This window comes from Alterinioella nitratireducens (assembly GCF_013155465.1).
Taxonomy (GTDB): Bacteria; Pseudomonadota; Alphaproteobacteria; order Rhodobacterales; family Rhodobacteraceae; genus Alterinioella; species Alterinioella nitratireducens.
Genome location: NZ_JABJVX010000002.1, coordinates 277,868 through 389,475, shown reverse-complemented (window position 1 = coordinate 389,475; position 111,608 = coordinate 277,868). Strand labels below are relative to the sequence as shown.

Here is a 111,608-nt window from a genome sequence, read left to right as displayed (position 1 = left end):
TGGACAGACTCCCCTAACCTGTTCCCATCGCATTCCGCGATCCCAGGGAGGGGATCGACGTTTGCCATGGTTTTTCGCCCTGCGGCGAAGCCTGACAGCGGCACCGGTTCTCGGGAAAACTCGAAGGAGGAGTTCGAATGTCATTTGCCGAGCGCATCAGCCAGATGGGGGACCGACTGGGGACACCGGTTCTGGCCGCCGCCATCATCGCCGTCTCGATGGGTGTCGCCCCCGTGGCCGCACAACCCGCCGAGGGCGAGATCGTTATCGTCCAGTCGTCGGAACCGCCCAATATCGACCCCGGCAATTTCGACTACAGCCAGACCGGCCCGATCCTGCGTCAGAACGTGATCGAGACGCTGACCCTGCTGGACCTCTCCGACAGCTCTCTGCAGCCCCGGCTCGCCACCGCGTGGGAGCAGGTGGACGACACCACCTATCGCTACACGCTGCGCGAGGGCGTCACCTTCCATGACGGCGCGCCCTTCAACGCCGATGCCGTCGTCTACTCGGTCGAGCGCCTGTTCAATACCGACCTCGAGCAGATCGCCCGGAACAAGTACTGGGATCACATGACCTTCACCGCCGAGGCGATCGACGAGTTTACCGTCGAATTCTCGCTCAGCCAGGCCGAGCCGGTCTTCGACACCCGCCTCAGCCAGGTGCCGATCGTCTCGCCCAACACGCCGTTCGACGCGCTGACCCGCGCACCTGTCGGCACCGGCCCCTACACGCTGGCCGAATGGCAGGCCGGGGTGCAGATCGTGCTGGAACGCAACCCCGATTACTGGGGCGACCAGCCCGAGGTCGAGCGCGCAACCTTCGTGTTCCGCGGCGAAGGCTCGGTCCGCGCCAGCATGGTCGAGGTCGGCGAGGCCGATTTCACCTTCTCGGTGCCCGAGGAACTGGCAACCACCGGCATGGACGTCGCCTATCAGAACTTCGAGACGATCTATTTCATCCTCGGCGCATGGGAGGCTCCGCTGGATGACCTGCGCGTGCGCATGGCCGTGAACCTCGCCATCGACCGCGAGGCGCTGCTCGGCACCATCCTGCCCGCCGAAACCGTTCTGGGCACCGCCATCATCGGCCCGTCGATCAGCGGCTCGAACCCCGATCTGGTTCCGCACCCCTATGACCCGGACCGGGTGACCGAGCTTCTGGAAGAGGCGCGCGCCGACGGTGTCGACGTGGATCGCGAGATCACCGTAATGTATATCAACGACCGGTTCCCCGGCTCGAACGAGTTGGTCGAGGCGATGGCGCTGATGTTGCAGGCTGCAGGCTTCAACGCCCGGATGGAGCTGGTCGAATCCGGCGTCTATCGTGAATACCGCGATGAACCCCGCGGCGAAGATCGTGCCGTGATCCTGCTGTCGCGCCATGACAACGACAAGGGCGATGCCGGCTTTTCGCTGACCCGCCACCTCTGCGACTCGAACCGCAACCCGATCTGCCTGCCCGAACTGGACGAGATGATCCAGACCGCGCTGGCCACCCCGCAGGGCCCGGAACGCGAAGCCGCCTGGCAGGAGGTCGTGCGCTTCATGCACGAGGATGTCCAGGTCGACGCCGTGATCGGCCACCAGGTCGCCTTTGCCCGGATCGGGCCCAGGATCAGCTATGATGTGTCGGGCAAGAACCCGTCCACCTTCCTGATCGAGGAAGTGACCTTCAACTGATCGCACCACCGGCAGGGGCCACGCACCCTGGGCCCCTGCCACCCCCTCTACCCGCGCCTTCCCCAGATCACCGCAATCCGGCCCGCCGCTTTCGCCTGTCGTCCCGACGGCGCATCATGCCCGCGCGCACACCGGATACCCGCCAAAAAGGGAGCCCGCACCCCATGGGCAATTTCGTTCTCGCCCGGATGGCCCAAAGCCTGATCTCGCTGATCGGCCTTGTCGTCCTGGTCTTCTTCCTGGTCCGCCTGACCGGCAGCCCCGCCGACCTCTACCTGCCCGACGACGCCTCGGAGGCGGCGCGGCAGGAATACATCCGCATCCACGGCCTCGACCGTCCCATGATCGTGCAGTTCTGGGAATTCTTCAGCGGCCTCTTCCGCCTCGACCTGGGCGAAAGCCTGCGCCAGGCGCGTCCCGCCGCGCAGATCGTGCTGGAGGCCTATCCGACCTCGCTGAAACTGGCCGGACTGACCATGCTCATCTCCGTCATCGGGGCGGTGCTCCTGGGTGTCTGGGCGGCGGTCCGGCCCACCGGCCTTCTGGATCGGGTGATCTCGATCCTGTCGCTGGCCAGCGCCTCCGCCCCGAATTTCTGGGTCGCGCTGACGCTGATCTCGGTCTTCGCGGTCTGGCTGCGGGTGGTGCCGACCTCGGGCATCGGCGGCTGGGAATACTGGATTTTGCCCATTACCGTGCTGACGCTGCGCCCGCTCGGCCTGCTGGCGCAAGTCGTGCGCGAGGCGATGATCCGCGCACTGACCGCGCCCTATGTGCGCACCGCGAAATCCAAGGGCGTGCCGTTCCGCTCGGTCCTCTTCGTCCACGCGCTGCGCAATGCGTCGCTGCCGATCCTGACCATGGCCGGCAACCAGGCGGTGGGCTTCATCAACGGGTCGGTCGTGATCGAAAGCATCTTCGGCTTTCCCGGCGTCGGCAAGCTGATGATCGACGCCATCCAGCAACGCGATTTCGCCGTGGTGCAGGCGGGCGTCGTGATCACCGCCGTGGTGATCTTCCTGATGAATATCCTGATCGACGTGGCCTACGCGCTGCTCGATCCCCGGATCCGGCACAAGTGAGGGCGCGATGACCGAGCTGAACAACACCCGCGACAACCCGCCCGGCGCGCCGTCGATCCAGGCCGAGATGGTGGCGACGCGCACCCGCACGCCCTATCTCTACTTCCTGATCCGCGACCCGGTCGCCGTGCTGGCGGCCCTTTGGCTGCTGTTCCTCCTGTTCTGCGCGCTGTTCGGCGAATGGCTCTTCGGCGATCTCGCCCGTGGCATGAACCTGGCCGCCCGCGCCGCGCCCTTCGGCACCACCGAGGGCGGCCTGGTCAATATCCTGGGCGCCGATGCGCTTGGCCGTCCGATCCTGGCCCGCATCATCGTCGCCACCCGCGTCACCCTGGGTATCGCGATGGCCTCGGCCATCGCGGCGCTGATCATCGGCACGCTGATCGGCCTCTGGGCCGGATTCAAGGGCGGCTGGACGGGCCGGGTCATCATGCAGCTTTCCGACGTCCTGCAAAGCTTTCCCTCGATCCTGCTGGCGATGGTGGTGCTCTACATGCTCAGCCCCTCGCCGCTGAACCTGATCCTGGTCCTCGCGGTGGGGCAATTGCCGGTCTATATCCGCGTCGCACGGGCCGAGGTTCTGGAGCTGCGCGAGCGTCTCTTCGTCGATGCCGCGCGCGTCATCGGGGCCAGGCCATACCAGATCATCGCCATGCATATCGGGCCTATGGTGATCCCGACCGTGATCAATATCGTTACCATCGACTTCGCGTTGATCATGCTGTCGGAAAGCTCGCTGTCCTTTCTGGGCATCGGCGTGCAGGCCCCCAACATCACCTGGGGTCTGATGGTCAGCCAGGGCAAGGACTACCTGGAAACGGCGTGGTGGATGGCCTTCTTTCCCGGCCTGATGATCATGCTCTCGACCCTCTCGATCAACCTGATGGCAAACTGGACCCGCCGCATCCGTGATCCGCGCGAACGCTGGCGCTTTGAAAGGGCGAAACAGGCATGACCCGACACCAGTTCGAACTGAGCAACCTCAATGTCGCCTTCCGCTCACCGGCGCAGACCGTTCACGCCGTGCGCGGGGTCAGCTTCCATGTCGACAAGGGCGAGACCTTCGCCATCGTCGGCGAAAGCGGCTCGGGCAAGACGGTGTCGATGATGGCCGCGATGCGCCTGCTGCAAAGCCCGCCCGCCCATATCACCGCCGACGCGATGCGCTTCAAGGGCGAGGATCTGCAGGCCGTCCGGCAAAGGGACTGGTGGCGCTACACCGGCGAGAAGATCGCCATGGTGTTCCAGGATGCGCTGACCGCGCTGAACCCGGTCTATACTGTTGGCTGGCAAATCGGCGAGATGTTCCGCGTCCACCGACCACAAATGACGCGTCGTGAAATTCGTGCGGCCAGCATCGCGTTGCTGACAAAAGTCGGCATCCCCGAACCGGAGCGGCGGCTGGACGATTATCCGCACCAGTTCTCGGGCGGTATGCGCCAGCGGGCGATGATCGCCATGGGCATCGCGCTGGACCCCGAGGTGCTGATCGCGGACGAACCCACCACCGCGCTCGACGTGACGGTGCAGGCGCAGATCATGGACCTGTTGCAGCAGCTCAAGGACGAACGGCAGATGTCGCTGATCCTGATCACCCATGACCTGGGGCTGGTGGCCGAAACCGCCGACCGCGTGGCGATCATGTATGCCGGCACGGTGATGGAGACGGGCACGATCCGGCAGGTTCTGGGCACGCCGCGCCACCCCTACACGCTGGGACTTCTGGGCTCGCGTCCGCAGGCGATTGAGAAAGGCGACAAGCTGCGCCCGATCCTGGGCTCGCCGCCCAACCTGGCCGCTGCCTCGCGCGGCTGCCCCTTCGCGCCGCGCTGCACGGCGGCGAAACCCGTCTGCTCCGAACAGTTCCCGCCCACGGTCCATGTCCCCTCGGGTCAGGACGTGACCTGCCATGTGGTCGCCGAAGAGGCGGGCCAGGGCAATCGACAGCCCGAGGTGACGACATGACAACCGCGACCCTTGCACCGCTTCTCTCGGTCTCGTACCTGGTCAAGCATTTCGACGTCGGCGGCGGCCTCTTGCGCGGCAAGACCGGCACCGTCAAGGCGGTCGATGGCGTCAGCTTCGACATCCGCCGGGGCGAGACCTTCGGCATCGTCGGCGAATCCGGCTGCGGCAAGTCCACGCTGGCCCGCACGCTCCTGCGGTTGGAAACCCCCAATAGCGGCCGCGTCACCTTCGAGGGTCAGGACATTTTCACGCCACAGGCCCTGTCCGACAAGGCCCTGCGCCGCCGTATCCAGGTCGTGTTTCAGGATCCCTTCGCCGCGCTCTCGCCCCGCATGACGATCTATGACGTCCTGACCGAGCCCCTGAAGATTCACGAAGGCACGCTGGACAAGGCCAGATGGCCCGAACGGGTGCGCGAATTGCTGGAACGCGTCGGCCTGCGCCCCGAATTTGCCAACCGCTTCCCGCATGAGTTCTCGGGCGGGCAGTTGCAACGCATCGGCATCGCCCGCGCGTTGGTGCTGGGCCCCGAGCTGATCATCCTCGATGAACCGGTCTCGGCCCTCGATGTGTCGATCCAGGCGCAGGTGGTGAACCTGCTGGAGGAAGTGCAGGAGGAGTTCGGCGTCGCCTATATGTGCATCAGCCACGACCTGTCCATCGTGCGCCACATCTCGGACCGGATCGGCGTGATGTATCTGGGCGAGATGGTCGAGATGGGCGATTGCGAGGATGTCTACGAGACCCCCGCCCACCCCTATACCAAGGCGCTTCTGTCGGCCGAGCCCGAGATCAATATCGGCGGCGAAAAACGCCAGCAAGTGCTTCTCAAGGGCGAGGTGCCAAGCCCCGTCAACCCGCCCTCGGGCTGCCGCTTCCGCACCCGCTGTTGGAAGGCGCAGGACAAATGCCGCGAGGTGCCGCCGACCACCCGCGTGGGCGACGCCGACCGTGTGGTCAAGTGCCACTTTCCGCTGACCAACGACTGACCCGCGAAAGGCCCGTCCCCATGAAAATCACCCGCGTCACCCCGATCTTTGCGAACCGATACCTCTATGTCCAAATCGAGACGGATGAGGGACTGATCGGCACCGGCGAATGCGGGGCCTGGGGCCATCTCGAGGCCGCCGCCACCGCCGTTGGCAAATTCGCCACCTACCTGATCGGCAAGGATCCGGGCCGGATCGAGACCCACTGGACCGTCATGCACCGCTTCGGCCATTTCACGGGCGCGGCGATCTGCGGCGCGATCTCGGCCATCGACATCGCGCTGTGGGACATCAAGGGCCAGGCGCTTGGCGTCCCCATCCATGTCCTTCTGGGCGGGCCGACCCGCGACAGGGTGCGCGTCTACGCCCATGTCAAATCGCCCACCAAGGAGCAGATGATCGACGCCGCCTTGCAACGCAAGGACCAGGGCTATACCGCGATCGGCCATCTCAACCCGTTCCTGGATGAGGCCAAGTCCGAGGTCTACACCCGCGGCCATGCCCGTAAGATCGACGAGGCAGTGCAGGTCATCGCCGATATCCGCGCGGCGGTCGGCCCCGACATGGACCTCTGCGTCGAGATCCACCGCCGTCTGACCCCGCCCGAGGCGACCGCCTTCGCCCGCGAGATCGCGCAGTTCCGCCCGATGTTCTACGAGGATCCGATTCCGCCGACCAGCACCGAGGCGATGGGTCGGGTCGCGGACAATATCGGCATTCCGCTGGCCACCGGCGAGCGCTTTTTCTCGCTCTACCAGTTCCAGGCCCATATCCAGCGCGGCGCGCTCGACTATGCCCGCGTGTCGCTGTGCCTGTGCGGCGGCATCACCGGTGCGCGCAAGATCGCCGCCCTGGCCGAGGCACATGACATCCAGGTGGTACCGCATAACCCGCTGTCGCCGATCTCGCTCTTGGCCTGCCTGCAACTGGACGCGGCGATCTCCAACTTCGCCATCCAGGAATTGCCGCTGGTCACGCAGAAGGACGGCGCGACAGGGCACGAGAACCGGCTGCGCGGTTCCGACCTGGTTGACTGGACGCCCGACATCCGCGACGGATACCTATCCATTCCGCAAGGTCCGGGGCTGGGGGCGGGGCTTGCCAATGCCGCATACAGTGCCGAAAACGTGGTGCGCGAGATCGAGATGCGGCCGCATCTGGACGGCTCGTTCATCGACCAGTAATCGAACATCACCCCCGGAGCCTTCATGTCCCGTCCGACCCTGTCCTATTTCCGCTGGGCCTTCATCGTCACTGTCGTCGGCCTCTTGCTGGGCGTCTGGGTCGGCTGGGCCTATACCGGCACGATCCGGGGGACGATGGGCATCTTCTTCATCTGCGCGATCCTCGCGGTGCTGGAGATCTCGCTCTCTTTCGACAATGCCATCGTCAATGCCAACAAGCTCAAGACCATGACCCCTGCCTGGCAACGCCGGTTCCTGACCTGGGGCATCCTGATCGCGGTGTTCGGGATGCGGATCGTCTTTCCGCTGCTGGTCGTCGTCGTCGCCGCCAATGTCGGCCCCTGGGAGGCCGTGCGCCTGGCCGCGACCGAGCCGCAGACCTATGCCGACATCATGCACGACGCGCAACTGGGCATCTCGGCCTTCGGCGGCACCTTCCTGATGATGGTGGCGCTGAGCTATTTCATCGACACAGAAAAGGACGTCCACTGGATTCGGCGGATCGAGGAACGGCTCTCGGGTTGGGCCTCGATCAAGGGGATCGAGATCGCCGTGGTCCTGATCTTCATCCTGGGCTTCTCGCGGTTCCTGCCCCCCGAGACCGCGGCCGAATTCGTGACCGCCGCGCTTTACGGGCTGGTGACGTTCCTTTGCGTCGATGTTCTGGGCCATGTGCTGGACAAGCAGGACGCGGCAAGCGGCGTCGCCAAGGGGGGTTTGGGCGCGTTCCTCTACCTCGAAGTGCTGGATGCGAGCTTCTCCTTCGACGGCGTGATCGGGGCCTTCGCACTGTCGCAAAACCTCTTCATCATCGCCATCGGCTTGGGCATCGGGGCGATGTATGTGCGCTCGATGACCATCATGCTGGTCGAGAAGGGCACGCTGAACGAATACCGCTACCTCGAACACGGGACCTTCTACGCGATCCTGCTGCTGTCGGTCATCATGTATGCCCACACGCTGTTTCAGGTGCCAGAGCTGATCACCGGCCTCGGCGGCGTCGCCTTGATCGGGCTGGCCTTCCGGTCCTCCCTCAAGGTCAACGCCTGACCTTCAAGCTAAAGCAGCGCGTCTTCCTCGTCGCCCGGATCGATCCCCAGTTCCTGCAACCCGCTTTCCAGGTGGTCGGACATGTGCGGCGTGCCGATCAGGTAATCGGCGGTCGGCGTCGTGCGTTCCGAATAGGCGGTGGCCAGCGCCTCGCGGAAATCGGCGGGTTCGAAACTGCCCCGTCCGATCCACATGACGGCGACCAGCTCGGCCTGCTCATCCTCGTTCAGCGCCTCGATGAAGCCGCGCAGCTCTCCCTCCGCGCGGTCCAGTTCGTGCCCCATCAGGATGACCTGAGCGATCTTGCGCGATGATATGGCCAGCATGGCGATTCCCCTTCCCTGACACCTGTTGCACTCCGATCTTGCGCCGCAAACGCGCGGTTCGCAAATGACACGGATCAAACGCCGTGTCCGGGTCTTCGGTGCCACCCGGCGACGGAAATCGCAAGGCCGGTCCGGATCTATCCGAGAAACCGGTTTGCAACCGTCCTGTCGCGCATCTGCTCCGCCCCGCCCAGAAGCGACCAGATCCGGAAGGTGGCCATCATGTCGCTGGCATGGCCTTTCTCGTCGGGATGCGTGTCCTTCAGCTTGATCACCCGCACTTCGCTTGTGTTGTTCATCATCGGCGCAAACCTTCTTGGCTGGCGCCCCCATCCATTCCATCGACCCTGACGCGGGCCCGGTTTCCGGCGGGTTAACGCGCAGCCTTCCGAATGCCGACAATTCGATCCCACTTGCGCCGATCCCTGACCTGCGCTTGACTGGACCCCATGGACATCCTCGCCCTCCCCTTCTTCAGCCTGCAAGGCGTGGCCTTCTTGATCTGGGCGACCTGTTCCTTCCGGGCGCTTTTCCAAATCCGCGCCATCGCGGCGGCCGAGACCGGCAGCATCAATCCCGGCCCCTTCTCGTTCCTCTCCGCCATGCGGGTCTGGATGCGCGACCCGGCCACACGGACCCTGCGCATCGTCTGGCTGGTGGCCTTCGCCGCGATCGTGGTCAACACCGCGCTCATCGCCACCCGCGCGCCCTTGCAATAGCGGCCCCAGGCGCTACACCGCGCGCCATGGCCCATGACTACCGCCCCCCCGACACGCCCCTGGACGTGCTGCACCAGGATCATGAGATCGTGCTGGTCGACAAGCCCGCCGGTCTGCTCTCGGTCCCCGGTCGCGGGGATCACCTGTCCGATTGCCTGCTGACCCGCGTGCAGGCGGCCTTTCCCACCGCGCTGCTGGTGCATCGGCTGGACATGGACACCTCGGGCCTCATGGTCTTTGCCCTCAGCCCCCACGCGCAGCGCGCCCTGAACCGCCAGTTCGAGGCGCGCAGCGTCAGGAAAACCTATATCGCGCGGGTCCATGGCGAGGGGCTGGAGAAGACCGGCACAATCGACCTGCCGCTGATCGTGGACTGGCCCAACCGGCCCCTGCAAATGGTCTGCCATGACACCGGCAAACCCTCGCAGACCGACTGGCGCGTCCTGAAATCTGGCGGAGGCGAGACCCGCGTGCGCCTGACGCCCCGGACGGGACGCACGCATCAGTTGCGGGTGCATGCCCGCGCCATCGGCCACCCGATCCTGGGCGATCCCTTCTATGCGAGCGGCCCAGCGCGCGATTACCCGCGCCTGATGCTCCATGCCGAGACCCTGCGCTTCAACCACCCCGACAGCGGCAAGGGCGTGAAATACACGGCGAAACCCGAGTTCTGAAGGCGAGGAGGCGCGCCATCGCCGACCCGCGGGGTGGCGATGCAACACTGGTTCTCTGCACTTTATCCCTGCCAAGTCCGAGAAAGGTCCGTTTGGCGCTCTTCCATTGAACAATCGCCGCCCCGGTGGGGCGGGTCGGCGATGGCGCGGCGGCCTGCGGCCTTGATTCCGCGCCAGGGCATTCCCTACCGCCTCAACACCCGATCCGTCAGGTTCTGCCGTCCCGCAACGATCCTGGAGACCACCGGCTGCAAGTCCGGCGCGCCCTCCATCAGCACGGCCAGTTCATCCAGCCGATTCGCGGCGATCAGATGCAGGATATCCTCGCGTATCTCGCCCCCGTCACGCGGAAACTCGGCCACCGCCTGCACCAGGTCGGCGCGGGCCTCGGGCACCAGGGCCCGCAATTCGGACTGCGCCATATAGGTCTCGTAGAACGCATAGACCCCCACGCCGCGCGCCGGCAGCGCATAGGTGCAGAGCACCACATCCGACATCTCGGGCCGCTCCGCGATCTTGCGCAATTCCGGCCCGTCGCGCGCGATTCGGTCCTCGGTGCCTTCCCCGTCCGACCAGTTCATCAGCCGCCGCGTCACGAAATTATAGGCCCGCTTGCCCGTCGCCATCCAGATCCGCGAGGGCAGCGATTTCTTCGCCAGCACCCTGCGCTCGCTCGGCACCAGCAGACCGGGCGCAAAGGCGCGTTTCTGTTTCAGCAGGTGCCGCAGATCCTCGCGCGCCAGCAGCCGGAACCAACGCCCCTTGCGCGGATGCACCGATGCCAGTTGAAAGTCGATCACCGCCGCGCGCCCCTCGGGCGTCATCAGCCAGTTCTGCGGCTTGGCAATGTCGTTATGCGCCACGCCGCGCGCCCGCATCTCGCGCAGCAGGCGCTTGGCATCGTGATACCACGCGGCGCTGTCGGGCTTTGCCAGTTGCAGCGGCGTGCCCTCTGACCAGCTGCGCAAAAGCCCGACACGATCCACCCTGAGCAGCTCCGGTACCCCCTCGATCCCGGCCACCGCGCGCAGCCCCCGCACCTCTTTCCGCGCCAGGAACCACGCAATCGGGCGCGCATACCACGGCACCCCGTCCAGCTTGCGCAAGACCACCTTGCACGCCGGATCCTCGGCCAGATGGCCCACGATCGTCTCCGAGAAGATGTCGCGTTTCAGCACCGTTTCGGGCACGAATTCCATGGCAGCGGGCCTTGAATGAAAACAACCGAGGCCATTCTCTGCCCCGGTTGCCCCCGTTTTGCAAATGTCAGCGTCTCACGCGTCCTCTGGCGACCAGCCCGAGACCGCCTTGACCTCCAGGAAATCCATCAAGCCCCAGACGCCGCCTTCGCGCCCGTTGCCGGATTTCTTCATGCCGCCAAAGGGCGCCCCCGCGCCGCGTGACTGGCCGTTCATCTCGACCATGCCCGAGCGCAGCCGCCGCGCCATCCGGTTGCGTTTCGCGCCGTCCTGCGATTGCACGTAATTGGTCAGGCCATATTCGGTGTCATTGGCGATGCGCACGGCGTCTTCCTCATCCTCGAAGGGGATGATCGACAGCACCGGGCCAAAGATCTCCTCGCGCGCGATGGTCATGTCGTTGCTCACATCGGCAAAGACCGTGGGCCGGACGAAGTAGCCGCGATTGACCCCCTCGGGCCGACCCGGACCGCCCGCGACCAGACGCGCGCCTTCCGCCATGCCCTTTTCGATCAGCCCCTGCACCTTGTCCCATTGCGCCTGGCTGACCAGCGGGCCGATATGCCGCCCCGGTTCCGCCGACATGCCGGTGGCGGTGCTCTCGGCGGTCGCGGCGGCTATCTCCACCGCGCTGTCATAGATCGACCGTTCCACCAGCATCCGCGTCGGTGCGTTGCAGCTTTGGCCCGTGTTGTTGAAACAATGCTGCGCGCCGCGCTTGACCGCCTTTTCATCGGCATCGGCGAAGATCACGTTCGCGCCCTTTCCGCCAAGCTCCAGATGGACGGGTTTCAGCGTGTCGGCGGCGGATTTCGAGATCGCGATCCCGGCGCGCGTCGACCCGGTAAAGCTGATCGCATCGACGCCCGGATGGCTGGTCAGTATCGTGCCGACCCCCGCGCCGTCGCCATTGACCAGGTTGAAGACGCCCGCGGGCACCCCGGCCTCATCCATGATCTCGGCAAAGAGAAGCCCCGAGAGCGGCGCGATCTCGGAGGGTTTCAGCACCATCGAGCACCCCGCCGCAATCGCCGGGATCACCTTCAGCGTGACCTGGTTCATCGGCCAGTTCCACGGCGTGATCATGCCGACGACGCCGACACCCTCATGGATGATGCGATCATTCGGCGCGTGATCGCCCAAGGGTTGCTCGAATTCGAAGCCTTCAAGCGCGCGGATGAAGTTCTGGATATGGAACGCCCCCGCACCGACTTGCGAAGTCTTGGCCAGGTCGATCGGCGCGCCCATCTCGGTCGAGATCGCTTCTGCCATATCCCCGGCGCGCGCCTTGTAGACCTCCAGCACGCGGTGCAGCAGCGCCAGACGCTCTGCCTTGCTGCTTTTCGACCAGGTCTCGAACGCGGCGCGCGCGGCGGCGACGGCGGCATCGACATCGGCCTGGCCGCCCAGGGAAATCGTCGCGCAGACCTCCTCGGTCGAGGGGTTGATCACGTCGAGATCATTGGCTGTCGCGGGCGCGACCCACTGGCCGTTGATGTAGAAATTTCTGCTATCAGGCATTGGCTTTCTCCCAGGCATTCGGTTGCGCGCAACCTGTCACCCGGCGCGGGCCTCCGCAAGCCCGCCCCTGAACACTTCCGCGCACCCCCTTGCCCCTGCACGGGGGAAGGCACATCTTGGCGGCAAGGAACCGCAACCGTAAGAGGAGACCGTCATGGGCCTGCGCATCAACGACACCATCCCCGACCTGAATGTCGAAACCGACCAGGGCAGCTTTTCCCTGCATGAATTCGTCGGCGACAACTGGGCGATCCTGTTCTCGCACCCGAAGGATTTCACCCCCGTCTGCACCACCGAATTCGGCGCCGTCGCGCAACTTGACGCCGAATGGCAGAAACGCGGCACCAAGGTGATCGGCATCTCGGTGGACGGGGTCGAGGACCACAAGAAATGGAAGACCGACATCGAGAAGGTCGGCGGCGCCAAGGCCGGTTTTCCGATCATCGCGGATAAGGACCTGGAGGTCTCCAAGGCCTTCGACATGCTGCCCGCCGACGCCTACCTGCCCGATGGCCGCACCCCCAATGACACCGCCACCGTGCGTGTCGTCTATATCGTCGGGCCGGACAAGAAGCTGAAGCTCTCCATGACCTATCCAATGAATGTGGGCCGCAACTTCGCCGAGGTGCTGCGCGCGCTGGACGGTTTGCAGATCGCCGCGAAGGAAAACGTCGCCACCCCCGCCAACTGGCAGGTGGGCCAGGATGTCGTGGTGCCCGTCGCCGTATCGGACGAGGACGCGATTGCCAAATACGGCGCGATCGACACCAAGCTGCCCTACCTGCGCATGGCCAAGATCCCCGGCTGACGGATCGGGATGAAAGCGCCGCCCCCGGCCTTTTCGGGTTGGGGGTGGGAACGTGATCGGACGCCGGTGAGCAACGCAGTCACCGCCCGCACCAATGCGTCGCGCATCATTGACAGGGATCCGATCCTCTCGCCCAACCCGGCAACAGTCAGGGTCGCCCGGAAAGTGCGACATGACCATATAGGTCATATCACCGATCAATACCGTCGGGTTCAGTTGCGTCAGCACCCGTTCCACCGATTGCACCGGAACCCACGACCAACGCGGCCTTGTCGGTTCGATCGAGGTCGAACTGCGCCGCCAGGATCAGAACTTCCGATACTCAGCCAGAGGCACGCCCTCAGCGTCGATGAACGCATTGAGGTCCGTGATTGCCCCGGCGTTCTCTTCCTTCCAGATGCGCGCCCGTTTCGGCGGCTTGGCTGATATTGAGTCCAGGGCGTTTGGCCTCCTCCAGAACCGCAGCATCCAAGCTCATGCTCGTCGAATTCTTCATGCGTCAACCTCGTGAGACTTGCCAAGAAATCTATCAAGATTCTTACCTGAATAAGTAGGCATCTTCCGTTTGCGCAACATCCGGGTCGCCCACCACTTCCCGCCCCGCGCATCCTGAGCGTCCACAACAGGGACCGCCCCGATGCTAGAGATCGCCCTCGCCCTCATCGTCTTCCTCTTCCCGCTGGCCTACAGCCCCGGCCCCGGCAACATGGTCTTCGCCGCCAATGGCGCGCGCTTCGGGCTTCGCGCGACGCTGCCTGCGAATGTGGGCTATCACATCGCCACATGGGTGGTGACGGCAGGGATCGGATTGGGCTTCGTTGCCGCCCTCGACATGGCCCCGCGCCTCTTTGCCGTGCTCAAGATCGCGGGCGCGCTCTATGTCCTGTGGCTCGCCTTCGGGCTGATCCGCGCGGGCACGCTGACCTCTGCCCCTGCCCCGCGCCCGGCCAGTTTCGCGGATGGCGCGGTGCTGCTGATCCTCAACCCCAAGGCCTATGTCATCATCGCGCTGATGTTCACGCAGTTCCTCGACCCTGCCGACCCTCTGCCCGTGATCGTGCTGATTACGACCGTCTTCACGCTGAACAACCTCTTGGCCTTCCTGACCTGGACCGTGGTGGGCGACCGCCTCGCCCGCCGTTTCCGCGGCCCCGCCAGCGCGCGCATCCTCAACCTCACCTTCGGGGCGATCCTGGCCGGTGTCGCGATCTGGATGCTGCTGGCCTAAGCGCGGTGCTATGCCCGATGCAGCCCGACGGGGCCGGGGCACGGCTGGCGATACCACAGCCCCGATGGCAACTGTCATCAAACCGACACCGGATCGTCACGCGGGTTTTGCCTGCATCGCCTACCCCGCCCGCAGACACTCACCCTGCAACACGAGGCACGATCCGATGAAAGACACCGACCTGAGCCACCTGTCCTGGGACGACTGGGACGAGCACCACAACCCGCGCCCCGAAGCGCCCGAGTTCGACGCCGTGGTCGAAACCGCCCTGTCGCGGCGGGGCTTCATCGGCTCGGTCCTGGCCTTTGGCTCCGGCGCCGCCGTGATGGGCGTGGGCAGCCTGCTCTCCTCCACCTCCGCCGAGGCGCAGGCCGCCGGCCGCTTCGCCTTCACCCCGATCCCGATCCAGACCGATGCCACCGTGCATGTGCCCGAGGGCTACCGCTGGTCCGTGCTGGCACGGTGGGGCGATCCGCTGTTCTCGGACGCGGCCCCCGACCTGGACCAGGCCACCGGCGGCGATCTTGCCAGCTCGGACCGGGTCTTCGGCGAAAACACCGACGGGATGGAGCTGTTCAATATTGGCGGCCGTCAGGTCATCGCGGTGAACCATGAATACGTGAACAAGGACGTCAACCTGCCCGCCTCGGGCGGCGATGTCGCCAGCGCCGAGGACGTGCGCAAGCTGCAGAACCTGCAAGGCGTCACGGTGATGGAGGTCGCGCAGGGCGCGGACGGCTGGCAGATCGTGGTCGACAGCCCCTTCAACCGCCGCATCCACCACAACACCGAGACGCGCATCGCGGGCCCCGCCGCGGGTGATCCGCTGTTGCAGACCGAGGCCGACCCCGAGGGGATGACCGCCCTTGGCACGCTCAACAATTGCGGCTCGGGCCGGACGCCCTGGGGCACCTACCTGACCTGCGAAGAGAACTTCAACGGATATTTCGGCTCTACCGACGCCGATTTCGAGCTGCCCGCCGACTATGCCCGCTACGGTATCGGGCACGAGGGGCGCTATGCCTACGAGGTGCATGACGCCCGCTTCGATGTCAGCCAGACCCCGAACGAGCCGCGCCGCTTCGGCTATGTGGTCGAGATCGACCCGGCCAACCCCGACAGCAGGCCCGTCAAGCGCACGGCACTTGGCCGCTTCAAGCACGAGAACGCCGCCTGCGCCGTGGCCCGCGATGGCCGGGTCGTGGTCTATCTGGGCGATGACGAGCGTGGCGAATACCTCTACAAATACGTCTCCAACGGCTATTACCAGCCGGGCGGGCCGACCGATCACCTGCTTGATGACGGCACGCTGCATGTCGCGCGTTTCGACACGGACGGCACCGGCGAATGGGTGGCGCTGACGCCCGAGGCCACGGGCATGTCCGAGGTCGAGATCTGCGTGTTTACCCGGCAGGCCGCCTCTGCCGCCGGGGGCACCACGATGGACCGCCCCGAATGGGTCGCGGTGAACCCCATCGCGGTCGAGGGCTATTGCGCCCTGACCAACAACTCGCGCCGCGCGCCGGGCTGGACCAATGCGGGCGGCGACCTGGCGGAACCTGTGTCCGGCAGCCCCAATCCGCGCGCCGAGAACCGTTACGGCCAGATCGTGCGCTGGTTCCCCTCCAACGACGATCACGCCGCCAACCTCTTCCGGTGGGATCTCTACGTCATGGCGGGCAATCCCGGCGTGCATGCGGATGCCAATGCCGGCTCGGGCAACATCCATCAGGGCAACCTCTTCAACTCGCCTGACGGGATGCAGTTCGACAGCGCCGGGATCCTCTGGATCCAGACCGATGGCGATGACAGCAACGAGGATGGTTTTGAGGGCATGGGCAACAACCAGATGCTGGCAGGCGATCCCGAGACCGGAGAGATCGTGCGCTTCCTGACCGGACCGCAGGGCTCCGAGGTGACGGGCCTGACCTGGTCATCGGATCGGCGCACCATGTTCGTCGGCATCCAGCACCCCGATGCGCCCTTCCCCGATGGCGAAGGCCGGTTGCCGCGCTCCTCGGTCGTGGCGGTCTGGCGCGACGATGGCGGATTGGTAGGCTGACGCCCCGCCCCCCCAAAATGGGGCTTCAGCCGCATATTTCAGCACGTGATTGATTACACTCCTGCCCCCGCAAGCCCCAGCTTGCGGGGGTATTCTTGACCTCTCAGCGCGCCAGCCTGTGCAACCCCTCGCGCAAGGCATCCTGCATCCCCGCCGCCTCCATATGATCGCGCAGCCGCGCATTGTATCCGCCAGGCGTGCCCAGGTCCGCCATCAGCGGGCCAAGATTCGAGGCCATCAGCGAGGATCCCACAAGGTGTTTCAGGAACGCGGCCCCCTGGTCGGCATCGCTGCCCTGCGCCGCCAGCCAGCCCGCCGCCTCCGCCACCAGCGTGACGGTGGGCAACAGCACCGCCTGCGCCGCCAGGTAATTGGACAGCTCCGCATCATCGGCCAGCGTGTAGACCCGGTTCGCAGGCTCGAACAAGTCGCGCGCCAGATCCGCCGCGCCCTGCACCAGGATCGGCGAGCCGCCCACGGCAATCCCCGGAAACGGCAACATCACCGCGACGGCCCGCGCGGGCGCGACCATTGCCGCCACCTCCTCCAGCGAGGCGCCCGCCATGAACGAGATCACCCGCTGACCCGCGCGAAAGGACAGGCCCGCGAGGATCTCGCCCGCCGCCTCGGCCATCAGCCCCAGGAAGATCACGTCGCTTGCAGCCACGACGCCCGCATTGTCATGCACGCTGACGTTGTCGAACGCGCGCGCCAGGTCAGCCGCACGGGCCGCGCTGCGCTCGGACACGGCGATGTCATGCCCGTCCCCCGCGATGCCCCGGACCACCGCGCTGGCGATGGTGCCTGTGCCGATCACGCCTATTTTCATGTCGTCCCTTCCGATGCTGCGATTTCCTGACAAACCTGTCAGAAAAACCGGACAATCCTGTCAGGAATTTCCTATGAGTGGTCCTGGATGATAGGTGGCAGGGCGATGATTGACCAGAACCCCGACAAGACCCAGGGCTGGCGCGGCTCGCCCGATCTGTGGCTGGATGCGGCCCATCAGGCGCTGGTGTCGGGCGGGGTGGACGCGGTAAAGATCATGCCGCTGGCCAAGGCGCTTGGCCTGTCGCGCACCAGCTTTTACTGGCATTTCGCGGATCGTGACGCCCTCCTGGCGGGGATCGTCGACCGCTGGAAAGCGAAGAACACCGGCAACCTCGTGGCGCGATGCAACGCCCCCGCCGCCAGCATCTGCGCCGGTGTCTACAACCTCTTCGATTGCTGGATCGACGCGCGGCTTTTCGACGCCAAGCTGGACCTCGCGATCCGCAACTGGGGCCAGAATGATGCGGCCCTCCGGGGCCAAGTCGATGCCGCCGATGCCACGCGCATCGCAGCGATTTCCGATATGTTTCAAAGGTTTGACTATACGAAACCGCAGGCCCGCACCCGCGCGCACACGATGATTTTCACGCAGGTGGGCTATTACGCCATGCAGCTGGACGAGAGCCTGCAAACCCGCCTGGATCAGATGCCGCCCTATGTCGAGGTCTTCACCGGCCACGCCCCGACCGAGGCCGAAACCGCCGCCTTCCTCACCCGCCACGCCCCGCTGGACGCCCCTGCCGATTTGGCCTAGAGCCTAGCCCCATGAGCCTAAACCGACGCTTCCGCTCAGGTATCTGGATGTCCGCCCTCGCCTGGGGGGCCGCGGGCCTGTGCCTGCTGCCAATCGTCGCCGTCGCCCTGGCCGCGCTGACCGGCGGGCTGGAGACCGTCACCAGCCTGGCTGAGACCGTCCTGCCCCGCTACGCCCGCGCCACCGCACTGATGGTGCTGATCGTGGCAACCGGCACCGCCATAATCGGCACCGGCACCGCCTGGCTGGTCACCATGACGCGCTTTCCCGGCCGCCGGGTGCTGGAGATCGCGCTGGCCTTGCCGCTGGCCTTCCCGGCCTACGTCCTGGCCTATGCCTATACCGATTTCCTGGATCATCCGGGGTGGGTCCAGACCACCCTGCGTGACCTGACCGGATGGGGGCCGCGCGACTATTGGTTCCCTGAAATCAGGAGCTTGCCGGGCGCCGCCCTGATGCTGATGCTGGTGCTCTACCCGTATGTCTACCTGCTGGCGCGCGCCGCGTTCCTGCAACAAAGCGCCACCGCCTATATCGCCGCGCGCACGCTTGGGCACGGGCCCTGGTCGGCCTTCTTCCGCATCAGCCTGCCGGTGGCGCGGCCTGCCATCGCGGGCGGTGTGCTGCTGACGATCATGGAGACCATCGCCGATTTCGGCACCGTCTCCTATTTCAACGTCCAGACCTTCGCGACCGGCATCTATCAAAGCTGGTTCTCCTTCGCCGATCGCTCTGCCGCCGCGCAACTGGCGCTGGTCCTGCTCGGCGTGGCCCTGCTGCTGGCAGCCCTGGAACGCGCGCAACGCAGCCGGCAGAGGCATCACGGCGCCGGTCGCCGCTTCGAGAGGATGGAGCCGCCCCGCCTGACCGGATACCGCGCCGCGCTGGCCCTGGCCTTCTGCGCCACGCCCGTCCTGCTCGGATTTCTGCTGCCTGCGGGGCTTCTGCTCTGGATGGGATGGGGCTCGGGCCAGTTGATCCTGACCGAGCGCTACCTGGGCTTCCTACAAAATTCCGTCACGCTGGCCTCGGTCGCGGCACTGGTCACGGTCGCGGCCGCCGTGCTGCTCGGCTTCAACGCGCGGCTGCATCCGACCCGCGCCAACCGCACCGCGATTGCCATTGGCGGGCTTGGCTACGCGGTGCCCGGCGGTGTCATCGCGGTCGGGCTGATGGTGCCTTTCGCCGCCTTCGACAACGCGCTGGATGCCTGGATGCGGGCGACCTTCGACATTTCGACGGGCCTTTTGCTGACCGGGTCGATCTGGCTGCTGGTCGCCGCCTATACCGTGCGCTTCATGGCCGCCGCCCTGTCGGCCTATGATGCGGGCCTGTCCACGATCAACCCCAATATCGACGCGGTGGCGCGCACGCTTGGCCGCTCGCCCTCGACCATGCTGCGCGGCGTGCACCTGCCGATCCTGCGGCCCTCGCTCTTGACGGCGCTGCTGATCGTCTTCGTCGACGTCATGAAGGAACTGCCCGCGACGCTGATCATGCGGCCCTTCAACTACGACACGCTGGCGGTGCAGGCGCATCGCCTGGCCGCCGATGAACGCCTCGCGCAGGCCGCCGTGCCGTCGCTGGTGATCGGCGCAGTCGGCCTTCTGCCGGTGATCGTTCTGTGCTGGAGCCTTGGCCGCTCCGACCGGACCGAGGCGAATTTCGTGCCGGACCCGGTGGCGGCGGATTGATCCTTCCTTTGACAGGGTGACGCGGCCCGGCGCATGCTGATCGCTTCAACCTGAAGGAGCGGCCCCGATGCAGACCGACCTCTATGACCTGCCCATTTCCACCCAATCCGATGCGGCGGCCACGGCCTATCGCCTTGGCCAGCACCGCCTGCTTGGGGCCGAGGCGCGCATCGTCGAGGCGTTCGAGGATTGCATCGCCCATGATCCCGGCTTCGCGCTTGGCCATGTCGGGCTGTCGCGGGCGCGGCAATACGCCAACGACGTGGCCGGGGCCAGGGCGGCCACGGCCACGGCGCGCGATCTGGCGCAAGGCGTCACTGATCGCGAGGCCGGGCATATCCACGCCATGGGGCTGCTGACCGACGGCAAATTGACTGACGCCTACGCCGCCATCCGCGCGCATGTCGGGGCGCACCCCCGTGATGCCGTGGTGGCACAGACCTGCACATCGGTCTTCGGCCTGATCGGGTTTTCCGGCCAGCCGGGGCGCGAGGCGGAAATGCTGGCCTTCAACGCCTCGCTCCTGCCGTATTACGGCGAGGATTGGTGGTGCCTCAGCCAATATGCCTTCGCGCTCTGCGAAACGGGGCAACTGGCCAAGGCGACAGGCTATATCGACCGCGCGCTGGCCCTGAACCCGGACAACGCCAATGGCGCGCATGTGCGCTCGCATGTCCTCTATGAAACCGGCGAGACCGAAACCGGGCGCAGTTACCTGGCCGATTGGGTCGCGGGCCATGACCGCGACGGGTTCCTGCATGGGCACCTGTCCTGGCATGTCGCACTCTGGGCGCTGGAGCAGGGGGATGAGGCCGGGATGTGGGCGGTGATGGATGCCGATGTCGCCCCCGGCACCTGCAAGGCGCTGCCGATCAACGTGCTCACCGACACCGCGTCGCTGCTGTTCCGGGCCGAGGCGGCGGGCGTCGCCGTGGACCCGGCCCGCTGGCGCCAGATCAGCGATTACGCGGCGCAGTTTTTCCCCAGTTGCGGCAATGCCTTCGTCGACACACACGCGGCGCTGGCCCATGCGATGGCAGGCAATGGAGAGGAGCTTTCGCGCATCATCACCTCGCCCAGGGGGAATGCCGCCGACCTTGTGCCGGACCTGGCCGAGGGTTTTGCGCACATCGCCAGGGGCAACTGGGCCGAGGCCACCGCGCATCTGACCGCCGCGATGGCCGATCACGCCCGCATCGGCGGCAGCCGCGCACAGCGTGACCTGCTGGAACTGGCGTTGCTGACCGCGCTGCTGCGCCAGGGCCGTGCCGAGGAGGCCCGCCATATCACCGCGCTGCGCCGTCCGGTCCTAATGCGCGCGGTGGCCTGAGCGAGGAAAGCCCGCCCCCTTGGCAAAAGGGGACGGGCTTGAGGAGCGGCTGGAACCCGTGCAGGATTTAGGGCCAGCCGACCGTGTTGAAGATCTCCTGCGCGGTGGGGATGTTGTCGGCCACGTCGGACAAGTCCACCTCATCGGCCTCGAACGTGCCCAGATAGGCCACGGACTCCGCCACCGGCACACCCTCGACCACGGGGAATTCATCGTTCCCGGCCGAGAAATATTCCTGCGCCTGGTCCGAGGCGAGATATTCCAGGAACGCCACCGCCGCATCGCGATTGGGCGCATGGGCCGCGACCCCGCCACCCGACAGGTTCATATGCGCGCCGCGCCCCTCCTGGTTCGGGAACACCCAACCGATCGTGTCCAGGGCCTCGCTGACGCCCTCGACCTCACGCCGCACGGCGCGGGCGAAATAGTAGCTGTTCGAGACCGCGATGCCACATTCGCCCGAGACCAGCCCGCGTAGCTGATCGGTGTCGCCGCCCTGCGGCGCGCGCGCGAAATTGGCGACGACGCCCTCGGCCCAGTCTGTCGCGGCCTCTTCGCCCTCATGCTCGATGATCGAGGCCAGCAGGGTCTGGTTGTAGGTGTTGGTCGAGGACCGGATACAGACCAGCCCCTGATAGGCGGGATCGGCCAGGTCGGCATAGGTCGCGGGCGGGGTGTCCACGATCTCGGGGTTGTAGAAGATGATCCGCGCGCGCTGGCTGAAGCCGAACCACTGGTTCTCGTCATCCTGCAGGTTCGAGGGGATGCGCGCCTCCAGAAGCTCGCTTTCGACCGGCTGCAACAGCCCTGCATCGGCGGCGCGTTGCAGGCGCGAGGTGTCGACGGTCAGGAACACATCGGCGGGCGAGTTCACGCCCTCGGCCTCCATCCGGGCGATCAGCTCGTCGGCATTGCCTTCGATCCGGTTGATGGTGATGCCGGTCGCATCGGTGAAATCGGAATAGAGCCTCTCGTCGGTCTCGTAGTGGCGCGAGGAATAGAGGTTCAGTTCCTGGGCGGAAACGGCACCGGCCAGAACGGTCGTGGCCATCAGCGTGGTAAGGGCGAGTTTCATGTCTGCATCCCGTTGGTTGGTAAATTTGAGCGAAAGACTCGGGCTTTCGGCGCCTCTTGTGGCAAGGCCGGAAAGCGGCGTCAAGGTTACCCGACAAAAATACTTGGACATAATCCCGCTTGCGCAGCTATCCGCCCGGCGGCAGGCTGCGCGCCAAGAGGGGGCCGTGATGAAAGCAGGCATGTTCTTCCTGGTCACGGCCTATGTGCTGAGCCAGTTCTACCGCGCCTTCCTGGCGGTCCTGTCGCCGGTTCTGGAGGCCGAGATCGGCGCTGGCCCGGAAGACCTGGCCATTGCCTCGGGCCTCTGGTTCGTCAGCTTCGCCGCCATGCAGATCCCGATCGGATGGGCGCTGGACAGTATCGGCCCGCGCCGCACGGCCTGCGGGTTGCTGGCGCTTGGCGGCGGGGGCGGCGCGGTGGTGATGGCGCTGGCGCAGGGGCCTGCCGCGATCTGGGTCGCGATGGTGCTGATCGGGATCGGCTGCGCGCCGGTGCTGATGGCCTCCTACTACATCCTCGCGCGCAATTATCCGCCCGTGGTCTTCGCCACGCTGGCCGGAGTGATCGTCGGCGTCGGGTCGTTGGGCAATATCGCCGCCGCCCTGCCCACGGCCTGGGCGGTCGAGGCCTTCGGCTGGCGGCAGACGCTCTGGGGGCTGGCCGCGATCACGCTGGTTACCGCCGCCGCCATCGCGCTGACGGTGCAGGACCCGGACATGCCGGACGGCGGAAAAAAAGGCCGCCTCATCGACATCCTGCGCATCCGAGGGCTCTGGCCGGTGCTGGCGATGATGCTGGTCTGCTACGCCCCCGCCGCCGGGATCCGCGGCCTGTGGAGCGGCCCCTACCTGGCCGATGTCTTCGCCGCCGATGTCACCCGGATCGGCACCGCAACGCTGATCATGGGGCTGGCGATGGTGCTTGCCAATTTCATCTACGGGCCGCTCGACCGCCTTCTGGGCACGCGCAAATGGATCATCTTCACCGGCAACCTGATGACGGCCATCTTCTGTGGCGCGCTCTGGCTTGCACCGTCGGGCAGCGAGTGGGGGGCGATCGCGCTTATGGCGGCCATCGGCCTCTTCGGCTCTTCCTACCCGGTGATCATGGCGCATGGGCGCAGCTTCTTTCCGCCGCATCTGGTCGGGCGCGGGGTGACCTTGATGAACCTGTTCTCCATCGGCGGCGTCGGCATCATGCAATTCGCCAGCGGCCCGATCTTTACAAGGCTGTCGGCGGACAACGCCCCGCCCGAGGCTTACGGCGCCCTCTTCGGTCTCTTCGGTCTCATCGTCGCGGTCGGCCTTGTCTTCTACCTTTTCGCGCAGGACCGCGTGGATTGAGCCTTTCGGGTCACGCGCGTCCGCCAACCGCGCAAGGGGGTGGCCACCGGCCCCAAGCCGCTTTATGCCCCGCGCAAACGCGAACATTCCCCTGACGGAGACCCTTGCCCCATGTCCCCGGACTTTCTGAACCGGATGCGGGTCGAATGGCTCGGCACCATCCGCGCCGACCTGCTGGCCGGCCTTGTCGTGGCGCTTGCCCTCATCCCCGAGGCCATCGCCTTCTCGATCATCGCGGGCGTCGACCCCAAGATCGGCCTCTATGCCTCGTTCTCCATCGCCGTGATCACCGCCATCGTCGGCGGCCGGCCCGGCATGATCTCGGCCGCCACCGCCGCTACCGCCGTCTTGATGGTGACGCTGGTGCGCGACCACGGGCTGCAATACCTGCTGGCGGCCACCGTGCTGGCGGGCGTCTTGCAGGTCATCGCGGGGATGCTGAAACTGGGCACCGTCATGCGCTTCGTCTCGCGCTCGGTCATGACCGGCTTTGTCAACGCGCTGGCGATCCTGATCTTCATGGCGCAACTGCCCGAACTGATCGGCGTGCCCTGGCTGACCTATGTGATGGTCGCGGGCGGCCTCGCAATCATCTACCTTTTTCCTTACGTCACCACCGCGATCCCCTCGCCACTGGTGACAATCGTGGTGCTGACCGGCATCGCACTGATCTTCGGGATGGACCTGCGCACCGTCGGCGACATGGGCGAGCTTCCCTCGACCCTGCCGGTGTTCCTGATCCCCGACATCCCGCTGAACCTTGAGACACTCCAGATCATCCTGCCCTATTCCGCCGCCGTGGCCGCCGTGGGCCTGCTGGAAAGCCTGATGACCGCGCAGATCGTCGATGACCTGACCGACACGAAATCGGACAAGAACCAGGAATGTATCGGCCAGGGCGTGGCCAATTTCTGCACCGGCTTCATCGGCGGCATGGCGGGCTGCGCGATGATCGGCCAATCCATGATCAACGTGAAATCGGGCGGGCGCGGGCGGCTTTCGTGTTTTGCCGCCGGGGTCTTCCTCTTGATCCTGATCGTGGTGCTTGGCGATATCGTCTCGATCATTCCGATGGCGGCCCTCGTGGCGATCATGATCATGGTCTCGATCGGCACCTTCTCCTGGTCCTCGATCGGGGCGCTGCGCGACCATCCCCGCTCCTCCTCGATCGTGATGCTGGCGACCGTTTTCGTCACCGTCTACACCCACAACCTCGCCATCGGCGTGCTGACCGGCGTGCTGTTGTCGGGCATCTTCTTTGCCGGCAAGATCGCGCAGCTTTTCAGCGTCACGTCGGAGCTGTCGCAGGACGGCACGACCCGCACCTACACCGTCCACGGGCAGCTTTTCTTCGCCTCCTCGGATGAGTTTTCCGCCGCCTTCGACTTCGGCGAGGTGCTGGACAAGGTGGTGATCGACGTCTCCCGCGCGCATATCTGGGACATCTCGTCTGTTGCGGCGCTGGACATGGCCGTGCTCAAGTTCCGCAGGGAAGGTGCCGAGGTCGAGATTCGTGGCCTCAACGAGGCGTCGGAAACCATCGTCGACAAGCTGGCGGAACATGACAAACCGGGCGCGATGGACCGCCTGATGGGACATTGAGAGGGCCGATATGAGCAAGGTTATCGCATTGGTGGACGGCTCCACCTATTCGCAAAGCGTCTGCGACCACGCCGCCTGGGTCGCCAAGGGCAAGGGCTGGCCGGTCGAGGTTCTGCACGTGATCGGTCGCCGCGACGAGGCCACCGACCCGCGCAACCTGTCCGGCAATATCGGGCTTGGCGCGCGCACCGCGCTGCTCAACGAACTGGCCGACCTTGACGCGCAGAAGGCCAAACTTGCCCGCAAGCGCGGCCAGGCAATCATCGAGGATGCCAGCGCGCGCATTGCGGCGGAAGGCGTCGAGGTCTCGGCCCGCCTGCGCATCGGCGACCTGATCGACACGCTGCGCGAGGCCGAAGCCGAGGCCGACCTCGTCATCATCGGCAAGCGCGGCGAGGGCGCCGACTTCGCCAGCCTGCACCTGGGCAGCAATATGGAACGCGTCGTGCGCGCCTCCTCCAGGCCCGTCCTGGTCGCCTCGCGCGCCTTCCGGCCCGTGCAGAAACTGCTGGTGGCCTTCGACGGCGGCAGGTTCGCGATGAAGGCGGTCGACCACATCGCGCGGTCCGAGCTTTTCGCCGGTCTCGCCATCCACCTTCTGACCGTGGGCGACGGGACCCAAGAGGCGCGCCGCGCCATCGAGGGCGCCGCCGCCGTGCTGAAGGGCGGCGGCTATGACGTCACCACCGAGATCGCCGAGGGCCAGCCCGAGAAGGAAATCGCCGACCGCGCCGAGGCGCATGATTTCGACCTGCTGGTCATGGGCGCCTACGGCCACAGCCGGATCCGCAGCCTCTTGATCGGCTCGACCACGACCGAGATGATCCGCGCCTGCAAGGTGCCGGTGCTGCTCTTCCGTTAGGTTCCGTTTCGGCCTAGCCTTCAGGCAAACCGAAGGAGACCGAACATGACGGACGACGAATTCCTGATCCTCTCCGATACCGACCTGGAGGGGCTCGGCCTCTCCGGCGCGCAGATCGTCGATGCCATCGAGGAGGCGATCCGCGCCGAGGCGGCGGGCGAGGTCTCGACCGCGCCCAAATCTGCCGTGCTGCCGGGCGATGGCCGCTACATGATGACAACGCTGTCCTCGGCGGACACGCCCGACCTCACCATCGTGAAATCGGTCATGGTCAGCCCCCGCAACCCGGCCAGAGGCCGCCCCGGCATCGACGGCGCGATATTGATCCAGGACAGCGAAACCGGCCAGATGCGGGCGCTGTGCGAGGCCGGATGGGTCACGGGCGTGCGCACGGCGGGCCTCTCTGCTGTCGCCGCCCGCCGCCTGGCCAACCCCGAAGCGCAGAGCATCGCCTTCATCGGCTGCGGCATGCAGGCGCGCAGCCATCTTGCCATTTTCAACGACCTCTTCCCGCTGACATCGATCCGCGCCTCGGGCCGGGGCCAGGCCAATATCGACCGGCTCTGCGACATGGGCCGCAGACTCGGGCTGGAGACCAGGGCCAGCACAACCCCGCAAGAGGCCATCGAAGAGGCCGATATCGTCGTCAGCTCGATCACGCTGGATTACGAGGTCGCCCCCTTCCTCGACGCGCGTTGGCTGAAACCGGGCGCCTTCGCCGCCGTCACCGATCTGGGCATTCCGTGGAACCCCGAGGGGATGGAGGCGATCTCCCCCCTCTTCATCGACGACATGGCGCAGGAGGAGGCAAGCCCGAAGAAGCTGGTCGCCCCCGACCTCGTCACCGGGGACCTCAAGCACCTCCTCACCGACGGCCCCGGCGAGATGACGCCAGACACCCCCCGCGCCTTCCTCTTCCGCGGCCTCGCCATCGGCGATTTCGCCATCGCGCGCCTGGGATATCTCGCGGCAAAGAACACGGGCAGGGGGCAGAAAACCACCTGGTAGCGGCCCCCAATCCCCTCCATCTTCTTGGTCCAAATACTCAAACCCACAGAGACCAAAGGCGCGACAACATATGACGGGCCCCACCGGTCCCAACTTCTTCGTCCAAATACCTGAATCCGACGCAACCCGTTCGCGCCTCCGCCAGAGGCCGCGCATCCCCGGCCCGCCCCCACCGGCAACCCGCCCGTCACAGAACCACCCTTGCAAGGTCTCCATGGCAATGCGGCACAAGGAGGGCTCCCGCAGGGGGCCTGACGCGGGCCGCCCGCCACCGCGATGACGCGACGCGGTGGCGCAACCGCCTCAGCGCAACCGCCGCAGCAGGTCCACCGAGGCGTAGCCATCCGGCACCAGCCCCTCGGCGGCCTGGTACTCGCGCACCGCCTGGATCGTCAGCGGGCCGACGATGCCGTCGATGCGCTCGGTCGAGAAGCCCGCCGCCGTCAGCCGCCGCTGCAACTCGAACCGCTCGTCATTGGTCAGCGCCCGGTCCGCGCGCGGCCAGCCGCCGCGAAAGGCCGGCCCGCCCGCGATCCGGTCGGCCAGGTGGCCCACCCCGATCACATAGGCATCCGCCGGGTTATAGGTCTCGATCACCTGGAAATTCTCGTAGATGACCAGCGCCACGCCGGTATGCCCGCCCGGCAGCAGGATCGAGCTTGGCCCGTGATCCGGCACCTCTCCACCGCCCACAATCCGCACGCCCATCGCGTTCCAATGTGCGGCATCCTCCCGGATCAGCTCCCCGCTCTGGGCAAAATCGAACCCGTCGGGCAGCAGCACTTCCAGCCCCCAGGGCTGACCAAATATCCAGCCGTTCTCGGACAGGTAGCGCGCGGTCGAGGCCAGCGCATCGCCCGGATAATCGCCCCAGATATCGCGCCGCCCGTCGCCGTTGTGGTCGACCGCGTGTTCGGTAAAGCTCGTTGGCATGAACTGCGTATGCCCCATCGCGCCCGCCCAGGAGCCGCGCATGTTGCCCGGTGAAATGTCGCCCGCCTCGATGATCTCCAGCGCCGCCATCAGCTGCGCTTCAAAGAACGCCTGACGCCGCCCCTCATAGGCCAGTGTCGCCATTGCCTCGATGATCGGCACGTCGCCGCGGAAACTGCCATAGGCGCTCTCCAATCCCCAGATGGCGGTCACGATCTCGGCCTCGACGCCGTAATCCCGCTCGATCTCCGCCAGGGTCGTGCGCCATTCGGCCAGTGCGTCGCGCCCGTTGGCGATGCGCGCGGGCGAGGTGGCAGAATCGAGATAGTCCCACAGCGTGCGCGAAAACTCGGCCTGGTTTCGGTCGCGCTCGATCACCCTCTCGTTCACCTCAACCCCGTCGAAGGCGCGGGTCAGGGTGGCCTGGCTGATGCCCTGCGCGCGCGCATGGGCCGTGAATGACGCGATCCAGTCGCGGAAGCCAGCATCGCTTATCGGGCTGTCCCCGCGCGATGGCGTGACGGCAGCCCCGACCTCAAGCGCCGGCGGCTCAATCGCGGGCGGATCGCGCCGCATGACCGGGCGGATATCGCCAAGCGTTTGCGGCGCCAAGGCGGCCATTTCGATCACGCCGCCGGTCGCGGGCCGCATCGCGGGGCGCAACGAGTTTTCGGGCGGCGAGGCAAAGGTCGCCCCGGCCCAGACCAGAATCACCCCGACAATAGTGAGAAGAATTTTCATGTCGCCCTTGCGCCTCGCCTTCTGCCAGCACCTCAGATCATATCCGGTTCCGGGGGCTGCAAAAAGCCGCAGGCCAGCGGATCGGCAATCTGTTGCCGGAACCATCGCAGGTAGAGGTTACGCAAATCTGAACGGGACGGGCTTCACCCCTTCTTGCGGCGCAGTTTCTTCTTCACCTTGGCCGATTTCGCCTTGGCCTGGCCTGCCTTGCGGCGCGGGGGTGCGCCCCGGTGGCGTCCCTTGCCGGGTTTGACCGTCTTGCCCTCGATCTCGACCAGTTCCAGCACCAGCCCGCCGGTCACCGGCACCGCCTCGGCCAGCTTGACCTGCACCCTTGCCCCGAGCCCGATCACCATGCCGCTATCGGCCCCGGTCAGGGTCTGCGCCTCGGCATCGTGGTGGAAATATTCCCGCCCCAGGGCACGCATCGGCAGAAGGCCATCGGCCCCGGTCTCGTCCAGCTTCACGAACACGCCGAACCGCGCGATTCCGCTGATCCGGCCGGTAAACGTCGCGCCCACCCGGTCCGAGAGATAGGCGGCGAGATAGCGGTCATTGGTATCGCGCTCGGCCATCATCGAGCGGCGTTCGGTGTCCGAGATATGCTTGGCGGTGTCCTCCAGCCGCTCCACCTCCTGCGCGCTCAGCCCGTCCTCGCCCCACCCATGCACGGTGATCAGCGCGCGATGCACCACGAGGTCGGCATAGCGGCGAATGGGCGAGGTGAAATGCGCATAGGCCCTCAGCGCCAGACCGAAATGCCCGAAATTCTGCGGGCTGTAATAGGCCTGCGTCATCGAGCGCAGCGTCGCCATGTTGATCAGCTCGTCGAACTCGGTGCCTTCTGCCGCGTTCAGCAGGCTGTTCAGATGCCGCGTCTGCAACACCTGGCCCTTGGCGAGGGTGAAGCCGCTGGCCTGCGCCGTTTCCCGCAGCGCGGTCAGCTTGTCCTGGTTCGGCTCCTCATGCACGCGCAGAAGATGCGGTTGTTTCCTGGCGATCAGCGTCTCGGCGGCGGCCACATTGGCCAGCACCATGAATTCCTCGATCAGCTTATGCGCATCCAGCCGGTCCTTGAACGCGACCGAGGTGACGGTGCCGTCCTCGGACAGCTCGATCCGGCGTTCGGGCAGGTCCAGGTCCAGCGGCTGGCGCTTGGCGCGGGCGGTTTTCAGCGCGTCATAGGCGGCGAAGAGAGGATGGATCACATCCTCGATGAGCGGCGCGACCTTCTCGTTCGGCTGGCCGTCCATCCCCGCCTGCACCTCCTCGTAATTCAGCGAGGCGGGCGATTTCATCAGGCCGCGGACAAAGCGGTGGCCGATCTTCTCGCCGAACTCATCGACCACCATGCGCACGGCAAGGCAGGCGCGCGGCACGCCTTCATGCAGGGAACACAGGTCGCCCGACAGCCGGTCCGGCAGCATCGGCACCACCCGGTCGGAGAAATAGGTGGAGTTGCCGCGCTTGCGCGCCTCGCGGTCCAGCGCCGATCCCGGCGTCACGTAGTGCGCCACGTCGGCAATCGCCACCCAGATCACATGCCCGCCGGGGTTCTTGGGGTCGTCATCGGCATGGGCATAACAGGCATCGTCATGGTCACGCGCGTCGGCTGGGTCGATTGTAATGAGCGGCAGATCGCGCAGATCCTCGCGCCCCTTGAGACCGGCGGGTTTCTTCGCGTCGGCCTCTTCGATCACCGCATCGGGAAAATCGTCCGGTATCCCGTGCTCATGAATGGCGATCAGCGACACCGCGCGCGGCGCTGACGGATCGCCGAGCCGGGCAATCACGCGCGCGCTCGGCAGGCCCATCCGGCCCTTGGGCCCGGCCTGTTCGGCCTCGACCAGCTCGCCATCCTTCGCCCCGTCGCTGGCCCCGGCCTCGACCTGCCATTCCTTGTCGGATCCCTTGTCGATGGGCAGGATGCGCCCGCCCTCGGCGGACTTGCGGAAAATGCCCAGGATCTTGTGCGGGTTGGTCCCGATGCGCCGGATCAGCCGCCCGACATAGGCGTGATCCTCGCCCGTGACCTCCTGCAACCGCGCCAGCACACGGTCGCCCTCGCCAAGCGCGGGGTCGGTCGCCTTGGCCGAGAACAGCACGCGCGGCGCGGGGCCTTCGCCGTGCCATTCCAGCGGGCTGAGATAAATGTCGCCCGCATCGTCGGGCGCCAGCACCTTGAGCACCGAGACCGGCGGCAGCTTGTCGGGGTCGCGATAGGTCTTCTTGCGCTTCTCCAGATGCCCCTCGCCCTCAAGCTCCTTCAGGATGCGCTTGAGGTCGATGCGGTCGGCCCCCTTGATGCCGAAGGCCCGCGCGATGTCGCGCTTGGTGGTCTTGGTGGGGTTCTCGCCGATCCAGTCGAGGATCTCGGATTTTGAGGGGATGCGTGCCATGCGCCATGGCTAGCATGGGTCGCACAGCGCGTCATGCGGATAATCTCCGGAACCTTCCAGTGGGGGAACGTTGTTGACATGTCATGTGACGCAACGAAAAGAGGCACAAATGACCTACACACGCTTCATCGCGATGATCCTGACATCGACCGTGACGATGTTCGGGCTGATGTATCTGAACACCTTTGTCTGGAGCCATGTCCAGTTCAGCGAGACCCGCACCTACATGGCGATCTACATGGGGGCGACCATGGCGGTGATCATGCTGCTCTTCATGTGGGGGATGTATCGCAACAAGGCCTCGAACTACGCCATTCTCGGGGTCAGCGTCGTGGTCTTCGCGGCGTCTCTGTATCTGCTGCGGTCGCAGGCGACTGTGGGCGACATCTCGTGGATGCGCGCCATGATCCCGCACCATTCCATCGCCATCCTGACCAGCGAGCGCGCCACGCTCTCGGACCCGCGCGTGCAGGCATTGGCCGAACGGATCATCGAGGCGCAGCGCCTTGAGATCGCCGAGATGGAGGCGCTGATTGCCGACCTGCAAGGCGGCCCGCCCGCCACGCCCGAGGTGGATGGGGAGTAATGGCTCCGGCGCGGAATCAAGGCGAAGCCGCCGCGCCATCGCCGTCACGCGGGGCGGCGATGGCGCGGCTCAGCGCGGAACGCCCCGCAGCCCTGCCTAGCCGCCGAAATAATCCCGCAAGATCCCGGTATAGACCCGTTTCAGCGCGTGGATGTCGTCGATCCAGACCCGCTCATCGACCTGGTGCATCCGGTGGCCGACAAGCCCGAATTCCACCACCGGGCAATGCGACTTGACGAAGCGCGCGTCCGAGGTGCCACCGGTGGTGGACAGGATCGGGCTCTGGTTGGTCTCGCGGCTCACCGCGCCCGCCACAAGCGCCGACAGGTCGCCCGGCGGGGTCAGGAACGCCTCGCCCGAGATCTGCGCCCGCATCTCGATCCGCACGCCGGTCTCCGCCTCCACCTTGTCGGCCTCTTCGCGCAGCCAGTCCGTCAGGCTTTCCCCGCTATGGGTGTCGTTGAAGCGCAGGTTCACGGCCATCCGGGTCTGGCCGGGAATGACGTTGGTGGCGGTATTGCCGGTGTCGATGGTGACCACCGAACAGGTCGAGGCGTCGAAATGATCGGTCCCCTCGTCCAGCACATGCGATGACAGCCGATGCGCCAGCAGCGCCACGGCGGGCATCGGGTTCAGCACCTTGTGCAGATAGGCGGAATGGCCCTGCTTGCCCTTCACGGTGAACCAGGCCGACATCGCACCGCGACGCCCGATCTTGATCATGTCGCCGATGCTCTCGACGCTGGTGGGCTCGCCCACGATGCAGATATCCATCTTCTCGCCCTTGGCCTCCATCCAGTCCAGCAGCGCGGGCGTGCCGTCGACGGAACTGCCTTCCTCATCGCCGGTGATGGTCAGGATGATCGCGCCATCGGGGGGGGTGTCACGCACGAAATCAATCGCCGCCGCCGCAAAGGCCGCCACGCCCGATTTCATATCCGTCGCCCCGCGCCCATAGAGCCATCCATCCACCTCCTCGGCCCCGAAGGGCGGATGCGTCCAGGCGGCCTCGTCGCCCACCGGCACCACATCCGTGTGACCGTTGAAGCCAAATGTGCGCGCGTGTCCCTTGTCGCCCCACCGGGCGAAAAGGTTCGACACCTCGCCCCGATCCGCGCGGGTGCAGTCGAACCCGGCCGCGCTCAACACCTCTTCCAGCAGCACCAGCGCGCCGCCCTCCTCGGGCGTCACCGAGGGGCATTTCACAAGGTCGGCGGTCAGTTTCTGGGGGTCGGTCATGGGCTCGGTCCTCGGGATCGGGGCAGTTGCAGAATTGCTAAACCTGCGTCCTGCGGGACACAAGGCCCGCGCCCACCTGCGCAACCCTCTTACTTCATGGCAAAAATCGGGCTATTCTCCGGCAAAACAAAAGAAGCAGAGGCGGTCGGGAAGGCAAAAGACCTTCCATCCGGGCAATCCAGCAGAAGAAACCACCGGGATTGCGACGGGTGCCGCCTGAACAAGGGGCAGTAGAGGCATGGTCGCAGCCAGCGAGTTACCGATCAATACAAATGCGTCGGCCATCCAGATGGCCAACACGATCTTCGGCCCCGGCGTGACGGTGCTGAACGCCAACTATTCCGGCGACAACCGGTCCTCGGGCATCTGGAGCGACGGCGACAGCGTCTCGGGCGAGGTGACGCCCGGCGATACCGGGGTGATGCTCTCCACCGGCAGGCTGTCCAATTTCACCAACGGGTGGGGCAGTTCCAACTGGCGCTCAAACACCTCCTCGAACACCAACGGCGTGAACAACGACGCCGATTTCAACGCCGCCGCCGGGCAGAACACCTATGACGCCGCCATCCTCGAGGCGGAGTTCATCCCGACCACCGATTTCATCTCGATCCAGTTCACCTTCGCCTCCGAGGAATATCCCGAATATGTAGGCTCGATCTTCAACGACGCGGTCGGGATCTGGGTCAACGGACAGCTGATCGAATCCCCCATCTTCGAGATCGCCCAGATCAACAACGTCAATGGCGGCGCCAACGAGACCCTCTACAACGACAACACCAATGACCAGGTGAATACCGAGATGGACGGCTATACCGTCACGCTCTCGGTGATGATGCCGGTCAATGCGGGGGTGACCAACTCGATCCGCCTCGGAATCGCGGATGTCGCCGACAGCAGCTACGATTCCACCCTGCTGATCGGCGGGGGCTCGATCCAGGGCGACGTGCTGGCCTGGGACGATTCTCAGACCGTGTTCGAGGGCCAGACCGCCAATATCGACGTGCTCGGCAATGACAGCTCGGTCGGCGTGATGGTCGTGACCCATATCAACGGTCAGGCGGTCAATGTCGGCGACACGATCACGCTGAACAACGGCTTCGAGGTCACGCTGATGGCCGATGGAACGCTCAGCGTCGAGCCGCCCGCGGGCTATGGCAACCTGACCGATCCCGACACGTTCAATTTCTCCTACACCGCCGAGGCGGCCGGCATTTCCGACACCGCCTTCGTCTCGATCACCTCGATCCCCTGTTTCGCCGCCGGCACGCGGATCAGGACCGACCGCGGCGACATCGCGGTCGAGGCGCTGCAGGCGGGCGACCTGGTCGAGACCCGCGACAGCGGCCTGCAACCCCTGCGCTGGATCGGGCGGCGGCGCGTGCCCGCCACCGGCAAATTCGCCCCCATCGTGATCGAACGCGGCACGCTTGGCCTGCATGACACGCTGATCCTGTCGCCGCAGCACCGGGTGCTGATCCGCCACCACATGGCGGAACTGCTCTTCGGCGAGGACGAGGTGCTGGTTGCCGCCAAGGATCTGGTCAATGAATGTTCCATCCGCGTGCGCGAGGGCGGAGAGGTCGAATATTTCCACCTGCTCTTTGACGATCACCAGATGATCTGGTCCGAGGGGCTCTTGACCGAAAGCTTCCAGCCCGGCCCGCAGACCCTGTCGGGCTTCGACAATGCGGTGCAGGAGGAGCTCTTTGCGCTCTTCCCCGAGCTGGACCCCGAAACCGGTGCGGGCTACAGCGCCGCCGCACGGCCCTCGCTGCGCAGTTACGAGGCCCGCGCGCTGATGGGGTAGGCGATCCACCGCCGAACACAATCTTGCCTCTTTGTGGTGAAATTCGGCCCGCAATCCCCGGTTAGGGTTCAATCAGCAGCTTATTGAGGCGATTGTTTACATGACATGGTTGGCGATCTGGGACAGCTCCCGCCTGATCCACCCGAAACGGCCCGCGCGCGCGCCGGACCTCTCCATCGGGGCGCTGATCTTCGAGGCGCGTCTGCGTCCGGGGCGCGGCGTGCCCGTGGTGATCTGGCAGGGCCGCACCGGCACCGCCGCCGATTTCCGCGTCATCCATTACCCCAACGGAACCGTTTCGGTCGAACATGGCGGGTTCAGCTTCGAGACCGGGCCGGGGTTCCTCTCGGGCGGCGACCCGCTGCACCTGCATTATTCCTGGGACATCCTGGGCCGCGCCGATGCGCTTATCCTGGAAAACACCGAATCCGGTGACCGGCTGGCCACGCCCGTCGGCCCCCTCTACATCGACGATCCGCGCACCCTGCTGCCTGGTCCGCAGGAGGCCAGGGTTTCCATCGACTTCGCCGGGATCGCCAATCACTTCGTGCCCGCCGTGCCGCTGCCGGGTATTGCGACCGGCGCCTGTATCGCCACGCCCGACGGGCCGCGCGCCATTGAAACGCTGGCCCCCGGAATGCTGGTCGAAACCGTGTCGCACGGGCCGCAGCCCATTCGTTGGATCGGCCGGACCGAGCCGCTTGCGCGCGGCCACACCGCCCCGATCGAGATGCGCGCGCCCTATTTCGGCCTGACGGGCGACATCTGCGTCGCCCGCAACCAGCGCATCCTGCTCAGCGGTCCCGATATCGAATACCTCTTCGGCGAGGATCACGTGCTGGCCCGCGCGGGCGACCTGGTCAATGGCCGCTCCGCCCGCCTGACGATGACGCAGGCCACGCGGGTCTATCACCAGGTTCTGCTGGACGACCACGATTGCCTGATCGCAGGCCGCTGCCGGATGGAATCGGTTCTGCTTGGCGATGTGCTGGCGGCGCAGGGCAAATCCGCCGACAAGCTGGAAGAGGCCGACCGCCTCGCCGCCTGGCCCACGCTGGACCGCGCCTCGGCGCAATCCTACCTGGCGCTTCTGGGGGCGAACGGGCGCATCGCCGCGTAAGCCACCTTCACTCCTTGTCGAAAAACGGCGTCATCTGCGCCACGATCACCGCGTTTTCATCGGCAGCGCGCTGCATCAGTTCCAGTTCATCCTCGCCGATCTCGTGGCCCTGCTCGCGCCGCTCCTCCAGCGTGCCATAGCCCTGTACGTCCAGCGGGGCCATGTCGGCCTGCTTCAGGACCGCCACGCTTTCGCGCACCGCCTCGGCCTCATCCACGCCCGAGGCATAGAGCATCAGCGCCGCCCCGGTCGCCTCCCTGGGCAAGCCGTCGCCCGCCTTGCGCCCGACCTCGACCACGAGGGTGTAGACCTGTTGCGTCTTTTTCGGCTTGTCGGCCATGCGCGCCTCAGGCCCTGAGCAATTCGTTGATCGAAGTCTTCGCCCGTGTCCTGGCATCGACCCGCTTGACGATCACCACACAGTAGAGGTTCACCCCGTTCTTGGACGGCATCGAGCCTGCCACCACGACCGATCCCGCAGGCACTTCGCCATAGGAAACCTCGCCGGTCTCCCGGTCCACGATCTTGGTCGATTGGCCGATATAGACGCCCATGCCAAGCACGGATCCTTCGCGCACGATGCAGCCCTCGACCACCTCGGAGCGCGCGCCGATGAAACACTCATCCTCGATGATCGTGGGGCCCGCCTGCATCGGTTCCAGCACGCCGCCGATGCCGACGCCCCCCGACAGATGCACGTTCTTGCCGATCTGCGCGCAGGAGCCGACGCTGGCCCAGGTATCCACCATGGTGCCACTGTCGACATAAGCGCCGAGATTGACGAAGGAGGGCATCAGCACCACGCCGGGGGCGATATAGGCCGACTTGCGGGCGATGGCGCCGGGCACGGCGCGGAACCCCGCATTGCCCCATTCATTCGGTCCCCATCCGGCAAACTTGCTGTCCACCTTGTCGAACCAGCTTGCACCCTGCGGCGCGCCCGACTGCATTTCCATGTCCTTCAGGCGGAACCCCAGAAGCACCGCCTTCTTGGCCCATTGGTTGACATGCCACTTGCCGTCATCCTGTTTCTCGGCCACCCGCAGCCCGCCGCCATCCAGCGCGTTCAGCGTGTCCTCGATCGCCTCGCGGGTCTCGCCGGTGGTCGCGGGCGTGATCTGGTCGCGCGCCTCCCATGCGGCTTCGATGGCGGCTTCCAGTTGGGCATTGGCGGTCATGGCATGTATCCTGTTCTGGCGATGGTCCGGGCTGCTATAGTCAGGCTCCGCGCGCGATGCAATCGCCGCGCAGGGTGGAACAGTTTCTGTCTCACGCGGGCAATCGGACGGCGCTGCGTGTTCTTGTATAACAAATTGCTGCGCAGCATCGCTGCGCGTCACATCAACCCATCAAACCCCGCCGCGTTCGCACCGCAGAGCAGCACGGCCACCCGTTCCCCCTTTTCCGGTCGGTACGCCCCGGACAGAAGCGCGGCCATTGCCGTCGCCCCCGCAGGCTCCACCGCCTGGCGCAACTCCCGCCAAAGAAGGGTGCGCGCGGCGGTGATCCGATCATCTTCTACAAGAAGTGACTCGATATTCTGCGCCTGCGCAAGCTCCAGGCAGATCTCCCCGATCCGCCGCGCCCCAAGCGCATTTGCCGCGACACCCGACACCTCCACATCCACCGGCGCCCCTTGCTGCAACGCAGCATGGAGCGCACAACTGAGGCGAGGCTCCACCGCCACAACCTTGCGCCGCCCCGCCAGCCAGCCCAACGCCCCCGCGATCAGCCCGCCACCGCCGACCGCGATCAGCACCGTATCGGCCTCCAGCCCCTGCGCCCCCCATTCCGCCATCACGGTGCCCTGCCCGGCCACGGTCTGCACGGAATCATAGGCATGGACCTGCATCGCGCCGGTCTCGGCCTCATGCGCCTCGGCCGCCTCCAGCGCATTGGCATAGGCCCCCGGCACCACCACAAGATCGGCCCCTGCCCGCTCGATCAGCGCGATCTTCGCAGGCCCCGCCATCTCCGGCACGAAGACCTTGGCCCTGTGCCCCAACTGTGCCGCCGCATAGGCCACCGCCGCGCCGTGATTGCCGCCCGAGGCCGCGACGACCCCCGCCTCCGGCACCTCCCGTGACAGCAGCGTGTTGAACGCGCCGCGCGGCTTGAAGCTGCCGGTGTGCTGCACATGCTCGAATTTCAGCGCCACGTCATGCCCGCCAAGAACCGCCTGCATCACCGGCGTCCGCCGCACATGGGCCGCGATCCGTTCTCGCGCCGCCTCGATCTCTCCTGTCCAGTCCTGCATTCCCGGTTCCCTCTGCCTGCTGCCCGCGATAGCGTCGGGACAGGTAAACACGAAGGACAGTCGCAATGAAAGACGACCAGCGGCAGGGCCCGTTCCGCAAGGCCCAAACCGACATCAAGAGCGCGCAGGACGTGCCCGACACGGCCCAGACCCGCGCACCCGCCTATCGGTTGGCCTTCACCGACAGCGATTTCATGTGCCGGGATGAACTGCGCCCGGTGCGCCTGCAACTGGAGCTGCTCAAACCGCAGATGCTGATGGATGAATACGGCGTCGAAAGCACCGTGGTGATGTTCGGCGGCGCGCGCATCCCGGCCCCCTCCGAGGCGCATCTGGCCCGCACCGACACCCTGCGCGACCTGTCGAAATACTATGACGAGGCGCGCAAATTCGCCCGCATCATGACCGAGCGCAGCCTGCATACCGGGCGTCACGACAACATCATCGTCACCGGCGGCGGCCCCGGCGTGATGGAAGCCGGATCACGCGGCGCGCAGGACGCGGGCGGCGTGTCGATCGGCCTCAATATCGTGCTGCCGCATGAACAGGCGCCGAACGAATATGTCACGCCCGATCTGTGCTTCAACTTCCACTATTTCGCGATCCGCAAGATGCATTTCCTGATGCGGGCCTGCGCGATCACGGTCTTTCCCGGCGGCTTCGGCACGCTGGACGAGACCTTCGAGGCGCTGACCCTGATCCAGACGGGCCGCATGGAACGGGTGCCCTTCCTCCTCTTCGGCGAGGCGTTCTGGCGCAAGATCATCAACTGGGACGCGCTGGCCGAGGCGGGGACGATCTCCGAGGAGGATCTGCACCTCTTCCGCTTTGTCGAGACGGCGGATGAGGCAGTGCAGGTCATCGACACGTGGCCCGAGCCGACCAAACGCAGCGATATTCCGGGCCGCGGCGACGACCGGCTGGAAGGCGACGCCTAACGCCGGGAGATGCGCGGGGTCGATCCCGCGCGAAGAAACCTGGTGTCGACGCAGGTTGCCCCCACCTAGCCCGCCAGTCGCGCGATACAGGCGGCCTGGTAGCCCTTGACCACCGTGGCGGCGGCGGGCCCGTAGCTGGCCACATCCTCGGCCAATTCAGGGAACAGCGCGATCACCTCGGCGCGGCTTTCACGCTCCAGCGCATCAAGGGCACAGTGGCCGGGATGCAGGCTCTCGCTCGGCGCGCCTTCAGCATAGACGATCTGATGCCGGTCAAAGAGGATATGCACATAGGTGACCCACCCGCCGCGTTGCCGCACGATATCGCGGTCATTGACCAGATCGCGCGCCGCGATCAGCGCCCGTGGCTCGCCGGTCAACAGCTCCACCCGCCAATCCGACATCAGCATCCGGTGCAGCGGCGAGACCAGCAGCGGCCGGTCATTGCCCACGGTTCCGGGCTGGAACAGGACCGGGGCCAGGTCGCCCTTGGCGCGCACCCGCCTCGTGCCGATCCAGCGCAGCGGCTGATAGCCGTCATCGCGGGTCAGGACACGGTCGCCCTGCTGAAGCGTTTCGATCGCGCGGGGCCCGTGCTCGGTCTCGATCATGGTACCTTCGGTGAAGCAGACGATGGTGGCACCCAGATCGGCATGGGGTACGAAATCGTCATTCTCGACGATCCCGTTGACGGTGTAGTTGACCCCCGCAGGCGGCACACCATCGGGGAAGACCAGGTAATAGCCATCCTCGCCGGCATCGTTCAGGTCGTCGTCATTGTTGAGGTCGACGTCGATCACGGACACGCGGTAGAGCGTGCCATCGGCGGCCTCGATCTCGAACGTGTAATCCCAGATCGTCTGGTAATAGGTGCCGCCGATCAGCGTGACCTGTTCCCACGCCCCGCCGATCTGCTCCTGCCCGCTGACCTGTTCGTTGCTGGGATCGCCGTTATAAAGCGTCGCGCCGTCATTTTCGCGCACATGAAACGAAGTGGTCGAGCCGGTCCAGGTCCAGGTGCCGCCGACGGTCGGGCCAAACGCATAGTTGACCGGCGATCCGTTGACCGTCGACTGGGTGCCAAAGATGGCGTTGGAATAGCCGTAATAGACCGGCATGGCGGGGCCTCATTTTCACTCCCACCTTGTCTAGGAGAAAAATGTGTCAGCAACGCGGAGCGGATGCGGGGAGAACGCGGCCAATTCGCCTATTCCGCAAGGTAATATTCCACCACCTGTGTCGGCAGGAGCGGGCTGAAATTATCGTCCGAGACCATGCTGGCCACCAGCCGCCCCGCCGCGTCCCGCCAGAGGCTCAGGCCCTCCAGGTTGGAATGTTGCCCGGCGCGCGTCTGCAAGAGCACCTCGCCCCTGCCCAGGCCAGACTCCGTGATCTCGAAGCGCCGGATGCGGGTGGCGAAGCCGAAGAACAGGCTGAAATCCCGCTCCAGCAGGTAGAACCGCCCGCGATCGTCGAAATCCGCCCCCACGGCCAGGAAATCCCCCTCGCGGGGGAGGCTCAAATCCCTGTCCCAGGCGCCGTTTCGATAGCGGAAGACCGGGAAGGGGCGGGTCGTTTCGCCGGACCGTTCCGGCAGGGCATAGAGCGTACCCTCCGCATCCACGGCCAGCGCCTCAAGCGAGGCGTTTTCCTGCAACCCGGCGAAATCGGGATGCGGCGGCAGCGGTTCCGAGGCCCCGCCGCCAATGTAACGCGCCACCCGGTGATCGCCCTCGAACGAGATGAAGAGCGTGCCGTCGGCCCGCATCGCCAGCCCCTCGCTGTCACGCGCCGCCCACGGCCCCCGCTGCCCGTCGCGGCCCGTCAACTCATCCGTGGTGAGCAGTGTCAGGCCGGTGATTTGCCCGCTCTCGTCCCGCGTCACGGTCGCGCGAAACAGGATCCCGCGATCCGAGACCGCGACCAGCGACCCGCCGTCCCCGGCCATCTCGACGCCCGAAAGCCCGCCCCATTGCGGATGGTCCACCCGCAGCGTCAGCGCGCCGATCAGCCGTGCCTCCTGCGCCCAAGCCGGTGCGCCGAGACAGGTCAGCGCGACCAGCGCGGCGCTTAGCCGTCGGCCAGAACGGCGGTGCATTGCGCGGGCAGGTCGCCAAGGGTGATTTCACGGCGCGGCTCGGGCGGCGGTGCGTCCGGGTCGGGCGGCTGCGGCGGCGGCGGGTTCAGGATATTGGCCTGCCATTCACGCGCCTCCGCGCAGCCGTCACCGGGCGGCGGCGGGGTCTGATCCTCGCACCCCGGCGAGCCTGCGGGGCATCTCAGCCGGACATGGAAATGGGAATAATGCCCGTACCAGGGCCGGATCTGGCGCAGGTAATCGCGGTTGCCGGTCTCGTTGTCGCACATCCAGACCTTGGCACCGGGAAACAGGAAGATGCGCGACACGCGCGGATCGCTGGCCGCCTCGCGCAGGATCGCCCAATGCTGCTCTGTCCAGGCATCGTTGACATAGGCCCCCTCGGCCCGCCGCAACGAGACCGAGGAGACAGTCTCGCGTTCCGCCGCGCTCAGGTTCAGCCGGTCGGGCGGCAGCATCCAGATATCGGCATCCATCCCGATCTGGTGGCTGGCATGGCCGGTCACCGGCCCGCCGCGCGGCTGGCTGATGTCACCGACATAAAGCCCCTCCCACCCCGGTTGCGTGGCGGCAAAGCGCGACAGATCCTGCAGAAACTCCACCATCGCGGGATGCGCCCAGTTGCGGTTGCGTGACAGCCGCATCGCCTGCCATGTCGGACCGGTTTCGGGCAGCTGCGCGGCCCCCGCCAGACAGCCGCGCGCATAGCCGCCAAAGGCCTGCCCGCGCCCCTCGCTGGCATCCGGCACATAGCTGAACAATTCGCGCGCCGGACGGCTATCGGCCTGCCGCACGGCGACATAGCCCGCCGATTCCTCGCCCCCCGGACCGCAGGACGCCAGCAGCGTCACCGCGAAAAGTCCCAGAACTCCCCGGATCATGTTCTTGCCCCCTCTCCGCGCGGATTGACCCAGATTAGCATGATCAGCCCGATTCCGAACAGCACGATCAGCGGCGTCACCCCGAGCCTCTGGTTGTTGGTGATGTCCGTCGTCATCCCGATCAGCCACGGCGCCAGGAAGGTCGTCGCCTTGCCCGACAGCGCGTAAAGCCCGAAGGCCTCGGTCATGCGTGCCGGATTGGCCTGCCGCGTCAGCATGTTGCGGCTGGCCGATTGCACCGCGCCGCCCGCCGCCCCGATCAGCAGCCCGGCCAGGTAGAAGAGCTGATCGGGCAGGCTCGATCCTTCCTCGACCGCCATTCCGAAAACGGCCTCGGGGCTGAGGCCGACGATCAGGCAGGCGGTGAAGATCAGCGTGACACAGCACACCACGATCACCGGCATCGGCCCGAATTTCCGATCCGCATGGCCGCCGACCCAGGCAAAGACCGCGCCCGAGATCGCGGCCAGGATACCGAAGATCCCCACCTCCATGATCGACCAGTCCAGCACGCCAAGCGCGTAGATGCCGCCGAAGGTATACATCCCGTTCAGCGCATCGCGGTAGAACATCGAACTGCCCAGATAGGCCAGCAGGCTGGGATGGCTCGGCAACCCCTTCAGCGTCCGCCCCAGGTCGCGCAGGCCCTGCCCGATCCGGTAATGCGCACCGTCATGCGGCGGCGCCTCGCGCACCCAGAGGAAGAAGGGGATCATGAAGACCGCATACCACAGGCCCGTCAGCGGCCCGACGATGCGCGTATCTTCCCCGGCTCCCGGATCGAGCCCGAAGAGAGGCTCCAGCCCCACCATGGTCAGCCCGTTATCGCCCGCCTGGAACAGGGCCAGCATGATCACCAGCGCCAGCACACCGCCGACATAGCCGAACCCCCATCCCGAGCCCGAGATGCGGCCAAGCTCCTCGCGCGGCCCGAGGCTCGGCAGGAAGGAATTGGTGAAGATCGTGGCGAACTCCATCCCGATCAGGCCCATGCCGAAAAAGACCAGCGCCCAGAAGACCGAGAAATCCTGCGGCACCGTGTACCAGCAGCCGAAGGCCCCCACGACATACATGACCGAGAAGATCCAGACCCAGGGCATGCGCCGCCCGGAACTGTCCGCGACACTGCCCAGGATCGGCGCAAGGATGGCGATGATCACGCCGGTCAGCGCCAGGCCGTAGCCCCACAGCGCCTGCGCCTCGGCCTCGGCGGCCTGTTCGGACATGCCATTCGCCATCAGGGCGGCGGCGGCGGTCTGCCCGAAATAGGGGCCAAAGATGAAGGTCAGCATCAGGGTGTTGTAGGGTTGGCTGGCCCAATCGAAGAAGAACCAGCCCCAGATGCGTTTTTTCTGTGAGATTTCGGCCATGTGCCCCCCGCCCGATCATTGCGGGGCATCCTTGGGGCATTCGGGCCGTTTGGCAATGGGAAAGGGCGCGCGTCGGCCTTACCCGGCCAGACGCCGGGGCGCTTCCGCCTCGGTCTCGTCCTCGCGGACCGGCGGCCAGGGCCGCAGGTTATCCGCCGCGATCCAGGCGCGCACCCATTGCGGCATCTTCGGGCGCGGCCCTTCATGACCCAGGGCCTCCATCAGGCGGTCGGCGGGTACGATCCCGCCCTTGTCCGTCACCGCCGCGCGATAGACGATCTGGTTGCAGCAGGTCTGCCCCCGCCACATGCTCTGTTCGAGGTAGAAGAACCGGTCGTCCCAGCCGACCAGGCGGCTGTGCATCTCGACCTTTTCGAACACCCGCACCCGCGACCGGTAGCGCACCGAGGCCCCGGCCATGGTCATGCCCCAGCCCTTCTCGCGCAGGACACGCAGCAGTCCGGCGCGCCGGGCCCCCGGCACGCGGCCAAGGTCATAGATGGTCAGGGTGCGCCCGTTATTGAGCTCAAGGAACATGTCCAGATCCCAGGGCCAGCAGCGGTGATGGCTGACATGGGTGTCCGTGGGCGCGATCGGCGGGGCGTTGCGGGTAACGAGCAGCTGGTAGGCAAGGCGGAGAAAGGGATACATGGCGCTAACGCGAAAATGGACTGTCAGAGCTGTTACGTGGGGCCGATGACCTCATGGTCAACCTCTGCCGTCACGTCACTCCCTTGCCAAGCCCGTCCGCCCCGCTTACCTGTGCAGCCGGTCATGTCCCCAAGTCCCGGAAAGCGCGCCCATGTATTCGATCTACCAGATTCTCCTGATGCTGCTCCAGGTCGCCAAGTTCATCATCCTGGCCCATATCATCATGAGCTGGCTGATTACCTTCGGCGTGCTGAACATGCGCCAGCCCGTGGTGGTGCAGATCTGGACCGGGCTGAACAGGTTGCTTGAGCCGGTCTATGGCCCGATCCGCCGCACCCTGCCCAATATGGGCGGCATCGACCTGGCGCCGCTCATCGTGATCCTGGGCATCTTCGCCGCCGAGATCGTGCTGCGCAACAACGTGGCCGTGTTCCTCTAAGGCCCGAGTCGGCCATCACACACAATCGCGCTTCCCTTTCATTTTGCTGAAAATACCTCGGGGAGCGCGAGGGGTTGACCCCTCGCATCGGTCGGATTGCGCAGCAATTCGAACCCATGAAGAAATCACGCCCTCAATGATCGCCCGCAACCGGCACGGCATCGCCCCAGAGCTCGGCCACCACCCCGACCACACCCGGCACCGATTTGAAATCGCTCTCGACGCACAGGAAACAGCCGCCCGCGACGGCCGTGCCGCGTATCTCCCCGGCATGGGCGCGGCTGCCATGGACAATGACGCCGAGCACGATGGCAAGGCCCAGCGCGGTTGTCCTGACCTTCTCTTTGATGCGAATGCGCGGCATGACGAACCTCCCGTTTCAGCGCTCTCGCCCCATCCTGCGGGCGGCGCATCTTGAAACACAACGCAAACCCGTGTGAGATCACGCGCGGGTGATCCGACGCGAGGACGCGGGCCACCCGCGTATGCACGGGGGGTGCATCGGGGGGTGTACAGGGGGTGCATCATGAAAATCGCCATGTGGAGCGGGCCGAGGAACCTTTCGACCGCGATGATGTATGCCTTCGCCGCACGCGGCGATTGCGCGGTCTGGGACGAGCCTTTCTACGCCGCCTATCTCAAGGAAAGCGGCTCGGATCACCCCTTGGCGGACGAGATCATCGCCGCCCATGAAAGCGACCCCGACAAGGTCGCCGCGCGCTGCGCCGGGCCGGTGCCCGAGGGCAAAAAACATCATTATATGAAGCAGATGCCGCATCACATGCTGGACGGATTCCCGATGGATTGGGCCGCGAACTGCACCCATGTCCACCTGATCCGCCACCCCGCCCGCGTCATCGCCTCCTATGGTGCGAAACGGGGCAACGCGACGCTGGAAGACCTCGGATTTCCGCAACAGGTGGCGCTTTTCGACCGGCTCGGCGGCATCGTCATCGACAGCCATGACATCCGCGCCAACCCACGGAAAATGCTGCAAGAACTCTGCGCCGCGATCGGTCTCGATTTCACCGGGAAAATGCTGGAATGGCCCGCCGGTGGCCACGCCAGCGACGGCATCTGGGCCAGGCACTGGTATGGCGCGATCCATGCCAGCACGGGCTTTGCCGGAGCCGAGGGCGCGCTGCCGGACCTGACCGGCGCGGATGCTGCCCTCCTGGCCCGCGCCATGCCCTGCTACGACCACCTGCGCCGTCACGCGCTGCTTTCCGCCGCACCCGACCCCGTTTGACGCCGGTTGCCTTTCAAACGCCAGATTTCTGTGATGAACTGCCCCCAATGACCGCAAAATCGCGGCACTCGTGCAGTCGAAGACTTACAGGCGTATCATGGGTTACAATATTGCAGATGTCAGTGGCAACGCCACCGGCGGCCCCAATGATTGGGGCCTCACGCTCGATCTGAGCGATCCCTCCGCGACCACGATCAGCGGCGATTTCGACGTCGTCTCGCTCACCTCCGGCAACAGCCAGGGCGAAGCGACCGGCGGCTACAGCTTTTCCGCCTTCAATACAACGGCTTGGGGCACGCTCAGCTTCAACACGGTGACGGGCGAATACACCTTCACCGTGGACCGTTCGGCAGTCATCCAGTCTGGCAGCGACCAGGTGGTCAGCTTCACCATCGTGGGCACGAGCGGCGGCAATTCCGACGATGACACGGTCACGATCAACATCCTGATCTGTGTCGCACGCGGCACCATGATCGACACGCCCGAGGGCCCGGTGGCCGTTGAAACCCTGGCCACGGGCGATCTTGTCCGCACCCTGGACGGCCCGCCGCAGCGGGTGCGCTGGATCGGCTCGCGCAGGCTGGACCGCGCGGCGCTTGCGGCCGACCCCAGCCTGCGCCCGGTTCGCATCGCACAGGATGCTTTCGGCCCCGCACGGCCCGCCCGCGACCTTGTGGTTTCGCCGCAGCACCGGATCTACCTGGATGACTGGCGCGCCGATCTGCTGTTCGGCGAGGCGCAGGTGCTTGCCCCCGCCAAGGGGCTGGTCAACGATCACTCGATCCGCGTCGATACCCAGGCGGAGGAGGTCGAATATTTCCACCTGCTCTTCGACAATCACGAGGTCATCTACACCGAGAACACCCCCACCGAGAGCTTCCATCCCGGCGATTACACGCTCTGCGGCCTCGAAGACGACGTGCGCGAGGAACTGTTCGCCCTCTTCCCCACCTTGCAATCGGACGCAGACCGCCCGCCCGTCACCCGCCCCGCCCTCAAGGTCTGGGAGGCGGCGATGCTGGCGGACGCGTCATGAACGCCCGGACCGACACCACCGGCGCAACGCTGCCGCCACTGGAACGCCCCTCGCGCGACAAGCTGGGGGTTTATGGCGATGTGATGTTCCTGGCCTTCCGGTCACCACGCCACACGCGGATGCAGGTCAGCCTGCTGCGGACCTATTTCGAACCGGCGATCGAGCTTGGCCAGTTTCGTATCTTCCGGTTCGACGACGTGCCGCGCGGCATGTTCACCTGGGGCTGGCTGAACGGCGAGGCCGAGGAAAAGATGATCACCGGCGAGGCGCTTGAGCCGGAGGATTGGCAATCGGGCGACCGTCTGTGGATCATCGACCTGATCGCGCCCTACAAGGGGCTGACCGCCTCGATGGTGCGCTGGATCATGCAGCGCGGCAATTTCAGCGAGGATCAGTTCTGGTTCCGCCGCGTCGCCGACGACAACAGCACCAGCCGCATCGTCCATATCGACTTTGACCGCACACGGCTGTCGCGCGTCATGGGCGAGGAGGAGTTTCTGCGCGGGCACTGACGCGCGCGCCAAGGCCCAAAAAAAATCCGGCGCCGGTGAAACTCTCTCCGCGGCTCTTTCGTGTCTGCCTGTATCGCACGCCCTGAATGCGTGCCTTACAGACACGGGAGATCAACCATGAAGACCATTATCGCAACCACCGCCCTTTGCCTGTCCGCCGCCGCAGCCTTTGCCGCGGCCCACGCGATGGCGCCCGCCGTCACCGCGTCGGATCAGGATACCTCGGGCGGCACCGTTTCCGCCGATAGCGTGATCGCGCCCGCCAATGGCTGGCTGGTCGTCCACCGCACCGACGCAGAGATGGCCCCCGGCCCCGTCGTCGGCCACGCGCCGCTTGGCGAAGGCGAAAACATGGATGTCACCGCGATCCTGACCGAGGACGTTGCCTCGGGCGACATGCTGATGCTGATGGTTCACGGCGAGGATGGCGGCATGTCGACCGGCGTTTTCGAGTATACCCTCGGCGCCTCGGAAGACGGCCCGATCCGTCAGGACGGCGACCTTGTGATGGCCACGATCACGGCCGAATAAGCCCCCACCCTGGTTCGGCTGTCTTGGCCCGCGTCGTCCCGGCGCGGGCCTTTTTCATGCCTTCAGAAGCTGCCCCAGTTTCAGCGCGACGGTTGCATCGCCCGAGACCTTCAGCTTGCCCATCATCACGCCCGTCATCGGGTTGAGCTTGCCGAAGATCAGCTTTTGCAGGTTCTCGCGGCTGATGCTCAGGGTGCAGTCGGTCGGGGCATCCTCAAGCGACACGGTCTTGTCGGCGATGACGATCACGCCATCCGCGCCGCAATCGAATTTCAGGCTGTCGGTAAAGCTGCTGGTGGACAGGCCGCGCCCGATCAGCGCGGATATTTCGGTAAGGGTCATGGGTGGCATGGGCTTCCTTCGCGGGGTTGCATCAGTGAGCGCCGCGCGCGGCCCCGCGTCAATGATGACGTTGCGGCGAAGGGCTCACAGGTCGCGCGACAGGACGATCTCATCCTCGATGATCTTGCCCGTCCGCCGGAACCCTGCCGCCTCATACATGGCGATAGCGCTGTTATCGGCCTGCACCACCGACAGGGCAATGCGCGGCAAGCCCCAGTCGCGGCCCTGCCCGATGGCCAGGTCCAGCGCGGCACGGCCATGGCCCTTGCCTTGATACTCCGCCCCGATCATCAGCCGCCAGATATAGGCGGCATCGGGGTCTTCGCCCTCTTCCATGCCGCCCGCCTCATGCGGGTGGATCATGGCCATGAGACCAACGGCAGTGTCGCCCTCCCAGAGGCCCCAGACATGCGAGCCCGCCTCATAGGCCGCCTGCGCCAATGTGATTTCGTTCGGCGCGACCAGACCCGCCTGATCCTCGGCCACCTTCAGCCGGAAGAGCGCGCGCAGGTGGTCCTTCTCGACCCTGCGGCGCTCCAGCGCCATCACTCCACCCGCCGCTTGCGGGCCGCCAGCAGTTTCAGGCGCAGCGCGTTCAACTGGATGAAGCCCGCCGCGTCCTTCTGGTCATAGGCGCCCGCGTCATCCTCAAACGTCACATGCGCCTCGGAATAGAGCGAGTAGTCGGACCAGCGGCCCACGGTGCGCGCCTGCCCCTTGTAGAGCTTGAGCCGCACCGTGCCGGTCACGTAAGCTTGGCTCGCGTCGATCGCGGCTTGCAGCATCTCGCGCTCGGGGCTGAACCAGAAGCCGTTATAGATCAGCTCGGCGTATTTCGGCATCAGCTCATCCTTCAGATGCATCGCGCCGCGATCCATGGTGATGCTCTCGATCCCGCGATGCGCCTCAAGCAGCAACGTGCCGCCCGGCGTCTCATAGATGCCGCGTGACTTCATGCCGACAAAGCGCCCCTCGACCAGGTCCAGCCGCCCGCAGCCATGCTTGCCGCCAAGCTCGTTCAGCTTGGTGAGGATCGTCGCGGGGCTCATCGCCTCGCCGTTGATGCTGACGGCATCGCCCTTCTCGAACCCGATCTCGACATATTCGGGGGTGTCGGGCGCGTCCTCGGGATGCACGGTGCGCTGATAGACGTAATCGGGCGCATCGACGGCGGGGTCTTCCAGCACCTTGCCCTCGGACGAGGTGTGCAGAAGGTTCGCATCGACGGAAAACGGCGCCTCGCCGCGCTTGTCCTTGGCAATGGGGATCTGGTTCTTCTCGGCGAAATCCAGCAGCTTGGTGCGGCTGGACAGGTCCCATTCCCGCCACGGCGCGATCACCTTGATATCAGGGTTGAGCGCATAGGCCGCCAGTTCGAACCGCACCTGGTCATTGCCCTTGCCGGTCGCGCCATGCGCCACCGCGTCGGCGCCGTGTTCAGCGGCCAGTTCCACCAACCGCTTGGAGATCAGCGGCCGCGCGATGGAGGTGCCGAGCAGGTACTGCCCTTCATAAACCGCATTGGCGCGGAACATCGGGAAGACGAAATCGCGCACGAATTCCTCGCGCACATCCTCGATATGGATATTCTCGCGCTTGATCCCCAGAAGCTCGGCTTTCTCGCGCGCCGGATCAAGCTCCTCGCCCTGGCCCAGATCGGCGGTAAAGGTAATGACCTCGCAGCCATATTCCGTCTGCAGCCATTTCAGGATGATCGACGTATCGAGGCCACCGGAATAGGCAAGGACGACTTTCTTGGGCGCGGACATTTCAGGCACTCCGGGAATATGAGATTGACCGCGCGGGCGATACCGGGTTTTCAGGGGGGAAGCAAGGAGGGCGACGGCGATGGATGATGGCTACAAGATGTTGCAGCATGTGGTGCGGCAGGTGTTCGGCAACCTCGGGCAGGCGGTTCGGCTGACCCTGTTCCTGACGGCGGCCCCGATGCTGCTGCTGGTCTGGCTTTCGGCGCAGACGGTGCCGGGCCCCGACGGAATGCCGATGCCGGAATATCCCGGTTTCATATTCCTGGTCTCGATCCTCAACCTGATCCTCTCGGCCTGGGCCGCGGTCGGCTGGCACCGTTTTGTCCTGCGCGAGGAATACGGGGCCGGCATCGTGCCGCAATGGCACGGGCAGAACGTGAAATCCTATATCGGGCGGCTGATCATCCTGGTGCTGGTGATGATCCTGATCGTTCTGGCCATCGGCATCGCGTCCGGGGCCTTGATCCTGGCCACGCAATCGGTGCTGGTGATCTGGTTCGTCGCCATCGGTATCGCTATGGGCATTTCCTGGGTCGCGGTGCGGATCGGGCTGATCCTGCCCGCCGCCGCATTGGGCGAGAAGATGCGGATCGCGGAATCCTGGCAGGCGACCAAGCCCGTCTCGACCGATATCCTGGTGCCGATCGTGATCATCGCCATTTCCATCACTGTCCTCAGCGGCGCGGTCGAGGCGATCTTCGGCAGCACGCTGGTCGGGCTGGTGCTGGTGGCCGGGGTCTACTGGATCCAGATCCTGCTGAACCTGTCGCTGATGACGACCGTCTACGGAATGCAGATCGAGGGCCGGTCCCTGTCATGACGGGGTTCGCCGGAAATGTGCGCCGCGCCACGGACGCGATGCGCGACCTCTTTCCGCCCACGCCGCTTCTGCGCAACGCCTTCCTGTCGGAGAGGTTCGGGGCCGAGATCTGGCTCAAGCGCGAGGATCTGTCGCCGGTGCGCAGCTACAAGATCCGTGGTGCCTTCAACGCGATGGCCAAGCATCTGGCCGCGCATCCGGATCAGGACAGCTTTGTCTGCGCCAGTGCGGGAAACCACGCGCAGGGGGTGGCCTATGTCTGCCGCCACCTGAACCGGCATGGCACCATCTTCATGCCGGTCACGACACCCAAACAGAAGATCGCCAAGACGCAGGTCTTCGGCGGCGACGCCATCGAGATCCGGCTGGTCGGTGACTATTTCGACGACACGCTGGCCGCCGCGCAGGAGTTCTGCGCCACCAGCGGCGCGCATTTTCTGTCGCCCTTCGACGATCTCGACGTGATGGAGGGGCAAGCCTCGGTCGCGGTGGAACTGATCGAACAGCTGGGGTCGGCCCCGGACCGTCTGGTGCTGCCGGTCGGCGGCGGCGGGCTGTCCTCGGGCGTCACCGCCTACCTGGCCGGGATCGGCGCGCCCACGCGGCTGAAGCTGGTGGAGCCCGCCGGCGGGGCCAGCCTGAGCGCAGCCTTGAAGGCCGGCGAACCCGTCACCCTGCCGCGCGTTGACAATTTCGTCGATGGCGCGGCGGTGGCCCGGATCGGCGACACGCCCTTCGAGGTCTTGCGTCAGACCGATCCCGGCGATGTGCTGATCGCGCCCGAAAACCGCATCTGCGTCACCATCCAGGAAATGCTGAATATCGAGGGCATCGTGCTGGAACCGGCAGGCGCGCTGACCATCGACGCGCTGGTTGATCTGGGCGCGGTGATCCAGGGCCAGACCATTGTCTGCGTCACCTCGGGCGGGAATTTCGATTTCGAGCGCCTGCCAGAGGTCGCGGAACGCGCGATGCGCTACCGGGGGGTAAAGAAATACTTCATCCTGCGCCTGCCGCAACGCCCCGGCGCGCTCAAGGATTTTCTGGCGCTTCTGGGGCCGGATCAGGATATCGCCCGGTTCGAATACCTCAAGAAATCGGCGCGCAATTTCGGCTCGGTCCTGATCGGGATCGAATCCGGCGCGCCGGAGAGCTTCGACACGCTGTTCGCGCAGATGACCGAGCGCGGCTTTGCCTATCGCGACATCACCGAAGATGAGGTTCTGGCGGAGTTCATGATATAGGCCGCCAGCCTCTACGCCGCCTGCGCGGGCAGATCATCCGCCGCCGCCTCGACCGAGGTATGGAAGAGCGCGACGAGCGCCGCTATATCGACCGCGTCCCCCGCCTGGCACTGTTTTTCCGCCTCGCTGCAGGCCGCGGCGAACCCGGCAAACCCCAGGTTGGAGGCCGACCCGCGCAGCCCGTGAAACGCCGCGGGCGTCACCAGGAGGGGGTTCGCGGCCAGCGCATCCAGGGTTTCGGTCATTTCCTCCAGGAAAATCTCGGCCACCTCCTCAAAATCCTCGTCGCCGATCTCATGCTTCAATTCGGCCAATCGGGCTCGATCAATCATGTCACCCTCCTAATGTATCGCCGCCCTCCAAGGCGCAGCCTAGGGTTGCATAGCTTAACAGGGTCTTGCCGCGACAGCGGTGTTTGGTTCGGATTTTATCATTCACGAGGGCTTAAGACATATCGGGCAACAAGAACCGACATGGTAGTCAAGGGGCCAGACGTGCCGGACGATGCGATTCAGATCAGACCCGTAGACCGGCCGCCCATGCAGGCGGGTCCGGCGCATGTCCTGGTGCTGGATGACAGTCGCGCGCAACGGCGGCTACTGGCCACGCTCTTGCGCAGATGGGGCCATCCCGTCACCGTCTGCGAAACCCCCGGCGACGCGCTTGAGGCGCTGACCGATCATTCCATCTCCATCATCCTGACCGACTGGATGATGCCCGGCATGACCGGCCCCGAATTTACCCGTGCCTTCCGCCGAACCCCGCGCGAAGGCTATGCCTATGTCATCTTGCTCACCTCCAAGTCGGAAAAGGCCGAGATTGCGCATGGCCTGGATGCGGGGGCCGATGATTTCGTGTCCAAGCCCGTCGATCCGCATGAATTGCGCGCCCGGATGCGGGCCGGGATCCGCATCATCGAGATGCAGCGCGAACTGGTCTGGCAGAACCAGCGCGTGCGCAGCACCCTGGCCGAGATCCGGGGGCTCTATGACGCGCTGGACCGCGACCTGCTGGAGGCGAAACGCCTGCAGGACACGCTGGTGCGGGAACGGTTCCGGCAATTCGACACCGGCTCGATCGCGCTGACCCTGCGTTCCAGCGGCCATGTCGGCGGCGATCTGATCGGGTTCTTTCCCATCGACGCGACCCGGATCGGCCTCTTCTCGCTGGACGTCTCGGGCCATGGCGTGACCTCGGCGCTGCTGGCGGCGCGCATGGCGGCCCTTCTGGGAACGGCGGCACCGGAGCAGAACGTCGCAATGGTGCAGAAACGCGGCGGGGCCTGGGACGCGCTGCCACCCGACCGGGTCGCCGCCAAGCTGAACCGCATGATGTTCGAGGAGATCGAGACCGACCTCTATTTCACCCTCGCGCTGGCCTATCTGGACCTGACCACGGGCGCCGTCCAGATGGTGCAGGCGGGCCATCCGCATCCGGCGGTCCTGCGCCCAGGTGGCGCGGTCACCTGGGTCGGGGAAGGCGGGATGCCCATCGGCCTGCTGGAAGAGGCGCAGTTCGACAGCGTCACCTTCCACCTTGAACCCGGCGACCGGCTGATGCTCTATTCCGACGGCATCACCGAATGCGAGAACCGCGCGGGCGAGGAATTTGGCGAGGATGGGCTGGCGGCCCTCCTGCGCCGGACCGCCGAGGATCAGGGCGAGGCGTTGCTGGAGACCATCGTCACGGCTGTGCAGGACTTTTCCGGTCGGACCGAATTTGCCGACGATGTCTCGCTGGTCGCGTTCGATTTCACAGGCCCATCCGCCGCCTGACCTGCGCCACGAAATACCGGTCGCCCTCGACGCCAAGCCTCTCTTCCGCGACATGCCAGGGCAGGAAGACAGGGATATGGCCGGGTTCGGACGGGACCGCCACGCGCGGGCCGATCTGCGCCAGGTAGACATGGCATTGCTTCTGCGCCCAGATCTCGTAATCCGGCATAAAGGTGAACCGGTGGAACATACCCAACCGGCGCGGGGCGTGGATGCGGTATCCGGTCTCCTCCAGCACCTCGCGATGCAGGGCGCGCACCGCGCTTTCGCCGGGGTCGACGCCACCACCGGGCAGTTGCAGCTCGGGCGTCGGACGCTCCTGGAACGTCGCCAGAATCCCATCGCCCGCCAGCACGATCGCATAGGCCCCCATGCGGGGGCAGTAGTAGCGGTCTGGGTCCGGTTTGGGGCCGAAGCGGCGGTTCATCTCGGGCGTGTCTTGTCAGGCTCGGGGTTGGCAAGGCGCTTGCCCCGCATATATGGGCGCGGTATGCCAGCGCGCGCCGCGGAAGGAAAGCCGATGACCACAGCCATGAAACTCGCCTGGGACGATACCGTCCTGCCGTTCCAGCTGGACCGGTCCGACATTCGTGGCCGGGTCGCGCGGCTGGACGGCACCATCGACCAGATCCTGTCGCAGCACGACTATCCGCGCGGCGTCGAAAGCATGGTCGCCGAGATGGCGCTGCTGACGGCCCTCATCGGCCAGACCATCAAGCTGCGCTGGAAACTGTCCCTGCAAGTGCGCGGCGACGGCCCGCTGCGCATCCTGGCGACCGACATCTATGCGCCGTCTGAACCCGGCGGCAAGGCGCGGATCCGGGGCTATGCCAGCTATGACGCCGAGACCTTCGATGCGGATGCGGACCCGTTTGCCCAGATCGGCACGGGGTATTTCGCGATCCTGATCGACCAGGGCAAGGGGATGGAGCCCTACCAGGGCATCACGCCGCTGTCGGGTGGCTCGCTGGCCGCCTGCGCCGAGGCCTATTTCGCCCAATCCGAGCAACTGCCGACCCGCTTTGCGCTGTCCTATGGCCACAGCTCGGAACCCGGTGGCGTCACCGGCTGGCGCGCGGGCGGCGTGATGCTGCAGCACATGCCCAAGGCCAGTCCGCATGTGACCGGTGAAGGCGGCTCGGGCGAGGCCGGGCTGCTGACGGCGGAGGATATCCTGACCGACGATGAATCCGAGAACTGGACCCGCGCCAACCTGCTGCTGGACACGGTCGAGGATCTGGAGCTGATCGGGCCGAGCGTCGCACCGACCGACCTGCTGTTGCGGCTTTTCCACGAGGAAGGGCCGCGTGTCTTCGACGCCCTGCCCGTGCAGTTCGGCTGCACCTGTTCCGCCGATCGCGTGCGCCAGTCGATGTCGATCTATTCGGCCAAGGATATCGGCCACATGACCACGGATGAGGGCACGGTGACCGCCGATTGCCAGTTCTGCGGCGCGCATTACGTGTTCGACCCGAAAACGCTCGGCTTCGAGGCGGAAAAGCCCGCTGACTGACCTGGCCCGCATAACCGAGGTGCTGTCGGGGCCTGCCCCGGCCTCCTCGGATTATGACCTGAATCCGGACGTGCTGCTGCCCGCGGGGCGCAAGCTGCGGCAGGCGGCGGTGCTGATGGCGGTCATGGGCGAGGGGGCAGAGGCGCGGGTGATCCTGACGCAGCGCGCCTCGACCCTGAAACACCACCCCGGCCAGATCGCCTTTCCCGGCGGCAAGATCGACGCGGGCGATGCGGATGCGACCGCCGCCGCCCTGCGCGAGGCGTGGGAGGAGGTGGGGCTGGACCCCGCCAATGTCGACATCCTCGGCCCCCTGCCGCCCCATGAAACCGTGACCAGCTACACCGTCACCCCAATCGTGGGCCGGGTCCGCGCACCGTTTGAACCGGTTTCTGAACCCGGTGAAGTGGCCGAGGTCTTCACCGTGCCGCTCACCTTCCTGATGGCGCCCGCGAATTACCGGGTCGAGAAACGCCGCTGGCAGGGCAAATGGCGCGCCTATTACGTGGTGCCCTATGGCCCCTATTACATCTGGGGCGCGACCGCGCGAATGCTGAAGGGCCTCGCTGATCGGGTGGGATCATGAAGTTGGAGGCGGATTGGTTGACCCGTCCCGCGACCCAGGCGCTCTGTGCGGCGCTTGAGGGGGCGGGGTTTCACGCGCTCTTCGTGGGCGGTTGCGTGCGCGACGGAATCATCGGGCGGAGCGTCTCGGATATCGACATCGCCACCGATGCGCGGCCCGAGCGGGTGATGGGGGTCACGCAGGCGGCCGGCATGAAACCCGTCCCGACCGGCATCGACCACGGCACCGTGACGGTTGTGGCCGGGGGCTTTCCGCATGAGGTCACCACCTTCCGCCGCGACGTCGAGACCGATGGCCGCCGCGCGGTTGTCGCCTTCTCGGAGAGGGTCGAGGAAGACGCCGAGCGCCGCGATTTCACCATCAACGCGCTCTATGCCGATGCCCGCGGGCAAGTGCTGGACCCGCTTGGCCAGGGCCTGCCCGACCTTGAGGCGCGCCGGGTGCGCTTTATCGGCGATCCACGTGACCGGATCGAGGAAGACTACCTGCGCATCCTGCGCTTCTTCCGCTTCCACGCCCATTATGCCGATCCCGCCGGAGGGTTGGACGCCGAGGGCCTCGCAGCCTGCGCCGGGATGGCCGAGGGGCTGGACGGGTTGTCGCGCGAACGGGTGGGGGCCGAGATGGTCAAGCTGCTGTCCGCCCCCGATCCCGCGCCAGCCGTCGCCGCGATGACGCAGGCGGGTATCCTGGCGCGCGTGTTGCCGGGGGCGGATGCGACCGCGCTGCCGGTGCTGGTGCATCTGGAGGGTCAACATGGGCTGTCTCCCGACCCGGTCCGGCGACTGGCGTTGATCGGGGGAGAGAACGCGACGGACGCGCTGCGCCTCAGCAAATCGCAGGCATCGTGCATCGCCAACCGCCGCGCGCGGATCGGGGATGTGGCGGGCGCGGGCGCGCTTGGCTATCACCTCGGCGACCAGGCGGGGCGCGACGTGGTGCTGTTGCGCGCGGCCCTGTTCGGAACCGGTGTGACGCAGGCCGATCTGGACGCCGTCGCACATGGTGCCGCGCAGACCCTGCCGATCCGCGCCGCCGATCTACAGGCCAAGGGGCTCTCTGGCCCCGCACTGGGGGAAGCCCTGCGCGCGGCGGAGGCACGCTGGATCGCCTCGGGCTTTACCCTCACCAAACCCGATTTGCTGGCTTGACAGAGTAGCCCCCGCGCCCTCCATGTCGCGCGCATGGATCCGCTCTATCCCTTTGTCTTTGCCGGGCTGTTTTCCCCCGGTCCCAATGTCATCCTGATCACCGCCTCGGGCGCGCGGTTCGGCTTTCGCGCCACCCTGCCCCATGTCGCGGGCGTGGCCTTTGGCGTGGGCATCACGGCGGGGCTGACCGGGCTTGGTATCGGCGCGCTGCTGGCGGCGCGTCCGGGGCTGACCCTGACCCTCAAGATTGCCGCTGCGGCGTGGATCCTGTTCATGGCCTGGCAATTGCTGAACGCCTCGCGGCTGAAGGCGAAGCGGTCGCGCGAGCGCCCCTTCACCTTCATCGAAGCGGTCTTGTTCCAGTGGGTCAATCCCAAGGTCTGGGCCGTGGCGATGGCGGCGGCGGCGGGCTATGGCGCGGGGCTTGGGCCTTGGGTGGACGCGCAGCGTCTTGCCAGTGCCTTCTCGGGCCTCAACCTCTTCGTCTGCCTGTTCTGGAGCTTCGCCGGCACGCTGCTGGCGCTGCTGCTGACCACACCGGCAGCCTGGGCCGTTTTCCGCACCGTGATGGCCACCGCCCTCGCCGCCTCGGCCCTCATGGTCTTCCTGTAGCACGCGCGCTATATCTTCCGTCTGAACCCCAATTCCTGGTCAGCCCCATGTTTCGTTTCTTCGAAAATATGGTCGATCCCTTCACCGACTACGCGGAAGAGGATCAGCCCCCGCGCAAGATCGGCCCGTTTCTCTGGGCCTATTCGCAGCCGTTCAAGAAGGTCTTTGCGCTCACCGCGCTCATGTCTGTCGTGGTGGCGGCGCTGGAGCTGTGGCTGATCGCCTATATGGGCCGCCTGGTCGACATCCTGAGCGGCCTCAGCCCGGACACCGTGTTGTCGGAATACGGGTGGGAATTGCTGGCCGTCGCCATCTTCATCCTGTTCATCCGGCCAATCATCCAATGGCTGGACGTGGCCCTTCTGAACAATGCGATCATCGTCAATTTCGGCACGCTGATCCGCTGGCGCGCGCATCGCCATGTGCTGCGCCAATCCGTGGGCTGGTTCGAGAACGACTTTGCCGGACGGCTGGCCAACCGGATCATGCAGACGCCGCCCGCCGCGGGGGACGCCATTTTCCAGGTCTTCGACGCGATCACCTTTTCGCTGGCCTACCTGGTGGGGGCTGCCCTGCTGCTCTTCGATGCGGATCCGCGCCTCGTGATCCCGCTGCTGGTCTGGTTCGTCCTCTACGCGATCCTTGTCCGCTGGACGATGATCCGCGTCGGCCCCGCCTCCAAGGCCAGTTCCGACGCGCGCTCGGAGGTCACAGGGCGGGTGGTCGACAGCTACACCAATATCCATTCGGTCAAGCTCTTCGCGCATCACGATGATGAGCTGAATTACGCCCGCGAAGCCATCGAGCACACCCGCCGCACCTTCGCCAACGAGATGCGCATCTACACGACGATGGATGTCGCCCTGACCGCGCTGAACGGCTTTCTGGTCGTGGCCGTCGTCGGGTGGGGCGTGTGGCTGTGGATGCAGGGCACGGCCAGCGTCGGCATCGTCGCCGCCGCCACCGCGCTGACGCTGCGGCTGAATGCGATGACCGGCTGGATCATGTGGGCGCTCAGCACCTTCTTCCGCTCTCTCGGCGTCGTGTCCGAGGGGATGGAGACCATCGCGCAACCCATTGAGCTGATCGACCGGCCCGGAGCCTTTGAACTTGACCTGACCAAGGGCGAGATTGAGATCAGCGGCCTCAGCCACCATTACGGGCGTGAAAGCGGAGGCCTTCAGAACCTCAACCTGACCATTGCGGCAGGCGAAAAGGTCGGCGTCATCGGGCGCTCCGGCGCGGGGAAATCCACGCTGGTGAAACTGCTCTTGCGCTTCTACGACGCCGAGACCGGACGCATCCTGATCGACGGGCAGGACATCGCGGAGGTGACGCAGGACAGCCTGCGCCGTCAGATCGGCATGGTCCAGCAGGACAGCTCGCTTTTGCATCGCTCGGTGCGTGAAAACATCCTCTACGGTCGCCCCGACGCGAGTGAAGCGGAGATGATCGACGCCGCCAAGCGGGCCGAGGCGCATGATTTCATCCTCGATCTGGCCGACCCCGAGGGGCGGCAGGGATATGACGCGCAGGTCGGCGAACGCGGCGTGAAACTGTCGGGCGGGCAACGGCAGCGCGTGACGCTGGCGCGCGTGATCCTGAAGGACGCGCCGATCCTTGTGCTGGACGAGGCGACAAGCGCGCTGGACTCTGAGGTCGAAGCCGCCATTCAGGACACGCTTTACGGCGTGATGGAGGGCAAGACCGTGATCGCCATCGCGCATCGCCTGTCCACCATCGCCCATATGGACCGGATCGTCGTGCTGGAGGATGGCCGCGTGGCCGAGGAAGGCACGCATGCGGAGCTTTTGGCGCAGAACGGCCTCTATGCCGGGTTCTGGGCGCGGCAATCGGGCGGGTTCATCGGCACCGAGGCCGCCGAATGAACCGCCTCGCCAACCTCATCGACGCCTTCCGCCCGGCGGATGGCCCGCCCCCCGACACGCTCGGCGCGTTCATCTACTGGTGCCTCAAGGGGGCGTGGCCGGTCTTGATCATGGCGGGGCTGGTCTCGGCCATCGCGGGCATTTCCGAGGTTCTGTCGGCGCTGCTCCTGGGTCTCATCATCGACGCCGCCAGCACCGGCCAGCCCGACACGATATTTCAGGCCGAATGGCCCCTCCTTCTGGCCGCGCTCGGGTTCTTCTTGGCTCTGCGCCCGCTGGCCTTCGCGGCGTCATCCGCGGCCTCGGCGCTGGTGGTGCAGCCCAATGTGCATGTGCTGGTTCTGGCGCGGCTCAACCGGCACACGCTTGGCCAGGCGGTGACCTTCTTCGACAACGATTTCGCTGGCCGCATCGCGCAGAAACAGATGCAGACCTCGGGCGCGGTCACCAATGTGGTGGTGGAATTCGTCAATGTCGTCGCCTTCGCGCTGGCCTCGCTCATCGGCTCGTTGATCCTGCTGATCTCGATCGACATGCGGATGGCCGTGGCGCTGGTCGTCTGGCTCGCGGCCTATTTCGCGCTCATCCGCTGGTTCATGCCGCGTGTGCGCAAACTGTCCAAGGCGCGGGCGGGCAGCCGTGCCGCCGTGTCCGGGCAGGTCGTGGACACGATCACCAATATCAAGACCGTCAAGCTCTTCGCGCATCACGATTTCGAGGATCGCTCGGCCCTCGATGCGATGGCCAATTTCCGTCAGAAGGCAATCGGGTTCGGGCGCATCTCGGCCCTCTTCCGGCTCTCGCTGATGACGGTGGCGGGCGCGCTGCCGGTGATCCTGATTGGCGGCACGCTCTGGCTCTGGTCGCTCGGTCTCGCCTCGACGGGCGAGATCGCGACCACCGGGGCCATCGCCATCCGCATCGCGCAGATGACGGGTTGGGTCAGTTTCGTGCTGATGGCGATCTATTCCCATATCGGCGAGATCGAGGACGGGATGCACACGCTTTCACCTGCCCATGCCCTGACCGACCGTGACAGCGCGCTGGAGGTCGAGCGGGCCAAGGGACGCATCCGCTTCGATGAGGTAAGCTTCGCCTATGGCGGCGATACGGGCGGCATTGTCGATCTGTCGCTGGACGTGAAACCGGGCGAGAAACTGGGCATCGTCGGGGCGTCGGGCGCGGGCAAGTCCACCCTCGTGGCGCTGCTGCTCAGGCTCTACGACACCGAGGGCGGGCGCGTGATGCTGGACGAGACGGATGTGCGCGACCTGACGCAGGAAAGCCTGCGCCGCCAGATCTCGATGGTCACGCAGGAAACCGCGATGTTCAATCGATCCGCGCGCGACAACATCCTCTACGGGCGCCCCGGCGCAGCGGAAGACGAGATGGTCGATGCCGCCCGCCGCGCCGAGGCGCATGAGTTCATCCTGGACCTTCGCGACCATACCGGGCGGCGCGGCTATGACGCCCATCTTGGCGAACGCGGCGTGAAACTCTCGGGTGGACAGCGCCAGCGCATTGCCCTGGCCCGCGCCTTTCTGAAAGATGCGCCAGTGCTTGTGCTGGACGAGGCGACATCGGCGCTGGACAGCGAAGTCGAGGCCGCGATCCAGGACACGCTGGCGCAGGTGATGGAGGGCAAGACCGTCATCGCCATCGCACACCGCCTGTCCACGATCTCCGCCATGGACCGGATCGTAGTGATGGATGCGGGCCGCATCGTCGAGGACGGCACGCATGACGAATTGCTGGCGCGGAACGGCCTTTATGCGCGCTACTGGAACCGGCAATCGGGCGGCTTCATCGGGATTGACGAGGCCGCCGAATAGGAGCGTGAGGCGATGGATCTGGAAACAATCTCAGCCGAGGCGTTCGGGCGCAGCCTGACAGGGCTCGGCGTCAACCTGCTGAGCCCGGATGTGGGGGCGTTGGCCAGGTTCCTGACCGAGGTTTTCGGCCTCACCGCGCATCGCGTGTCAGAGGATTTCGCCATTGTCCGGCATGGGCAGATGATGATGCAGCTGCACGCCGACGCCACCTATGGTGCGCATCCCCTGCTCGGGCTGGTGCCGGAAATGCCGCCGCGTGGCGGGGGCTTGCAACTCTACCTCTTCGGGATCGACCCCGACGCCGCCATCGCAAGGGCCGAGGCGCGCGGCGATGTGGTGCTGGAGCCCGTCCGCGACAAGCCGCACGGGCTGCGCGAGGGCACCGTGCTCAGCCCCGAAGGCTATGCCTTCAGCCCCGCGATCCCAAGCGGTTGAACCATCTTTCGCGCGCGCCGGTTTGCAGATATGGCGGGGGCCATGACGGATCACGTAATCGAGCGGCTCGGCCACAAGGGCGACGGTATCACCGGCGACGGCCTGCGGGTCGCACTGACCCTACCGGGCGAGGTCGTATCCGGCGTGCCCGAGAATGGCCGCATCACCGACCCGCGCATCGTGGCCCCCTCGCCCGACCGTGTCCGCGCGCCCTGCGCCCATTTCCGCAGTTGCGGCGGCTGCGCGTTGCAACACGCCTCGGATGATTTCGTGCCCCGCTGGAAGGCGCAGGTGGTCGAAACGGCGCTTGCCGCGCAGGGCATTGTCGCGCCCTTCCGCCCCATCCACACGTCACCGCCGCGCACCCGCCGCCGCGCCACGCTGGCCGGTCGGCGCACCAAGAAGGGCGCGCTGGTCGGGTTTCACGCCCGCCGTTCGGACACCATCGTGCCGATCACGGAATGCCACGTGCTGCATCCCGATCTTCTGGCGCTGGTCCCGGTGTTGGAGGAAGTCACCCGCCTCGGTGCCTCGCGCAACGCGGTGCTGGCCTTCGCGCTGACCCGGTCCGAGGCCGGCGTCGATTGCACCGTCACGGGCGGCAAACCGCTGGATGAGGCGCTGCGCCTTGCCCTGCCCCGCTTCGTGCCGCATTTCGCGCGGCTCACCTGGGGGGATGAGACCGTCTTCACCGCCAGCCCGCCCGCGCAGCGTTTCGGCCCCGCGCAGGTGATCCCGCCACCTGGGGCCTTCCTGCAAGCCACCCCGGATGGTGAGGCCGCGCTGGTCTCTGCGATGCAGGAGGCCGTGGGCGAGGCGCGTCATGTCGCCGACCTCTTCGCCGGGTGCGGCACCTTCACCCTGCCGCTGGCGCAAACCGCCGCCGTTCATGCCGTCGAAGGGGCCGCCGACCTGACCGAGGCGCTCGACCACGCCACGCGCCACGCGACGGGGTTGAAACCGATCACGTTTGAAACCCGCGACCTCTTCCGCCGCCCGCTGCTGCCCGATGAGCTGACCCGCTTCGATGCGGTCCTCCTCGACCCGCCCCGCGCCGGGGCCGAGACACAGGTTGCGCAGATCGCCGAAGCCGGCGTGCCGCGCATCGCCTATGCCTCCTGCAACCCGGTGACGTTCGCCCGCGACGCCAAGGCGCTTTGCGAGGCAGGATACCGGATCGACTGGGTCCAGGTCATCGACCAGTTCCGCTGGAGCCCGCATGTGGAGCTTGCAGCCCAAATCAGCCGCGCCCATATCAGCGCGGCATGACCCTCCCCCCGGAGCCTTGAATGAACAGGACAGCGCTGGCCAACTGGCTGAACCGCCCCGAAATCCGCTATGGCATCATCGGTGTCATCGTGCTGAACGCGGTGGTCCTGGGGCTGGAAACCTCGCCCGCGATCATGGACCGCGTCGGGCCGCTGATCATCGCGATCGACCGGGCCTGCCTGACGATATTCGTCATCGAGCTTGTGCTGAAATTCATCGCCCACGGGCGGAATTACTTCCGCAACGGCTGGGACCTCTTCGATACGGTCATCGTCGCGATTGCGCTGGTTCCGGCGGGGCAGGGCCTGTCGGTGCTGCGCGCGCTGCGCATCCTGCGGGTGCTGCGCGTGATCTCGGTCGCCCCCCGCCTGCGCCGCGTCGTCGAGGGTTTCGTGACCGCCCTGCCGGGAATGGGCAGCGTCTTCGTCCTGATGGGGATCATCTTCTATATCGGCGCGGTGATGGCGACCAAGCTTTTCGGCGCCGCCTTTCCCGACTGGTTCGGCTCCATCGGCGCATCGCTCTACACGCTCTTTCAGATCATGACGCTGGAAAGCTGGTCGATGGGCATCGTGCGCCCGGTGCTGGAGGTCTACCCCCATGCCTGGGTCTTCTTCGTGCCCTTCATCATGGTCACGACCTTCGCGGTGGTGAACCTGCTGGTGGGCCTGATCGTGAACTCGATGCAGGATGCCCATGCCGAGGAAAGCAACGCGGCCACGGATTCCTACCGTGACGAGGTAGTGGAGCGGTTGAAGGCCATCGAGGCGAGGCTGGACGCGCGGGGGCAGTAGACCCGCGCCCTACGCCCTCCGGCCCAGGGATGCCACGCCCAACACATCCAGCACCTTTGCCTCGATATGTTCGGCATTCATCGCGGCCACGGCATACATGTCTGCCGGACTGGCCTGGTCGATGAACACGTCCGGCAACACCATGGACCGGTATTTCAGCCCCCGGTCGAACACCGCGTTCTCGGCAAGCAGCTGCGCCACATGGCTGCCGAAACCGCCGATCGCGCCTTCCTCGATGGTGATCAGGGCCTCGTGATGGGCGGCCAGTTGCAGCATCATGTCCGAATCCAGAGGCTTGGCAAAGCGCGCGTCCACGATGGTCGGCGTGATCCCCTTCTGCATCAGACCCTCGACGGCCTTCTGCACTTCGGACAGCCGCGTCCCGAAGGAAAGCAGCGCCACCCGGTTGCCTTCGGCGATCATGCGCGCGCGCCCGATCTTCAGCGGCACGCCCCGTTCAGGCATATCGACACCCACGCCCTCACCGCGCGGATAGCGGAAGGCGATGGGGCCGTCGTCATGCGCGGCGGCGGTGGCGACCATGTGGATCAGCTCGGCCTCGTCAGCGGCGGCCATGACGGTGAAACCGGGCAGGTTTGAGAGGTAGGCGACATCGTAGCTGCCGGCATGGGTCGCGCCATCGGCACCCACCAGCCCGGCCCGGTCGATGGCAAAGCGCACGGGCAAGCGCTGGATTGCCACGTCATGCACGACCTGATCGTAGCCGCGTTGCAGGAAGGTCGAATAGATCGCGGCAAAGGGCTTCATCCCGCCCGCCGCCAGCGCGGCGCAGAAGGTCACCGCGTGCTGCTCGGCGATGCCGACATCAAAGCAGCGTTTGGGAAACCGCTCTCCGAACAGGTCCAGCCCGGTGCCATCGGGCATCGCCGCGGTCACCGCGACGATCTTGTCATCGGCCTCGGCCTCACGGATCAGGGCCTTGGCGAATGTCTTGGTGTAGCTCGGTGCATTCGAAGGGGCCTTGCGCTGGTCGCCGGTCGCCACGTCGAAGGGCGCAGAGGCATGGCCCTTGTCGGGGCGGTGTTCGGCGTGTTTGTAGCCCTTGCCCTTCTTGGTGATCGCATGGATCAGGATCGGCCCGTCGGCGCGGGCCTTGACGGTGCGCAGGACGGACAGAAGCTGCTCCATGTCATGCCCGTCGATGGGGCCGACATAGGAGAACCCCAGTTCCTCGAACAGCGTCCCGCCCACGGTGGCCGATTTCAGCAATTCCTTGGCCCTTCGCGCGCCCTCCTGAAAGGGCGGCGGCAGCAGCGAGACGGCCCCCTTGGCGGCGGCCTTCAACTCCTGGTACGGCGCACCGGCATAGAGCCGCGAGAGGTAGGAGGACATCGCCCCCGTCGGCGGCGCGATCGACATCTCGTTGTCGTTCAGGATCACGATCAGGCGCTTGCCCAGGTGACCGGCATTGTTCATCGCCTCATAGGCCATGCCGCCCGAGAGCGCACCGTCGCCGATCACGGCAATCGCGTCGCCCGCGCCGGTATCGGGCACGCCGCCAAGATCGCGCGCCACGGCAAAGCCGAGCGCGGCGGAAATCGAGGTCGAGCTATGGGCCGCGCCGAACGGATCATAGGGCGACTCGGACCGCTTGGTGAAGCCCGACAGCCCATCCTTCTTGCGCAGTGTCGGCATCAGATCGCGCCGCCCGGTCAGGATCTTGTGGGGGTAGCATTGGTGGCTGACATCCCAGACCAGCTTGTCACGCGGCGTGTCGAAGATCGCGTGCAGCGCCACGGTCAGTTCGACCACGCCAAGCCCCGCGCCCAGATGGCCGCCGGTCTGGCTGACGGCGTGAATGGTCTCGGCGCGCAGCTCATCGGCCACGCGGCGCAGGTCCATATCGCTGAGGCCCCGCAGATCGGCGGGGGAGGCGATGCGGTCCAGGTGGGGCGTGGCGGGGCGTTGGCTCATCGGGCCGGTCTCCAAGGGTCTAGGTATCGCGCGCGATAACGAAGCGCGCGAGATCCTGCAAGGTTCCCGCCGCAGCGCCATAAGGCTGCAGCGCGGCCTCGGCCTCATCGACCAGCGATTGCGCCCGCGCCTTGGCGGCATCCAGCCCAAGCAGCGACACGAAGGTCGCCTTGCCTGCCTCGGCATCCTTTTGCAGCCGTTTCCCGGCCTTCGTCGGATCGCCTTCTACATCCAAGATGTCGTCGGCGATCTGAAAAGCAAGCCCAATCGCCCGCGCGTAGTGCCGCAGGGGGGCGGCATCGGCCCGGCCCAGGATCGCCCCGGCATGGGCCGGCCATTCCAGCAGCGCGCCGGTCTTGTTGGCCTGGAGCGTGGTGATCTGCTCCAGCGTCAGCGGGGTCGCGGCGGTTTCGGCGGCGATGTCCTGGCTTTGTCCCAGAACCATGCCGCGCGGGCCTGCGGCACGGGCCAGCGTGGCCATCAACTCAGCCCGTTGGTCGGCATCTCCCGTCACGGAATCGGCCAGCAATTCAAAGGCAAAGCTCTGCAACGCGTCACCCACCAGGACCGCCGTCGCCTCGTCCCATTTCCGGTGAACGGTCGGCTGCCCCCGGCGCAGGTCGTCGTCATCCATGCAGGGCAGGTCGTCATGCACGAGGGAATAGGCGTGGATACATTCCACCGCGCCCGCCGCCTGCATCGCGGCGTCCCGGTTCACACCGAACAGCGCCGCGCTTTCCAGCACCAGGAACCCGCGCAGCCGCTTGCCGCCGGCGCTGGCATAGCGCATCCCCTCGACGATCCGGTCCCGCCCAAGCGCGCCGATCCGCGTGGCCAGAAACGCCCCGATCGCGTCTTGGGTGGATGTCAGCTTTGCCTGGAACAAGGGGTCAGAGCCCCTCGACCGGCTTGGCCCCATTGGGCTGCCCGTCGGCGTCCAGCGTGATCTGCGCGACCTTTTCCTCGGCCTCCTTCAGCTTCGCTTCGCAGCGCGCCTTGAGCTTGGCCCCGCGCTCATAGAGCGAGATCGAATCCTCCAGCGCCACATCGCCCTTGTCCAGCGCGTTGACCACCTGTTCCAATTCGCGGATGGCCTCTTCAAAGCTCATCTCGTCGATCTTCGTCTCATTGCTCATCCGGCTCGCTCCGTCAAAACCCTCACATGTGCCGCGACCGATGCGGCCAGCGCGTCCAGATCATAGCCGCCTTCGAGAGTCGAGACCACGCGACCGTTGCAATGCGTATCGGCAATGTCACAAAGGCCCTGCGTGAGCCACGTGTAATCCGCCTCGTGCCAGGTGAGATCGGCCAGCGGATCGGCGGCATGGGCGTCGAACCCCGCCGAGATCAGCAGCAATTCCGGCGCAAAATCATGCAGGCGGGGGAACACCAGCCGCTCATAGGCTTCGCGCATCTCGATCCCGCCTGTTCCGGGGGCCAGCGGCACGTTCAGCACGTTCTCATGCGCGCCGGTCTCGGACGGATAACCGGTATCGGGCCACAGCGGCATCTGGTGCGAGGTGACGGTCAGCACGCGCGGCTCATCCCAAAGCAGAGCCTGCGTGCCATTGCCGTGATGCACGTCGAAATCCACGATGGCGACGCGGGACAGGCCGTGTCGGTCCAGCGCATGACGCGCCGCCAGCGCCACGTTGCCGAGAAAACAGAACCCCATCGCCAGCGCCTGTTTGGCGTGATGGCCGGGGGGACGGATGGCGGCGAAAGCGTTGCGCGCCGCGCCCGACATGACCAGATCGACACCCATCTGCGCCGCCCCCACGGCGTGCAGGATCGCGGGGAGGGAGGTCAGGCAAAGCGCGGTTTCACTGTCTGTGTCGGCGTCCAGCAGGACAAAGCCGTCGCCCGGAATGCTGGCCTTGATCCGCGCCACATAGGCGGCGTCATGCAACGTGGTAATGCTCGCCTCCTCCGCCAGGGGGGGCTCGTGACGCTCCAGCGGCAGACCCTCCAACGCGCGCAGCACATAGGCCAGGCGGGCGGGCTGTTCCTCGACATGGGCGGGCGTGACATGCGCCAGGAAATCGGCGTGCGTGATCAGCGCGGTGGTCATTGCTCCATCAGCACGCTGACATGCGCCGCCACCGCCTCGGCCAGCGCGTCCAGGTCGTATCCGCCCTCAAGCGAGGACACCACGCGACCGCCGCATACCCGGTCGGCCACCGCGCAGATCTTGCGGGTGAGCCAGACGAAATCTTCAGTCGTCCAATTGAGGTTCGCCAAGGGGTCATCGGCATGGGCATCGAAACCCGCCGAGATCAGGATCAGGTCGGGGGCGAACGCCTCCAACCTCGGCAGGATGCGATTGGCGTAGACCTCCCGCATTGCATCGCTTCCGCTTCCCGGTGCCAGTGGCACGTTCATGATATTATTCGCCGCGCCGCGCTCGCTGGCCGACCCGGTGCCGGGGAAAAGCGGCATCTGATGGCTGGAGATGAACAGCGCGCGATCCTCCTCCCACAGCAGATCCTGCGTGCCATTGCCGTGATGCACGTCGAAATCGACCACCGCGACGCGCGAAGCCCCGAGCCTGTCCAGCGCGTGTTTCGCCGCAATCGCGACATTGCCGAACAGGCAGAACCCCATGGCGCGGGTCTTTTCGGCGTGGTGGCCGGGGGGACGCGTGCCGACAAAGGCGTTCTTCACCTCGCCCGCCATCACCGCATCGACGGCGGCGATGCAGCCGCCGACCCCGCAGAGCGCCGCCTCCAGCGTGGCGGGTGACATGCTGGTATCGGGATCGAGGCTGATCATCCCCTTGCTCGGCGCGACGCGCCGGATCCCTTCAAGATAGGCGCGCGGATGGGCCAGCATGATGTCCGCCTCCCCGGCCATCGGGGCATGGTGCATGTCCAGCGCAAAGAACCCTGGCCCCTCCAGGGCCGCGTTGACCCGCTCCAAACGGGCGATCTGCTCGGGGTGGCCTGCGGGCATCTCGTGTTCTGCGCCCGCCACGTTCTTCATCCAGATTGTCATCAGTCAGGTGCCAGCATATATCCCGCGCCCCGCACGGTCTGCAGGTAGCGCGGCTGTTTCGGGTCAGCCTCGATCTTGCGCCGAAGCCGGGTGATCTGCACATCGACGGCGCGTTCCTGGCTCTGCGCCGGGCCGCCGCCCTTGTCTCGGCCCAGATCCTCGACCAGCTGCGCGCGGCTGACCGGTTCATTCGGGCAGCCCGCGAAAATCCGCATCAATGCCGCCTCGGTCGCGGTCAGGCGGATCGGCTCAGAGCCGTGCCACATCTCACCGCGTTCCAGGTCATAGCGGATCGGCCCGAGGTTCAGCATGTTCGGCGTACCCTGCGGCTCCGCCACGGCGGGCATCCGGCGCAGGATCGCGTTGATCCTGAGCAGCAGTTCCTTGGGCTCGAACGGCTTGGGCAGGTAATCGTCGGCCCCGGCCTCCAACCCGCCGATCCGGTCGCTGGCCTCGCCGCGCGCCGTCAGCAGCAGGATCGGCGTCATGATCTCTTCGCGCAGGGATTTGGTCAGGCTGATGCCGTCTTCACCCGGCATCATCACGTCCAGCACGATCAGGTCAAACTCCAACCCCTCGACCAGCCGCCTGGCATGGGCCGCGTCGCGCGCGGCGGTCGTCAGGAAGCCGTGCCGGACAAGGAATTTCTGCAACAGCCCGCGGATGCGCTCGTCGTCATCGACAATCAGCAGATGGGCGGAAGGGTCGCTCATGTCTCACCTCCCGGTCCGGCCCTGAACTGGCGACGCAACTCGGGGTCCATCATCGCCTCAAGCACGGTGCGGAACCCCGCGACCGCCTCGGGGCCTGCCGCCCGGAACGCCGCCCGCATCCGGGCCCGCTGCGCGTCTGACAATTCGCGCTCCAGCGCGATCCCCTCCTCGGTCAGGTAAAGGTGGCGTTCGCGCTTGTCATGCGTACCAACCCGGCTTTCGACGAGGCCATCCTGCACCAGCGTCCGCAGGACACGGTTGAGCGATTGCTTGGTGACCCCCAGGATGGTCAGCAGGTTGTTCACCGTGGTGCCGGGGCTGCGGTTGATGAAGTGGATCGCCCGGTGATGCGCCCGGCCATAGGCGTAATCCTGCAGGATCTTGTCGGGATCGGCGGTGAAGCCGCGATAGGCGAAGAACATCGCCTCGATTCCGCGCCTGAGTTGTTCGTCGGTCAGGAACAGCAGCCCCTCGCCGCTGAACACCGCGTTTGCAGCCCCTCTTTCGGCCATATCCGGATTCCCCCATGCCTCTGCTCTGGATCACAGTTTATGTCAGCCTTGTTGACTTTCCAAGAATCAATTGGTAGCGAATGGCCGGTTTGGCGAAATATTATGTCCGATACGGCCATAAGAGGCGCAACAAACCGTAAAATTGCGACCCTTGGCGAAGGATAAGACAATGAGCGCATATGACGACCGCGATGGCTACATCTGGATGGATGGCAAACTGATCCCCTGGCGCGAGGCCAATGTGCATATCCTGACCCATGCGATGCACTATGCGTCCTCGGTCTTCGAGGGCGAGCGCTGCTACAACGGCAAGATCTTCAAGTCGGTGGCGCATTCCGAGCGGTTGAAGAAATCCGCCGAGATGATCGATTTCGAGATCCCCTGGTCGGTCGAGGAGATCGAGAAGGCCAAATACGACGTGCTCAAGGCCAATGGCTGGACGGATGCCTATGTGCGCGCCGTCGCGTGGCGTGGCGTGGGCGAGGACATGGGCGTTGCCTCGGCCCGTAACCCGGTTCGTCTGGCTGTCGCGGCCTGGGAATGGGGCGCCTATTACGGTGACGCCAAGATGAAGGGCGCCAAGCTCGACATCTCCAAGTGGAAACGCCCGAGCCCCGAAACCATCCCCGTCCACGCCAAGGCCGCCGGTCTCTACATGATCTGCACCATGTCCAAGCACGCCGCCGAGGCAAAGGGCTGTTCGGACGCGCTGTTCATGGATTATCGCAACTACGTGGCCGAGGCGACGGGGGCCAATATCTTCTTTGTCCAGGACGGCGAAGTGCACACGCCGCTCGCCGATGCCTTCCTGAACGGCCTGACCCGCCAGACAGTGATCGGGATGCTCAAGGACCGTCAGATCAAGGTCCATGAACGCCATATCGAACCCGGCGAGATGGAAGGCTTCCAGCAATGCTGGCTGACCGGCACGGCGGCCGAGGTCACACCGGTGGGCCAGATCGGCGATTACAATTTCGAGGTCGGCGCCCTGACCCGCGACATCGCGGAAGGGTATGAGAGGCTGGTGCGGGAGTAGCCCTCCCCCACACCCCGACCTTCGCAGCGCATCGGGTCGCCGCGGAGGTCAGAGGGTCTTTGCGCCCGAACCGGGAATCAGCTGTTCTCCCGCTCGATCCGGGCAAACTCCTCCACCCGTTTCTGACTGTCGCGGCTGCGCGGGCGGCGTTGCAGGGCCTTGGTGGCGGCATGCGGCCCTTTCAGGCGCTCTTGACGGAGATATTCTTCCATTCTCGGTGACGATTCACGCTCGGCGGGCTTGTCGATGATGTGGCGGGACATGTGGCACCTCCTCCGATTCCATTGGCTTTCTGACCCGAGCTTAACACGGGATCTGCGATATCCGGCAACCTTGCTCGACAAAGGCGGAAACTCGGCGGGCAATGGCGGTTCGGGGGGAAGGTGTAGTCCCCGACGGCACGGACTGGGTGGGGGCAAGAAAACCGCGCCGTCGGGGGTGAGCCAATGCTCATCACTACGAGAACCGTTATGACGCCGCCGAAAGGCGAGATCAGGGTGCGCGGGCGGCAGGTGCGGGGCATCTTCGGGGCAATTGCGTGGCAGCGCTTGCGTTACGCGGGAAACAGCGCCAATCTGCCTGCAATGGTGATGCATCTACAGCCCGGCGGTGTCTTCAACCCGCTTGAAGAGGTCGCGTTCGACCGCAAGGAACTGGGCGTGATTCTGGGCCTTTACGGGCGCATGGTGGCGGCAGGCGAATGGCGCGACTACGGCATCTCGCACTTGCGCGACGTGGCCATCTTCTCGGTCTTCAAGCGCACCGCGGAACACCCGATCTACCGGATCGAGAAACGGCCCAAGCTGGCGCAGCGGCAGGGGCAGTATTCCGTCATCGGCATGGATGGCCAGATCCTGAAACGCGGCCATGACCTGAAGACCGTGCTGCGCGTGCTGGAACGCAAGCTCATCCGCGCGGTCGAGTGACCTCAGTCCTTTCATTTTGCTAAAAATACCTTGGGGAGCGCGAGGGGTGAAACCCCTCGCCCGGGTCGGCGCGCAAGCGCCGAAACCCTCACGCATTGAACCTACGGCTTCAAGAACCGCCGCCGCGCCGTGATCGGCCCGCCGCCATCCTCCTCGATCCGCGCGGCGGCCTCCTTCAACGGCTCATAGGCCACGGCCATGTGATAGGCATTCGCGTGCAAGAGCATCCGCTCATTCGCCATGAAGCCGATATGCCCCTCCCAGAACACGAGGTCGCCGCGCACCAGAGGCTCACCATGATAGAGGTCGCGGCCAAGCGCCATCTGCTGGTCGCTGTCGCGCGGGCAGTCGATGCCGCAGGCCATGAGCGCCATCTGCACCAGCCCGGAACAGTCGATCCCCCACCGGCTGTTGCCGCCCCAGAGGTAGGGCGTGCCGAGGAACAGGTCCGCGACCCCGACCGGATCGGCAAAGCGCGCCTTGATCGGCTGCAGATGCGGGCGCGGGATGAAATGGCCGGTATGGATGCGCAGATGCGCCTCGCGCTCGGCCACCACCTTGACCGGTGAACCGAAGAAGATCGAGACCTCGGGCGGCACCTTCAGATGCGCCTTGGGATAGAGATGGGTCGCGGGGGCCGTAACCCAATGCGTGGGGGCCTCGGGGCTGGCCAGCGCGCCGGTCAGAACATAGCCCACCTGCCCGTCGCGTTCGGCCTGGCCGAAGCTGAAGCCGTCATAGGTCTCCAACTCGCGGAACACCTCGCCGAACAGAAGCTGGCTGACCCGCCGCCCGCGCGGCGCGTCGGTGATGTTGGCCATCGGCTGCTGCACCATCAGGCGGCGGCCTTCGACAAAGCGCTCGGCCTCGACCTCGCCTTTCAGCGAGACATGGGCGACACGGCCATTCGACGGGGTGACGCGCGGGTCGCTCATGACACGATACCCTGGCGCAATGCCGCGAAAATGGCGCGCGCCGCCTGCCCGGCGCCACCCTTGGGCCGGGCGGGGGCCGCGTCGGGCTGCCAGCCGTAGATGTCGAAATGCGCGAAACGCGGGGTGCCTTGCGCGAAGCGCCGCAGGAACAGCGCCGCCGTGATGGAGCCCGCGAATCCCCCCTTGGGCGCATTGTCCAGGTCGGCGATCCCCGGTTCGATCATCGCCTCGTAGGGCGCGTGGAACGGCATCCGCCAGAGCGGATCGGACTGCGCCCGCCCTGCCGTCATCAACGCCTCGGCCAGCGCATCGTCATCGGTGTAGAACGGGGCGAGGTCCGGCCCGACCGCCACCCTTGCGGCGCCGGTCAGCGTCGCCATGCAGATCATCAGATCAGGCGGGGTTTCCGCCGCCAGCGCCAGCGCGTCGGCCAGCACCAGACGGCCTTCCGCGTCGGTATTGTTGATCTCGACCGTCAGCCCGTTGCGCGCGGTCAGAATATCGCCGGGGCGGAAAGCATTGCCCGCAACGCTGTTCTCCACCGCCGGGATCAGCACCCGCAGGCGCAGCGGAAGGCCCGCCCCCATGATCATCCGCGCGAGGCCGAGGACAGTGGCCGAGCCGCCCATGTCCTTCTTCATCAGCCCCATCGACGACCCCGGCTTGAGGTTCAGACCGCCGGTGTCGAAACAGACCCCCTTGCCGACCAGCACCAGCGCCGGCCCCTGGCTGCCCCAAGACATGTCAATGAGACGCGGGGCCGAGGCCGAGGCGCGGCCAACGGCGTGGATCATCGGAAAGTTCTGGTCGAGCAGATCGTCGCCCGCGATCACCGAGACCGTCGCGCCGTGATCCTTTGCCAGCGCCCGCGCGGCGGCCTCAAGCTGCTCCGGTCCCATATCCGAAGTCGGCGAGTTGATCAGGTCGCGGGTCAGGTATTCGCCCGCCGCCATGTGCTCCAGCAGCGCGGTATCGACCCCTTCGGGGCCGACCAGCGCGGCCTTCGCCGCGGGGTTGGACCTGTAGCGGTCGAAACGGTAGCAGGCCAGCAGGTAGCCAAGGGCGGCTTCCTCGGCCTCGGCCTGTGGAAGGCCCTGTTCCAGTTGGTAGAGCCCCTCCGGCAATCCGGCGATCGCGGCCCCCAGGGCGAAGCGCTTGCGGGCGCGCGCTTCCTCGGTCCCGCGTCCCGCCAAAACGCCCGCGATGCCCCCCTCAGGGCCGGGATAGGCGCAGGTCTGACCAAGATCGGCTGCAAACCCCTGCGCCCCGACCCAGGCGCGTGCGGCATCCGGCAGCCTGTCCAGATGCGGGGCCAGCGCGTCGGGCGCAAGCGGGGTTACGGGAATGGCATCGGAGGTGGCGGGAGAAAATCGGGGGCTCATCACGGTCCGTCAGGTTGGGATTTCGGCGACAGCCTAACGACACGAGCGGCCACTGCAAGCCGGATCGGCGCACTACGGGCGTGTGATCCTCCAACACAAGGCGGGCCCCCGGCCCTCAGCCCGACAGGTCCTCCAGATCCCAGATCGCGCGGATCGACCGGTCGCCCACCCGCATCAGCCTTGCATGGGTGGACATGAGGGCCACGACATCGGCCCGGTGCAGACAGGCCAGCACATCGCGCCCCACGCGGGCCAGCGTCGCCATGCCGATATGGTCCGAGGTCGCGACCAGCGCCCGCAGCACGCGGGCCAATCGGTCGGCATCCGATATCGGGTCGATCTGCGCGACCTTGTCCAGCTGCGCGGTCAAGTCCTCCAAGGCGCGCGCAACCTCATGTTCGGCGCGCAGCTCTCCGATCTCATCGCAAAGGCGTTCCAGCCGGTCGGGATTGAACCGCGCGGGTTCCTCCGGTTTCAATACTGTTACGGGCCGCTTCATCATCCACTCCACTTCCGCCCCCACGGATGCCGCCACCATCGCCGCGCATGTTGAAGAAAGCGTTGAGGCCGCGCCAAGAAAAGGCTCGAAATTACATGGAATGCCTAGTATCCGAAGGGTTCAGTCAACAGGGAAGAGGTCCCCCGATGTCGCATGTCTCGCCGCTGCCCGCCTACCTCATTCGCCGCTACCAGGCATGGAAGGCCACCACCTATGCCGAGAACCACGCCTGGTTCCAGCGCCTGGCCGAGGAAGGCCAGCGCCCGCGCGCCATGGTGATTTCCTGTTGCGACAGCCGGGTGCATGTCACCTCGATCTTCGGCGCGGAAACGGGTGAGTTCTTCATCCACCGCAACATCGCCAACCTGGTCCCGCCCTATGAGCCCGATGGCGACCACCACGGCACCTCGGCAGCGGTGGAATACGCCGTCAAGGCGCTGAAGGTCTCCAATATCCTGGTGCTCGGCCATTCCCGCTGCGGCGGGGTGCAGGGCTGCATCGACATGGTGTCGGGCAACGCGCCCGAGCTTGAGGAAAAGGAGAGCTTCGTGGGCCGCTGGATGGATATCCTGCGCCCCGCCTGCGAGGGCACCGCCGAGATCACCGACAAGGCCGAACGCCAGACCGCGCTGGAGAAGAAGGGCGTGCTGGTGTCACTGGACAACCTGATGAGCTTTCCCTTCGTCGCCGAGGCAGTGAAGGAAGACCGTCTCAGCCTGCATGGGCTGTGGAAGGAAATTTCCAGCGGGGCCTTGGAAATGTATGATCCCGACGCTAATTCCTTCGTGAAAGTGTAAGGTATTTCCGTCCCGCAGCCGTCGGGGTCCGGGGGGACCGGTCCGACCTGGGCTGGAAAGGGAGGGAAATGGACGCGATCCTGTCGCTGGCGGCGGATAACCTGCTGTCGCCGATCATCCTGTCATTCGTATTGGGGCTTGCCGCGGCCTATGCGCGCTCGGACCTCAGTGTGCCCGAGGCCGTGGCCAAGGGCCTGTCGCTCTACCTGCTCTTCGCCATCGGCTTCAAGGGCGGGGCCAGCGTGGCGGCGCATGGCATCGACCAGACGCTGATCCTGTCGCTGGTCGCGGGGCTGGTGCTGTCCTTCTCCATCCCGGTCGTCGCCTTCGGGCTGTTGCGGGTGATGTCCGGGCTGGACACGGTCGATGCGGCGGCGGTGGCGGCGCATTACGGCTCGATCTCGATCGTGACCTTCGTGGCCGGGTCGTCGGTGCTGACTTCGGCGGGGCTGGAGGGCGAGGGCTACATGGTCGCCGTCGCCGCCGTGATGGAGGCCCCCGCGATCCTCTCGGCGCTCTGGCTGATCGCGCGCAGCGGCGCGCGCCGCGCGATGGATGGCGAGCTGATGCGCGAGGTGATGCTCAATGGCTCCATCGTCCTCCTGGTGGGCGCGTTCCTCATCGGCTGGATCACGGGGGCCGACGGGCTGGCGCAAATCGAAAGCTTCATCGTGGCGCCGTTCCTGGGCGTGTTGTGCCTGTTCCTGCTGGATATGGGGCTGGTCGCGGGGCGGGGCTTGCGGCAATCGGCGCGCCTGCTGACGCCGGGGCTGTTGCTTTTCGGCGTGGTCATGCCGCTGATCGGCAGTCTCGCGGGCCTTGCGGCGGGCATGCTGATCGGGCTGTCGGCGGGCGGCGTGTCACTGTTCATGATATTGGCGGCCTCGGCCTCGTATATCGCGGTTCCGGCGGCGATGCGCGTGGCGCTGCCCGAGGCGAACCCGTCGATCTACCTGACGCTCTCGCTTGGCGTGACATTCCCCTTCAACCTGACCTTGGGCATACCGATCTACCTGGCCATTGCCCGCATCGCGACCGGAGGCTGACCCCATGCAGACCCACAAGGCAAAACGGGTGGAGATCATCATCGAGGCGGTGATGGAGAAGCGGCTGACCGACGCATTGGAAGGCGCGGGCGTGACCGGGTTCACCGTCCTGCCGGTGCGCGGCGGATCGGGCCGGTCGGGGGCCTGGAGCCGCGCCGGACAGGTCAGCCGCGCGGGCGGCATGTCCTGCGTCGTCAGCCTGATCCGCCCCGAAAAGCTCGACCCGCTGCTGGAAGCCGCCTTCAAGGTGGTCGAGCGCCATATCGGCGTGGTCAGCGTGACAGATTGCGACGTGCTGCGGGCGGAGCGGTTTTGACCGCGCCTTAACCACTGATTGGGAAGTGGCTGCTATAGCGCCAGGCACGTTCTTCTGATCGCTTGCCGGTTATCGTGATGTCTCTGACGTGTTCAGACCAGAGTGAAAGCAGCACGCCCCGCGCCCCTTCTCCTTGAGGCATAGGGATCTCTACAATATGGCCAGTGTCATCCTTCCACATGGCGATGGAGTGGTTTGGATCATGATGCCCTTGTCTGTTCGACCGTTCAATCAACCCGTAGGACGTGAAGGTCAGCACTGAACTACCGGGATCGTCCGCAAGGTTCGATGCGTATTGCGCGGGCCATCGGCTGCGGATCTGTGGCCCGTCAAGCAACAATGCAAAGATCAGATTGGGGGCAACAGCGCGCAGAATCTCGTGGCAAGGATCCGAGCGTGCAAGTTCCTCGCAGATCAGCACCGAGAAGGCCGAGGCCTTGCGAAACCGGTGAAAATGCAACTCGCGCCGACCCAAGGGCGTGTTCTCCCACCAGTTCTGGACTTTCGGATTAAGCGCTGAGGAAAGCGCATACGCCTCCACCTGCCGACGATCCATGCGCCAGCGGTGATGTTTACGACGGCTGTTAGTTACATAAAAGGAGGCGGCATTCTTGTCGTCCCAAACCCGAGTAACAACATGGTTGCCCGCTTGCCCATAACAATTGTCGCTGCTGCCCGAGATAACAAACTCAAGCTTGGGTTCGATCGTCTTCAACAACGCGCAGATCTGGTCGAAGAGTTTATAATCCAATGCATATTCCGGCAGCACAACAGCGTTTACACATCGCGATTGCTGCCGGGCCGCCAAGAGCAGTTTCTTGCAATCGCTCAGGAATTTGGCCCGTGCCTGCTCGGATCTGATCCATGTCTGGTGCAGTTCGAAATTGTCCCAACGCCATTTGTCGCGCTGTAGCTCGGCAGATGTCCTTGAGCCATTGTCATGCGGGACAAAATCCAGCGCCCTCAGCCTGCGCGGCTCTGGAATCAACAGAATATCGAGCGTTTCGTCATCCTCATTTGGTGCGCTCTTCTTGCCAAGCCCCGCCCAATGGCACCGGACTTCACCACGCCCGGGCAGCAGGGATAGGTTGCGCGACAAATTGCGAACGGTCGCCCCCACTGGAGCAACCCGCATCTTTGGCAAAACACAAGTGACGCTGGAATCGGCCATAAGACACAGGCTTGCAGGTGGGCGAAAGTCACGCTCTTCTTCTTCAGCTTCTTTTTCCTTGACCAAGTATTTAGACAGCACCCAATCTTCAAAAGGGCTCTCGGGGATCCTTTTGCCGTCCTTGTCTTTCAGGATCCGATTACAGGCCATATCTGCGATCATGGTCAGCATAAGTGCGGGCTTCTACCAGTCCGGTGGGCACTCTGGCGCGCTCTCATAGATCGCGGGTGAAGTCGGGCTGTCCCATTCTTCCAACAGCGATTGCCAAAGCTCAGTGACAAATTCCAGCGGGTTGCTGACGGGGTCCGATAAGATTGTCCGCCATTTACTTGCGGCTTCATCCGCAGCGTCACGATCTGCGCGGGTGATTATGAACTGGCACTCTTCATACCCTGATCCATCCGGCGCAGGATCAAAGTAGGAGATCACGCTGCCGACTTTGCACAGATGGGCAGCAACCGCGAACATATCGAGCGGGAACAGCGGCGGGCGCGTCCAGGCGGCGTGAACACTATTCGGGTCCAACTCTGGCACATCGGGTGGGTTGGTACCTTTCGGTAAAACGCGCGTGATCACACTGCCGACGGTTTGAGAATCTTCGCGCATTCTGTTACTTTCGGATTATTCAATTTGGGGCATAAAGGCTGAAATCGGCGTGCCGTGCACGATTTTTTTACGAATTTTCGCCGATAATGCCCTGTTATGGCCACGAACAGGCTATATCTGTAGACAGGGATTTCTTCCGGGCGTAGGCTCCGCAGCAGGCGGGGCGTCAATGCCGCCCGTTCATTTTGAGACGGAGAATTAGATGCCATACGACCGCTCGGCAGCCACCATCGCTCGTGAAAGACGAACAATGGAGTCCGACCTGGAAAGCAGCTTGGACAAGATTATTGAGGTATACTCGGGTTTGCTTGGGCCCGATGCCAGTGGCGCAGATCTGGACAAAGTGGCGCTCAAGAACAGCCTCAAGGAACAGTTTCGGGCGGCCTAAGCCGGTTGCGCGCGTTCACCCCTACCGAGCCCTTCTGACACATTGCGCAACCTGTGCTATACCGGCCTGATCCTTAGCATCCGGAGCCTCCCCCATGCGCATGCTCAAACGAATCACTCTTGGCCTGTTCATCGTGGTCGCGGTCTTCACCGCCATCGCCTACCTGCTGCCACGCCATGTCATTGTAGAGCGTCAGGTCACCATCGACGCCCCGCCCGAGGAGGTGTTTCCTTTCGTGAACTCGCTGCAAAGCGGCACCGAATGGTCGCCCTGGACGGTGCGCGACCCGGATATGGAGGTCACGTTCGAGGGGCCCGAGGAAGGCGTCGGCAACACCATGGTCTGGCGCTCTGATGTCGATACGGTCGGCAATGGCCGCCAGGAGATCGTCGAAAGCATCGAGAATGAACGCGTCGAGACGCTGCTCGATTTCGGCGATATGGGCACCGCCGATGCCTGGATCGACCTGGAGGATGTCGGGGGCGGCACGCAGGTTACCTGGGGCCTTGATGTCGATATGGGGATGAACCCGATCGGGCGCTGGATGGGGCTGATGATGGATCGGCTGGTCGGCCCCGATTACGAGGCCGGTCTGATGAACCTTCAGGATATCGTGGAGGAGGGCCAGGGCGACACCTGACCCTCACCCCGGATCAGGGCCGCCAGTCCAGCACCTCGCCCTCGGGCCAGGAGAACTCCACATCCATGCGGATCGTCCGGGTCTCGCCGGGCTCCAGCGTCAGCTCCCAGGCATGCACCCCGCGCTGGCCGTCCACATCGCGCGCGTCCGGCGTGACGCTCAGGTCGAGGTCAAGCTCCAGCTCCTCCTGCTCGGCGAAGGGCACGGCATAGAGCAGGCGCACCTCCTCGGCCTCGTCGGACGTATTCTCGACCGAGAACTCGACCGCGCGCACTTGCGTGTCGGCACTGGTGAAAATCCCGGTCTGCCCCTCGTCGCGGGACAGATCGCGCCAGTCCAGTTGCAGGTGATCCAGCGCACCGAAGGCCAGGTCGGTCTCGGCCCCGTCGGCCAGAAAGCCAAGCTGTGCCTCGCCCAACAGCTCACCATCCCGGTAGAAGGCCGCGTTGCCCGAAAGCAGCGCCTCGCCGCTGTCATTCTCGACTTCGGCCACCAGGAAGGCGGTGGCGTCATGGCGTGGCACGGCGCGGTTGGTCAGGTCGACATCGAAGCTCAGCGTATCCAGCGGCTGGCGGCTGCTGTCGCGCGGCGTGATCGTCACCGCACCGGGCAGCCTGTAGGTCAGCGAGGCCCCCACGGCCTGCACCTCCACCGGGGCCATATCGGCCGCCGGGGCCGGAGAGGGCCTTGCCAGCGTGGTGTTGAAACCACCCGCATTGCCATTGCCGAGCTGGACAATGCCGAAACCGACGCCCCGGCTTTCCTCAGTCTCGGGCGGGTGGATGCGGGCCGGTTGCGGGCTCAGATCGCTCGGCGCGCGCTCACGCCCCGGATCGGCGGTCGAGACCGAGACCCCCACATCGTGCCAGCGTTCATTGCCGGTGAGTTGCAGCGTGACGGCGCGTTCCACGGCCAGCTCCTCCGCCGTGCTGTCCAGCCGCAGCGTGTAGACCGGCGACCAAGTGGCGGCGGTCGAGAAATGGCTGAGCGTCAGGGTCACATCGGCCTCGGCCTCGGCGCTGACGGGCACGCGCATGACCGTCACCGAGGTGCCGAACGGGTAGAGCTCGTTCAGCGCGGTGCGCGCGGCATTGAGGTCGGTATTCACCTCGGCAAGCTCTTCGCGCAGCGCGGTCTGTTCCTCTTCGGCCAGTCGCGCGGCCTCGGCGACATTGGCCATCTGGGTGCCGAGCGTGGTCAGCATCTGGCCCAACAGCTCGGGTTCGGTCGGAAACGGCGCCGCGTTGTCGCCGCCAGCGGTCACGCTTTGCAGATAGGCGCGTTGCAGGGCGGCGGCCTGGACGGCGGCACCGGCCTCGGCAATGCGGGCATTCACCGCGTCGACCCGGTCCTCAAGGTCTTCGACCCGCGCGCGGGCCGCGGCAACGTCCGGCCCGTCCAGCGCGCCTTCCTCGATCGGATGCGCGGTCTCGACGCTGTAGCTGCCCAGGGTCACGGGGCCAGTGCCCGCGATATCCGCGCGCTGCAACTGCACGCCCGAGGGCAGCGCCAGCAACACGTCATGGTCGCCTTGCGGAACGGTCAGGCTGACCTCGCGCACGATCTCGGTCACGCCGCCGAGAAACACGGTCGCTTCGGTCACGTCGGCGCGGACAAGGAATTCATCCGCCTGCGCGGCGAAGGGGAGGGTGGCGCAAATCGCCGTGGTCAAGAGAAGTCGTTTCATTGCAATAAATATCCTTCATATGGGTTCAGACAGCATCAGCCCCGACTTGCGCCCAAAATAAGGGCGAAGGTCCGGGTGTCCGGTGTCGACTATAGCATATGACGGACAGGACCGCCCGATCCTTGGCCGGGCGGTCTTTTTTTTCGACGGACGCAGCAATCGTCCCGAAACGGTCAGCCCTTCTTCAGCACCCGGTTGCCAAGCGTCTCGGCGATCTGCACCGCGTTCAGGGCCGCGCCCTTGCGCAGGTTGTCGCTGACGCACCAGATATTCAGCCCGTTCTCGATGGTCGAATCCTGGCGGATGCGGCTGATGAAAGTGGCGAAATCGCCGACGCATTCCACGGGCGTGACATAGCCGCCATCCTCGCGCTTATCGACCACCAGGATACCGGGGGCCGTGCGCAGGATGTCGCGGGCCTCTTCCTCGTCCAGGAACTCCTCGAATTCGATATTGATCGCCTCGGCATGACCGACAAAGACCGGCACTCGCACGCAGGTGGCCGTCACCTTGATGGAGGGATCGACGATCTTCTTCGTCTCGACCACCATCTTCCATTCTTCCTTGGTCTGGCCGTCCTCCATGAACACGTCGATATGCGGAATCACGTTGAAGGCGATCTGCTTGGGGTAGACCTTGGGGGCCCTCTCTTGGCCCGGCACATACATGCCCTTGGTCTGGTCCCACAGCTCGTCAATCGCCTCTTTCCCCGAGCCGGAAACCGACTGGTAGGTCGAAACCACCACCCGCTTGATCTTCGCCCGGTCATGCAAGGGCTTCAGCGCCACCACCATCTGCGCGGTCGAGCAATTGGGGTTCGCGATGATGTTCTTCTTGGCATAGCCATCGACCGCCTCGGGGTTCACTTCCGGAACCACCAGCGGCACGTCGGGGTCGTAGCGGTAGAGCGAGGAATTGTCGATCACGATGCAGCCCGCCTTGGCCGCCTTGGGGGCGTATTGCTTGGTCGCGTCCGAACCGATGGCAAAGAGCGCGATATCCCACCCGGTGAAGTCGAACTGGTCCAGGTCCTTGGTCTTGAGCGTCTGATCGCCAAAGGACACCTCGGTGCCCAGAGACCTGCGCGAGGCCAGCGCCGCGATCTCGTCGACCGGGAACTGGCGTTCGGCCAGAATGTTCAGCATTTCGCGACCCACATTGCCCGTGGCGCCGACGACGACAACTTTGTAACCCATGGTCCTGCTCCTTCTCGTCAGGGATCACGCGCCTCATATGCCAGTGCGCGACGAAGGGAAAGGGCCGGTCGGGACCGTCGCGGGAGGGGTGGGCACGCGCGGCAACGGAAACAGTGCCGGTGATTGTTTCCACGATGGAAATAGCCGGGGGGGGGGTAAAATCGTTAAGATTGTAACCGACTGAGTCGCAAGTATTGGGTATCGGGGGGTTTTTCGATGGGGTTTGAACTGGCATTGCCGCTTTTGCTGGCGGTTCTTGGAATGGCGTTCCTGTTTGACAGCAGCGATGACGACTCAGAGGAACCCGCAGGCCCGTCCGGCCCTTCGCCCAATGGCGCGACCGATGGCGACGATACCCTCTATGGCGGGCCGGGCGATGACGATATTTCGGGCCTTGCCGGGAATGACCTACTCTGGGGTTATGACGGCAATGACCGGCTGGATGGCGATGGGGGCGATGACACGGTTCATGGAGGCCCCGGCGATGACACCGTTCTGGGCGGGTTCGGGTCACACCTGCTCTATGGCGGGGACGGCAACGACTCGGCCGATGGCGGCGCCGCGAATGACAGCCTGTGGGGCGGGGCCGGGGATGACAGCCTGCAAGCCGGCACCGGAAACGACTTTGCCTCCGGCGGCACCGGCAACGACTGGCTGAGCGGCGGCAATGGCGAAGGGGCCGACACGCTACTGGGCGGCTTCGGTGACGATACCGTGTTCGGCAACAACGGCGAGGACAGCCTCGAGGGCAATGCAGGCGATGACAGCATCGGCGGCGGCAACGGCGATGACACGATCCGTGGCGGCACCGGGAACGATGCGCTTTTAGGCGGTCGTGACAACGACCTCATCGACGGTGACGCGGGGGACGACACGATCAATGGCGGCGCGGACGACGATACCATCAATGGCGGCATCGGGAATGACAGCCCTTATGGGGGCCCTGGCGATGACAGGGTGAACGGCGAGGCGGGCGACGATCTTGTCGCAGGCGGCACCGGCGATGACCAGCTTTCCGGAGGTGGGGGCAGCGATACCCTGCTGGGTGGCATCGGCAACGATTCAATCACGGATGGAGAAGACGGCCTGACCGCCAGCAGCGATGTGCTGGATGGCGGGGCCGGGGATGATACGCTGTCTGCCGCTGGCGGGGGGGATCTGTTCCTCGGTGGGTACGGAAACGACTGGATCAGTTCCAATGATAACACGTCCGGACCTGTGGGCGATGCCGATGATACGGTCTTTGGCGGGAACGGCGATGACACGCTGAGCGGCGACCGCAGCGACACTCTGTCCGGCGATGACGGTGTCGACACATTCATCGTCAGAAGCGATGACCCGGTCGACAGACCCGACGGCAGCGGCAATGGCATCGGAACCGTCACGATCACCGATTTCGACCCGGCGACAGAATCCCTGACCCTGGTGCACCAGGATATCGGCAGCGACGCCGACACTCCGGTCAGCTTTACCACCCGCGACAGCGCAGATGGCACGGCGTTGGAGATCGTCAACGGCGATCATGTGCTTGTGCGGCTTGAGGGCCTCTCGACGGCGGATGATGTCACCTACGACCTGCTTCTGGCCGACCCTTTCGTGGAGAATGACGTGGAAGGCGATAACGGCGTGAATTTCGTCCTCAATGGTCAGGAGGGCACCGTCAGTCTGGGCGACGGACCGAATACCATCGCCGGATCCGACGACGACGATATCGTGATTTCAGGCGATGGAGACGACTCCATCAGCGGCGGGGCCGGGGATGACATGATCGTGCTTGGCGAAGGTGACGATGTCGCGGATGGCGGCGACGGCAATGACACAATCCTGGCCGACACCCCCGCGCCCCATCTGGGAGGTGGCAGCGGGTCGGACACGATAGACGGCGGGGCGGGCGATGACGAGATCATCATCGGGGCCACGACCGGCAATCTGCTGACTGGCGGCGAGGGAAGTGACAGCTTCACCTTCGATGGGGTGCGGGACGACAACGCCACCATCACCGATTTCGACGCCGGGACGGAGAGCCTCACCTTCCAACTCGACCTGCCGCAAGCGGTGATCGACCTCGGCCCTGTTACCTATACGCTGGCCGACAATGGCGCGGGCGGCAGCACCGTGGTCCTGACTCTGCCCGATGGCGCGACGGTGTCCCCGGTAACGCTGGATGGTGTGCCGCCGACCGCCTCGATTGACGTCACGGTGGAGATCACCGCCGTTTAACCAAATGGTCACAGTGCTTGACTTATGCTGCGTTTGCACACATGTGTTGCGCCAAGCCTGCCCTGCCGCGTGAGCATGCGCGCCGTTGATCGGCGCAGTCAGGCCCCGAAATTCCCCCAGCCCCCATCACGCAGGGTCTGACGGCCCGGACGGACCAGCGGGATACGCCCGTTTGTCGAGACCCTGGCCGCACCCTTCGCGGCTCCGGCGCCTGCCGGGGCAATGCAGTTACACACCCCGCGCGCGACCTCGCGCCGGAAAGGAATAGATTTGTTCGACTTCGACATGCTCGGCCTCTCGCCGACCCTTCTGACCGCCATCAAGCAGGCCGGTTACGACCAACCCACCCCGATCCAGAACCAGGCCATCCCGCTGGCGCTGGACGGTCATGACGTCATGGGCCTGGCCCAGACCGGCACCGGCAAGACCGCGGCCTTTGGCCTGCCGCTGGCCGAGATGCTGCTGAACGATCCTGGCCGCCCCGACCCGAAATGCGTCAAGGCGCTGATCCTGGCCCCCACGCGTGAACTGGTGAACCAGATCGCCGAGAACCTGAAGCTTTACGTCAAGGGCTCCCGGCTCAAGGTCGGCACGGTGGTGGGCGGGCAGTCCATCAACAACCAGATCCGGTTCCTGGCCCGTGGCATCGACATCCTCGTCGCCACGCCGGGGCGCCTGATCGACCTGATGGACCGCCGCGCCGTGCGGTTGGACCAGGCGAAATTCCTGGTGCTGGACGAGGCCGACCAGATGCTCGACATGGGCTTTATCCACGCGCTGCGCCGGATCGCGCCGGAACTGGGCACGCCGCGCCAGACCATGCTGTTCTCGGCCACCATGCCGAAACAGATGGAGGAGTTGAGCGCCGCCTACCTGACCAACCCGCGCCGGGTGCAGGTCGCCCCTCCGGGCAAGCCTGCCGACAAGGTGACGCAGAGCCTGCATTTCGTTCCCAAGACCGAAAAACCCGTCAAGCTGCGCGAGCTTCTGAACCGTCACCCCGACACGCTGTCCCTCGTCTTTTCGCGCACCAAGCACGGGGCGGAAAAGCTGATGAAGGGGCTGGTCAAGGATGGCTACAACGCCGCCTCGATCCACGGCAACAAGAGCCAGAACCAGCGCGACCGCGCCATCAAGGGGTTCCGCGAGGGGGCGGTCAAGATCCTGGTCGCAACGGATGTGGCCGCGCGCGGCATCGACATCCCGGATGTGCGCACGGTCTATAATTACGACCTGCCGGAAGTGCCCGACAACTACGTCCACCGCATCGGTCGCACCGCGCGGGCGGGCAAGGACGGAGAGGCGATCGCGTTCTGCTGCGCCGAGGAGGTCGGCCTGCTGAACCAGATCGAGAAGGTCATGAAGAAGGACATTCCGGTCGCCTCGGGCCGCAAGCCGGAAGAGGTCAAGGTTGACAAGCCCACGCGCGGGGGCGGTGGCCGTCGCGGCGGGCGGCCCCAGGGCAAACCCGCAGGGGTGGGCGCGCCGTCCGGCAATCGCCGCCGCAGAAGCCGCAAACCGGCGGCCTGATAAGGGGGGCGCGGCCCGTCGACGGGCCGCGCAAGCGCTCGGTCGATCGAGCGCAACCCCGTCGTTACGGGAAACAGTCCACGACAATTGTTTCCCGTTTCGATATGGCAAACCGTTAATGCTCTGTTAACCTCCTCAGATTGCTTGAGTTTTCTTTGGGGTTTTTCGTGATGGGTGGTGAACTTGTCCTGTTGCCGATTCTGGCGCTTCTGGGCCTGGCGTTTCTCTTCGATGACGGAGGCTCCGATTCCGAGGAACCGGCCCCGTCCGGTGACGGCTCCGAAGGGGGCGGCGGCGGCTCAGGCGGCGGCAATTCAACCGGTTTTTTCCTGACCGACAGCGACGACTCGGTCACTCTCCAAGGCGGGGAAGGCACCGTCTTCGCGGGCGACGGCAACGACACCGTCACCGGTTCGCTGCTGGATGATATCGTGAATGGCGGCGACGGGGCCGACTACCTGACCGGGCAGGATGGCAACGACACCCTCAGCGGCCAGCGCGGCTTCGACAATCTGCGCGGCATGGATGGCGATGACCTGCTGGATGGTGGGTTCGGCAATGACGACATCCGCGGCGCGGGCGGCAAGGACACGCTCGTTGGCGGCGAGGGTGATGACTACCTCTGGGGCGGGCCCGATTCCGACCGGATCGAGGGCGGCGCGGGCGACGACCTGATGGACGGCTCGGGCGGCAATGACGATATGCGCGGCGGAGACGGCGATGACACGCTGAACGGGCAAGGCAACAATGACCTGCTGGCGGGCAATGACGGCGATGACAGCCTGCACGGCGGTGGGCAGAATGACACGCTTTACGCCGGGGCCGGCACCGACACGCTGGTTGGCGGAACGGGCATCGACAGTGTCCTTGGCGGCGACGGCGACGACCTGCTTTATGCCGGGACGCAGGACGGGCTCTCCACCGATGACGGCGACTATGTGCGCGATGTGTTCGGCGGCAATGACACGCTGATCGGCGACAACGGCGACGATTACCTGGATGGCGGGCGCGGCGATGACAGCCTCGTCGGAAATGGCGGCGATGATTTCTTGCAGGGTCGCAACGGCAATAACGTGCTGGAGGGTGGCGACGGTAACGACACCATGAACGGCTCGGGCGGCGAAGACACGCTGAGCGGCGGCGATGGAAACGACCTGATGCGCGGCCAGGGTGGCGACGACACGCTCAATGGCGGTGACGGCAATGACCGGCTCGATGGCGGCCGCGGTGCAGACGTCATCGACGGTGGTGCGGGCAATGACACCCTAAGGGGGGATGAGGACCTGTCGACAGGTTCCACAGCCGCCCCGGACACCCTGATCGGCGGCGAAGGCAGTGACATCATCTATACAAGCGAAGGCGACATCGTCGACCTGAGTGAGTCCAGCCAGGCGATGGACGAACTGCGTATCGGCCCGGGCATTGCGCCGTTCGACCCGGTCCAGGTCTCGGCCTTCGACCCGGCCAACGATGTTCTGGCGGTCCGGGTTCGCGGCGGTGATCCGTCCGCGCCCCCCGAAATCACCTTCGAAGAACGCGGCACCGGCACGGCCGATCAATCTCTTGCGGTTGCAGTGGATGGCATTGTCGTAGCCGAGCTGGCCTCACTGACGGCGGCGGATATCCCCGATCTCACCATCGACGCGCAATGGAATACGGTCGCCTTCGGGGCTTGAATCAACGCGGCAAGGTGGCGCTCAGACCGCCGCCTTGCGCATCTCCTCAAGGTAAATCTCGCGGATGCGCGTGGCCATTTTCCCGACATTCCCGTCACTTACGGGTTTTCCGTCGATCTCGACCACGGGCATGACGAAGGCCGAGGCGGAGGTGATGAACGCCTCCCGCGCGGCTTGCGCCTCTTCAATGGTGAAGGGCCGTTCCTCGACCCTTATCTGCGCCTCGCGGGCAAAGCGCAACACGGCGGCGCGGGTGATGCCGTGCAGGATGTCGTTGGAGAGCTGCCGGGTGACGATGGTGCCGTCCTGCGTCACGATATAGGCGTTGTTAGAGGTTCCTTCCGTGACGAACCCGTCCTCGACCATCCAGGCATCGTCACAGCCCGCCGCCTTGGCCATCATCTTGCCCATCGAGGGGTAGAGAAGCTGCACCGTCTTGATATCGCGCCGGGCCCAACGTTGATCCTCGATCGAGATGATCTTGAACCCTTTGCGGGCCACGGGGTTATCCGCCAGCCCCGGCTTGTCTTGCGTAAACAAGACGATAGTGGGGGGGGTATCCTCGGCCGGAAAGACGAAATCGCGGTCGCCATCCGAGCCGCGCGTGACCTGAAGGTAGATCAATCCGTCGGTGATGTCATTCCTGCGCACCAATTCGCGGTGGATTTCCAGAAGCGCCTCCCTGGTGGTCGGATTGGCCATCTGAAGTTCACCCAGGGACCGCTGCAACCGCGCCGCATGGCCGTCGAAATCAATCAGTTTTCCGTCCAGAACCGAGGTCACTTCATAGACGCCATCGGCAAAGAGAAAGCCGCGGTCGAAGATCGAGACCCTGGCCTCGGTCTCGGGCAGATACTCTCCGTTCACATAGACGGTGCGGGGCATGGCGCGGGCTCCTTTTCGCTGCGGCTTGGCCTGTCATCGAGCAGGGCGCGGACGGGGTCAAGCGTTTACGTTTTTGCCAGGTTTGTCCGGTATTCCTGACAACAATGTCAGAAATCAAGCCGCCGGTCGGCCCCGATCCGCGAGATCTGACTCCGAAAGGCAGGGGCACCCGCGCGGGCCTGCTGGATGCCGCGCGTTTGCTGGTGCAGTTGGGACGGTAACGGGACCGGATGTGCGGTGGTGCGGCCCGTCGACGGGCCGCTTGTGCGCTCGGTCGACCGAGCGCCCGCGCCACTCAGCCCCACAGTTCCGAGCTTGCCGGATGCACACCGCCCGCGTCGAACGTCAGCGGATGGTCCCGATCCTCGGCCAGCAGAAGCGGCCCGTCCAGATCCGTCACCTCGGCCCCTTGCGCCACCAGGACCGCCGGGGCCATCGCGAGGCTTGATCCGACCATGCAGCCGACCATGACCTGATAGCCCGCTGCCCGCGCGGCGTCGCGGAGCGCCAGCGCCCCGGTCAGCCCACCGGTCTTGTCGAGCTTGATGTTCACCATGTCATATTTGCCCTTGAGGTCGGGCAGGCTGGCGCGGTCGTGGCAGGATTCGTCGGCGCAAACGGGCAGCGGACGCTCGATCTCGGCCAGCATGGCATCGTCCCCGGCGGGAAGGGGTTGTTCCACCATCTGCACACCGAGGCGCAACAGATGCGGCGCGAGGTCGGAATAGACATCCGCCGTCCAGCCCTCGTTCGCATCGACGATTATGCGCGCGTCGGGGGCACCATCGCGCACGGCCTCAAGCCGGGGCATGTCGTCGGGCGTGCCGAGCTTGATCTTCAGGAGGGGCCGGTGCGCATGTTTCGCCGCCGCCGCGCGCATGTTTTCGGGGCTGTCCAGCGACAGTGTAAAGGCGGTGATCTGCGGGCGCGGTTTCGCAAGGCCCGCCAATTGCCAGACCGGTGCCCCCGTCAGCTTGCCCGCCAGATCCCACAAAGCGCAATCCACCGCGTTGCGGGCGGCGCCTGCTGGCAGGGCGTCTTGCAGATCCTGACGGTGGATGCCCTGCGCCAGCCCCTCGATCTGGGCGGTGACGCTGTCCAGGGTCTCGCCATAGCGCGCGTATGGAACACATTCGGCCCATCCCATCACGCCATCCTGGAAGGCGCGCACGGTCAGCACCTGCGCCTCGGTCCGCGATCCGCGCGCGATGGTGAAGACCTCGGCCAGCCGGAACGTGTCGCGGGTGACCGAGATCATAGCGCCTCCAGCGCGTCGGCCAGGCGTTCGGCCCCTTGCCGGAACGGATCGACGGTGGGCAGGCCCATGCGCCCCTCGATCTCGGCGAGGCAGGCCAGCGCCTCCTCCTCATCCATCGCGGCGGTGTTGACCGAGATGCCGACCACCTGGCAGGCCGGGTTGGCGATGCGCGCCAGCGGCAGGGCGGTGTCGCGCAGGGTCTCCAGCGAGGGCAGGGCGTAATCGGGCAGGCCGCGCATATGGGGGCGGGTCGGTTCATGGCTAAGGATCAACGCGTCGGGCTGGCCACCATGGATCAGCGCCATGGTCACGCCGGAATAGGAAACGTGGAACAGGCTGCCCTGCCCCTCGATATGGTCCCAGTGATCGGGGTCATTGTCGGGCGTCAGCCATTCGACGGCCCCGGCCATGAAATCTGCGACAACGGCATCCAGCGGCACCCCGTTGCCGGTGATCAGGATACCCGTCTGGCCGGTGGCGCGGAAGGTGGATTTCAGGCCGCGTTCCTTCATCACCTTGTCCACGGCGAGGCTGGTATACATCTTGCCGACCGAACAATCGGTGCCCACGGCGAGGCAGCGCTTGCCGGTGCGTTTGACGCCACCCGCGATGGGATACTCCACATCCGGCACCCGCACGTCATGCAGCGCGCGCCCGCAGGCCTCGGCCACGGCGACAAGGTCGGGTTCGTTGCGCAACAGGTTGTGCAAACCGCTGGCGAGGTCGAACCCCTCCTCCAGCGCCTGCACCAGCACCTTCTTCCACGCCTGCGAGATCTTGCCGCCCCGGTTGGCGACGCCGATCACCAGGGTCTTCGCACCGGCGGCCTTCGCCTGGGTGAGGTCCAAGTCGTCAAGCCCGACGCTGGCCTTGCAGCCCTCCATCCGGAACTGGCCGACCGCGTTGTCGGGGCGCCAGTCGCGGATGCCTTGCGCCACCTTGGCGGCCAGTTGGTCGGGCGCATCGCCCAGGAACAGCAGATAGGGGGTCTGGATCATGGCGGCACCTCGCAAGACATGACAACGCGCGCCCCGGTCGTGGGACGCGCTTTTGGCGCTGATAGACCCTAGCCGCACCGGAATGCAAAGGCCAATTTCAGTGTTTCGAGCTGTCCAGAAGTGCGATGGGCGCCTCGGTTTCCTGGTAGAAATCCAGCGCCGCGCGGTCGGCGGCGGCGGTGTTGCGCTTGAATTCATAGCGCATCACGTCGCCATGCAGCTCGGACGCGACGATCAGGGCCTGGTAGAGGTGGCGCGGCCCTTCGTAGATATCGACCAGCCCGCGCAGTTGCGGCGCGTGTTCGGCATCCAGCGCAAAGCCGTCATTGGCAAAGGTCAGGATCGGGTAGACATCGTCGCCGATATGCACGGACCGGCGGCTGCGCTTGCGCTCGGCCTTGCGGCGGGCGGCGTGCAGGCCGTCGAGGACCTCCTTGGGCAGGTATTCTTCGGACATCGGGGGCATCCTTGGCAGTCGTTAAGAGGAAAGATGGGGCGGTGGCAGATTCGGTCAACTCGGGCCGCTCCGCCGCAATGCAGCACGCGGCATATGGGCCACAGGTCATGACATCGGCGAAGCGCCGCCTGTCACGGGGTTTTTCGTCGCGTCACCCTCGTGATTCTGATCCAGGTTGGTTACAGATATGTGAAGAGCAAGAAGACCACCAAGGGCAGCTTTCCATGACAAGAGCAGCGTCGCGCGCTGAACCGGGTGCCGGGCATCCGTTTCTCGAATTTCTGAACACGGTCGGCGATGACGGCAAATCGCGTGGCGAGGACAGTTTTGCCGATGCGCAGGAATTGCGGGAGGTGCTGGTCGCGTCGGGTATCGACATGCCGGCCGATATCTCGGCACGACAACTGGATGCGATGCTGCGCTTGCGCGAAGCGGCCTATGCCGTGTTTTCCGCGCTTGCCGCAGGGCGCGATCCAGGGCGCGAGGAGCATCTGTTCCTGGACACGGAATTGCGCCGCGTGATCGGCGAGTCAGAGCTGCGCATCACCCGCGAGGGGTTGATTACCGCGCCCGGGCCCGGGGCCACGCCGCTGGACCGGCTGGTGCTGTCGATGGACGACCTGATGCGCTCGGACCAGTTCACGCGGCTGCGCGAATGCCGCCGCTGCACGCATCTGTTCCTCGACCAGGGGCGCGGTGTCGGGCGGCGCTGGTGTTCGATGGCGCGCTGCGGCAACCGCGCCAAGGCCGAGAAATTCCGCGCCCGCCACCGCGACGCGGCCTGACCTGCGCGACTACGCACGACAACCCTGCGGTGAAAGGCGTTTGACCGCGCCCGCGCAGCGCCTATCTGTTTGGCAATAGATAAGGGAGCGTATGACATGGGATTACTGGTAGACGGCACCTGGCAGGATCAATGGTATGATACGGATGCGACCGACGGCGCGTTCAAGCGGCAGGAGTCCCAGTTCCGCAACTGGGTGACCGCCGATGGCAGCGCGGGGCCTTCCGGCGAGGGCGGGTTCAAGGCCGAGAGCGGGCGCTATCACCTCTATGTCAGCCATGCCTGCCCCTGGGCGAACCGCACCATGATCTTCCGCGCCCTCAAGGGGCTCAAGGATCATATCGGCATCTCGGTCGTGCACCCGGATATGTTGGGCGAGGGCTGGACCTTTGCCGAGGATTTCCCCGGCGCGACGGGCGATGACCTCTTTGGCGCGCGCTACCTGCGCGAGATCTACCTGAAGGCCGACCCGGATGTGACGACGCGGGTGACGGTGCCGGTGCTGTGGGACAAGGCGCGCGGCACCATCGTGTCGAACGAGAGCGCCGAGATCATCCGCATGTTCAACTCGGCCTTCAACGACATCACCGGCGACACCCAGGATTTCCACCCCGAGGCGTTGCGCCCCCGGATCGGACGGGTCAACGCCCGCGTTTATGACGACATCAACAATGGCGTCTACAAGGCGGGCTTCGCCACCACGCAAGCGGCCTATGACACGGCGGTCCATGCGCTTTTCGATGCGTTGGACTGGGTCGAAAGCATCCTGTCGGAATACCGCTACCTGACCGGCACGCGGATCACCGAGGCGGATTGGCGGCTGTTCACCACGCTGGCCCGGTTCGACGCGGTCTATCACCTGCATTTCAAGTGCAACCGGCGGCGGCTGATCGACTATCCAAGCCTCTGGGGCTATGCGCGGGAGCTCTATCAATGGCCCGGTGTCGCGGACACGATCCATTTCGACCATATCGTGCGGCACTATCATTACAGCCATGACAGCATCAATCCGCACCGGATCATCCCGATCAACCCGCTGATCGACTGGACCGCGCCGCATGACCGAGAGGCATTGCAGGCGGCCTGAAAATGGGCTTTCCCTGTCGGCGGGTGACGGGGGGCCGATGACAATGACACGCGATCATGGCGGCGGGATCGATGCGGCAGTGGCGACCTATGGCGGCGTCCGGGCCAACTGGCTGGACCTGTCGACGGGGATCAACCCGGTGGCCTATCCGGTCCCTGCCCTGCCTGACGATGCCTGGACCGCGCTGCCCGATGCGGGCGCGTTCAATGGATTGAATGCGGCCGCAAGGGACTTCTGGCGCGTGCCTGCCGGGGCGGAGGTGCTTGCCGCCCCCGGTGCCTCGGCCCTGATCGCGCGGATTCCGTCACTGATGGCACCGGGCAAGGTCGAGATCACCGCACCCACCTATAACGAGCATCTCGCCGCCTTTCGCGCGGCGGGCTGGAGCGAGGGCACCGGCGGCGCGCGGGTCATCGTGCATCCCAACAACCCCGATGGGCGGGTCTGGGATGAGGGCGATCTTGGCGACAATCCCCTGACGGTGATCGACGAGAGTTTCTGCGACGTGATGCCCGGGGCGAGCCTCGTGCATCTGGCGGCGCGGCCCGGTGTGGTCGTGCTGAAGAGCTTCGGCAAGTTCTGGGGGCTGGCGGGGCTGCGGCTTGGCTTTGCGATTGCGGCGGCCGAGACGATTGCGCGGCTTTCCGAGATGATCGGGCCATGGGCGGTGTCGGGGCCTGCCTTGGCCACGGGCGCCGCGGCCTTGCGCGATGCCGCGTGGGCCGAGACGACGCGGGCGCGGTTGTCTGCGGATGCGCTGCGGCTCGACGGGCTGATGACGCGGGCCGGGGCGCGAGTGATCGGCGGCACCGATCTGTTTCGGCTCTATGATGTCGAGAGCGCGGCCGCCTGGCAGGTGCGCCTCGCCCGCGCCCATATCTGGAGCCGCGTTTTCCCCTATTCAGAGACGTATCTGCGGCTTGGGCTGCCCGGCCCCGGCGATTGGACTCGGCTGGAAAGCGCGCTGACATGAGCGCCGCCCTGCTGATCCCGGCACTGCTGCTGGATGGGGTGATGGGCGAGCCGAAATGGCTCTGGTCGCATGTGCCACATCCGGCGGTTCTGATGGGGCGGCTGATTGGCTGGTGTGACACCAGGTTCAATGACGGGACGCGGGCGCGGGGTGCGCTGGTGCTGGCCGCGCTGGTGCTGGCTGCGGGACTGGCGGGCTGGCTGATCGCGGCGCTGCCGCTTGGCTGGCTCTGGTCGATGCTGCTAGCGGCGATCCTCCTGGCGCAGCGCTCGCTTGTAACGCATGTGCGGGCCGTGGCCGATGGCTTGCGTTATGGCGTGAACCCTGGACGGCGGGCGGTGACGATGATCGTGGGGCGCGATACCTCGGCACTGGACGAATCGGGCGTGGCGCGGGCGGCAATCGAGAGCGCGGCGGAAAACTTCAGCGATGGCGTGGTCGCGCCCGCCTTCTGGTTCCTCGTCGCGGGCCTGCCGGGGATCCTGATCTACAAACTCGTCAACACCGCCGACAGCATGATCGGCTATCGCACGCCCCGGCATGAGGCCTTCGGTTGGGCGGCGGCAAGGCTGGACGATGTGCTGAACTACATCCCCGCGCGGCTGACGGCGGGGCTGATCGCGCTGGCCTTCTGGTCGGCGCGCGCGGTCGACGTGACGCTTCAGGATGCGCGGCTGCATCGCTCGCCCAATGCCGGATGGCCCGAGGCGGCCATGGCCGGGGTGCTGGACGTGGCGCTGTCCGGTCCGCGCAGCTACCACGGCGAGATGCGGGAGTTTCCGTTCGTGAACGCGGGCGGTGAGCGCGAGATCGGGGTCGCCGAGATCGAGGCGGCCATTGCCGTGTTGTGGCGGGTCTGGTGGGTGATCCTGGGCCTCACGGGGGTGGTTGTGCTGTTCTGACCGCCTGCTACTCTGATCCGCGATTCACACCCTGAGGATTTGACCCATGCGATTGATCTCTGCCGCGCTTTTCAGCCTTGCCCTGACCACCACAGCCAACGCACAGCAATGCGGCGGCAGTTTCTCCGGCTTTGTCGACGGATTGCGGCAGGAGGCGGCGCAACGGGGCCATTCGGCGCAGGCCATCGACGCCTTCTTCAGCGGCGTGCAGCAGGATCAGGCGACGTTGCAGGCCGACCGGCGGCAGGGCATCTTCGCCACGCCCTTCGTGGAGTTCTCGCGCCGCCTGATCAGCCAGAACCGCATGGATAATGGCCGCCGCAACGCCGAACGCTATCGCAACGTCTTTGACCGGATGGAGCGGGAATATGGCGTCAGCCGCGGGGTGCTGCTGGCCTTCTGGGCGTTCGAGACCGATTTCGGGGCCTTCCAGGGCGATTACAACACGGTCAATTCGCTGGTCACGCTGGCGCATGATTGCCGCAGGCCCGAGCTGTTCCGCCCGCAGGTCTTCGCGGCCCTTCGCCTCTATGAGAACGGAAACCTGGACCCGCGCCGCACCACGGGCGCATGGGCCGGCGAGATCGGCATGGTGCAGATGCTGCCCGAGGATATCCTGGAACGCGGCGTCGATGGCGATGGCGACGGGCAGGTGGATCTTCAGAACTCGGCGCCCGATGCGCTGCTGTCCGGCGCCAACCTGCTGAGCGAGTTGGGCTGGCAGCCGAACCAGCCCTGGCTGGTCGAGGTGGATATGCCCGCCAATTTCAATTGGTCCGAAACCGGGTTGGAGACGGCGCGCCGGGTGTCAGAGTGGCAGAGCATGGGGGTGCGGGGGCGCAACGGGGCCTTGCCCGCGACGAACCTGCGCGCCTCGATCCTGTTGCCACAGGGGCGCAACGGCCCCGCCTTCATGGCCTATCCGAATTACTCGGTCCTGTTCGAATGGAACCAGAGCTTCGTGTACGTCACCACAGCCGCCTATTTCGCCACGCGGCTGGAGGGCGCGCCGGTCTATAACGCAGGCAATCCCGATCCGGGGCTGGATGGCAACCAGATGCGCGCCTTGCAGACGCGGCTGACGCAGCTTGGCCATGACGTCGGCGGGATCGACGGTATCCTGGGGGCACGCACACGGGCCGCTGTCAGGGCCGAACAGGAGCGGTTGGGGATGCCCGCCGATGCCTGGCCAACGCCGGAACTGCTGCGAAGGCTCTAACAGCCCGACCGCATGCAGGTGGTGATCTGGTCCAGATCGGCCTGATCGGGATAGGTGACGGCCCAGAACGGGCAGGCGCCGATTTGCAGGCTGTAGTCGCGGTTGTCATCGACCTGCATGAAGGCCAGCACGGTCTCGCCGTCGCCCGGCGGGGTGCCACACCAGCTGGCGACACAAGTGACATTGACCTGAACGGGAAACTCGATCGGGGTGCGAAAGCCGACGCGCGAGGCCATGTCGCCCGCGAAATAGGCGGTATAGCTGTAGGGATCGGATCCGGCCGCGTTCTGTTCCGTGACCTGGTCGGGGCCGGTGCGGAAGAAACTGCCCAGGGCGATGACATACCGCTCCTCGGCCTCGGCCGCCGCACGGTAGGTGCTGACCGCGTTCCAGGGCGCGCAGGATAGGGCGAGGGCCTGGGTCGGCAGCGTCAGGCACAGAAGGGCGGATGTGAGGGAACGGATCATGCGGGGCGGGGCCTCCTTGACGGATGGGCGCAGAATAGCAGACCCGGCGCTGCCCGTCAGCCGAGTCCGAATTCCTCCAGCACCCGCGTGTAGATCGGGCGTTTGAACGCGACGATGGCCTCCAGCAGGTCGGCAGGCTCCATCCAGCGCCAGTCCGAGAACTCCACGTCCTTGTAGGCGAGGTCGATGACATCGTCCTCGGCCTCAAGGCGCACCAGGAACCATTTCTGCTTCTGCCCGTGATACTTGCCGCCCCACCGCTTGCCCGCGACCTCCGCCGGGAAGTCATAGGGCAGCCAGTCCGTGGTCTCGGCCAGCACCGTTACCTGATCCGGCCCTATCCCGGTCTCCTCGTGCAATTCACGCAGGGCGGCGTTTCGCGCGTCTTCGCCCTCGTCCACCCCGCCTTGCGGCATCTGCCAGGCGGGAATGTCCATATCGGCGCGTTGACCGGCGAAGAGCTTGCCGGCGCGGTTCATCAGAACCACGCCGACACAGGGACGGTAGAGCTTTTCAACCACCTCAGCGCGGGCGCAGCGCGTTCAGCCCGTGCAGGATGTCGATGGCATAGGCCAGCTGGTAATCCTCGGCGCGCAGCTCAAGCGCGGCCTGCGCCTCGGCCTGTTCCTGTTCCAGTTGCTCCCGCTCGTCATCGGTCAGGGTCGAGTTGGAGAGCGCCCCGCGCAAGGTGGCCTCGGTGCGCTGCGGGCGCCCATTGGTCTCGATCTCGCCGATATCGCGCTGTTCGACCAGGATGTCGGGCGACACGCCAAGCGCCTGGATCGACCGGCCCGAGGGCGTGTAGTAGAGCGAGGTCGTCAGGCGCATCGCCCCGTCGCCCTGCACCGGCATCACCGACTGGACCGAGCCCTTGCCGAAGCTGTTGGTGCCGACGACCACGGCGCGGCTGTGATCCTGCAGCGCGCCGGCCACGATCTCGGAGGCCGAGGCCGAGCCGCCATTGATCAGCACCACCAGCGGCAGCCCGTCGATCAGGTCGCCCGGCGTGGCGTTGTAGCGTTCGCCATCGGCGGGGTCGCGGCCACGGGTCGAGACGATCTCGCCCTGTTCCATGAACGCATCGGCGACACGGATCGCCTGGGTCAGCAGCCCGCCGGGGTTGTTGCGCAGGTCGAGGACGACGCCTTCGAGATTCTCGATCCCGCCGACTTCCTCGATCATCTGCTCCAGCCCGTCGCGCAGGTTGGTATAGGTCTGCTCCGAGAAGGTGGCGACGCGCAGGACGGCGGTGTTGCCCTCCAGCCGGTGACGCACGGCAGTCATGCGGATCACGTCGCGCACGATGGTGATGTCGAAGGGCTCATCTTCGCCCTCGCGCACCACGGTGATCACGATCTCGGAACCGATTTCGCCGCGCATCAGTTCGACCGCCTCGCTGAGCGTCAGGCCAAGCAGGCTGGTGCCGTCGACATGGGTGATGAAATCGCCCGCCTCTACGCCCGCCTCGTCGGCGGGGGTGCCGTCCATCGGCGTGATGACCTTGACGAACCCCTCCTCCTGCGTGACCTCGATGCCGAGGCCGCCGAATTCGCCGCGGGTCTGTTCCTGCATCGAATCGTAGTCCTGCGGCGGCAGGTAGGAGGAATGCGGATCGAGCGAGGTCAGCATCCCGTTGATCGCGGCCTCGATCAATTCCGCCTCGTCGACATCCTCGACATAATAGTTACGGATGCGTTCGAACACGTCGCCGAACAGGTCGAGCTGTTCGTAGACGGTGGTGTTGCGCGCGCTTTCCTGCGCGATCAGCGGTCCGGCCACCTGGGTGGTCAGGAGTATCCCGGCAGCGGTGCCGCCTAGGGCCGCGAAAAGAAATCGTTTCATAGCGTCGTTATCCTCACTGATCTGTGGATGCGAACCACGGCGTCGGGTCCACCGGCTCTGCGGCCTCTCTTAGTTCCATATAAAGCGTTTCTGACAGGTCTTCACCAGACGATAGCGCCTCCGGGGTGATCAATTCTTCGCGGTCAGGCGCGGTGCCGCCCATCAAGCCCACCGGCGCGCCCGCCGTCAACAGGTCGCCCGCGCGCACGTAAAGCTGCCCCATGCCTGCCAGAATCAGCATGTAGTCGCCCTCCGGCTCCAGGATGGCGACGTTGCCGTAATTCAACAGCGGCCCGGCATAGCGCACGGTCATGGCCCAGGGCGCGGTGACGATGGCGCGCGGTTCGGTCGCGAGAATCAGGCCGGGCCGGGTGATCCCCGCCGCGTCCGCCGTGTTGAAGCCACGCAGGACGCGGCCCCGCACGGGCATCGGCAGGCTGCCCTCGGCAGCGCTGAAGGCGGGCATGTCGGGCATCGCTCCGCCAACGAGGTCGACACTGCGCAGGGCGATGGCGAAGCTGTCCAGCGTCTCGGCATCGCCAAGCAGGTCTTGCAGCGCCTGCGCGTCTTGCGTGAAACGCGGCGGCAGGGTGCGGCGTTCGGCCATGGACTGGCTGAGGGCAACGCGCGCCTCCTGCACGCCGGTCAGGCCACGGGCCAGTTGCGCCTCGGCCTCGCCTTGCAGGGCGCGCAGGACGGCCAGCTCCTGCAACTGGTCGCGCAGGGCGGTGGCCTCGGCGGCAACGGCGGGGGTGACATCGGACAGGATCATGCCCGAGCGCGCGGTGCCCACGGGGCCTGAAGGGTGGATCATCAGAAGCGGCGCGGGGGCGGATTGCATGGATTGCAGCACGCCCAGGAGGCGCCCGAGGCGGTCCTGTTCGGCCTCGAAGACGATCTCGATCGACTGCTCGCGGATCGCGGCGCGGCGCATGCCTTCGCGGAGCGCGGCCAGCCCTTCCTCATAGGCGCGGATGGTTTCGGTCAGCGCCTCGACCCGGTCGCGCGCCTCCTCGGCCTCGGCCATGCCGAGGGCCGCGCGTTCCAGCATCGCCGACGCGCGCTGTGCGGTCAGGGCGGGGTCGTCCTGCGCGACCACCGCGAGGGGCCACGCGACAAGGGCGAGGACCGCAGGGAGGAGCCGCCACGTCATGCGATCAGGCTCTCGCCCGTCATTTCCGCCGGTTTGTCCAACCCCATCAACTGCAACAGCGTCGGGGCCAGGTCGGCCAGCCGCCCGTCCCGCATCGTCGCGCCATCCGGCCCGCCGAAAAGGATCACCGGCACCGGGTTCAGCGTATGCGCCGTGTGCGGGCCGCCGGTCTCGGAGTCGATCATCATGTCGCAATTGCCGTGATCGGCGGTGACGATCATCGCGCCGCCCACCTTCTCCAGCGCCGCCATCGCCTGGCCAAGACCCTCATCCACCGCTTCGCAGGCGCGCGCGGCGGCCTCGATCACGCCGGTATGGCCGACCATGTCGGGGTTGGCATAATTGACCACGATCAGGTCATAACGCGCCTCGATGGCCTCATTGAGCTTTTCGGTCACCTCGGGCGCGGACATCTCGGGTTGCAGGTCATAGGTGGCGACCTTGGGCGATTTCGGCATGTAGCGATCCTCGCCCTCGACGGGCGCTTCCTTGCCGCCGTTGAGGAAGAAGGTGACATGCGGGTATTTCTCGGTCTCGGCCAGGTGGAACTGCGTCAGCCCCTTGGCCGCGACCCATTCGGCCAGCGTGTTGACGATCTCCTGCTTGGGGAAGACCACGTCAAGGAAGGTGTCATGCCGGTCGGAATAGCCGACCATGCCGCAGGTTGCGGCCCAATCGGGACGGGCGGAGGTGTCGAACTCGTCAAACTCGGGGTCAGCGAGGGCCGAGAGGATCTCGCGCGCGCGGTCGGCGCGAAAATTGACGAAGAGCAGCCCGTCGCCGTCTTTCGGTGCGGTGTAGGCCGCGAGGCGGGTGGGGCTGACGAACTCATCCCCCTCCTCGCGCGCATAGGCGGCTTTAAGCGCCTCCTCGGCGGTGCTCGCTTCCCCGCCCTTGCCGGTCAGGATCAGATCGGCGGCTTTCTGGACCCGGTCCCATCGGTTGTCGCGGTCCATGGCGAAGTAGCGCCCCACCACGGACCCGATCCGCGCACCCTCGGGCAGTTGCGCCTCGAAGGCCGGCAGGGTGGCGAGGGCCGAGCGCGGGCCGACGTCACGCCCGTCGGTGATGGCGTGGATCAGGACGGGGATACCCTGCCCCACCAGCACGCGGGCGGTTTCCAGCAGATGGGCCTCATGGCTGTGAACGCCGCCCGCCGAGACCAGCCCGGTCAGATGCGCCACGCCGCCCGCGGCCTTCATCTTGGCGGCAAAAGTCGCCAGCGCGGGGCGGGAGGCAAAACTGCCCTCCTCGATCGCCAGGTCGATCTGGCCCAGGTCCATTGCCACGACGCGGCCCGCGCCGATATTGGTGTGACCCACCTCGGAATTTCCCATCTGGCCGCGCGGCAACCCGGCATCGGGGCCGAAGGTGACCAGCGTTGCATTGGGGCAGGTCGTCATCAGCCGGTCGAAATTGGGCGTATCGGCGAGATAGGGCGCGTTGCCGGGGCCGGGCTCGGCCAGGCCCCACCCATCGAGAATGCACAGGACGACAGGCTTGGGAACGGTCATGGAAGCGGCCTTGTTCAAGTTGCTCCCGCGGTTTTAGGGGCGGGGCCGATACGACGCAAGGTGAGCGGTCGGATTGACGGCGGAAAGCTGCATCGACGCGCGCCGTATGAGCGATTTCGAAATCGCTCATGAGAGCCTTCGAAGGCTCTCACGCCCGGTGATAGGGGCTGCCTGCCAGAATGGACGCCGCGCGGTAGAGCTGCTCGGCCAGCATCACGCGCGCCAGCATATGCGGCCAGACCATCGCCCCGAAGGAGAGCGTGAGGTCGGCCTGATCGACCAGGCCGGGGTCGAGCCCGTCCGCGCCGCCGATCACGAATGCGATATCACCACGCCCCTGGTCGCGCTTGTCGGCCAGAAGCCCCGCGAAGTCGGGTGAAGTCATGGCCGTCCCGCGTTCATCCAGCGCACAGATCAGCGCGCCGTCGGGCACGGCCTTGCGCAGTAGCGCCGCCTCTGCCCCCTTGCCGCCGCCCTTCTTGTCCTCGACCTCCACCACGCGGGCCGGACCCAGGCCAAGCGCCCGCCCGGTGCGGTCGAACCGTGTCAGGTAGTCGGAGACAAGATCATTCTCGGGGCCGCCGCGCAGGCGACCCACAACGCAAAGATGCACCCGCATGAAAAGTGTCAGGCCTGCCCGGCGGGCAACCACATCTTTTCAAGCTGATAGAACTCACGCACCTCGGGGCGGAAAATATGGACGATCACGTCGCCCGCATCGATCAGCACCCAATCGCCGGTATCGCGCCCCTCGACACGCGCGGAGAGACCGAAGACCTGCTTGAGCCGGTCGGTCAGCTTTTCCGCCATCGCCGTGACCTGACGCGATGACCGGCCCGACGCGATGACCATGTGATCGGCCATCTGGGTCTTGCCGCGCAGGTCGATCTGCACGACCTCTTCCGCCTTGTCCTGGGTGAGGGAGTCTATCACCTGATCCAGCAGCGTGTCGCTGGTCAGGTCTCGGGTTTGGCGCAGCACTTGCGCGCCGGATGCAGCCGGGGAAGCGGCCGCTTGAACTGGTCCAGTCAGGACGTCGTCCTCCTACATTGCGCGCCTGTCACAATCCCCGGCGCCGGGATGGGGCCAATATAGCCGTGCGAAAGGCCCGCTTCAACACCGGGCCATGCGCGTGGCCCCCGCCCCAGTGGCGCGATTGCATCGGTCGCATTAACCCCGCCTTAACCCTGCCCGCGTCAGCGTAAGCGCCATGAAACGTCTCCTGCTCCTCCCCCTCCTTCTGGCCGCCTGCGATTCGCCCGCCCCCGCGATGATGGGCGCAGAGGCAACGCAGGTTTCGATCGACAACACCTCCTTCACCGTCCGCGTGCGCGGCAACCGGGCCGAGGCGATCCGCCTGAACACCATGGCGTTTCCCACCATCGGTGAGGTCTACCCGAACGCCCTGGCCGCGATGGAACAGGCCAGCGGCTGCACGGTGATCGAGGATACATTGCGCGGCGACCAGGCGGTGATGCGGGCCGATCTGGCCTGTTAGCCCCTATATATTGTGGATAACCCGGCGATTTACCGCCATATGCGGGGCAAAGCCGTTGACAGCCTGCGCCGCCCTGCCAGAAAGTGGCCCCAACGACCCCAAGAACAACAGGGCAGCGCGTGCGGTTTTCACGTCTCAGGCTGAATGGCTTCAAGAGCTTTGTCGATCCGACCGATCTGATCATCGCCGATGGTCTGACCGGCGTGGTCGGGCCCAATGGCTGTGGCAAGTCCAACCTGCTGGAGGCGCTGCGTTGGGTGATGGGCGAAAACCGCCCCACCGCGATGCGCGGCGCCGGCATGGAGGACGTGATCTTTGCCGGCGCGTCGTCCCGCCCTGCGCGCAATTTCGCCGAGGTGGCGCTGACCATCGACAACACCGAACGGCTCGCCCCGGCCAGTTTCAACGAATCGGACACGCTGGATGTGATCCGGCGGATCACCCGCGATGCAGGCTCGGCCTTCAAGACCAACGGCCGCGATGTGCGGGCGCGCGATGTACAGATGCTGTTCGCGGATGCCTCCACCGGCGCGCATTCGCCCGCGCTGGTGCGGCAGGGGCAGATCTCGGAGCTGATCAACTCCAAGCCCAAGGCGCGGCGGCGGATCCTTGAGGAAGCCGCCGGAATCTCCGGCCTCTATCAGCGGCGCCACGAGGCCGAGTTGAAGCTGAAGGGGGCCGAGACCAACCTGGCCCGCGTCGATGACGTTCTGGACCAACTGGCCGGTCAACTGGCGCAACTGGCACGGCAGGCGCGTCAGGCGGCGCGCTATCGTGAGATCGGGGGCGAGTTGCGGCAGGCGGAAGGGCTTTTGCTCTATCGCCGCTGGAAGGAGGCTGACGAGGCGCGGGCCCAGGCCGAGGCCGCGCTGCGCGAGGCGTTGACCGCCGCCGCCAGAGCCGAAGGATCCGCCACCGCGGCGACACGGGCGCGCGAAGACGCCGAGACTGCCGTGCCGCCCCTGCGCGAGGAGGAAGCGATTGCCGCGGCGCTGTTGCAGCGTGTCACGGTCGAACGCGACAGCGTCAGCGCCGAGGAGGCCCGCGCACGCAAGGCCATCGAGACGCTGACGGCCCGGATCGCCCAACTGACCCGTGACCTGACGCGCGAGACCAGCCTGAACACGGATGCCGGCGGCACCATCGAGACGCTGGAGGCCGAGGCCAACGCCTCACGCGCCGCGGGCGAGGGCCATGGCGCGGCGCTGACCGAGGCCGAGGAGGCGGTGCGCGCGGCCACGATCTCGATGACCGATGAAGAGGCGGTGCACTCACGGCTCACCGAGGATGCCGCCCGCTTGGCCGCCCGCCACCAATCGGCGCAGCGCGCCGTCGACGAAACCAGCCGCGCGGCGGAGCGTCACGCGGGCGAGGCGCAGAAGGCGCTGGCCGAGGCCGAGGCGGCGGAAACCCGGCTGGCCACCCTGGCGCAGGATCACGCGGCGGCGGAAACCGCGCTCTCTGAGGCCACCGACCTGGCCGCCCGTGCCGAGGACACCCTGACCGAAACCGAGTCCGCCCGCGCCGCCGCGCAGGCCCGAGAGGGCGAGGCGCGCACCGCGCGGGCCGAGGCGGAGGGCGAGTTCAACACGCTCGATGCCGAGGTGCGGGCGCTGTCGAAGCTCTTGGAACGCGAGGCCGGTCAGGGCAATCAACTGCTCGACCGGGTGCGCGTCGCGCCGGGATACGAGGCCGCCGTCGGCGCGGCATTGGCCGACGATCTGAAAGCCCCCGAAACGGATGTGGCCGGTGCGACGGGCTGGACCACACTGAAGCAATACGAGACGCCACAAGCCCTGCCCGCCGGTGTGCCGTCTTTGTCGGATTATGTCGATGCGCCGCCCGCGCTGGCGCGGCGGTTGCGGCAGGTGGGCGTGATCCAGAATGGCGACGGGCCGGGGTTGCAGGCGCAGCTTCTGCCGGGTCAGCGGCTGGTGACCCGGGCGGGCGATCTCTACCGGTGGGATGGCTATGCGCTGGCCGCCGCCGATGGCTCCTCGACCGCTGCGCGGCGGTTGCAGCAGGCCAACCAGCTGAATGAACTGGCGGCAGAGCTTGAACGCGCGGAACTGGCCGCCGACCGTGCCCGCGCCACGCATGCGGCCAATGCCGCGCGTCTGGCCGAGTTGACGGAGGCCGACAAGCAGGCGCGCGCCGCGCGCCGCGCCGCCGATCAGCAGATGGCCGAGGCCAGCCGCGCCTTCTCCCGCGCCGAGGCCGACCGCAATATCCTGGCCGGACGGCTGGAAACCCTGCGCGCCGCCGCCGCGCGCCATGGCGACGAGGCCGAAGCCGCCCGCGAAACGCTGGAGGAGGCCCGCCGCGCGCAGGCCGAATTGGACAGCCTTGACGAGGCGCGGGCACGGGTCGAGGCGTCAAAGGCAACCGTCGAGGCGGCGCGCAGCGCGCTTTTGTCGGCCCGCGCCGCGCATGAGGAAGTCAAGCGCGCAGGCGAGGCCCGCGACAAGCGACAGGCCCAGATCGCGCAGGAATTGGCAACCTGGCGCAAGCGGCTGGACACGGCCACGACCCGGATAGAGGAGTTGGAAACGCGCCGCGCCGAGTCCGAGGAGGAATTGGCCCGCGCCCAGGCCGCGCCCGAGGAAATCGCCGCCCGCAAGGACAAGCTGCAAGCCGCCATCGACGAGGCCGAGGCCCGCCGAAAGGCCGCCGGTGACGCGCTGGCGGCGGGCGAAACCGCCCTGCGCGGGGCCGTGGCGGTGGAGCGGGAGGCCGAGAAAGAAGCCTCGCTGGCCCGCGAATACCGCGCACGCGCCGAGGCCAGGCGCGACGGGGCGCAAGAGGTGCTGCAAGCCGCCGCGACCCGCATCGAGGAGGAGTTGGAGACGACGCCCGAGGCGCTCTTGGACACCCTGGATGCCGATCCCGCCAGGATGCCCTCCGCCGAGGCGATCGAGGCCGATGTCACCCGCCTGCGCCGCCAGCGCGACGCGCTTGGGGCGGTGAACCTGCGCGCCGAGGAGGACGCCCGCGAGGTCAGCGAGGAACATGACACTCTGAAGACCGAGAAGGAGGACCTGGAGGAGGCCATCCGCAAGCTGCGCGGCGGCATTGCCAGCCTGAACCGCGAGGGGCGGGAGCGCCTGCTTGCCGCCTTCGACGAGGTGAACCGCAATTTCGGGATGCTCTTCGCCCATCTCTTCGGCGGCGGCGAGGCCAAGCTGGTTCTGGTCGAAAGCGACGATCCGCTGGAGGCGGGGCTGGAGATCATGTGCCAGCCGCCGGGCAAGAAGCTCTCGACGCTGTCGCTGCTGTCGGGCGGCGAGCAAACCCTGACCGCGCTGGCGCTGATCTTCGCCGTCTTCCTGGCCAACCCCGCGCCGATCTGCGTGCTGGACGAGGTCGACGCGCCGCTGGACGACGCCAACGTGACCCGGTTCTGCGACCTTCTGGACGAGATGACCCGCCAGACCGACACGCGGTTCCTGATCATCACGCATCACGCGGTCACGATGAGCCGGATGGACCGGTTGTTCGGGGTCACGATGGCCGAGCAGGGGGTTTCTCAACTGGTCTCGGTGGACCTGAAGAAGGCCGAGCAGATGGTGGCCTGACGGGACTCGCGCGATCGTGTCCCGCGGGCCGGACAATCCGCGCTAGGGTCGGTTCATGCGCCTTGCCCTTGTCCTCTTCTTCCTCCTCGCCAGCCCCGCCTTTGCGCAGGAATGGTTCATGCGCGCGGGCGATGTGCTGTTCTCGGAGGTGGAGCTTTCGGACCGGCTGCGGGGCAACACGATCACTTTCCATGACGGCGGCGAGGCACGGTTCTTCGAGGATGAGAGCTACAGCTACACCTATGCCAATGGCGGCGGCACGGCCCAGGGGCAATACAAGGTGAACGATGACAGCACGGTCTGCATCGACTTTGCCAACGGGTTCTCGCGCTGCGATCTCTACGTGCTGAACGGTGAGCGGCTGGTGATGGCGACCGAGGATGGCGTGCGGTTCCCGATCCGGGACGTGACGCCGGGGGTGTCCGATTAGCGAAGATTTCCTTGGCCATACCCCCGCCCCATGCAACCATGCGCGACCGGACAGCGGGAGGGCGCGCCATGAAGATCAATCATCTCTATGCGGATGCAAGCGGCGAAAGCCACTGGCGCGATGAAGAGGTCAAGCTACAAGAACGCAGCTTTGCCCCGCCCGCCCGCGACATCCATATCTCGGCGCTTCTGCCCGCTACCGGGCTGGTGTTCCTGCGGCTGAACGCGGGGTGGGATGAGCCGATCCACCCGACGCCGCGGTCACAGACGCTGCTCTGCCTCGCCGGTGCGGTGCGCGTCACCGCCAGCGACGGCGAAGCGCGTGAGATCGGCCCCGGCAATATCTGGCGCATGGACGATACAGCCGGCAAGGGCCACCACACCGCCGTGATCAGCGCCGAGGATTTCGAGGCGGCGGTGGTGCAGTTGGGGTGAGGTGCCGACCGGTTCTGTCAGTCCCAGGTGAGCGGTTTGGCAATCTTGCGACCGCCCCGCCCGATCACCGGGTCGGGAAACTGGCAGCGGCGCAGAATCGAGGGGTTGGCGTGTTTGATAAAGTTCGAGACCTCGCGGTGGCGCTTGCCGGGTCGTGAATCCTCAAGCCAAATCAAGCCCACTGTTTTGCCAAGTTGCTTGTTCACCATTCTCAGTGGCTCACACAAGTCGGTGTCTTGGGAAACGACAAACGCGGTATCGAACCTGCCCAGATGAGCATCATTGACAAGATGCGCGGCAAGATTGACGTCAGAGCCCTTTTCCTCGGTGTCGTGAACTTCCACATATCTTGCCGAATCCCGCACCAGGGGTCGCATCTTCGTCTTGGCTAGGAATCGACCCTTGTGAATCGTGAGGCTTGGAATGGTTCGGAGCGCTCTCAGATAGGCTTCCTGCCGGGTCTTAGCTTCGGCATTTCCATCTCTTGAGCTGATATCGGCAGTAAAATACTTGATTGAGACGAGGCTTTCATCATCACGAACGAATTCCCGCGCCAAGGCGGAGAGATCGAGCCACTTGAATGGCGTCTTCTTCAAGCCCCTGTAGTAGAGATTGAACCCATCAACATATACCGCAACCTTCATCAATGCCCTCAACATGTTGTGGCATTGGAATACAGCAAGAGCCGCAAGGGCGCAAACCCTACACGGCTCTTGAACTAGCAGACCTGCCGCTAGCCGGTATGCCATCAGATATGGCGATTGACGGAGACCCTGTCAAGAATTCGAGGACTCGGACCATCATAAATCACCTAGATCCCATACCGCCCCCGCGCGGCGCCCACATCCTTCATCACGCGGACCAGTTCGGCGCTGATGCCGGGTTCGGACAGGGCGTGGCCCGCCGCGCGAACGATGTGCAGTTTGCCCGCGGTCCAGCCCTGCGACAGCTCATAGGCCGAGCGCGGCGGGCAGATCATGTCGTAGCGGCCCTGCACGATGACGCCGGGGATATGGGCGATGCGGGGCAGGTCACGCAGGATCTGGCCTTCCTCGACGAAGCCCTTGTTGGTGAAATAATGGTTCTCCAACCGGGCGAAGGCGCGGGCGTAATCTGCCGGGGCCTCGCCCGCGCGGCCATCGCTGGAGACCGAGGCCAGCACGTTTTCCCAGGCGGCCCAGGCGCGGGCGAACCGGGCCTCGAGCATCTTGTCGCCGGAAAAGAGCCGCCGGTTATAGGCCGCGATCAGGTCGCCATGCTCGGCCTCGGGGACCAGCGATTTGAAGCGCTGCCATTGTTCGGGCCAGAAATGCCCCGCCCCGCCGCCATAGAACCAGTCAAGCTCGCGCTGCATCGACAGGAAGACGCCGCGCAGGGCAAGGAAGGCGACCGCGCCCGGGTGGGTCTCGGCATAGATCAGCGACAGAGTGGCCCCCCAGGAGCCGCCGAAGACGGCCCATTTTTCGATGTCCAACGCGGCGCGAATACGCTCGATATCGGCGACCAGGTGCCAGGTGGTGTTGTTCTCGATCTCGGCATGGGGGCGCGAGCGTCCGCAGCCGCGCTGATCGAACAGGATCACGCGCCACTGGGCGGGGTCGAAATAGCGCCGCATTGCCGGGCTGCACCCGCCGCCGGGGCCGCCATGCAAGATCACGACCGGTGCGCCTTCGGGGTTGCCGCATTGCTCGACATAGATCTGGTGGCCGTCGCCCACGTCCAGCATCCGGGCGTCAAACGGCTCCGTCGGCGGAAACAGATAGGCGCCTGCGCGCTTTTGGCCGGAGAATTTGTCCATGACGATCCTATATAGACCTTGTGACGGCAGGCCCATGCCCGTCACAGTGCCAAGACGCCGGAGGAATGTCCATGAACAGCGCCACCAATACCGTGGATGACGCAGAGATCGCCAAATTCGAGGCGATGGCCGCCGAATGGTGGGATCCGAAAGGCAAGTTTGCGCCGCTGCACATGATGAACCCGGTGCGGCTGGATTACATCACGGCGCAGATCGCCGCCGAATACGGGCGTGATCTGACCCGCGAGGCCCCGTTTGCGGGGCTGCGCATCCTCGATATCGGGTGTGGCGGCGGGCTCTTGTCGGAACCGATGGCGCGGCTTGGGGCGCGCGTGGTGGGGGCCGACGCGGCCGCGCGCAATATTCCGGTGGCGCAGGTCCATGCCGAGCATTCGGGGCTGGAGATCGACTATCGCCACACCACCGCCGAAGCCATGGCCGAGGCGGGCGAGCAGTTCGACGTGGTGCTGAACATGGAGGTGGTAGAGCATGTGGCCGACCCGCTGGCCTATCTGACCGCCTGTCGCCAGCTTCTGAAACCCGGCGGGCTGATGATCTGCTCGACCATCAACCGCAACGCCAAGAGCTTTGCCATGGCCATTGTCGGGGCGGAATATGTCATGCGCTGGCTGCCCAAGGGCACGCATGACTGGCAGAAATTCATCACGCCCGAGGAGTTGTTCAAGCTGATCGAGGGGGCGGGGCTGGACCCGGTGGACCGCAAGGGCTTCGTCTTCAACCCGATCGCGTGGAGCTGGCGGGTCTCGGACCGGGATCTGAGCGTGAATTACGTGACGGCGTCGGTGAAGCGGTAGGGCTCAACCCTCGTTCGCGGCCTCAAGCTCACGCCGCAATTCGCGGATCACCGGCAGGGCCGAACGAACACGGTCGGCGCCGATCTCCTGCACCACGCGGCTGAGGATCGGGGCAATGGATTGCAAGGCGGCATCGCGCGCGGACCGGCCCGAGGGGCTGATCGCGACGAATTTGCGCCGGGCATCGTCCCAGTCGGGGCGGATATGGACATGGCCCGCAAGCTCCAGCTTGGCCAGCGTATTGCTCATCGCGCCGCGGGTGACGTGAAACACCTGCGCCAGTTGCGCCGGACTGCGTTCGGCACTGCTGCGCGCAAGGTGGTTCAGGACCGAGAAATGGCTCAGCTCCATCCCCTTGGGCAGGGCCTTGCTCAGCCGCGCGCGGGCCAGTTGATCGGCCATGAACATCTCGGAGAAGAGGGCGACCGCGAGCGGGTCATCGGCGTTTGTCATGGGGCCAGACTATAGCCGCGATCGTGGGTAAGGGAAGGGACACGCGCGCGCGCCTTCTCCACCTCTCCCATGTCCAGGTCGACGATGTGCAGGCCGGGCTCCTTGCCCGCATCCAGCAGCACTTCGCCCCAAGGGGCCACGGCAAGGCTGTGGCCATGGGTTTCGCGCGCCTTGCCCTTCCGCGCGCTGTGCTGGCCGGTCTGTGCCGGGGCCAGGACGAAGCATCCGGTTTCGATGGCGCGGGCACGCAGGAGGCTTTCCCAATGCGCCGCCCCGGTGACGGGGGAAAACGCGGCAGGCGCGGTCAGGATCTGCGCGCCGGCCTGCGCGAGGTCGCGGTAGAGATAGGCGAACCGCATGTCATAGCAGACGGTCAGGCCGAGTTTGGCAAAGGGTGTGTCGGCAATGACGGCGCGATCACCCGGGCGGTAGCCTTCGGACTCGCGGTAGGTCTCGCCCTCATCCACGTTGACGTCGAACATGTGGATCTTGTCATACCAGGCTTTGATCTCGCCGGTGTCGGAAATGACGAAGGACCGGTTGGCAAAGCGCCCGTCCGCATCCTCGGTCTTCAACGCCAGCGACCCGATCAGCAGCCACAGCCCCCGATCCGCCGCCGCCTGCCTGAGCGCGGCAAGCGTCGGGTCATCGTCTTGCAGGTGCAGCACCTCGCGCTGGTGGCTGCGGCTGGTCGAGAGGCAGTTTGTCACTTCGGGCGTCAGCAGCATATCCGCCCCCGCCGCGCGGGCATTGGTCATGGCGGCAAGCACCGTGGCCAGGTTCTCCTCGGGCCGGTCGGAGGAGGTCATTTGCAGGATCGCGGCGCGCATCAGGTCACGCCTGCAACATCGGGTCCAGCTTGCCGGCGCGGTCCAGCGCGGCGAGGTCGTCATAGCCGCCGACATGCGAGTCGCCGACGAAGATTTGCGGCACGGTGTGGCGGCCATTGGCGCGGGCGAGCATCTCCTGCCGCTTGTCGGGCGTGCGGGCCACGTCATACTCGGCGAAGCTGACGCCCTTGTCGGTCAGAAGACGCTTGGCGGCGTGGCA

The 111,608-nt window shown here is 65.8% G+C and carries 115 protein-coding genes and 1 pseudogene (1 of these 116 cut by a window edge); 61 read left to right on the top strand and 55 right to left on the bottom strand.

The genetic code is table 11. The annotated features are described in order from the left end of the window. The first annotated feature begins 137 nt into the window (after positions 1-137). The 7 genes from HNS34_RS05090 to HNS34_RS05060 all read left to right on the top strand — a co-directional run bounded on the left by HNS34_RS05090 (position 138) and on the right by HNS34_RS05060 (position 7,955). Complete coding sequence (locus tag HNS34_RS05090) at positions 138-1,682, top strand: ABC transporter substrate-binding protein (protein ID WP_172318687.1); 1,545 nt, start codon at positions 138-140, stop codon at positions 1,680-1,682. A gap of 164 nt (positions 1,683-1,846) precedes the next feature. Further along, positions 1,847-2,764, top strand: a complete 918-nt coding sequence (locus HNS34_RS05085) for an ABC transporter permease (protein WP_172318686.1) — start codon at positions 1,847-1,849, stop codon at positions 2,762-2,764. A gap of 7 nt (positions 2,765-2,771) precedes the next feature. Then, a complete protein-coding gene (locus HNS34_RS05080; RefSeq protein WP_214647421.1) occupies positions 2,772-3,719 on the top strand; it encodes an ABC transporter permease in 948 nt (315 codons plus the stop codon). Then, on the top strand, positions 3,716-4,729 hold the full coding sequence (locus tag HNS34_RS05075) for an ABC transporter ATP-binding protein (protein ID WP_172318684.1): 1,014 nt from the start codon (positions 3,716-3,718) through the stop codon (positions 4,727-4,729). Before HNS34_RS05080 ends, HNS34_RS05075 begins: the two co-directional genes overlap by 4 nt. Next, positions 4,726-5,721, top strand: coding sequence for an ABC transporter ATP-binding protein (locus HNS34_RS05070; RefSeq protein WP_172318682.1), 996 nt, complete (start codon positions 4,726-4,728; stop codon positions 5,719-5,721). The genes HNS34_RS05075 and HNS34_RS05070 overlap by 4 nt, the downstream gene beginning before the upstream one ends. A 20-nt stretch (positions 5,722-5,741) precedes the next feature. Then, positions 5,742-6,905, top strand: a complete 1,164-nt coding sequence (gene dgoD / locus HNS34_RS05065) for a galactonate dehydratase (protein WP_172318680.1) — start codon at positions 5,742-5,744, stop codon at positions 6,903-6,905. A 24-nt stretch (positions 6,906-6,929) separates the two neighbouring features. After that, positions 6,930-7,955 (top strand): DUF475 domain-containing protein, encoded by a 1,026-nt coding sequence (locus HNS34_RS05060; protein ID WP_172318678.1) that lies wholly within the window; start codon positions 6,930-6,932, stop codon positions 7,953-7,955. Between the two features lie 8 nt (positions 7,956-7,963). Here the strand turns inward: HNS34_RS05060 and HNS34_RS05055 are convergent, their stop codons facing one another. Together HNS34_RS05055 and HNS34_RS05050 are read right to left on the bottom strand one after the other, a co-directional pair. Continuing rightward, positions 7,964-8,281 carry a DUF3775 domain-containing protein gene (locus tag HNS34_RS05055; protein WP_172318676.1) on the bottom strand — a complete coding sequence of 106 codons (318 nt, stop codon included), beginning with the start codon at positions 8,279-8,281 and terminating at the stop codon, positions 7,964-7,966. A gap of 137 nt (positions 8,282-8,418) precedes the next feature. Next, a complete protein-coding gene (locus HNS34_RS05050) occupies positions 8,419-8,583 on the bottom strand; it encodes a hypothetical protein (protein ID WP_172318674.1) in 165 nt (54 codons plus the stop codon). Positions 8,584-8,730: 147 nt separating this feature from the next. Here HNS34_RS05050 and HNS34_RS05045 point away from each other — a divergent pair, with 147 nt between their 5' ends. Together HNS34_RS05045 and HNS34_RS05040 are read left to right on the top strand one after the other, a co-directional pair. After that, the gene (locus tag HNS34_RS05045) at positions 8,731-9,000 is read left to right on the top strand and encodes a hypothetical protein (protein ID WP_172318672.1); all 270 of its coding nucleotides are present in this window, start codon (positions 8,731-8,733) and stop codon (positions 8,998-9,000) included. A gap of 26 nt (positions 9,001-9,026) precedes the next feature. Continuing rightward, positions 9,027-9,674: an RluA family pseudouridine synthase gene (locus tag HNS34_RS05040; protein ID WP_172318670.1), complete on the top strand. Its 648-nt coding sequence runs from the start codon at positions 9,027-9,029 to the stop codon at positions 9,672-9,674. Positions 9,675-9,859: 185 nt separating this feature from the next. On the opposite strand, the gene HNS34_RS05035 is transcribed toward HNS34_RS05040, so the two are convergent. Beyond that, positions 9,860-10,873: a serine/threonine protein kinase gene (locus HNS34_RS05035; RefSeq protein WP_172318668.1), complete on the bottom strand. Its 1,014-nt coding sequence runs from the start codon at positions 10,871-10,873 to the stop codon at positions 9,860-9,862. Between the two features lie 75 nt (positions 10,874-10,948). Next, entirely contained in the window at positions 10,949-12,394 is a 1,446-nt protein-coding gene (locus HNS34_RS05030; protein WP_172318666.1) for an aldehyde dehydrogenase family protein, read from the bottom strand. Between the two features lie 154 nt (positions 12,395-12,548). Here HNS34_RS05030 and HNS34_RS05025 point away from each other — a divergent pair, with 154 nt between their 5' ends. Next, positions 12,549-13,202 (top strand): peroxiredoxin, encoded by a 654-nt coding sequence (locus HNS34_RS05025; protein WP_172318664.1) that lies wholly within the window; start codon positions 12,549-12,551, stop codon positions 13,200-13,202. A gap of 306 nt (positions 13,203-13,508) precedes the next feature. Here the strand turns inward: HNS34_RS05025 and HNS34_RS05020 are convergent. Next, positions 13,509-13,680: pseudogene (locus HNS34_RS05020) on the bottom strand (type II toxin-antitoxin system CcdA family antitoxin). A 159-nt stretch (positions 13,681-13,839) separates the two neighbouring features. On the opposite strand from HNS34_RS05020, the gene HNS34_RS05015 reads away from it, so the two are divergent. Next, entirely contained in the window at positions 13,840-14,430 is a 591-nt protein-coding gene (locus HNS34_RS05015) for a LysE family translocator (RefSeq protein WP_172318662.1), read from the top strand. 166 nt (positions 14,431-14,596) lie between these two features. Continuing rightward, positions 14,597-16,492, top strand: a complete 1,896-nt coding sequence (locus HNS34_RS05010) for a PhoX family protein (RefSeq protein ID WP_172318660.1) — start codon at positions 14,597-14,599, stop codon at positions 16,490-16,492. 103 nt (positions 16,493-16,595) lie between these two features. Here the strand turns inward: HNS34_RS05010 and HNS34_RS05005 are convergent, their stop codons facing one another. Continuing rightward, the gene (locus HNS34_RS05005; RefSeq protein WP_172318658.1) at positions 16,596-17,321 is read right to left on the bottom strand and encodes an NAD(P)-binding domain-containing protein; all 726 of its coding nucleotides are present in this window, start codon (positions 17,319-17,321) and stop codon (positions 16,596-16,598) included. Positions 17,322-17,426: 105 nt separating this feature from the next. Here HNS34_RS05005 and HNS34_RS05000 point away from each other — a divergent pair, with 105 nt between their 5' ends. The 3 genes from HNS34_RS05000 to HNS34_RS04990 all read left to right on the top strand — a co-directional run bounded on the left by HNS34_RS05000 (position 17,427) and on the right by HNS34_RS04990 (position 21,101). Beyond that, positions 17,427-18,077 carry a TetR/AcrR family transcriptional regulator gene (locus tag HNS34_RS05000; RefSeq protein WP_172318656.1) on the top strand — a complete coding sequence of 217 codons (651 nt, stop codon included), beginning with the start codon at positions 17,427-17,429 and terminating at the stop codon, positions 18,075-18,077. Between the two features lie 11 nt (positions 18,078-18,088). Beyond that, on the top strand, positions 18,089-19,771 hold the full coding sequence (locus HNS34_RS04995) for an ABC transporter permease (protein ID WP_172318654.1): 1,683 nt from the start codon (positions 18,089-18,091) through the stop codon (positions 19,769-19,771). Positions 19,772-19,838: 67 nt separating this feature from the next. Further along, positions 19,839-21,101: a tetratricopeptide repeat protein gene (locus HNS34_RS04990; RefSeq protein WP_172318652.1), complete on the top strand. Its 1,263-nt coding sequence runs from the start codon at positions 19,839-19,841 to the stop codon at positions 21,099-21,101. Between the two features lie 67 nt (positions 21,102-21,168). On the opposite strand, the gene HNS34_RS04985 is transcribed toward HNS34_RS04990, so the two are convergent. Further along, positions 21,169-22,176, bottom strand: coding sequence for a Fe(3+) ABC transporter substrate-binding protein (locus HNS34_RS04985; protein WP_172318650.1), 1,008 nt, complete (start codon positions 22,174-22,176; stop codon positions 21,169-21,171). Positions 22,177-22,345: 169 nt separating this feature from the next. On the opposite strand from HNS34_RS04985, the gene HNS34_RS04980 reads away from it, so the two are divergent. From HNS34_RS04980 to HNS34_RS04965, 4 genes are all read left to right on the top strand, one after another. Beyond that, complete coding sequence (locus HNS34_RS04980) at positions 22,346-23,521, top strand: MFS transporter (RefSeq protein WP_172318648.1); 1,176 nt, start codon at positions 22,346-22,348, stop codon at positions 23,519-23,521. A 111-nt stretch (positions 23,522-23,632) separates the two neighbouring features. Next, the gene (locus HNS34_RS04975; RefSeq protein WP_172318646.1) at positions 23,633-25,123 is read left to right on the top strand and encodes a SulP family inorganic anion transporter; all 1,491 of its coding nucleotides are present in this window, start codon (positions 23,633-23,635) and stop codon (positions 25,121-25,123) included. Between the two features lie 10 nt (positions 25,124-25,133). Continuing rightward, entirely contained in the window at positions 25,134-25,985 is an 852-nt protein-coding gene (locus tag HNS34_RS04970) for a universal stress protein (protein WP_172318644.1), read from the top strand. A gap of 45 nt (positions 25,986-26,030) precedes the next feature. Continuing rightward, complete coding sequence (locus tag HNS34_RS04965) at positions 26,031-26,993, top strand: ornithine cyclodeaminase family protein (RefSeq protein ID WP_172318642.1); 963 nt, start codon at positions 26,031-26,033, stop codon at positions 26,991-26,993. A 303-nt stretch (positions 26,994-27,296) separates the two neighbouring features. Here the strand turns inward: HNS34_RS04965 and HNS34_RS04960 are convergent, their stop codons facing one another. After that, a complete protein-coding gene (locus HNS34_RS04960; RefSeq protein WP_235952618.1) occupies positions 27,297-28,667 on the bottom strand; it encodes a lytic murein transglycosylase in 1,371 nt (456 codons plus the stop codon). Between the two features lie 143 nt (positions 28,668-28,810). Continuing rightward, entirely contained in the window at positions 28,811-31,066 is a 2,256-nt protein-coding gene (rnr, locus tag HNS34_RS04955; protein ID WP_172318640.1) for a ribonuclease R, read from the bottom strand. A 109-nt stretch (positions 31,067-31,175) separates the two neighbouring features. Between rnr and HNS34_RS04950 the strand changes: the two genes are divergently transcribed. Continuing rightward, positions 31,176-31,652 carry a DUF305 domain-containing protein gene (locus HNS34_RS04950; protein WP_172318638.1) on the top strand — a complete coding sequence of 159 codons (477 nt, stop codon included), beginning with the start codon at positions 31,176-31,178 and terminating at the stop codon, positions 31,650-31,652. A gap of 96 nt (positions 31,653-31,748) precedes the next feature. On the opposite strand, the gene dapE is transcribed toward HNS34_RS04950, so the two are convergent. Further along, a complete protein-coding gene (gene dapE, locus HNS34_RS04945; RefSeq protein WP_172318636.1) occupies positions 31,749-32,891 on the bottom strand; it encodes a succinyl-diaminopimelate desuccinylase in 1,143 nt (380 codons plus the stop codon). On the opposite strand from dapE, the gene HNS34_RS04940 reads away from it, so the two are divergent. From HNS34_RS04940 to HNS34_RS04930, 3 genes are all read left to right on the top strand, one after another. Beyond that, the gene (locus HNS34_RS04940; protein WP_172318634.1) at positions 32,890-33,111 is read left to right on the top strand and encodes a hypothetical protein; all 222 of its coding nucleotides are present in this window, start codon (positions 32,890-32,892) and stop codon (positions 33,109-33,111) included. The genes dapE and HNS34_RS04940 overlap by 2 nt on opposite strands. A gap of 18 nt (positions 33,112-33,129) precedes the next feature. Beyond that, the gene (locus HNS34_RS04935) at positions 33,130-34,698 is read left to right on the top strand and encodes a Hint domain-containing protein (RefSeq protein ID WP_172318632.1); all 1,569 of its coding nucleotides are present in this window, start codon (positions 33,130-33,132) and stop codon (positions 34,696-34,698) included. 100 nt (positions 34,699-34,798) lie between these two features. Then, a complete protein-coding gene (locus tag HNS34_RS04930) occupies positions 34,799-35,818 on the top strand; it encodes a Hint domain-containing protein (RefSeq protein WP_172318621.1) in 1,020 nt (339 codons plus the stop codon). Positions 35,819-35,825: 7 nt separating this feature from the next. Here the strand turns inward: HNS34_RS04930 and HNS34_RS04925 are convergent, their stop codons facing one another. From HNS34_RS04925 to HNS34_RS04915, 3 genes are all read right to left on the bottom strand, one after another. Beyond that, positions 35,826-36,158, bottom strand: a complete 333-nt coding sequence (locus HNS34_RS04925; protein WP_172318619.1) for a DUF8846 family protein — start codon at positions 36,156-36,158, stop codon at positions 35,826-35,828. 7 nt (positions 36,159-36,165) lie between these two features. Next, positions 36,166-36,996 carry a 2,3,4,5-tetrahydropyridine-2,6-dicarboxylate N-succinyltransferase gene (dapD, locus tag HNS34_RS04920; RefSeq protein WP_172318617.1) on the bottom strand — a complete coding sequence of 277 codons (831 nt, stop codon included), beginning with the start codon at positions 36,994-36,996 and terminating at the stop codon, positions 36,166-36,168. A gap of 158 nt (positions 36,997-37,154) precedes the next feature. Continuing rightward, the gene (locus HNS34_RS04915; protein WP_172318615.1) at positions 37,155-38,075 is read right to left on the bottom strand and encodes a threonine/serine dehydratase; all 921 of its coding nucleotides are present in this window, start codon (positions 38,073-38,075) and stop codon (positions 37,155-37,157) included. A gap of 65 nt (positions 38,076-38,140) precedes the next feature. Between HNS34_RS04915 and HNS34_RS04910 the strand changes: the two genes are divergently transcribed. Continuing rightward, the gene (locus tag HNS34_RS04910) at positions 38,141-39,013 is read left to right on the top strand and encodes an LOG family protein (RefSeq protein WP_172318613.1); all 873 of its coding nucleotides are present in this window, start codon (positions 38,141-38,143) and stop codon (positions 39,011-39,013) included. Positions 39,014-39,078: 65 nt separating this feature from the next. On the opposite strand, the gene HNS34_RS04905 is transcribed toward HNS34_RS04910, so the two are convergent. The 5 genes from HNS34_RS04905 to HNS34_RS04885 all read right to left on the bottom strand — a co-directional run bounded on the left by HNS34_RS04905 (position 39,079) and on the right by HNS34_RS04885 (position 44,013). After that, entirely contained in the window at positions 39,079-40,131 is a 1,053-nt protein-coding gene (locus tag HNS34_RS04905; RefSeq protein WP_172318611.1) for a Hint domain-containing protein, read from the bottom strand. Positions 40,132-40,220: 89 nt separating this feature from the next. After that, positions 40,221-41,111, bottom strand: a complete 891-nt coding sequence (locus HNS34_RS04900; protein ID WP_172318609.1) for an esterase-like activity of phytase family protein — start codon at positions 41,109-41,111, stop codon at positions 40,221-40,223. Next, positions 41,084-41,992, bottom strand: coding sequence for a penicillin-insensitive murein endopeptidase (gene mepA, locus HNS34_RS04895; protein WP_172318607.1), 909 nt, complete (start codon positions 41,990-41,992; stop codon positions 41,084-41,086). The genes HNS34_RS04900 and mepA overlap by 28 nt, the downstream gene beginning before the upstream one ends. Continuing rightward, positions 41,989-43,362 carry an MFS transporter gene (locus HNS34_RS04890; protein WP_172318605.1) on the bottom strand — a complete coding sequence of 458 codons (1,374 nt, stop codon included), beginning with the start codon at positions 43,360-43,362 and terminating at the stop codon, positions 41,989-41,991. The genes mepA and HNS34_RS04890 overlap by 4 nt, the downstream gene beginning before the upstream one ends. Positions 43,363-43,440: 78 nt before the next feature. After that, complete coding sequence (locus HNS34_RS04885; RefSeq protein WP_172318603.1) at positions 43,441-44,013, bottom strand: acyl-CoA thioesterase; 573 nt, start codon at positions 44,011-44,013, stop codon at positions 43,441-43,443. Between the two features lie 151 nt (positions 44,014-44,164). Between HNS34_RS04885 and HNS34_RS04880 the strand changes: the two genes are divergently transcribed. Then, a complete protein-coding gene (locus HNS34_RS04880; protein WP_172318601.1) occupies positions 44,165-44,452 on the top strand; it encodes a YggT family protein in 288 nt (95 codons plus the stop codon). 133 nt (positions 44,453-44,585) lie between these two features. Here the strand turns inward: HNS34_RS04880 and HNS34_RS04875 are convergent, their stop codons facing one another. Then, a complete protein-coding gene (locus tag HNS34_RS04875; RefSeq protein WP_172318599.1) occupies positions 44,586-44,816 on the bottom strand; it encodes a hypothetical protein in 231 nt (76 codons plus the stop codon). Between the two features lie 162 nt (positions 44,817-44,978). Between HNS34_RS04875 and HNS34_RS04870 the strand changes: the two genes are divergently transcribed. The 4 genes from HNS34_RS04870 (at position 44,979) to HNS34_RS04855 (ending at position 47,780) form a co-directional block, all read left to right on the top strand. After that, positions 44,979-45,701: a sulfotransferase-like domain-containing protein gene (locus HNS34_RS04870; protein WP_172318597.1), complete on the top strand. Its 723-nt coding sequence runs from the start codon at positions 44,979-44,981 to the stop codon at positions 45,699-45,701. A 97-nt stretch (positions 45,702-45,798) separates the two neighbouring features. Beyond that, the gene (locus HNS34_RS04865) at positions 45,799-46,737 is read left to right on the top strand and encodes a Hint domain-containing protein (RefSeq protein ID WP_172318595.1); all 939 of its coding nucleotides are present in this window, start codon (positions 45,799-45,801) and stop codon (positions 46,735-46,737) included. Beyond that, positions 46,734-47,249 carry a toxin-activating lysine-acyltransferase gene (locus HNS34_RS04860; RefSeq protein ID WP_172318593.1) on the top strand — a complete coding sequence of 172 codons (516 nt, stop codon included), beginning with the start codon at positions 46,734-46,736 and terminating at the stop codon, positions 47,247-47,249. Before HNS34_RS04865 ends, HNS34_RS04860 begins: the two co-directional genes overlap by 4 nt. Positions 47,250-47,366: 117 nt before the next feature. Next, positions 47,367-47,780 carry a DUF7282 domain-containing protein gene (locus HNS34_RS04855; protein ID WP_172318591.1) on the top strand — a complete coding sequence of 138 codons (414 nt, stop codon included), beginning with the start codon at positions 47,367-47,369 and terminating at the stop codon, positions 47,778-47,780. A gap of 54 nt (positions 47,781-47,834) precedes the next feature. Here HNS34_RS04855 and HNS34_RS04850 read toward each other — a convergent pair whose 3' ends face one another. From HNS34_RS04850 to HNS34_RS04840, 3 genes are all read right to left on the bottom strand, one after another. After that, on the bottom strand, positions 47,835-48,122 hold the full coding sequence (locus HNS34_RS04850) for an SCP2 sterol-binding domain-containing protein (RefSeq protein WP_172318589.1): 288 nt from the start codon (positions 48,120-48,122) through the stop codon (positions 47,835-47,837). An 84-nt stretch (positions 48,123-48,206) separates the two neighbouring features. Then, positions 48,207-48,668 (bottom strand): GNAT family N-acetyltransferase, encoded by a 462-nt coding sequence (locus tag HNS34_RS04845; RefSeq protein WP_172318587.1) that lies wholly within the window; start codon positions 48,666-48,668, stop codon positions 48,207-48,209. After that, a complete protein-coding gene (locus HNS34_RS04840) occupies positions 48,668-49,891 on the bottom strand; it encodes an argininosuccinate synthase (RefSeq protein WP_172318585.1) in 1,224 nt (407 codons plus the stop codon). The genes HNS34_RS04845 and HNS34_RS04840 overlap by 1 nt, the downstream gene beginning before the upstream one ends. Positions 49,892-49,970: 79 nt before the next feature. Between HNS34_RS04840 and HNS34_RS04835 the strand changes: the two genes are divergently transcribed. After that, entirely contained in the window at positions 49,971-50,711 is a 741-nt protein-coding gene (locus HNS34_RS04835) for a hypothetical protein (protein WP_172318583.1), read from the top strand. Beyond that, complete coding sequence (ilvA, locus tag HNS34_RS04830; protein WP_172318581.1) at positions 50,708-51,955, top strand: threonine ammonia-lyase IlvA; 1,248 nt, start codon at positions 50,708-50,710, stop codon at positions 51,953-51,955. Before HNS34_RS04835 ends, ilvA begins: the two co-directional genes overlap by 4 nt. 11 nt (positions 51,956-51,966) lie before the next feature. Here the strand turns inward: ilvA and HNS34_RS04825 are convergent, their stop codons facing one another. Next, complete coding sequence (locus tag HNS34_RS04825) at positions 51,967-52,287, bottom strand: Hpt domain-containing protein (RefSeq protein WP_172318579.1); 321 nt, start codon at positions 52,285-52,287, stop codon at positions 51,967-51,969. Between the two features lie 207 nt (positions 52,288-52,494). Between HNS34_RS04825 and HNS34_RS04820 the strand changes: the two genes are divergently transcribed. After that, positions 52,495-53,730, top strand: coding sequence for a PP2C family protein-serine/threonine phosphatase (locus tag HNS34_RS04820; RefSeq protein WP_172318577.1), 1,236 nt, complete (start codon positions 52,495-52,497; stop codon positions 53,728-53,730). Here the strand turns inward: HNS34_RS04820 and HNS34_RS04815 are convergent. Beyond that, on the bottom strand, positions 53,708-54,157 hold the full coding sequence (locus HNS34_RS04815; RefSeq protein WP_172318575.1) for an NUDIX domain-containing protein: 450 nt from the start codon (positions 54,155-54,157) through the stop codon (positions 53,708-53,710). The two genes, HNS34_RS04820 and HNS34_RS04815, sit on opposite strands and share 23 nt — an antisense overlap. A 93-nt stretch (positions 54,158-54,250) precedes the next feature. Between HNS34_RS04815 and hslO the strand changes: the two genes are divergently transcribed. From hslO to HNS34_RS04770, 9 genes are read left to right on the top strand one after another with little or no spacing between them, the layout of a single operon-like run. Then, positions 54,251-55,243 (top strand): Hsp33 family molecular chaperone HslO, encoded by a 993-nt coding sequence (gene hslO, locus HNS34_RS04810; RefSeq protein WP_172318573.1) that lies wholly within the window; start codon positions 54,251-54,253, stop codon positions 55,241-55,243. Beyond that, the gene (locus tag HNS34_RS04805) at positions 55,236-55,829 is read left to right on the top strand and encodes a CoA pyrophosphatase (protein ID WP_172318897.1); all 594 of its coding nucleotides are present in this window, start codon (positions 55,236-55,238) and stop codon (positions 55,827-55,829) included. The genes hslO and HNS34_RS04805 overlap by 8 nt, the downstream gene beginning before the upstream one ends. Beyond that, positions 55,826-56,980 (top strand): CCA tRNA nucleotidyltransferase, encoded by a 1,155-nt coding sequence (locus tag HNS34_RS04800; protein WP_172318571.1) that lies wholly within the window; start codon positions 55,826-55,828, stop codon positions 56,978-56,980. Before HNS34_RS04805 ends, HNS34_RS04800 begins: the two co-directional genes overlap by 4 nt. 33 nt (positions 56,981-57,013) lie before the next feature. Beyond that, complete coding sequence (locus HNS34_RS04795) at positions 57,014-57,592, top strand: LysE family translocator (protein WP_172318569.1); 579 nt, start codon at positions 57,014-57,016, stop codon at positions 57,590-57,592. A 47-nt stretch (positions 57,593-57,639) separates the two neighbouring features. After that, positions 57,640-59,481: an ABC transporter ATP-binding protein gene (locus HNS34_RS04790; protein WP_172318567.1), complete on the top strand. Its 1,842-nt coding sequence runs from the start codon at positions 57,640-57,642 to the stop codon at positions 59,479-59,481. Next, complete coding sequence (locus tag HNS34_RS04785; protein WP_172318565.1) at positions 59,478-61,313, top strand: ABC transporter ATP-binding protein; 1,836 nt, start codon at positions 59,478-59,480, stop codon at positions 61,311-61,313. The genes HNS34_RS04790 and HNS34_RS04785 overlap by 4 nt, the downstream gene beginning before the upstream one ends. Before the next feature lie 12 nt (positions 61,314-61,325). Further along, entirely contained in the window at positions 61,326-61,748 is a 423-nt protein-coding gene (locus HNS34_RS04780) for a VOC family protein (protein WP_172318563.1), read from the top strand. Between the two features lie 42 nt (positions 61,749-61,790). Then, a complete protein-coding gene (locus tag HNS34_RS04775; RefSeq protein WP_172318561.1) occupies positions 61,791-63,017 on the top strand; it encodes a class I SAM-dependent RNA methyltransferase in 1,227 nt (408 codons plus the stop codon). A 20-nt stretch (positions 63,018-63,037) separates the two neighbouring features. Beyond that, positions 63,038-63,811, top strand: coding sequence for an ion transporter (locus tag HNS34_RS04770; RefSeq protein ID WP_172318559.1), 774 nt, complete (start codon positions 63,038-63,040; stop codon positions 63,809-63,811). A gap of 9 nt (positions 63,812-63,820) precedes the next feature. Here the strand turns inward: HNS34_RS04770 and dxs are convergent, their stop codons facing one another. The 7 genes from dxs to HNS34_RS04735 are packed head-to-tail and all read right to left on the bottom strand — an operon-like array spanning position 63,821 to position 69,965. Next, positions 63,821-65,746 carry a 1-deoxy-D-xylulose-5-phosphate synthase gene (dxs, locus tag HNS34_RS04765; RefSeq protein ID WP_172318557.1) on the bottom strand — a complete coding sequence of 642 codons (1,926 nt, stop codon included), beginning with the start codon at positions 65,744-65,746 and terminating at the stop codon, positions 63,821-63,823. Between the two features lie 19 nt (positions 65,747-65,765). Continuing rightward, positions 65,766-66,632 (bottom strand): polyprenyl synthetase family protein, encoded by an 867-nt coding sequence (locus HNS34_RS04760; RefSeq protein ID WP_407925851.1) that lies wholly within the window; start codon positions 66,630-66,632, stop codon positions 65,766-65,768. Between the two features lie 4 nt (positions 66,633-66,636). Next, positions 66,637-66,882 carry an exodeoxyribonuclease VII small subunit gene (locus HNS34_RS04755; RefSeq protein WP_172318553.1) on the bottom strand — a complete coding sequence of 82 codons (246 nt, stop codon included), beginning with the start codon at positions 66,880-66,882 and terminating at the stop codon, positions 66,637-66,639. After that, positions 66,879-67,817, bottom strand: a complete 939-nt coding sequence (locus HNS34_RS04750; RefSeq protein WP_172318551.1) for a histone deacetylase family protein — start codon at positions 67,815-67,817, stop codon at positions 66,879-66,881. The genes HNS34_RS04755 and HNS34_RS04750 overlap by 4 nt, the downstream gene beginning before the upstream one ends. Next, positions 67,814-68,743: a histone deacetylase family protein gene (locus HNS34_RS04745; protein ID WP_407925852.1), complete on the bottom strand. Its 930-nt coding sequence runs from the start codon at positions 68,741-68,743 to the stop codon at positions 67,814-67,816. Before HNS34_RS04745 ends, HNS34_RS04750 begins: the two co-directional genes overlap by 4 nt. Continuing rightward, the gene (locus tag HNS34_RS04740; RefSeq protein ID WP_172318547.1) at positions 68,740-69,453 is read right to left on the bottom strand and encodes a response regulator; all 714 of its coding nucleotides are present in this window, start codon (positions 69,451-69,453) and stop codon (positions 68,740-68,742) included. The genes HNS34_RS04745 and HNS34_RS04740 overlap by 4 nt, the downstream gene beginning before the upstream one ends. Beyond that, positions 69,450-69,965, bottom strand: a complete 516-nt coding sequence (locus HNS34_RS04735; protein WP_172318545.1) for a MarR family winged helix-turn-helix transcriptional regulator — start codon at positions 69,963-69,965, stop codon at positions 69,450-69,452. Before HNS34_RS04735 ends, HNS34_RS04740 begins: the two co-directional genes overlap by 4 nt. 169 nt (positions 69,966-70,134) lie before the next feature. On the opposite strand from HNS34_RS04735, the gene HNS34_RS04730 reads away from it, so the two are divergent. Continuing rightward, positions 70,135-71,001 (top strand): branched-chain amino acid aminotransferase, encoded by an 867-nt coding sequence (locus tag HNS34_RS04730; RefSeq protein ID WP_172318543.1) that lies wholly within the window; start codon positions 70,135-70,137, stop codon positions 70,999-71,001. A 77-nt stretch (positions 71,002-71,078) separates the two neighbouring features. On the opposite strand, the gene HNS34_RS04725 is transcribed toward HNS34_RS04730, so the two are convergent. Further along, on the bottom strand, positions 71,079-71,264 hold the full coding sequence (locus HNS34_RS04725) for a hypothetical protein (protein ID WP_172318541.1): 186 nt from the start codon (positions 71,262-71,264) through the stop codon (positions 71,079-71,081). A 321-nt stretch (positions 71,265-71,585) separates the two neighbouring features. Here HNS34_RS04725 and HNS34_RS04720 point away from each other — a divergent pair, with 321 nt between their 5' ends. Then, complete coding sequence (locus tag HNS34_RS04720) at positions 71,586-71,927, top strand: DUF2794 domain-containing protein (RefSeq protein WP_172318895.1); 342 nt, start codon at positions 71,586-71,588, stop codon at positions 71,925-71,927. Positions 71,928-72,028: 101 nt separating this feature from the next. On the opposite strand, the gene HNS34_RS04715 is transcribed toward HNS34_RS04720, so the two are convergent. The 3 genes from HNS34_RS04715 to HNS34_RS04705 form a co-directional block, all read right to left on the bottom strand. After that, entirely contained in the window at positions 72,029-72,862 is an 834-nt protein-coding gene (locus HNS34_RS04715) for a C40 family peptidase (protein ID WP_172318539.1), read from the bottom strand. Further along, positions 72,859-74,244, bottom strand: coding sequence for a leucyl aminopeptidase family protein (locus tag HNS34_RS04710; RefSeq protein ID WP_172318537.1), 1,386 nt, complete (start codon positions 74,242-74,244; stop codon positions 72,859-72,861). The genes HNS34_RS04715 and HNS34_RS04710 overlap by 4 nt, the downstream gene beginning before the upstream one ends. Before the next feature lie 115 nt (positions 74,245-74,359). Then, entirely contained in the window at positions 74,360-74,782 is a 423-nt protein-coding gene (locus tag HNS34_RS04705) for a hypothetical protein (RefSeq protein ID WP_172318535.1), read from the bottom strand. Between the two features lie 107 nt (positions 74,783-74,889). Between HNS34_RS04705 and HNS34_RS04700 the strand changes: the two genes are divergently transcribed. The 3 genes from HNS34_RS04700 to HNS34_RS04690 all read left to right on the top strand — a co-directional run bounded on the left by HNS34_RS04700 (position 74,890) and on the right by HNS34_RS04690 (position 76,902). Further along, complete coding sequence (locus HNS34_RS04700) at positions 74,890-75,540, top strand: carbonic anhydrase (protein ID WP_172318533.1); 651 nt, start codon at positions 74,890-74,892, stop codon at positions 75,538-75,540. 68 nt (positions 75,541-75,608) lie between these two features. After that, positions 75,609-76,586 (top strand): sodium-dependent bicarbonate transport family permease, encoded by a 978-nt coding sequence (locus HNS34_RS04695; protein WP_172318531.1) that lies wholly within the window; start codon positions 75,609-75,611, stop codon positions 76,584-76,586. A gap of 4 nt (positions 76,587-76,590) precedes the next feature. Further along, on the top strand, positions 76,591-76,902 hold the full coding sequence (locus HNS34_RS04690) for a P-II family nitrogen regulator (RefSeq protein WP_172318529.1): 312 nt from the start codon (positions 76,591-76,593) through the stop codon (positions 76,900-76,902). Positions 76,903-76,909: 7 nt separating this feature from the next. On the opposite strand, the gene HNS34_RS04685 is transcribed toward HNS34_RS04690, so the two are convergent. Together HNS34_RS04685 and HNS34_RS04680 are read right to left on the bottom strand one after the other, a co-directional pair. Next, complete coding sequence (locus HNS34_RS04685) at positions 76,910-78,244, bottom strand: hypothetical protein (protein ID WP_172318527.1); 1,335 nt, start codon at positions 78,242-78,244, stop codon at positions 76,910-76,912. Between the two features lie 12 nt (positions 78,245-78,256). After that, the gene (locus HNS34_RS04680) at positions 78,257-78,679 is read right to left on the bottom strand and encodes a hypothetical protein (RefSeq protein ID WP_172318525.1); all 423 of its coding nucleotides are present in this window, start codon (positions 78,677-78,679) and stop codon (positions 78,257-78,259) included. 202 nt (positions 78,680-78,881) lie between these two features. Between HNS34_RS04680 and HNS34_RS04675 the strand changes: the two genes are divergently transcribed. Beyond that, positions 78,882-79,067: a hypothetical protein gene (locus tag HNS34_RS04675; RefSeq protein ID WP_172318523.1), complete on the top strand. Its 186-nt coding sequence runs from the start codon at positions 78,882-78,884 to the stop codon at positions 79,065-79,067. A gap of 94 nt (positions 79,068-79,161) precedes the next feature. After that, complete coding sequence (locus HNS34_RS04670) at positions 79,162-79,707, top strand: SRPBCC family protein (RefSeq protein ID WP_172318521.1); 546 nt, start codon at positions 79,162-79,164, stop codon at positions 79,705-79,707. Between the two features lie 13 nt (positions 79,708-79,720). On the opposite strand, the gene HNS34_RS04665 is transcribed toward HNS34_RS04670, so the two are convergent. Beyond that, the gene (locus HNS34_RS04665; RefSeq protein WP_172318519.1) at positions 79,721-81,394 is read right to left on the bottom strand and encodes a DUF4139 domain-containing protein; all 1,674 of its coding nucleotides are present in this window, start codon (positions 81,392-81,394) and stop codon (positions 79,721-79,723) included. A gap of 173 nt (positions 81,395-81,567) precedes the next feature. Then, on the bottom strand, positions 81,568-82,590 hold the full coding sequence (locus tag HNS34_RS04660; protein ID WP_172318517.1) for an aspartate-semialdehyde dehydrogenase: 1,023 nt from the start codon (positions 82,588-82,590) through the stop codon (positions 81,568-81,570). Between the two features lie 216 nt (positions 82,591-82,806). On the opposite strand from HNS34_RS04660, the gene HNS34_RS04655 reads away from it, so the two are divergent. The 3 genes from HNS34_RS04655 (at position 82,807) to HNS34_RS04645 (ending at position 88,016) form a co-directional block, all read left to right on the top strand. Next, positions 82,807-84,810: a calcium-binding protein gene (locus HNS34_RS04655; protein WP_172318515.1), complete on the top strand. Its 2,004-nt coding sequence runs from the start codon at positions 82,807-82,809 to the stop codon at positions 84,808-84,810. 270 nt (positions 84,811-85,080) lie between these two features. Then, a complete protein-coding gene (locus HNS34_RS04650) occupies positions 85,081-86,340 on the top strand; it encodes a DEAD/DEAH box helicase (protein WP_172318513.1) in 1,260 nt (419 codons plus the stop codon). A 140-nt stretch (positions 86,341-86,480) separates the two neighbouring features. Further along, a complete protein-coding gene (locus tag HNS34_RS04645; RefSeq protein WP_172318511.1) occupies positions 86,481-88,016 on the top strand; it encodes a calcium-binding protein in 1,536 nt (511 codons plus the stop codon). Between the two features lie 21 nt (positions 88,017-88,037). Here the strand turns inward: HNS34_RS04645 and HNS34_RS04640 are convergent, their stop codons facing one another. The 4 genes from HNS34_RS04640 to HNS34_RS04625 form a co-directional block, all read right to left on the bottom strand. Beyond that, positions 88,038-88,901, bottom strand: a complete 864-nt coding sequence (locus HNS34_RS04640; RefSeq protein WP_172318509.1) for a D-amino-acid transaminase — start codon at positions 88,899-88,901, stop codon at positions 88,038-88,040. 295 nt (positions 88,902-89,196) lie between these two features. After that, a complete protein-coding gene (dgcA, locus tag HNS34_RS04635) occupies positions 89,197-90,159 on the bottom strand; it encodes an N-acetyl-D-Glu racemase DgcA (protein ID WP_172318507.1) in 963 nt (320 codons plus the stop codon). Then, positions 90,156-91,157, bottom strand: a complete 1,002-nt coding sequence (dgcN, locus tag HNS34_RS04630; RefSeq protein ID WP_172318505.1) for an N-acetyltransferase DgcN — start codon at positions 91,155-91,157, stop codon at positions 90,156-90,158. The genes dgcA and dgcN overlap by 4 nt, the downstream gene beginning before the upstream one ends. Before the next feature lie 97 nt (positions 91,158-91,254). Next, positions 91,255-91,614 (bottom strand): hypothetical protein, encoded by a 360-nt coding sequence (locus HNS34_RS04625; RefSeq protein ID WP_172318503.1) that lies wholly within the window; start codon positions 91,612-91,614, stop codon positions 91,255-91,257. Positions 91,615-91,838: 224 nt separating this feature from the next. Between HNS34_RS04625 and HNS34_RS04620 the strand changes: the two genes are divergently transcribed. The 5 genes from HNS34_RS04620 (at position 91,839) to HNS34_RS04600 (ending at position 96,579) form a co-directional block, all read left to right on the top strand. After that, on the top strand, positions 91,839-92,399 hold the full coding sequence (locus HNS34_RS04620) for a CGNR zinc finger domain-containing protein (protein WP_214647420.1): 561 nt from the start codon (positions 91,839-91,841) through the stop codon (positions 92,397-92,399). Between the two features lie 96 nt (positions 92,400-92,495). Continuing rightward, positions 92,496-93,485, top strand: coding sequence for a glutathione S-transferase family protein (locus HNS34_RS04615; RefSeq protein ID WP_172318501.1), 990 nt, complete (start codon positions 92,496-92,498; stop codon positions 93,483-93,485). A 37-nt stretch (positions 93,486-93,522) separates the two neighbouring features. Next, on the top strand, positions 93,523-94,458 hold the full coding sequence (locus HNS34_RS04610; protein WP_172318499.1) for a threonine-phosphate decarboxylase: 936 nt from the start codon (positions 93,523-93,525) through the stop codon (positions 94,456-94,458). After that, on the top strand, positions 94,455-95,360 hold the full coding sequence (cbiB, locus tag HNS34_RS04605; RefSeq protein ID WP_172318497.1) for an adenosylcobinamide-phosphate synthase CbiB: 906 nt from the start codon (positions 94,455-94,457) through the stop codon (positions 95,358-95,360). The genes HNS34_RS04610 and cbiB overlap by 4 nt, the downstream gene beginning before the upstream one ends. Before the next feature lie 46 nt (positions 95,361-95,406). Further along, entirely contained in the window at positions 95,407-96,579 is a 1,173-nt protein-coding gene (locus HNS34_RS04600; protein ID WP_172318495.1) for a lytic murein transglycosylase, read from the top strand. On the opposite strand, the gene HNS34_RS04595 is transcribed toward HNS34_RS04600, so the two are convergent. From HNS34_RS04595 to rsfS, 7 genes are all read right to left on the bottom strand, one after another. After that, on the bottom strand, positions 96,576-97,046 hold the full coding sequence (locus HNS34_RS04595) for a hypothetical protein (RefSeq protein ID WP_172318493.1): 471 nt from the start codon (positions 97,044-97,046) through the stop codon (positions 96,576-96,578). The two genes, HNS34_RS04600 and HNS34_RS04595, sit on opposite strands and share 4 nt — an antisense overlap. 56 nt (positions 97,047-97,102) lie before the next feature. Continuing rightward, the gene (locus HNS34_RS04590) at positions 97,103-97,567 is read right to left on the bottom strand and encodes an RNA pyrophosphohydrolase (protein WP_172318491.1); all 465 of its coding nucleotides are present in this window, start codon (positions 97,565-97,567) and stop codon (positions 97,103-97,105) included. 1 nt (position 97,568) lies between these two features. Next, entirely contained in the window at positions 97,569-98,888 is a 1,320-nt protein-coding gene (locus HNS34_RS04585) for a S41 family peptidase (RefSeq protein ID WP_172318489.1), read from the bottom strand. A gap of 13 nt (positions 98,889-98,901) precedes the next feature. After that, positions 98,902-100,041, bottom strand: a complete 1,140-nt coding sequence (locus HNS34_RS04580) for a murein hydrolase activator EnvC family protein (RefSeq protein ID WP_172318487.1) — start codon at positions 100,039-100,041, stop codon at positions 98,902-98,904. Then, entirely contained in the window at positions 100,038-101,555 is a 1,518-nt protein-coding gene (gene gpmI / locus HNS34_RS04575) for a 2,3-bisphosphoglycerate-independent phosphoglycerate mutase (RefSeq protein ID WP_172318485.1), read from the bottom strand. Before gpmI ends, HNS34_RS04580 begins: the two co-directional genes overlap by 4 nt. Positions 101,556-101,703: 148 nt before the next feature. Then, complete coding sequence (gene rlmH / locus HNS34_RS04570) at positions 101,704-102,174, bottom strand: 23S rRNA (pseudouridine(1915)-N(3))-methyltransferase RlmH (RefSeq protein ID WP_172318483.1); 471 nt, start codon at positions 102,172-102,174, stop codon at positions 101,704-101,706. 8 nt (positions 102,175-102,182) lie between these two features. Further along, positions 102,183-102,533: a ribosome silencing factor gene (gene rsfS / locus HNS34_RS04565; protein WP_214647433.1), complete on the bottom strand. Its 351-nt coding sequence runs from the start codon at positions 102,531-102,533 to the stop codon at positions 102,183-102,185. A 232-nt stretch (positions 102,534-102,765) separates the two neighbouring features. Between rsfS and HNS34_RS04560 the strand changes: the two genes are divergently transcribed. From HNS34_RS04560 to HNS34_RS04545, 4 genes are all read left to right on the top strand, one after another. Beyond that, positions 102,766-103,053, top strand: a complete 288-nt coding sequence (locus HNS34_RS04560; protein ID WP_172318479.1) for a hypothetical protein — start codon at positions 102,766-102,768, stop codon at positions 103,051-103,053. Positions 103,054-103,172: 119 nt separating this feature from the next. Beyond that, complete coding sequence (smc, locus tag HNS34_RS04555) at positions 103,173-106,628, top strand: chromosome segregation protein SMC (RefSeq protein ID WP_172318477.1); 3,456 nt, start codon at positions 103,173-103,175, stop codon at positions 106,626-106,628. A 55-nt stretch (positions 106,629-106,683) separates the two neighbouring features. Next, positions 106,684-107,058: a hypothetical protein gene (locus tag HNS34_RS04550; protein ID WP_172318475.1), complete on the top strand. Its 375-nt coding sequence runs from the start codon at positions 106,684-106,686 to the stop codon at positions 107,056-107,058. A gap of 68 nt (positions 107,059-107,126) precedes the next feature. Then, entirely contained in the window at positions 107,127-107,492 is a 366-nt protein-coding gene (locus HNS34_RS04545; protein ID WP_172318473.1) for a cupin domain-containing protein, read from the top strand. A 17-nt stretch (positions 107,493-107,509) separates the two neighbouring features. Here HNS34_RS04545 and HNS34_RS04540 read toward each other — a convergent pair whose 3' ends face one another. Both HNS34_RS04540 and pip read right to left on the bottom strand, forming a co-directional pair. Then, positions 107,510-108,136 (bottom strand): NYN domain-containing protein, encoded by a 627-nt coding sequence (locus HNS34_RS04540; protein ID WP_172318471.1) that lies wholly within the window; start codon positions 108,134-108,136, stop codon positions 107,510-107,512. A 167-nt stretch (positions 108,137-108,303) separates the two neighbouring features. Continuing rightward, entirely contained in the window at positions 108,304-109,290 is a 987-nt protein-coding gene (gene pip, locus HNS34_RS04535; RefSeq protein ID WP_172318469.1) for a prolyl aminopeptidase, read from the bottom strand. 71 nt (positions 109,291-109,361) lie between these two features. Here pip and ubiG point away from each other — a divergent pair, with 71 nt between their 5' ends. Continuing rightward, positions 109,362-110,105 (top strand): bifunctional 2-polyprenyl-6-hydroxyphenol methylase/3-demethylubiquinol 3-O-methyltransferase UbiG, encoded by a 744-nt coding sequence (ubiG, locus tag HNS34_RS04530; protein WP_172318467.1) that lies wholly within the window; start codon positions 109,362-109,364, stop codon positions 110,103-110,105. A gap of 3 nt (positions 110,106-110,108) precedes the next feature. Here the strand turns inward: ubiG and HNS34_RS04525 are convergent, their stop codons facing one another. The 3 genes in view from HNS34_RS04525 to grxC are tightly spaced (at most 4 nt apart) and all read right to left on the bottom strand, a layout consistent with a single transcriptional unit that may run on beyond the window. After that, positions 110,109-110,558: a MarR family winged helix-turn-helix transcriptional regulator gene (locus tag HNS34_RS04525; RefSeq protein ID WP_172318465.1), complete on the bottom strand. Its 450-nt coding sequence runs from the start codon at positions 110,556-110,558 to the stop codon at positions 110,109-110,111. Beyond that, on the bottom strand, positions 110,555-111,388 hold the full coding sequence (locus HNS34_RS04520) for a carbon-nitrogen hydrolase family protein (RefSeq protein WP_172318463.1): 834 nt from the start codon (positions 111,386-111,388) through the stop codon (positions 110,555-110,557). Before HNS34_RS04520 ends, HNS34_RS04525 begins: the two co-directional genes overlap by 4 nt. A 4-nt stretch (positions 111,389-111,392) precedes the next feature. After that, positions 111,393-111,608: the 3' portion of a glutaredoxin 3 gene (gene grxC / locus HNS34_RS04515; RefSeq protein ID WP_172318461.1), read on the bottom strand. 42 nt of this gene lie beyond the right edge of the window; the window shows 216 of its 258 coding nt (coding positions 43-258); the start codon falls outside the window, past its right edge; it ends in the stop codon at positions 111,393-111,395.

Coding starts and splice junctions, on each gene's coding strand:
- HNS34_RS04755 (WP_172318553.1), bottom strand. CDS start 66,882: ATGAGCAATGAGACGAAGATCGACGAGATGAGCTTTGAAGAGGCCATC.
- mepA (WP_172318607.1), bottom strand. CDS start 41,992: ATGATCCGGGGAGTTCTGGGACTTTTCGCGGTGACGCTGCTGGCGTCC.
- HNS34_RS04785 (WP_172318565.1), top strand. CDS start 59,478: ATGAACCGCCTCGCCAACCTCATCGACGCCTTCCGCCCGGCGGATGGC.
- HNS34_RS04560 (WP_172318479.1), top strand. CDS start 102,766: ATGAAACGTCTCCTGCTCCTCCCCCTCCTTCTGGCCGCCTGCGATTCG.
- HNS34_RS05045 (WP_172318672.1), top strand. CDS start 8,731: ATGGACATCCTCGCCCTCCCCTTCTTCAGCCTGCAAGGCGTGGCCTTC.
- HNS34_RS04660 (WP_172318517.1), bottom strand. CDS start 82,590: ATGGGTTACAAAGTTGTCGTCGTCGGCGCCACGGGCAATGTGGGTCGC.
- HNS34_RS05050 (WP_172318674.1), bottom strand. CDS start 8,583: ATGATGAACAACACAAGCGAAGTGCGGGTGATCAAGCTGAAGGACACG.
- HNS34_RS04615 (WP_172318501.1), top strand. CDS start 92,496: ATGGGATTACTGGTAGACGGCACCTGGCAGGATCAATGGTATGATACG.
- HNS34_RS04815 (WP_172318575.1), bottom strand. CDS start 54,157: ATGAACCGCCGCTTCGGCCCCAAACCGGACCCAGACCGCTACTACTGC.
- HNS34_RS05060 (WP_172318678.1), top strand. CDS start 6,930: ATGTCCCGTCCGACCCTGTCCTATTTCCGCTGGGCCTTCATCGTCACT.
- HNS34_RS04850 (WP_172318589.1), bottom strand. CDS start 48,122: ATGACCCTTACCGAAATATCCGCGCTGATCGGGCGCGGCCTGTCCACC.
- HNS34_RS04840 (WP_172318585.1), bottom strand. CDS start 49,891: ATGTCCGCGCCCAAGAAAGTCGTCCTTGCCTATTCCGGTGGCCTCGAT.
- HNS34_RS04900 (WP_172318609.1), bottom strand. CDS start 41,111: ATGCACCGCCGTTCTGGCCGACGGCTAAGCGCCGCGCTGGTCGCGCTG.
- HNS34_RS05015 (WP_172318662.1), top strand. CDS start 13,840: ATGCTAGAGATCGCCCTCGCCCTCATCGTCTTCCTCTTCCCGCTGGCC.
- HNS34_RS04610 (WP_172318499.1), top strand. CDS start 93,523: ATGACAATGACACGCGATCATGGCGGCGGGATCGATGCGGCAGTGGCG.
- HNS34_RS05040 (WP_172318670.1), top strand. CDS start 9,027: ATGGCCCATGACTACCGCCCCCCCGACACGCCCCTGGACGTGCTGCAC.
- HNS34_RS05075 (WP_172318684.1), top strand. CDS start 3,716: ATGACCCGACACCAGTTCGAACTGAGCAACCTCAATGTCGCCTTCCGC.
- dgcN (WP_172318505.1), bottom strand. CDS start 91,157: ATGATCCAGACCCCCTATCTGCTGTTCCTGGGCGATGCGCCCGACCAA.
- HNS34_RS05035 (WP_172318668.1), bottom strand. CDS start 10,873: ATGGAATTCGTGCCCGAAACGGTGCTGAAACGCGACATCTTCTCGGAG.
- HNS34_RS04545 (WP_172318473.1), top strand. CDS start 107,127: ATGAAGATCAATCATCTCTATGCGGATGCAAGCGGCGAAAGCCACTGG.
- HNS34_RS04640 (WP_172318509.1), bottom strand. CDS start 88,901: ATGCCCCGCACCGTCTATGTGAACGGAGAGTATCTGCCCGAGACCGAG.
- HNS34_RS04845 (WP_172318587.1), bottom strand. CDS start 48,668: ATGGCGCTGGAGCGCCGCAGGGTCGAGAAGGACCACCTGCGCGCGCTC.
- dgcA (WP_172318507.1), bottom strand. CDS start 90,159: ATGATCTCGGTCACCCGCGACACGTTCCGGCTGGCCGAGGTCTTCACC.
- HNS34_RS04750 (WP_172318551.1), bottom strand. CDS start 67,817: ATGACCACCGCGCTGATCACGCACGCCGATTTCCTGGCGCATGTCACG.
- HNS34_RS05010 (WP_172318660.1), top strand. CDS start 14,597: ATGAAAGACACCGACCTGAGCCACCTGTCCTGGGACGACTGGGACGAG.
- HNS34_RS05000 (WP_172318656.1), top strand. CDS start 17,427: ATGATTGACCAGAACCCCGACAAGACCCAGGGCTGGCGCGGCTCGCCC.
- HNS34_RS04935 (WP_172318632.1), top strand. CDS start 33,130: ATGGTCGCAGCCAGCGAGTTACCGATCAATACAAATGCGTCGGCCATC.
- HNS34_RS04905 (WP_172318611.1), bottom strand. CDS start 40,131: ATGCCGGTCTATTACGGCTATTCCAACGCCATCTTTGGCACCCAGTCG.
- HNS34_RS04770 (WP_172318559.1), top strand. CDS start 63,038: ATGAACAGGACAGCGCTGGCCAACTGGCTGAACCGCCCCGAAATCCGC.
- HNS34_RS04655 (WP_172318515.1), top strand. CDS start 82,807: ATGGGGTTTGAACTGGCATTGCCGCTTTTGCTGGCGGTTCTTGGAATG.
- HNS34_RS05070 (WP_172318682.1), top strand. CDS start 4,726: ATGACAACCGCGACCCTTGCACCGCTTCTCTCGGTCTCGTACCTGGTC.
- HNS34_RS04860 (WP_172318593.1), top strand. CDS start 46,734: ATGAACGCCCGGACCGACACCACCGGCGCAACGCTGCCGCCACTGGAA.
- HNS34_RS04925 (WP_172318619.1), bottom strand. CDS start 36,158: ATGGCCGACAAGCCGAAAAAGACGCAACAGGTCTACACCCTCGTGGTC.
- HNS34_RS04725 (WP_172318541.1), bottom strand. CDS start 71,264: ATGTCCCGCCACATCATCGACAAGCCCGCCGAGCGTGAATCGTCACCG.
- HNS34_RS04520 (WP_172318463.1), bottom strand. CDS start 111,388: ATGCGCGCCGCGATCCTGCAAATGACCTCCTCCGACCGGCCCGAGGAG.
- HNS34_RS04985 (WP_172318650.1), bottom strand. CDS start 22,176: ATGAAACTCGCCCTTACCACGCTGATGGCCACGACCGTTCTGGCCGGT.
- HNS34_RS04915 (WP_172318615.1), bottom strand. CDS start 38,075: ATGCAGGACTGGACAGGAGAGATCGAGGCGGCGCGAGAACGGATCGCG.
- HNS34_RS04790 (WP_172318567.1), top strand. CDS start 57,640: ATGTTTCGTTTCTTCGAAAATATGGTCGATCCCTTCACCGACTACGCG.
- HNS34_RS04885 (WP_172318603.1), bottom strand. CDS start 44,013: ATGTATCCCTTTCTCCGCCTTGCCTACCAGCTGCTCGTTACCCGCAAC.
- HNS34_RS05055 (WP_172318676.1), bottom strand. CDS start 8,281: ATGCTGGCCATATCATCGCGCAAGATCGCTCAGGTCATCCTGATGGGG.
- dapE (WP_172318636.1), bottom strand. CDS start 32,891: ATGACCGACCCCCAGAAACTGACCGCCGACCTTGTGAAATGCCCCTCG.
- HNS34_RS04730 (WP_172318543.1), top strand. CDS start 70,135: ATGAGCGCATATGACGACCGCGATGGCTACATCTGGATGGATGGCAAA.
- HNS34_RS04600 (WP_172318495.1), top strand. CDS start 95,407: ATGCGATTGATCTCTGCCGCGCTTTTCAGCCTTGCCCTGACCACCACA.
- HNS34_RS04855 (WP_172318591.1), top strand. CDS start 47,367: ATGAAGACCATTATCGCAACCACCGCCCTTTGCCTGTCCGCCGCCGCA.
- dxs (WP_172318557.1), bottom strand. CDS start 65,746: ATGAGCCAACGCCCCGCCACGCCCCACCTGGACCGCATCGCCTCCCCC.
- rlmH (WP_172318483.1), bottom strand. CDS start 102,174: ATGCGGGTGCATCTTTGCGTTGTGGGTCGCCTGCGCGGCGGCCCCGAG.
- HNS34_RS04620 (WP_214647420.1), top strand. CDS start 91,839: ATGACAAGAGCAGCGTCGCGCGCTGAACCGGGTGCCGGGCATCCGTTT.
- HNS34_RS04960 (WP_235952618.1), bottom strand. CDS start 28,667: ATGAAAATTCTTCTCACTATTGTCGGGGTGATTCTGGTCTGGGCCGGG.
- HNS34_RS04685 (WP_172318527.1), bottom strand. CDS start 78,244: ATGCTGACCATGATCGCAGATATGGCCTGTAATCGGATCCTGAAAGAC.
- HNS34_RS04965 (WP_172318642.1), top strand. CDS start 26,031: ATGACGGACGACGAATTCCTGATCCTCTCCGATACCGACCTGGAGGGG.
- HNS34_RS05030 (WP_172318666.1), bottom strand. CDS start 12,394: ATGCCTGATAGCAGAAATTTCTACATCAACGGCCAGTGGGTCGCGCCC.
- HNS34_RS05085 (WP_172318686.1), top strand. CDS start 1,847: ATGGGCAATTTCGTTCTCGCCCGGATGGCCCAAAGCCTGATCTCGCTG.
- dapD (WP_172318617.1), bottom strand. CDS start 36,996: ATGACCGCCAATGCCCAACTGGAAGCCGCCATCGAAGCCGCATGGGAG.
- HNS34_RS04540 (WP_172318471.1), bottom strand. CDS start 108,136: ATGAAGGTTGCGGTATATGTTGATGGGTTCAATCTCTACTACAGGGGC.
- HNS34_RS04825 (WP_172318579.1), bottom strand. CDS start 52,287: ATGATTGATCGAGCCCGATTGGCCGAATTGAAGCATGAGATCGGCGAC.
- cbiB (WP_172318497.1), top strand. CDS start 94,455: ATGAGCGCCGCCCTGCTGATCCCGGCACTGCTGCTGGATGGGGTGATG.
- HNS34_RS04780 (WP_172318563.1), top strand. CDS start 61,326: ATGGATCTGGAAACAATCTCAGCCGAGGCGTTCGGGCGCAGCCTGACA.
- HNS34_RS04930 (WP_172318621.1), top strand. CDS start 34,799: ATGACATGGTTGGCGATCTGGGACAGCTCCCGCCTGATCCACCCGAAA.
- HNS34_RS04680 (WP_172318525.1), bottom strand. CDS start 78,679: ATGCGCGAAGATTCTCAAACCGTCGGCAGTGTGATCACGCGCGTTTTA.
- ubiG (WP_172318467.1), top strand. CDS start 109,362: ATGAACAGCGCCACCAATACCGTGGATGACGCAGAGATCGCCAAATTC.
- rnr (WP_172318640.1), bottom strand. CDS start 31,066: ATGGCACGCATCCCCTCAAAATCCGAGATCCTCGACTGGATCGGCGAG.
- HNS34_RS04740 (WP_172318547.1), bottom strand. CDS start 69,453: ATGAGCGACCCTTCCGCCCATCTGCTGATTGTCGATGACGACGAGCGC.
- HNS34_RS04910 (WP_172318613.1), top strand. CDS start 38,141: ATGAAAGACGACCAGCGGCAGGGCCCGTTCCGCAAGGCCCAAACCGAC.
- hslO (WP_172318573.1), top strand. CDS start 54,251: ATGACCACAGCCATGAAACTCGCCTGGGACGATACCGTCCTGCCGTTC.
- HNS34_RS04875 (WP_172318599.1), bottom strand. CDS start 44,816: ATGCCGCGCATTCGCATCAAAGAGAAGGTCAGGACAACCGCGCTGGGC.
- HNS34_RS04715 (WP_172318539.1), bottom strand. CDS start 72,862: ATGAGCGACCCGCGCGTCACCCCGTCGAATGGCCGTGTCGCCCATGTC.
- ilvA (WP_172318581.1), top strand. CDS start 50,708: ATGACGGGGTTCGCCGGAAATGTGCGCCGCGCCACGGACGCGATGCGC.
- HNS34_RS04865 (WP_172318595.1), top strand. CDS start 45,799: ATGGGTTACAATATTGCAGATGTCAGTGGCAACGCCACCGGCGGCCCC.
- HNS34_RS04585 (WP_172318489.1), bottom strand. CDS start 98,888: ATGAAACGATTTCTTTTCGCGGCCCTAGGCGGCACCGCTGCCGGGATA.
- HNS34_RS05025 (WP_172318664.1), top strand. CDS start 12,549: ATGGGCCTGCGCATCAACGACACCATCCCCGACCTGAATGTCGAAACC.
- HNS34_RS04880 (WP_172318601.1), top strand. CDS start 44,165: ATGTATTCGATCTACCAGATTCTCCTGATGCTGCTCCAGGTCGCCAAG.
- HNS34_RS04995 (WP_172318654.1), top strand. CDS start 18,089: ATGAGCCTAAACCGACGCTTCCGCTCAGGTATCTGGATGTCCGCCCTC.
- HNS34_RS04940 (WP_172318634.1), top strand. CDS start 32,890: ATGGGCTCGGTCCTCGGGATCGGGGCAGTTGCAGAATTGCTAAACCTG.
- HNS34_RS04720 (WP_172318895.1), top strand. CDS start 71,586: ATGGTGATGCATCTACAGCCCGGCGGTGTCTTCAACCCGCTTGAAGAG.
- HNS34_RS04595 (WP_172318493.1), bottom strand. CDS start 97,046: ATGATCCGTTCCCTCACATCCGCCCTTCTGTGCCTGACGCTGCCGACC.
- HNS34_RS04800 (WP_172318571.1), top strand. CDS start 55,826: ATGAAGTTGGAGGCGGATTGGTTGACCCGTCCCGCGACCCAGGCGCTC.
- HNS34_RS04975 (WP_172318646.1), top strand. CDS start 23,633: ATGTCCCCGGACTTTCTGAACCGGATGCGGGTCGAATGGCTCGGCACC.
- HNS34_RS04710 (WP_172318537.1), bottom strand. CDS start 74,244: ATGAGCCCCCGATTTTCTCCCGCCACCTCCGATGCCATTCCCGTAACC.
- HNS34_RS04675 (WP_172318523.1), top strand. CDS start 78,882: ATGCCATACGACCGCTCGGCAGCCACCATCGCTCGTGAAAGACGAACA.
- HNS34_RS04665 (WP_172318519.1), bottom strand. CDS start 81,394: ATGAAACGACTTCTCTTGACCACGGCGATTTGCGCCACCCTCCCCTTC.
- HNS34_RS04525 (WP_172318465.1), bottom strand. CDS start 110,558: ATGACAAACGCCGATGACCCGCTCGCGGTCGCCCTCTTCTCCGAGATG.
- HNS34_RS04950 (WP_172318638.1), top strand. CDS start 31,176: ATGACCTACACACGCTTCATCGCGATGATCCTGACATCGACCGTGACG.
- HNS34_RS04690 (WP_172318529.1), top strand. CDS start 76,591: ATGCAGACCCACAAGGCAAAACGGGTGGAGATCATCATCGAGGCGGTG.
- HNS34_RS04775 (WP_172318561.1), top strand. CDS start 61,791: ATGACGGATCACGTAATCGAGCGGCTCGGCCACAAGGGCGACGGTATC.
- gpmI (WP_172318485.1), bottom strand. CDS start 101,555: ATGACCGTTCCCAAGCCTGTCGTCCTGTGCATTCTCGATGGGTGGGGC.
- HNS34_RS05005 (WP_172318658.1), bottom strand. CDS start 17,321: ATGAAAATAGGCGTGATCGGCACAGGCACCATCGCCAGCGCGGTGGTC.
- HNS34_RS04820 (WP_172318577.1), top strand. CDS start 52,495: ATGCAGGCGGGTCCGGCGCATGTCCTGGTGCTGGATGACAGTCGCGCG.
- HNS34_RS05090 (WP_172318687.1), top strand. CDS start 138: ATGTCATTTGCCGAGCGCATCAGCCAGATGGGGGACCGACTGGGGACA.
- HNS34_RS04795 (WP_172318569.1), top strand. CDS start 57,014: ATGGATCCGCTCTATCCCTTTGTCTTTGCCGGGCTGTTTTCCCCCGGT.
- HNS34_RS04700 (WP_172318533.1), top strand. CDS start 74,890: ATGTCGCATGTCTCGCCGCTGCCCGCCTACCTCATTCGCCGCTACCAG.
- pip (WP_172318469.1), bottom strand. CDS start 109,290: ATGGACAAATTCTCCGGCCAAAAGCGCGCAGGCGCCTATCTGTTTCCG.
- HNS34_RS04890 (WP_172318605.1), bottom strand. CDS start 43,362: ATGGCCGAAATCTCACAGAAAAAACGCATCTGGGGCTGGTTCTTCTTC.
- HNS34_RS04835 (WP_172318583.1), top strand. CDS start 49,971: ATGGATGATGGCTACAAGATGTTGCAGCATGTGGTGCGGCAGGTGTTC.
- HNS34_RS04870 (WP_172318597.1), top strand. CDS start 44,979: ATGAAAATCGCCATGTGGAGCGGGCCGAGGAACCTTTCGACCGCGATG.
- HNS34_RS05080 (WP_214647421.1), top strand. CDS start 2,772: ATGACCGAGCTGAACAACACCCGCGACAACCCGCCCGGCGCGCCGTCG.
- HNS34_RS04970 (WP_172318644.1), top strand. CDS start 25,134: ATGAGCAAGGTTATCGCATTGGTGGACGGCTCCACCTATTCGCAAAGC.
- HNS34_RS04705 (WP_172318535.1), bottom strand. CDS start 74,782: ATGGTGGCGGCATCCGTGGGGGCGGAAGTGGAGTGGATGATGAAGCGG.
- dgoD (WP_172318680.1), top strand. CDS start 5,742: ATGAAAATCACCCGCGTCACCCCGATCTTTGCGAACCGATACCTCTAT.
- HNS34_RS04670 (WP_172318521.1), top strand. CDS start 79,162: ATGCGCATGCTCAAACGAATCACTCTTGGCCTGTTCATCGTGGTCGCG.
- HNS34_RS04625 (WP_172318503.1), bottom strand. CDS start 91,614: ATGTCCGAAGAATACCTGCCCAAGGAGGTCCTCGACGGCCTGCACGCC.
- HNS34_RS04550 (WP_172318475.1), top strand. CDS start 106,684: ATGCGCCTTGCCCTTGTCCTCTTCTTCCTCCTCGCCAGCCCCGCCTTT.
- HNS34_RS04980 (WP_172318648.1), top strand. CDS start 22,346: ATGAAAGCAGGCATGTTCTTCCTGGTCACGGCCTATGTGCTGAGCCAG.
- HNS34_RS04580 (WP_172318487.1), bottom strand. CDS start 100,041: ATGACGTGGCGGCTCCTCCCTGCGGTCCTCGCCCTTGTCGCGTGGCCC.
- HNS34_RS04990 (WP_172318652.1), top strand. CDS start 19,839: ATGCAGACCGACCTCTATGACCTGCCCATTTCCACCCAATCCGATGCG.
- HNS34_RS04735 (WP_172318545.1), bottom strand. CDS start 69,965: ATGGCCGAAAGAGGGGCTGCAAACGCGGTGTTCAGCGGCGAGGGGCTG.
- HNS34_RS04695 (WP_172318531.1), top strand. CDS start 75,609: ATGGACGCGATCCTGTCGCTGGCGGCGGATAACCTGCTGTCGCCGATC.